The organism is Pseudoprimorskyibacter insulae, from assembly GCF_900302505.1.
Taxonomy (GTDB): Bacteria; Pseudomonadota; Alphaproteobacteria; order Rhodobacterales; family Rhodobacteraceae; genus Pseudoprimorskyibacter; species Pseudoprimorskyibacter insulae.
In genome coordinates this window covers 1-115,343 of the sequence record NZ_OMOJ01000004.1, presented here as the reverse complement: position 1 = coordinate 115,343, position 115,343 = coordinate 1, and the positions used below count along the sequence as shown (strand labels likewise).

Annotated in this window: 102 protein-coding genes, 1 tRNA gene and 1 pseudogene (1 of these 104 running past the window's edge); 51 read left to right on the top strand and 53 right to left on the bottom strand. The window is 60.8% G+C overall.

The window, feature by feature from the left end; translation table 11 throughout:
* The 11 genes from ppk2 to guaA all read right to left on the bottom strand — a co-directional run.
* Positions 1-571 carry the 5' portion of a polyphosphate kinase 2 gene (gene ppk2, locus PRI8871_RS11150; RefSeq protein ID WP_108886305.1) on the bottom strand. 302 nt of this gene lie to the left of the window's left edge, so only the first 571 of its 873 coding nucleotides appear in the window; it begins with the start codon at positions 569-571; the stop codon falls past the left edge of the window.
* Between the two features lie 48 nt (positions 572-619).
* Complete coding sequence (locus PRI8871_RS11145) at positions 620-1,573, bottom strand: alpha/beta fold hydrolase (protein WP_108886304.1); 954 nt, start codon at positions 1,571-1,573, stop codon at positions 620-622.
* A 12-nt stretch (positions 1,574-1,585) separates the two neighbouring features.
* Positions 1,586-2,539, bottom strand: a complete 954-nt coding sequence (locus tag PRI8871_RS11140; protein ID WP_108886303.1) for a homoserine O-succinyltransferase — start codon at positions 2,537-2,539, stop codon at positions 1,586-1,588.
* 12 nt (positions 2,540-2,551) lie between these two features.
* Complete coding sequence (gene def, locus PRI8871_RS11135; protein WP_108886302.1) at positions 2,552-3,070, bottom strand: peptide deformylase; 519 nt, start codon at positions 3,068-3,070, stop codon at positions 2,552-2,554.
* Between the two features lie 27 nt (positions 3,071-3,097).
* The gene (locus tag PRI8871_RS11130) at positions 3,098-3,970 is read right to left on the bottom strand and encodes an ATPase (RefSeq protein WP_108886301.1); all 873 of its coding nucleotides are present in this window, start codon (positions 3,968-3,970) and stop codon (positions 3,098-3,100) included.
* Between the two features lie 56 nt (positions 3,971-4,026).
* Positions 4,027-4,935 carry a DMT family transporter gene (locus PRI8871_RS11125; RefSeq protein ID WP_108886300.1) on the bottom strand — a complete coding sequence of 303 codons (909 nt, stop codon included), beginning with the start codon at positions 4,933-4,935 and terminating at the stop codon, positions 4,027-4,029.
* A gap of 120 nt (positions 4,936-5,055) precedes the next feature.
* A complete protein-coding gene (locus PRI8871_RS11120) occupies positions 5,056-6,210 on the bottom strand; it encodes an OmpP1/FadL family transporter (RefSeq protein ID WP_108886299.1) in 1,155 nt (384 codons plus the stop codon).
* 109 nt (positions 6,211-6,319) lie between these two features.
* Positions 6,320-7,195 (bottom strand): DMT family transporter, encoded by an 876-nt coding sequence (locus PRI8871_RS11115; RefSeq protein ID WP_108886298.1) that lies wholly within the window; start codon positions 7,193-7,195, stop codon positions 6,320-6,322.
* The gene (locus PRI8871_RS11110) at positions 7,192-7,470 is read right to left on the bottom strand and encodes a putative quinol monooxygenase (RefSeq protein ID WP_108886297.1); all 279 of its coding nucleotides are present in this window, start codon (positions 7,468-7,470) and stop codon (positions 7,192-7,194) included. The genes PRI8871_RS11115 and PRI8871_RS11110 overlap by 4 nt, the downstream gene beginning before the upstream one ends.
* A gap of 125 nt (positions 7,471-7,595) precedes the next feature.
* Entirely contained in the window at positions 7,596-8,321 is a 726-nt protein-coding gene (locus PRI8871_RS11105) for an endonuclease NucS domain-containing protein (RefSeq protein ID WP_108886296.1), read from the bottom strand.
* Positions 8,322-8,419: 98 nt separating this feature from the next.
* The gene (gene guaA / locus PRI8871_RS11100) at positions 8,420-9,991 is read right to left on the bottom strand and encodes a glutamine-hydrolyzing GMP synthase (protein ID WP_108886295.1); all 1,572 of its coding nucleotides are present in this window, start codon (positions 9,989-9,991) and stop codon (positions 8,420-8,422) included.
* A gap of 274 nt (positions 9,992-10,265) precedes the next feature.
* Between guaA and PRI8871_RS11095 the strand changes: the two genes are divergently transcribed.
* Entirely contained in the window at positions 10,266-11,810 is a 1,545-nt protein-coding gene (locus tag PRI8871_RS11095) for a trimethylamine methyltransferase family protein (protein ID WP_108886294.1), read from the top strand.
* Here PRI8871_RS11095 and PRI8871_RS11090 read toward each other — a convergent pair.
* Complete coding sequence (locus PRI8871_RS11090) at positions 11,807-12,106, bottom strand: DUF6477 family protein (protein ID WP_108886293.1); 300 nt, start codon at positions 12,104-12,106, stop codon at positions 11,807-11,809. The genes PRI8871_RS11095 and PRI8871_RS11090 overlap by 4 nt on opposite strands.
* A 238-nt stretch (positions 12,107-12,344) precedes the next feature.
* Between PRI8871_RS11090 and PRI8871_RS11085 the strand changes: the two genes are divergently transcribed.
* Positions 12,345-13,400, top strand: a complete 1,056-nt coding sequence (locus PRI8871_RS11085; RefSeq protein ID WP_108886292.1) for a DUF6456 domain-containing protein — start codon at positions 12,345-12,347, stop codon at positions 13,398-13,400.
* Positions 13,401-13,451: 51 nt separating this feature from the next.
* Here PRI8871_RS11085 and PRI8871_RS11080 read toward each other — a convergent pair whose 3' ends face one another.
* Entirely contained in the window at positions 13,452-14,894 is a 1,443-nt protein-coding gene (locus PRI8871_RS11080) for a catalase (RefSeq protein WP_108886291.1), read from the bottom strand.
* A 93-nt stretch (positions 14,895-14,987) separates the two neighbouring features.
* On the opposite strand from PRI8871_RS11080, the gene PRI8871_RS11075 reads away from it, so the two are divergent.
* Positions 14,988-15,908: a hydrogen peroxide-inducible genes activator gene (locus PRI8871_RS11075; protein ID WP_108886290.1), complete on the top strand. Its 921-nt coding sequence runs from the start codon at positions 14,988-14,990 to the stop codon at positions 15,906-15,908.
* A gap of 60 nt (positions 15,909-15,968) precedes the next feature.
* Here the strand turns inward: PRI8871_RS11075 and PRI8871_RS11070 are convergent, their stop codons facing one another.
* Entirely contained in the window at positions 15,969-16,511 is a 543-nt protein-coding gene (locus PRI8871_RS11070) for a peroxiredoxin (protein WP_108886289.1), read from the bottom strand.
* Positions 16,512-16,810: 299 nt separating this feature from the next.
* Between PRI8871_RS11070 and lipA the strand changes: the two genes are divergently transcribed.
* Positions 16,811-17,761 carry a lipoyl synthase gene (gene lipA / locus PRI8871_RS11065; RefSeq protein WP_108886506.1) on the top strand — a complete coding sequence of 317 codons (951 nt, stop codon included), beginning with the start codon at positions 16,811-16,813 and terminating at the stop codon, positions 17,759-17,761.
* A 49-nt stretch (positions 17,762-17,810) separates the two neighbouring features.
* Here lipA and PRI8871_RS11060 read toward each other — a convergent pair whose 3' ends face one another.
* On the bottom strand, positions 17,811-18,659 hold the full coding sequence (locus tag PRI8871_RS11060) for a c-type cytochrome (RefSeq protein ID WP_245897837.1): 849 nt from the start codon (positions 18,657-18,659) through the stop codon (positions 17,811-17,813).
* Positions 18,660-18,697: 38 nt separating this feature from the next.
* A complete protein-coding gene (locus PRI8871_RS11055; protein ID WP_108886288.1) occupies positions 18,698-19,153 on the bottom strand; it encodes a c-type cytochrome in 456 nt (151 codons plus the stop codon).
* A gap of 98 nt (positions 19,154-19,251) precedes the next feature.
* Between PRI8871_RS11055 and PRI8871_RS11050 the strand changes: the two genes are divergently transcribed.
* Complete coding sequence (locus tag PRI8871_RS11050; RefSeq protein ID WP_108886287.1) at positions 19,252-20,118, top strand: LysR family transcriptional regulator; 867 nt, start codon at positions 19,252-19,254, stop codon at positions 20,116-20,118.
* A 3-nt stretch (positions 20,119-20,121) separates the two neighbouring features.
* Here PRI8871_RS11050 and hpt read toward each other — a convergent pair whose 3' ends face one another.
* Positions 20,122-20,658 carry a hypoxanthine phosphoribosyltransferase gene (gene hpt, locus PRI8871_RS11045; RefSeq protein ID WP_108886504.1) on the bottom strand — a complete coding sequence of 179 codons (537 nt, stop codon included), beginning with the start codon at positions 20,656-20,658 and terminating at the stop codon, positions 20,122-20,124.
* A 69-nt stretch (positions 20,659-20,727) separates the two neighbouring features.
* On the opposite strand from hpt, the gene PRI8871_RS11040 reads away from it, so the two are divergent.
* Together PRI8871_RS11040 and PRI8871_RS11035 are read left to right on the top strand one after the other, a co-directional pair.
* A complete protein-coding gene (locus PRI8871_RS11040; protein WP_108886286.1) occupies positions 20,728-21,171 on the top strand; it encodes a type II toxin-antitoxin system RatA family toxin in 444 nt (147 codons plus the stop codon).
* A 65-nt stretch (positions 21,172-21,236) separates the two neighbouring features.
* Positions 21,237-21,863, top strand: coding sequence for a nucleoside/nucleotide kinase family protein (locus PRI8871_RS11035; RefSeq protein WP_108886285.1), 627 nt, complete (start codon positions 21,237-21,239; stop codon positions 21,861-21,863).
* A gap of 232 nt (positions 21,864-22,095) precedes the next feature.
* On the opposite strand, the gene PRI8871_RS11030 is transcribed toward PRI8871_RS11035, so the two are convergent.
* The 4 genes from PRI8871_RS11030 to PRI8871_RS11015 all read right to left on the bottom strand — a co-directional run bounded on the left by PRI8871_RS11030 (position 22,096) and on the right by PRI8871_RS11015 (position 25,525).
* On the bottom strand, positions 22,096-23,274 hold the full coding sequence (locus PRI8871_RS11030; RefSeq protein ID WP_108886284.1) for an ammonium transporter: 1,179 nt from the start codon (positions 23,272-23,274) through the stop codon (positions 22,096-22,098).
* Between the two features lie 159 nt (positions 23,275-23,433).
* Complete coding sequence (locus tag PRI8871_RS11025; RefSeq protein WP_108886283.1) at positions 23,434-23,913, bottom strand: CinA family protein; 480 nt, start codon at positions 23,911-23,913, stop codon at positions 23,434-23,436.
* Entirely contained in the window at positions 23,910-24,398 is a 489-nt protein-coding gene (locus PRI8871_RS11020; protein WP_108886282.1) for a phosphatidylglycerophosphatase A family protein, read from the bottom strand. Before PRI8871_RS11020 ends, PRI8871_RS11025 begins: the two co-directional genes overlap by 4 nt.
* Positions 24,395-25,525: a bifunctional 2-C-methyl-D-erythritol 4-phosphate cytidylyltransferase/2-C-methyl-D-erythritol 2,4-cyclodiphosphate synthase gene (locus tag PRI8871_RS11015; protein ID WP_108886281.1), complete on the bottom strand. Its 1,131-nt coding sequence runs from the start codon at positions 25,523-25,525 to the stop codon at positions 24,395-24,397. The genes PRI8871_RS11020 and PRI8871_RS11015 overlap by 4 nt, the downstream gene beginning before the upstream one ends.
* Positions 25,526-25,700: 175 nt before the next feature.
* Between PRI8871_RS11015 and dusB the strand changes: the two genes are divergently transcribed.
* The 10 genes from dusB (at position 25,701) to PRI8871_RS10965 (ending at position 38,373) form a co-directional block, all read left to right on the top strand.
* Complete coding sequence (dusB, locus tag PRI8871_RS11010) at positions 25,701-26,684, top strand: tRNA dihydrouridine synthase DusB (protein ID WP_108886280.1); 984 nt, start codon at positions 25,701-25,703, stop codon at positions 26,682-26,684.
* Positions 26,681-27,769, top strand: a complete 1,089-nt coding sequence (locus PRI8871_RS11005; RefSeq protein WP_108886279.1) for a two-component system sensor histidine kinase NtrB — start codon at positions 26,681-26,683, stop codon at positions 27,767-27,769. Before dusB ends, PRI8871_RS11005 begins: the two co-directional genes overlap by 4 nt.
* On the top strand, positions 27,769-29,139 hold the full coding sequence (locus PRI8871_RS11000) for a response regulator (RefSeq protein ID WP_108886278.1): 1,371 nt from the start codon (positions 27,769-27,771) through the stop codon (positions 29,137-29,139). Before PRI8871_RS11005 ends, PRI8871_RS11000 begins: the two co-directional genes overlap by 1 nt.
* Before the next feature lie 98 nt (positions 29,140-29,237).
* Entirely contained in the window at positions 29,238-31,499 is a 2,262-nt protein-coding gene (locus tag PRI8871_RS10995) for a sensor histidine kinase NtrY-like (RefSeq protein WP_108886277.1), read from the top strand.
* A 9-nt stretch (positions 31,500-31,508) separates the two neighbouring features.
* A complete protein-coding gene (gene ntrX, locus PRI8871_RS10990; RefSeq protein WP_108886276.1) occupies positions 31,509-32,918 on the top strand; it encodes a nitrogen assimilation response regulator NtrX in 1,410 nt (469 codons plus the stop codon).
* Between the two features lie 127 nt (positions 32,919-33,045).
* The gene (gene trkA, locus PRI8871_RS10985; protein ID WP_108886275.1) at positions 33,046-34,422 is read left to right on the top strand and encodes a Trk system potassium transporter TrkA; all 1,377 of its coding nucleotides are present in this window, start codon (positions 33,046-33,048) and stop codon (positions 34,420-34,422) included.
* A gap of 7 nt (positions 34,423-34,429) precedes the next feature.
* Complete coding sequence (locus PRI8871_RS10980; RefSeq protein ID WP_108886274.1) at positions 34,430-35,944, top strand: TrkH family potassium uptake protein; 1,515 nt, start codon at positions 34,430-34,432, stop codon at positions 35,942-35,944.
* A 128-nt stretch (positions 35,945-36,072) separates the two neighbouring features.
* Positions 36,073-36,312, top strand: a complete 240-nt coding sequence (gene hfq, locus PRI8871_RS10975) for an RNA chaperone Hfq (RefSeq protein ID WP_108886273.1) — start codon at positions 36,073-36,075, stop codon at positions 36,310-36,312.
* Positions 36,309-37,583: a GTPase HflX gene (hflX, locus tag PRI8871_RS10970; protein ID WP_370742004.1), complete on the top strand. Its 1,275-nt coding sequence runs from the start codon at positions 36,309-36,311 to the stop codon at positions 37,581-37,583. Before hfq ends, hflX begins: the two co-directional genes overlap by 4 nt.
* A 205-nt stretch (positions 37,584-37,788) precedes the next feature.
* The gene (locus tag PRI8871_RS10965) at positions 37,789-38,373 is read left to right on the top strand and encodes an HNH endonuclease (protein WP_108886272.1); all 585 of its coding nucleotides are present in this window, start codon (positions 37,789-37,791) and stop codon (positions 38,371-38,373) included.
* 9 nt (positions 38,374-38,382) lie between these two features.
* Here PRI8871_RS10965 and PRI8871_RS10960 read toward each other — a convergent pair whose 3' ends face one another.
* The 5 genes from PRI8871_RS10960 to PRI8871_RS10940 form a co-directional block, all read right to left on the bottom strand.
* Complete coding sequence (locus PRI8871_RS10960) at positions 38,383-38,796, bottom strand: VOC family protein (RefSeq protein WP_108886271.1); 414 nt, start codon at positions 38,794-38,796, stop codon at positions 38,383-38,385.
* Between the two features lie 107 nt (positions 38,797-38,903).
* The gene (locus PRI8871_RS10955; RefSeq protein ID WP_108886270.1) at positions 38,904-39,404 is read right to left on the bottom strand and encodes a bactofilin family protein; all 501 of its coding nucleotides are present in this window, start codon (positions 39,402-39,404) and stop codon (positions 38,904-38,906) included.
* Entirely contained in the window at positions 39,394-40,707 is a 1,314-nt protein-coding gene (locus PRI8871_RS10950) for a M23 family metallopeptidase (RefSeq protein WP_108886269.1), read from the bottom strand. The genes PRI8871_RS10955 and PRI8871_RS10950 overlap by 11 nt, the downstream gene beginning before the upstream one ends.
* A gap of 185 nt (positions 40,708-40,892) precedes the next feature.
* A complete protein-coding gene (locus PRI8871_RS10945) occupies positions 40,893-41,690 on the bottom strand; it encodes a ferritin-like domain-containing protein (RefSeq protein ID WP_108886268.1) in 798 nt (265 codons plus the stop codon).
* Positions 41,691-41,692: 2 nt separating this feature from the next.
* A complete protein-coding gene (locus tag PRI8871_RS10940) occupies positions 41,693-42,154 on the bottom strand; it encodes a peroxiredoxin (RefSeq protein WP_108886267.1) in 462 nt (153 codons plus the stop codon).
* 85 nt (positions 42,155-42,239) lie between these two features.
* On the opposite strand from PRI8871_RS10940, the gene PRI8871_RS10935 reads away from it, so the two are divergent.
* From PRI8871_RS10935 to lpdA, 5 genes are all read left to right on the top strand, one after another.
* Positions 42,240-45,530, top strand: coding sequence for a YhdP family protein (locus tag PRI8871_RS10935; RefSeq protein ID WP_108886266.1), 3,291 nt, complete (start codon positions 42,240-42,242; stop codon positions 45,528-45,530).
* Between the two features lie 8 nt (positions 45,531-45,538).
* Positions 45,539-46,585: a tRNA preQ1(34) S-adenosylmethionine ribosyltransferase-isomerase QueA gene (gene queA / locus PRI8871_RS10930; RefSeq protein WP_108886265.1), complete on the top strand. Its 1,047-nt coding sequence runs from the start codon at positions 45,539-45,541 to the stop codon at positions 46,583-46,585.
* A gap of 96 nt (positions 46,586-46,681) precedes the next feature.
* A complete protein-coding gene (locus PRI8871_RS10925) occupies positions 46,682-47,956 on the top strand; it encodes an MFS transporter (protein WP_108886264.1) in 1,275 nt (424 codons plus the stop codon).
* Positions 47,957-48,053: 97 nt separating this feature from the next.
* Complete coding sequence (locus PRI8871_RS10920) at positions 48,054-48,635, top strand: DUF924 family protein (RefSeq protein ID WP_108886263.1); 582 nt, start codon at positions 48,054-48,056, stop codon at positions 48,633-48,635.
* Positions 48,636-48,799: 164 nt separating this feature from the next.
* Positions 48,800-50,191: a dihydrolipoyl dehydrogenase gene (gene lpdA, locus PRI8871_RS10915; protein ID WP_108886262.1), complete on the top strand. Its 1,392-nt coding sequence runs from the start codon at positions 48,800-48,802 to the stop codon at positions 50,189-50,191.
* A gap of 19 nt (positions 50,192-50,210) precedes the next feature.
* Here lpdA and PRI8871_RS10910 read toward each other — a convergent pair whose 3' ends face one another.
* From PRI8871_RS10910 to PRI8871_RS10900, 3 genes are all read right to left on the bottom strand, one after another.
* A complete protein-coding gene (locus PRI8871_RS10910; protein ID WP_181389444.1) occupies positions 50,211-50,549 on the bottom strand; it encodes a rhodanese-like domain-containing protein in 339 nt (112 codons plus the stop codon).
* 106 nt (positions 50,550-50,655) lie between these two features.
* The gene (locus PRI8871_RS10905) at positions 50,656-51,117 is read right to left on the bottom strand and encodes a disulfide bond formation protein B (RefSeq protein WP_108886260.1); all 462 of its coding nucleotides are present in this window, start codon (positions 51,115-51,117) and stop codon (positions 50,656-50,658) included.
* Positions 51,114-51,692 (bottom strand): YqaA family protein, encoded by a 579-nt coding sequence (locus PRI8871_RS10900; RefSeq protein WP_108886259.1) that lies wholly within the window; start codon positions 51,690-51,692, stop codon positions 51,114-51,116. Before PRI8871_RS10900 ends, PRI8871_RS10905 begins: the two co-directional genes overlap by 4 nt.
* 120 nt (positions 51,693-51,812) lie before the next feature.
* On the opposite strand from PRI8871_RS10900, the gene PRI8871_RS10895 reads away from it, so the two are divergent.
* From PRI8871_RS10895 to PRI8871_RS10885, 3 genes are all read left to right on the top strand, one after another.
* Positions 51,813-51,898, top strand: a tRNA-Leu gene (locus PRI8871_RS10895).
* Between the two features lie 865 nt (positions 51,899-52,763).
* Positions 52,764-57,344, top strand: coding sequence for an Ig-like domain-containing protein (locus PRI8871_RS10890; RefSeq protein ID WP_181389443.1), 4,581 nt, complete (start codon positions 52,764-52,766; stop codon positions 57,342-57,344).
* A gap of 514 nt (positions 57,345-57,858) precedes the next feature.
* Complete coding sequence (locus PRI8871_RS10885; protein WP_108886257.1) at positions 57,859-65,466, top strand: Hint domain-containing protein; 7,608 nt, start codon at positions 57,859-57,861, stop codon at positions 65,464-65,466.
* Here PRI8871_RS10885 and PRI8871_RS10880 read toward each other — a convergent pair.
* Positions 65,442-66,050 (bottom strand): nucleotidyltransferase family protein, encoded by a 609-nt coding sequence (locus PRI8871_RS10880; RefSeq protein ID WP_108886502.1) that lies wholly within the window; start codon positions 66,048-66,050, stop codon positions 65,442-65,444. The genes PRI8871_RS10885 and PRI8871_RS10880 overlap by 25 nt on opposite strands.
* Before the next feature lie 129 nt (positions 66,051-66,179).
* Between PRI8871_RS10880 and PRI8871_RS10875 the strand changes: the two genes are divergently transcribed.
* Both PRI8871_RS10875 and PRI8871_RS10870 read left to right on the top strand, forming a co-directional pair.
* Complete coding sequence (locus PRI8871_RS10875) at positions 66,180-67,412, top strand: DUF2254 domain-containing protein (RefSeq protein WP_181389442.1); 1,233 nt, start codon at positions 66,180-66,182, stop codon at positions 67,410-67,412.
* A gap of 121 nt (positions 67,413-67,533) precedes the next feature.
* On the top strand, positions 67,534-68,643 hold the full coding sequence (locus PRI8871_RS10870) for a histidine kinase dimerization/phosphoacceptor domain -containing protein (RefSeq protein WP_108886255.1): 1,110 nt from the start codon (positions 67,534-67,536) through the stop codon (positions 68,641-68,643).
* Here PRI8871_RS10870 and PRI8871_RS10865 read toward each other — a convergent pair.
* From PRI8871_RS10865 to PRI8871_RS19600, 4 genes are all read right to left on the bottom strand, one after another.
* Complete coding sequence (locus PRI8871_RS10865) at positions 68,634-69,944, bottom strand: HlyC/CorC family transporter (protein ID WP_108886254.1); 1,311 nt, start codon at positions 69,942-69,944, stop codon at positions 68,634-68,636. The genes PRI8871_RS10870 and PRI8871_RS10865 overlap by 10 nt on opposite strands.
* 102 nt (positions 69,945-70,046) lie before the next feature.
* A complete protein-coding gene (locus PRI8871_RS10860; RefSeq protein ID WP_108886253.1) occupies positions 70,047-70,970 on the bottom strand; it encodes a site-specific tyrosine recombinase XerD in 924 nt (307 codons plus the stop codon).
* Entirely contained in the window at positions 70,970-72,493 is a 1,524-nt protein-coding gene (locus tag PRI8871_RS10855; protein ID WP_181389441.1) for a hypothetical protein, read from the bottom strand. The genes PRI8871_RS10860 and PRI8871_RS10855 overlap by 1 nt, the downstream gene beginning before the upstream one ends.
* Positions 72,483-72,632 (bottom strand): hypothetical protein, encoded by a 150-nt coding sequence (locus PRI8871_RS19600; RefSeq protein WP_181389440.1) that lies wholly within the window; start codon positions 72,630-72,632, stop codon positions 72,483-72,485. The genes PRI8871_RS10855 and PRI8871_RS19600 overlap by 11 nt, the downstream gene beginning before the upstream one ends.
* 124 nt (positions 72,633-72,756) lie before the next feature.
* On the opposite strand from PRI8871_RS19600, the gene PRI8871_RS10850 reads away from it, so the two are divergent.
* The gene (locus PRI8871_RS10850; RefSeq protein ID WP_108886251.1) at positions 72,757-73,305 is read left to right on the top strand and encodes a shikimate kinase; all 549 of its coding nucleotides are present in this window, start codon (positions 72,757-72,759) and stop codon (positions 73,303-73,305) included.
* Positions 73,302-74,414, top strand: coding sequence for a 3-dehydroquinate synthase (aroB, locus tag PRI8871_RS10845; RefSeq protein ID WP_108886250.1), 1,113 nt, complete (start codon positions 73,302-73,304; stop codon positions 74,412-74,414). Before PRI8871_RS10850 ends, aroB begins: the two co-directional genes overlap by 4 nt.
* Positions 74,415-74,484: 70 nt before the next feature.
* Here the strand turns inward: aroB and PRI8871_RS10840 are convergent, their stop codons facing one another.
* Together PRI8871_RS10840 and ssb are read right to left on the bottom strand one after the other, a co-directional pair.
* Positions 74,485-75,192: a hypothetical protein gene (locus PRI8871_RS10840; RefSeq protein ID WP_108886249.1), complete on the bottom strand. Its 708-nt coding sequence runs from the start codon at positions 75,190-75,192 to the stop codon at positions 74,485-74,487.
* Positions 75,193-75,375: 183 nt separating this feature from the next.
* Positions 75,376-75,918: a single-stranded DNA-binding protein gene (gene ssb, locus PRI8871_RS10835; RefSeq protein ID WP_108886248.1), complete on the bottom strand. Its 543-nt coding sequence runs from the start codon at positions 75,916-75,918 to the stop codon at positions 75,376-75,378.
* Between the two features lie 147 nt (positions 75,919-76,065).
* On the opposite strand from ssb, the gene PRI8871_RS10830 reads away from it, so the two are divergent.
* On the top strand, positions 76,066-76,677 hold the full coding sequence (locus PRI8871_RS10830) for a lytic transglycosylase domain-containing protein (protein ID WP_108886247.1): 612 nt from the start codon (positions 76,066-76,068) through the stop codon (positions 76,675-76,677).
* A gap of 143 nt (positions 76,678-76,820) precedes the next feature.
* Positions 76,821-77,369 (top strand): hypothetical protein, encoded by a 549-nt coding sequence (locus PRI8871_RS10825; protein WP_108886246.1) that lies wholly within the window; start codon positions 76,821-76,823, stop codon positions 77,367-77,369.
* Positions 77,370-77,402: 33 nt separating this feature from the next.
* Here PRI8871_RS10825 and PRI8871_RS10820 read toward each other — a convergent pair whose 3' ends face one another.
* The 3 genes from PRI8871_RS10820 to miaA form a co-directional block, all read right to left on the bottom strand.
* On the bottom strand, positions 77,403-79,133 hold the full coding sequence (locus PRI8871_RS10820) for a DMT family transporter (protein ID WP_146188676.1): 1,731 nt from the start codon (positions 79,131-79,133) through the stop codon (positions 77,403-77,405).
* 71 nt (positions 79,134-79,204) lie between these two features.
* Entirely contained in the window at positions 79,205-80,065 is an 861-nt protein-coding gene (locus PRI8871_RS10815; protein WP_245897835.1) for a helix-turn-helix domain-containing protein, read from the bottom strand.
* Positions 80,066-80,089: 24 nt separating this feature from the next.
* On the bottom strand, positions 80,090-80,989 hold the full coding sequence (gene miaA / locus PRI8871_RS10810) for a tRNA (adenosine(37)-N6)-dimethylallyltransferase MiaA (protein ID WP_108886243.1): 900 nt from the start codon (positions 80,987-80,989) through the stop codon (positions 80,090-80,092).
* A gap of 104 nt (positions 80,990-81,093) precedes the next feature.
* On the opposite strand from miaA, the gene pyrH reads away from it, so the two are divergent.
* The 13 genes from pyrH to lpxB all read left to right on the top strand — a co-directional run bounded on the left by pyrH (position 81,094) and on the right by lpxB (position 93,094).
* On the top strand, positions 81,094-81,822 hold the full coding sequence (gene pyrH, locus PRI8871_RS10805) for a UMP kinase (protein ID WP_108886242.1): 729 nt from the start codon (positions 81,094-81,096) through the stop codon (positions 81,820-81,822).
* A 53-nt stretch (positions 81,823-81,875) separates the two neighbouring features.
* The gene (gene frr / locus PRI8871_RS10800; RefSeq protein WP_108886241.1) at positions 81,876-82,439 is read left to right on the top strand and encodes a ribosome recycling factor; all 564 of its coding nucleotides are present in this window, start codon (positions 81,876-81,878) and stop codon (positions 82,437-82,439) included.
* A gap of 28 nt (positions 82,440-82,467) precedes the next feature.
* On the top strand, positions 82,468-83,190 hold the full coding sequence (uppS, locus tag PRI8871_RS10795; RefSeq protein WP_108886240.1) for an undecaprenyl pyrophosphate synthase: 723 nt from the start codon (positions 82,468-82,470) through the stop codon (positions 83,188-83,190).
* Positions 83,187-83,978 carry a phosphatidate cytidylyltransferase gene (locus tag PRI8871_RS10790; protein ID WP_108886239.1) on the top strand — a complete coding sequence of 264 codons (792 nt, stop codon included), beginning with the start codon at positions 83,187-83,189 and terminating at the stop codon, positions 83,976-83,978. Before uppS ends, PRI8871_RS10790 begins: the two co-directional genes overlap by 4 nt.
* Positions 83,975-85,141: a 1-deoxy-D-xylulose-5-phosphate reductoisomerase gene (dxr, locus tag PRI8871_RS10785; protein WP_108886238.1), complete on the top strand. Its 1,167-nt coding sequence runs from the start codon at positions 83,975-83,977 to the stop codon at positions 85,139-85,141. The genes PRI8871_RS10790 and dxr overlap by 4 nt, the downstream gene beginning before the upstream one ends.
* A 14-nt stretch (positions 85,142-85,155) precedes the next feature.
* Positions 85,156-86,499 carry an RIP metalloprotease RseP gene (gene rseP, locus PRI8871_RS10780; RefSeq protein WP_108886237.1) on the top strand — a complete coding sequence of 448 codons (1,344 nt, stop codon included), beginning with the start codon at positions 85,156-85,158 and terminating at the stop codon, positions 86,497-86,499.
* A gap of 102 nt (positions 86,500-86,601) precedes the next feature.
* Positions 86,602-86,727, top strand: coding sequence for a hypothetical protein (locus PRI8871_RS20125; RefSeq protein ID WP_281258632.1), 126 nt, complete (start codon positions 86,602-86,604; stop codon positions 86,725-86,727).
* Between the two features lie 193 nt (positions 86,728-86,920).
* Positions 86,921-89,266: an outer membrane protein assembly factor BamA gene (gene bamA, locus PRI8871_RS10775; RefSeq protein ID WP_108886236.1), complete on the top strand. Its 2,346-nt coding sequence runs from the start codon at positions 86,921-86,923 to the stop codon at positions 89,264-89,266.
* A 1-nt stretch (position 89,267) separates the two neighbouring features.
* Complete coding sequence (locus PRI8871_RS10770; RefSeq protein WP_245897834.1) at positions 89,268-89,846, top strand: OmpH/Skp family outer membrane protein; 579 nt, start codon at positions 89,268-89,270, stop codon at positions 89,844-89,846.
* Positions 89,847-89,910: 64 nt separating this feature from the next.
* Positions 89,911-90,369, top strand: a complete 459-nt coding sequence (gene fabZ, locus PRI8871_RS10765; RefSeq protein ID WP_108886234.1) for a 3-hydroxyacyl-ACP dehydratase FabZ — start codon at positions 89,911-89,913, stop codon at positions 90,367-90,369.
* On the top strand, positions 90,333-91,154 hold the full coding sequence (gene lpxA / locus PRI8871_RS10760) for an acyl-ACP--UDP-N-acetylglucosamine O-acyltransferase (RefSeq protein WP_108886233.1): 822 nt from the start codon (positions 90,333-90,335) through the stop codon (positions 91,152-91,154). The genes fabZ and lpxA overlap by 37 nt, the downstream gene beginning before the upstream one ends.
* A 3-nt stretch (positions 91,155-91,157) precedes the next feature.
* Complete coding sequence (locus tag PRI8871_RS10755; protein ID WP_108886232.1) at positions 91,158-91,934, top strand: LpxI family protein; 777 nt, start codon at positions 91,158-91,160, stop codon at positions 91,932-91,934.
* Positions 91,931-93,094 (top strand): lipid-A-disaccharide synthase, encoded by a 1,164-nt coding sequence (gene lpxB / locus PRI8871_RS10750; RefSeq protein ID WP_108886231.1) that lies wholly within the window; start codon positions 91,931-91,933, stop codon positions 93,092-93,094. The genes PRI8871_RS10755 and lpxB overlap by 4 nt, the downstream gene beginning before the upstream one ends.
* A gap of 51 nt (positions 93,095-93,145) precedes the next feature.
* Here lpxB and PRI8871_RS10745 read toward each other — a convergent pair whose 3' ends face one another.
* The gene (locus PRI8871_RS10745) at positions 93,146-93,757 is read right to left on the bottom strand and encodes an invasion associated locus B family protein (RefSeq protein WP_108886230.1); all 612 of its coding nucleotides are present in this window, start codon (positions 93,755-93,757) and stop codon (positions 93,146-93,148) included.
* Positions 93,758-94,260: 503 nt separating this feature from the next.
* On the opposite strand from PRI8871_RS10745, the gene PRI8871_RS10740 reads away from it, so the two are divergent.
* Positions 94,261-95,814: a helicase HerA-like domain-containing protein gene (locus tag PRI8871_RS10740; RefSeq protein WP_108886501.1), complete on the top strand. Its 1,554-nt coding sequence runs from the start codon at positions 94,261-94,263 to the stop codon at positions 95,812-95,814.
* 231 nt (positions 95,815-96,045) lie between these two features.
* Here PRI8871_RS10740 and PRI8871_RS10735 read toward each other — a convergent pair whose 3' ends face one another.
* The gene (locus tag PRI8871_RS10735) at positions 96,046-96,600 is read right to left on the bottom strand and encodes a lipid-binding SYLF domain-containing protein (protein ID WP_108886229.1); all 555 of its coding nucleotides are present in this window, start codon (positions 96,598-96,600) and stop codon (positions 96,046-96,048) included.
* Between the two features lie 93 nt (positions 96,601-96,693).
* The gene (gene hemB, locus PRI8871_RS10730; protein ID WP_108886228.1) at positions 96,694-97,692 is read right to left on the bottom strand and encodes a porphobilinogen synthase; all 999 of its coding nucleotides are present in this window, start codon (positions 97,690-97,692) and stop codon (positions 96,694-96,696) included.
* 117 nt (positions 97,693-97,809) lie between these two features.
* Between hemB and PRI8871_RS10725 the strand changes: the two genes are divergently transcribed.
* Positions 97,810-98,337: a component of SufBCD complex gene (locus PRI8871_RS10725; protein ID WP_108886227.1), complete on the top strand. Its 528-nt coding sequence runs from the start codon at positions 97,810-97,812 to the stop codon at positions 98,335-98,337.
* Positions 98,338-98,359: 22 nt separating this feature from the next.
* Entirely contained in the window at positions 98,360-101,812 is a 3,453-nt protein-coding gene (gene mfd, locus PRI8871_RS10720) for a transcription-repair coupling factor (protein WP_108886226.1), read from the top strand.
* Between the two features lie 70 nt (positions 101,813-101,882).
* Here the strand turns inward: mfd and PRI8871_RS10715 are convergent, their stop codons facing one another.
* From PRI8871_RS10715 to PRI8871_RS10685, 7 genes and pseudogenes are all read right to left on the bottom strand, one after another.
* The gene (locus PRI8871_RS10715) at positions 101,883-102,134 is read right to left on the bottom strand and encodes a DUF2484 family protein (RefSeq protein WP_108886225.1); all 252 of its coding nucleotides are present in this window, start codon (positions 102,132-102,134) and stop codon (positions 101,883-101,885) included.
* The gene (locus PRI8871_RS10710; RefSeq protein WP_108886224.1) at positions 102,131-102,367 is read right to left on the bottom strand and encodes a DUF2484 family protein; all 237 of its coding nucleotides are present in this window, start codon (positions 102,365-102,367) and stop codon (positions 102,131-102,133) included. Before PRI8871_RS10710 ends, PRI8871_RS10715 begins: the two co-directional genes overlap by 4 nt.
* Positions 102,364-103,557, bottom strand: coding sequence for an APC family permease (locus PRI8871_RS10705; RefSeq protein ID WP_108886500.1), 1,194 nt, complete (start codon positions 103,555-103,557; stop codon positions 102,364-102,366). Before PRI8871_RS10705 ends, PRI8871_RS10710 begins: the two co-directional genes overlap by 4 nt.
* A gap of 218 nt (positions 103,558-103,775) precedes the next feature.
* On the bottom strand, positions 103,776-104,846 hold the full coding sequence (locus PRI8871_RS10700; RefSeq protein ID WP_108886223.1) for a methyltetrahydrofolate cobalamin methyltransferase: 1,071 nt from the start codon (positions 104,844-104,846) through the stop codon (positions 103,776-103,778).
* The gene (locus tag PRI8871_RS10695; protein WP_108886222.1) at positions 104,843-105,508 is read right to left on the bottom strand and encodes an HAD family hydrolase; all 666 of its coding nucleotides are present in this window, start codon (positions 105,506-105,508) and stop codon (positions 104,843-104,845) included. Before PRI8871_RS10695 ends, PRI8871_RS10700 begins: the two co-directional genes overlap by 4 nt.
* A 20-nt stretch (positions 105,509-105,528) precedes the next feature.
* Positions 105,529-106,458 carry a methylenetetrahydrofolate reductase gene (locus PRI8871_RS10690; protein ID WP_108886499.1) on the bottom strand — a complete coding sequence of 310 codons (930 nt, stop codon included), beginning with the start codon at positions 106,456-106,458 and terminating at the stop codon, positions 105,529-105,531.
* Between the two features lie 31 nt (positions 106,459-106,489).
* Positions 106,490-106,787: pseudogene (locus PRI8871_RS10685) on the bottom strand (virulence factor).
* Positions 106,788-107,060: 273 nt separating this feature from the next.
* On the opposite strand from PRI8871_RS10685, the gene PRI8871_RS10680 reads away from it, so the two are divergent.
* Positions 107,061-108,173 carry a Ppx/GppA phosphatase family protein gene (locus PRI8871_RS10680; protein ID WP_108886221.1) on the top strand — a complete coding sequence of 371 codons (1,113 nt, stop codon included), beginning with the start codon at positions 107,061-107,063 and terminating at the stop codon, positions 108,171-108,173.
* A gap of 90 nt (positions 108,174-108,263) precedes the next feature.
* On the top strand, positions 108,264-108,992 hold the full coding sequence (locus tag PRI8871_RS10675) for an RlmE family RNA methyltransferase (RefSeq protein ID WP_108886498.1): 729 nt from the start codon (positions 108,264-108,266) through the stop codon (positions 108,990-108,992).
* On the opposite strand, the gene PRI8871_RS10670 is transcribed toward PRI8871_RS10675, so the two are convergent.
* Positions 108,989-109,213, bottom strand: a complete 225-nt coding sequence (locus tag PRI8871_RS10670; protein ID WP_108886220.1) for a hypothetical protein — start codon at positions 109,211-109,213, stop codon at positions 108,989-108,991. The genes PRI8871_RS10675 and PRI8871_RS10670 overlap by 4 nt on opposite strands.
* A 231-nt stretch (positions 109,214-109,444) precedes the next feature.
* Here PRI8871_RS10670 and PRI8871_RS10665 point away from each other — a divergent pair, with 231 nt between their 5' ends.
* Together PRI8871_RS10665 and PRI8871_RS10660 are read left to right on the top strand one after the other, a co-directional pair.
* Complete coding sequence (locus PRI8871_RS10665) at positions 109,445-110,074, top strand: SGNH/GDSL hydrolase family protein (protein WP_108886219.1); 630 nt, start codon at positions 109,445-109,447, stop codon at positions 110,072-110,074.
* 5 nt (positions 110,075-110,079) lie between these two features.
* Entirely contained in the window at positions 110,080-110,526 is a 447-nt protein-coding gene (locus PRI8871_RS10660; protein WP_108886218.1) for a lipocalin, read from the top strand.
* Here PRI8871_RS10660 and PRI8871_RS10655 read toward each other — a convergent pair.
* Genes PRI8871_RS10655 through PRI8871_RS10645 form a run of 3 tightly spaced genes read right to left on the bottom strand, consistent with a single transcriptional unit; the run spans position 110,516 to position 114,815 of the window.
* Positions 110,516-111,745, bottom strand: coding sequence for an efflux RND transporter periplasmic adaptor subunit (locus PRI8871_RS10655; protein WP_108886217.1), 1,230 nt, complete (start codon positions 111,743-111,745; stop codon positions 110,516-110,518). The genes PRI8871_RS10660 and PRI8871_RS10655 overlap by 11 nt on opposite strands.
* A gap of 2 nt (positions 111,746-111,747) precedes the next feature.
* Entirely contained in the window at positions 111,748-114,114 is a 2,367-nt protein-coding gene (locus PRI8871_RS10650; protein ID WP_108886216.1) for an ABC transporter permease, read from the bottom strand.
* Positions 114,108-114,815 (bottom strand): ABC transporter ATP-binding protein, encoded by a 708-nt coding sequence (locus PRI8871_RS10645; RefSeq protein WP_108886497.1) that lies wholly within the window; start codon positions 114,813-114,815, stop codon positions 114,108-114,110. The genes PRI8871_RS10650 and PRI8871_RS10645 overlap by 7 nt, the downstream gene beginning before the upstream one ends.
* Between the last annotated feature and the right edge of the window lie 528 nt (positions 114,816-115,343).

Below are 115,343 nucleotides of genomic sequence, written 5' to 3'. Positions count from 1 at the left end.
CAGCGCGTCCGACGTTCAGCCAGATCTTGAACAGGTGGATGCCTTCATCGACCAGCATCTTTTCGAAATCCGGCACTTGGGTGAAGAAATGGTCGCGCTGGTTGTCGGTGCAGAAGCCGAACACCTTTTCGACCACGCCGCGATTGTACCAGCTGCGATCGTAGAACACGATTTCCCCGCCCGAGGGAAGATGGTCGATGTAGCGTTGGAAATACCACTGGCTGGCCTCGGTCTCGGTTGGTTTGGACAGGGCCACGACGCGGGCGCCGCGCGGGTTCAGGTTTTCGCGAAAGCGTTTGATCGTGCCGCCTTTGCCTGCGGCGTCGCGCCCTTCAAAGACGATGGCCACGCGTGCGCCGGTTTCCTTGACCCAGGCCTGCATCTTGACCAGTTCGATCTGCAGCTGTGCCAGTTCCTTTTCGTAGGCCTTGCGGGGCATGCGTTCGATATAGGGGTAGTCGGGGTTCAGAATGTCGCCCTTCTCGGCGCGGCGGATGGCGTTGCGCACATCATCCGGCGCGTCGTTCTTGAAGAAGGCGCTAATGGCACCGTCGAAGGGTAGGTCGGTCATTTTATTCTCTCTATCTGCTCTGCCGTTCAATATGGGATGTAAATCGGCTTAACGCAAACCCGCGCGCGATGCGGCGCGGTCAATTGCTTGAATGACCTGAGGTTCGGCAACGTGTTGGGGCATATGGCCAATGCCGGGCAGGGTGGTCAGGTTTGCGCCTTCGATCTGCTGGGACAGAGGGACGGAATGGATGTGCAGGCCGACAGTGGTATCGGCATCGCCATGCAGGATTTCGACCGGGACATCGATTTCGCCATAACGGTCGTGCAGGGCCTCAATCTCGGACAGCAGGTTGGCGCGTTGCGCGGCATTGGCCCGCAAGGACACGCGGCGCAGGGTCAGGCCAGTGCCGATATAGGCGCCGTAGCCTGCCGGGGCGGTTTGCGGGGCAAAGATGTCCTGTAGCGCGGTGTCAACCACGCTGTCGGGCACCCAAGCGGTGAGGACCGGAACCGCCAGGCGCGCGCCCAGCCAGCTTGAGGTGATCTTGTAATAGGTGGACAGGCCCGTTTCCCAGGGTTTGGCAGCAGGGGCCAGCAGGACGAGCGCGGACAGGTTGTCGGTCTGAGTTACGCCCCATGCCAGCGCCACCGCGCCGCCGTAGGACTGGCCCACGACCAACGGGCGGGTCAGGCCAAGCTGGGCGCTGGCCTGCGCCAGAACGGCAGCTTGATCGGTGATCGTCGCGCCTGTGGTGTTGATCCGATCACTATAGCCAAGGCCGGGGCGGTCAAACACCGTCACGCGATAGTGATCGGCCAGCTTGCCCGCCAGCGAAAAGGTCATGTCCCGCACATTGCCCGAGGCCCCGTGGATCAGCACGACATCGGGGCCATTGCCCATTTGGACGAAATGAACCCGGTGCCCATCGACGGTTAGAAAATCGCCGATTGGGGGATAGGCCGCCTCAGACCGCGCTTCATTCCGCGCAGCTTTCCAAAGGGTTACGCCCCAAAAAGCGATCAGGACGATCGCCAAAGCCACCAGATATCGCAATGCCATTACCCCCTGCGCTTACTTGCGCAGGTCGGTGCTCGCTTGGCCGATCTGCGCCATGTCATATGGAGTTGTAAGATAGATCTCAGACACCCAATTTCCATAGAGCAGATGAGCGTGGCTGCGCCAGCGGTTCTGCGGCTTGCGGGTTGGATCATTGCCGGGGAAGTAGTTCACCGGCATCTGAATTTCCGCGCCTTCGATCTGGTTGCTTTTCAGGTCGCGCTGATATTCTTCGTTCAGCGTGCCGCTGTCATATTCCAGGTGGTTGAACACATAGAGCGCCCGGTGTGCCGGGTCTTCGACCAATGCCGGGCCGACCTCATCCGAGTTGAGCAGGATGGGTAGGCCCGCCGTTTCAATTTCATCGCGGCGCATTTCGGTCCAGCGGCTGACGGGCATCACCAGATCATCGGAAAAACCGCGCAGATAGGGGCTTTGCTGTGCCAGATTGGCGTGACGGTAACAGCCGAACAGCTTTTCGTTCAGGATGTGTTTCTTGACGCCGTGGAAGTAGTTGATCATCGCCATGCCGCCCCAGCAGACGCCGAAGGTCGAATGCACATGGGTCTGCGTCCAGTCAAAGACGCGGGTCAGTTCTTCCCAATAGGTCACCTCTTCGAAGGGCAAATGTTCGATGGGCGCGCCGGTGATGATCAGCCCGTCGAATTTTTCACCCGAGGCCTGAACGTCCGAGAAGGGACGGTAGAACGCTTCGAGGTGGTCGGCGGCGGTGTTGCGCGCCTCGTGATCGGTCATGCGGATCAGCGAAAATTCGATCTGAAGCGGGGTTGCACCGATCAGACGGGCGAACTGGTTCTCCGTCTGGATCTTCTTCGGCATCAGATTGAGCAAGCCAATCTTTATTGGACGGATATCCTGCTTGGATGCCGTTTCCTCGGGCATGACCATCACGCCTTCGTGCGAGAGCACGGAATAGGCGGGCAGGTCCTGAGGAAGTTTGATCGGCATTGGATTTGGTCCTTAGTGCAGAATGGCCCGGCGTCGGGCGGTTTTAGAGATATCGTCGGACTGGGCGCGATGCAGCGGCGCGACCCGGTCAATGAACAGAATTCCGTTGGTCAGGTCGATCGCTTGCTGCAAGCAGACGGCCAAAGGCCCGCCTGCAAGAATCGTACCGGTTTCACCTTCCAGCGTTTCAAAGGCCACTTCAATCAGCGCATAGCGCGGCACCGGGATGAAATAGCCCGGCATGGACAGGCAGCTTTCATGCTGGGTGGCGCGTTCTTCGGATCGGGTGGTGATGCGCGGATTGACCAGCGCCACGCGCTGCCGTTCGCCCGTATGGTCCACCGCGTCGGCCACAACCATGCGCACCGGCGCACCGATTTGCACCGCCGCCAGCGCCGCCCCGCCTTCGTGGTCAAGCACTTCCAGCAGCGTGTCTGCCAGTTCCGCAATACGACCGTCGAACTCGGACACATCGTCCGAGACCGTCTCAAGCATCGGGTGATCTAGCGGCAGCAGCAGGCTATCTTCCATTGGTCTTCCTCGGTCAGTCTGCCGGAGTTAGGCGGTTTTGACTGAGTCCTCAAGCCCGCGTGCAATCACATCGACAAAATCAGCCTCGGTGCGCACGGCGTAGATATCGCTGGCCTCAACCGTGATGCCCCAATTGCGGGCCATCGCCTCGTACCGGGGCTGGCGATGGGCCAGCGCGGCGGCATAGGTCCAGCGGATAAAGGCGTTGGGATCCACGGCCTCGGGGGCGATGGCTTTTTCGTCAAGGTAGTCCTGCCAGGCCTGCTGCAAAAACTCGGGCTGATAGGCCATCGGTTTCGGCGCGCGGTCAAAGCGGCGGATCAGTTCGGCGGTATGTTCCTCGGTGCCGCGAATCCACACCATCAACGCGTTCGATGACAGGGCGTTCAGGATCTTGTCACGGCTGTCGGCAGGGTCGACCCATTCGCAGATTGACCCGCCGGTATCACAGATGAAGTTGCTGTAATCATAAACTTTTTCGGCGCGCTGAATGAAATGTCCCGTGTCCAGCAAGGCGCTTTCTTCGGCCGCTTTGAACTGGGCCTGACGGCGGGTGTATTCGTCATAGCTCAGCCCGCCTTTGCTGGCGTCACCGGGCTTGCCCAGATAGGTGGAAACAGCGGTCAGATCATGGGTGTGCACGTTGGGCGAAATATAGATCGCGTCCTTGTCCAGCATTTCGCGCAGGTAGGGGTTCTGCCGCGCCTCACGGATGCAGGAATCGACGATATGTTCGCCCATGTATCGCGTGCCGATCCGGTAATCGATCGAGTAGTGGAACCAGCTTCCGGCCCGGCGCAGAATGTCCGACACATGGGTTTTGCCCAGCCCGGACATTGCAAACAGGACAACGCGCTTATGCGGCGCATCGCGCCACTCGGCGGCGGAAGAATAGATCATGGTTCAAGTCCCCAAGTCGTGTTGCCGCGTGTGGTACGCGGGAATCCGTCGACTCGTCAAACCTTTGTCTTGCCCAGCTTCAGGATTCGCCCATCCAGCACCGCCAAGCCCAGCGTCAGGATCACAAAGCCAGCATAAGCGCTGTGCGGCAGGGTCTCGCCGCGCACCAAAGCGCCCAGAGTGATGGCCACCGGAGGAATCAGCAGCGTGACCAGCATCAGGTTGCCGCTGCCCGCCATGGCCAGAACCCGGAAGTACAGAAGATAGGCCAGTGCGGTCGCGACCAACGCGTAATAGACGATGGCGGCCCATGTGGCGGCGGAATAGGCGAAGGTTGGCAGCCCCTCGACCCAAAGCGCGATGGGCAGCAGGATCGCCGTGCTGGCGGTCAACATGCCAGCGGCGGCCACCAGCGGCGATACGCCCGCCAGCCGCTTGCGCCCCCAGATGCCCGCCACCGCATAAGACAGGGTGCCCGCCAAAACCGCCAATTGCGCCAGTGAGGTCAGGTCGAAGTCATGCAGCGCATCTGGCCCGATGGCCCAAGCCACGCCGCCAAATCCGACCAAGACGCCAATTGCTTTCCGAAGGGTCAGCCGCTCGTCCGCGAAGGCGATGGCGCCAAGAACCACGCCAAACAGCGCCGTGGTCGCGTTGAAGATCGATGTAAGGCCCGATGGGATGTGCAACTGCGCCCAAGCCATCAGGCAGAAAGGGGCGATGTTATTGAAGATGCCCATGCCTGCTGCGCCGATGACAAAACCCTTGCCCCGCGGCACGGGTTCACGCTTGAACCAGACAATACCCCAAAGCGCCGCTGCGCCAATGGTCACGCGGAACAGGACCGCCGTCAGTGGGCCGATTTCGTCGAGTGCCACGCGAACGGCCAAAAAGACGCCGCCCCAGAAAAAGGCGAGCAAAGCCAGATCGGCCCAGGCTCGGGGGGAAAGGGTTTTCTGTGTCATGGTTGATTGGTAACGCGCCGGGCGGGGTCTGCCGACCCGCTTCTTGCGCCTTCGGTAAAGGGCCAACGAAAATGCGCCGCTGTTCCCAGCGGCGCATCAAGCTGTTTTCTACGGGTGCACTCAGAACCCGAAGGTGACAGACAGGCCAAAGCCCGTTGCGCTGTTGCCTTTGAACTGGGTGCCGGTCCCATCAACCGCGTCGCCCAGTTGTGCATATTCCAGACCACCACGGATTTTCATGTTGTCCTTGGTGTACTGCATGCCGATGCCGATGCTCTGACGGCCATCGGTCGGGGCAAGGCGCGATGCAATGCCGCCGTTTTTCTTTTCGTAGGTGACCTGCGCAAAGCCGGACAGTTGTTCGTTGAACTGACGGCCAACGCCAAGGCGATAGGTCGTCGTGTCATTGTCAAAGCCGGTGATCGCTTCGTTTGCGACGCTGTTATACGCAGGCGGGCGCACTTCCCACTTCGACCATTCGGTCCACTTGATCTGACCAAAGACCAGCGTGCCAGCCGCAACGCCGGTCTGGAAGTCCAGTGCGACGGATTGGGGCATTTCGACCTTTGTTTTGCCAGTGGCGTTCACACCCAGACCTGTCACCGTTTCGGTGGTGGTGAAGTTGTGGGTCATCGCCGATTCCCACGTCAGCCCGACTCGCATCGCGATTTCCGGGATTTCGTAGGCCGCGCCCAGCACATAGCCCCACTGGCCATCCTGTTCGCCCTTCGCGTCATAGCGCAGGGTGCCTGCCGGGGCTGCCAGACCGGGGTGGGCCGGGCTGATCCCCGCCAACTTGCCGCGGATCATCTGGTCCGGGATCGATATATTGGCCGAGCTGCGCACATAGCGTGCACCGCCATAGACCGAGATTCGATCTGCCAGCTTGTACTTGGCCAGCGCCGCGATTTGCGAGCTTTCCCAAGTGGCGGCAAGGCCCTTGTAGAAGCCACTGGTATAAGCCGCGTCAGCGCCATAAGGCTGGTTGACGTAGAGGCCGATGGCCAGCTTGTCGTTGATATCGTTCTTATAACCGAACCCGAGATTGGTGTAGCTATTCGCCATGTTTCCGGTTGTGGCCGATCCGCCAAGCGCGGTCAGACCAGCGCTATAGCTTCCAGATACCGTCGGTTTCACATGCGAAAACGTCAGCTCGATTTGGTCGCCGGGCGTAAACAGCAGCCCGTAGTTGTTGTTGGCGCGTTCAATGCCACCGGCGGCCACTGACGTGGCCCCCAGAACGGCAAAAGACGCCGCTGCCAGAGCGATTTTCATGAGACCCTCATCCCTTATTATTCTCCTCCAAGTCTAACGGTAGAAGCAGAATTAAAATGAGGTCAATTTTGACCGAACGTAACTTTACGCAGGTGTCCGTAACGTCAACTTAAGCGCCGGCCTCTCGTCTTAAGCGTGTTTCGCGCAGAATGTTGAAGTAGTTCGCGCCAAAGATAATCAGCGCGCCTATCAAGACGTATATGTCGATGCCTTCATCATAAAGAACCATCCCGACAATCGCGATAATCGGCAAGCGGGCGAAATCCACCGGCACAATAACCGCCGCCGGGGCCAGCCCCAGCGCGGTGGTCAGACAGAAATGCGCGGTCAGCCCGGCCAGCGAAATAACGATGATCCACGGGATGTTCTGAGCGGTCGGCAGCGCGATATCCCCGTCGAAGCCAGCGCAGACAAGGCCAAACACCGATTGCATCGCGGTCAGGAAAAACAGGATGCTGACGGTGTGCTCGGTCCGGGTCAGGCGGCGGGTGAACACAGCCGATCCGGCAAAGCCGATGGCGGCGCAGGCCGCTGTGATCATGCCAAAGCTAAAGGTCGACGGATCGGGCCGCGTCACGATCAGGATACCGATAAACCCAATCAGCGCCGCAACTGCGCGGCTACGTGTCAGCGCCTCGCCCAAGACAAACGGGGCCATGACCATCACCCAAAGCGGCATGGTGAATTCCAGCGCAAAGACCTGCGCCAAGGGCAAGACGGTGATCGAATAGAACCACAGGTTTTGCCCGGTGAAATGGCTGATGTTGCGGATCGTGTGCAGGCCCATCTTATTGGGGCGAATGTGGTGGAAGGTGCCGGTGGCCTTGGCCAAGGCAAAGACAATCGTCACGCCGATAAAGCTGCGATACATCATGATCTCGAACGTATCGAGATTATAGCTGACTGCCCGCCCGGCAATCGCCATGGAGGTAAAGCTGAGGACGGCGCCGATCATCCACAGACAGGCTTTGAGAGTATCGTTCATTCCGAAACCACCGAATAGTCGCGCGGGAAATCTTGGGTGACCGCAAACCAAGCGCTGGCGCGGGTGCGGCTTTGGTGGGCATCAAAAGCGGCCTGATCGGTGAACAGCTCCTCGACCGTGAACACCCCCGGCGCGGTTTCCGTCACATCAAAGCGGATGCAGCCCGGCTCGGCCCGCGTCAGGCGGATATGATCAGGCAATGCCGCGCGCACAGCAGGGGCGCTCTCAGGCGGGCAAGTCATCGCCCCGCGCAAACGGATCTTTGGTGCTGTCATCGGTCTTCCTCCGGCGGCGACAGTGGACCGGAAGGCAGGGCAGGGGCAAGCCCAGAAAAACCGGTTTCAATTATGAAATTAAAGCAAGAATAACAGTCAAAAATTGTTCATCCAAAGAACAACCCTTACCCAATCGGGTTGAAGGTAAAGGTAAACTGGTAGCGATGTAAGGTTAATTTATCAACGACACGAGCCCCCGATATCACCTTTTCGTCGAAATCAGGCGCGACAATGATGCCTCTGACATTATCCGCCTCAAGTGCAATGTCTCCCATGTAGGCCAAAGTCTGTCCGATGACATCGCGTCGCGCTTTGACTGCTTTAAGCTCGATGACGACAACATAACCATTTTTGTCGCGCGCAAGTATGTCTATGAAACCGGACGGCACCGACTTTTCGGCACCGCCATCAATGATAGTCAGTCCGTCCTCCAATTGATTCAAATTTGCCCTAAGGGCCGCTTGCAAGTCTTTTTCCAGAGAAAAAGCTCGAGCGTCTCCGATATCGTCGGCATCCCGAGCGCCGACTGTTGCGGTGGCTGCTGGCCTAGCGGCCTCGCTTTCGACATCTTGTCGAAAACGCGCATACTTCATAACCGCACTTTTATACGAGGCAAGGTTGTTTCGAATATCGCCCTCGATACGTAGTTTCGAGGGGTTCGCTCTGCCTTCTCTGGCGTCCGAGACTGAGTAAGTTAAATCGTCGATGAGGCTAACCAGTTCATCTTCATCGTACAAAGTATCGAGATCGCCGTATTCTCGTTCGACACGCCTGAGCTCACTTAGTTTCGTTTGAAACGTAGAATCGCTGGGTACGGCTTGTCGTAGCCAATCGGGATAATCACAATGCATTGAAGGTCTCGGAGTTGAATTTCCACTTTAAGTAGAAGGTAGTCCGAATTCCGCGAAAAGAAAACGCCCTCGGAAATTGCGAGGGCGTTTTGATCAAATCACTCCAACTCGATCGTGCCCGGCGGCTTCGAGGTGCAATCGTAGAACACGCGGTTCACGCCCTTGACCTCGTTGATGATCCGGGTCGAGGTCTCGCCAAGGAACTCATGGGTGAACGGGTAGTAGTCGGCGGTCATCCCGTCGACCGAGGTCACGGCCCGCAGCGCCAGCGCATAGTCATAGGTGCGCCCGTCGCCCATCACGCCCACGGTGCGCATCGGCAGAATGGCGGCGAAGGCCTGCCAGATCTCATCGTAAAGGCCATGCTTGCGGATCTGGTCGATATAGATCGCATCGGCCTTGCGCAGGATTTCCAGCTTCTCGCGGGTGATCTCGCCGGGGCAGCGAATGGCCAGACCCGGACCGGGGAAGGGGTGGCGGCCAATGAACGACGCCGGCAGGCCCAGCTCATGACCCAGCGCGCGGACCTCGTCCTTGAACAGCTCGCGCAGCGGCTCGACCAGCTTCAGGCCCATCTTCTCCGGCAAACCGCCCACGTTGTGGTGCGATTTGATCGTCACCGACGGCCCGCCCGAGAAGGACACCGATTCAATCACATCAGGATAAAGCGTGCCTTGCGCCAGGAACTCGGCGCCTTCGATCTGGTCGGCGTATTTCTGGAAGACGTCGATGAACAACTTGCCAATGGTCTTGCGCTTGACCTCAGGGTCAGAAACCCCCTCAAGCGCGCCAAGGAACAGATCGCTTTCATCGGCGTGGATCAGGTTCAGGTTATAGTTCTCGCGGAACATCTTCACGACCTGTTCGGCCTCATTGAGGCGCAGCAAGCCATGATCGACGAACACACAAGTCAGCTGATCGCCGATGGCCTCATGCAGCAGAATCCCGGTGACAGAGGAATCCACGCCGCCAGACAGCGCGCAGATCACCTGCTTGTCGCCGACCTGTTCGCGGATCTTGGCGATCATCTCTTCGCGGTAAGCGGCCATCGTCCAATCGCCCGAGAATCCGGCCATGCGCACGAAATTTTCATACAGCGTCGCGCCATTGGGTGTGTGATGCACTTCGGGGTGGAACTGCACAGCATAGAACCGGCGCTCCGCATCGGCGGTGATCGCAAAGGGCGCACCCTTCGAGGTGCCATAGACCTCAAAGCCGGGCGCAATCTCGCTCACGTGGTCGCCATGGCTCATCCAAACTTGCTCGCGGCCCGTGGCGTCCATGAACCAGCCGTTCAGCAGATCAAGCTTGGCATCGGTCGCCGTCACATAGGCGCGGCCAAATTCGGCGGTGTGGCTTTCGCCCGCTTCTACCTTGCCGCCCAGATCATGCATCATGACCTGCTGGCCATAGCAGATGCCAAGGATCGGCACGCCCAGATCATAGACCGATTTCGGCGGTCGAGGGCTGCCGTCGCGCATGACCGAATCCGGCCCGCCGGAAAAGATCACGGCCTTGGGGGCAAACTCGGCCAGAAACGCGTCGGTCACGTTCTGGTAGGGGTGGATTTCACAATAGACATTCAGCTCGCGCAGGCGGCGCGCAATCAACTGCGTCACCTGGCTGCCGAAGTCGATAATGAGGAGGCGGTCATGCGATGTCTGGGTCATGCTTCCCCCTAATTCGGCACGGGCAAACTGGCAAGGCCTCAGATGAATTGGACACGCCTTTGCGCATTTTCTGACCCTAAATATTCCTCGGGGGTGAATGGCCCGGCACGGGCCAGAGGGGGCAGACAGCCCCCTCAACCCGATCAAATGCAAAACTGGCCTATGTCGCTTTTCACCCTCGCGCGCCGCAATCTGTATGCGGGCCGGTTTAGTGATGGGTTAAACAAATTGCCAAGACAGCGGAAACAGCCGCGAACCATCCCGAGGGTGAGACATGACAGACGTAACCACAGCCAGACGGTCCCGCAGCGGTGGAGGCGCCGCGCGCCGCGCGTCGCGCACGGCGGTCAGCATTGAAACGGCCAAGTATATTGAACGCAATATCCCGACATTCGATCTGCTGAACGAAGAAGCGCTTCAGATCATCGAAGAAAACGCCGAAACCCTTCTGGCTGAGGTCGGCGTCAATTTCGTCAACAACCCCGCGGCGCTGGATCGTTGGCGTCAGGCCGGGGCCGATATAAACGGTGAACGGGTCCGCATTCCGCGCGGGCTGGCGCGAGAGCTGTGCAAGACCGCGCCTTCGACCTTCACCCAATATGCCCGCAACCCAGAACGCAATGTCGAAATCGGTGGCAAGTCGCTGGTTCTGGCGCCGGTCTATGGCCCACCCTTTGTCCGAGACGCGCAAGGCGGCCGTCGCTATGCCACCATGGAAGATTTCCGCAAATTTGTGAAACTGGGCTATATGTCCAAGTGGCTGCACCATTCGGGCGGCACTGTGTGCGAGCCGACGGACATTCCGGTGAACAAGCGTCACCTTGATATGCTGCACGCCCATATGACCTTGTCGGACAAGCCCTTCATGGGGTCTGTGACCGAAGCCAGCCGCGCACGCGACAGCGTTGAAATGTGCGAAATCCTGTTCGGTAAGGAATTCGTGCAGCACAACACGGTGATGACCTCGCTGATCAACGTGAACTCTCCTCTGACCTTCGACGACGTGATGATGGGCTCGCTTGAGGTTTATGCCGCGAACAATCAGGCCTGTATCCTGTCGCCCTTCATCGTGGGCGGGGCCATGGCACCGGTGTCGGTGACGGGGACGCTGACACAGGTTCTGGCCGAGGTTCTGGCCGGGATCGCTTATTCGCAGCTTGTCCGTCCCGGCGCGCCGATGATTTTCGGCGCCTTCGTGACCTCGATCGACATGAACAGCGGCGCGCCGACCTTTGGCACGCCCGAAGCGTCGCAAATCCTGTATGGCGCAGGCCAGTTGGCCCGCCGGATGAATCTGCCGTTCCGCTCGGGCGGGGCGCTGTGCGGCTCGAAACTGCCCGATGCGCAGGCGGCTTATGAATCGGCCAACACGCTGAATGCGGCGTTGATGGGCGGCGTGAACTTCATGCTACATGCCTGCGGATGGCTGGAAGGGGGCCTTGTGTCCTCGTTCGAGAAATTCGTTCTGGATGCCGACCAGCTGGGCGCATTGCACAAGATGGCGCAGGGCGTGGCCTATGATGACAATGCGCAAGCCATGGACGCGCTGCGCCAAGTTGGGCCGGGCGGTCACTTCCTGGGGTGTGACCACACGCAGGCCAACTTCAAGGATGCCTTCTGGCGGACCAATGTCCTTGATTACAAACCGTTTGAAACTTGGGACGAAGAAGGCGCGCGGGATTCGCAGGCGCTGGCCTCGGCTCGGGTTGAGAAAATGCTGGCCACCTATCAGCAGCCCGCGCTGGACCCGGCAATTGCCGAAGCGCTGGCCGCTTATGTCGCCAACAAGAAGGCCTCGATGCCCGACGCCTTCACCTAAGCAACTTCGCCCGCGATGGAGTCGTGCATGTGCTGCGCTTCGCCAACAAGGGCTGACAGAACCTCGACATGGCGGCTGACGGAGTATCCTGCGTCAGCCGCCAGTCGTTTGCGGTTCAGGTCTTCTTCGATATCCATCAGGCGCAAGACGGCCTCGCCGTGGCGGATGCCAGCGCAGTAGCCCAGCAGCCGGTACAGATGCGGCGTGCGGCGGTAGACCTGTGCGCCATACCGGGCCGAGCGTACCAGCAGCGGCGGGCGTTTCAGCAGGGCCAAACGGGTCAGGGTGTCTTGCATTTCACAGCCTCCAAGTGATTCCGATTGGCAGCGTTGCACAACCTATAAGGGTGTTGCGTGTTGCGGCAGACTCCGCTCGGTGCCTTCAGAACTGTTTACCTTTTCGCAATGATCCTTTCGAAAGCGTTTCAATGTTAACGAACGCGAAAGAAATCGCCGCCTAGCTGAGGGGTATGGGGATAAGTCTGTGGGTGGAGCAGTGGATAAAAATACAACCAAAAATTGAAGGAGCCTGACCATGTCCGAGGTTTGCTCGCCCTTGTCCATGACGGTGCCCGATTGGGTGCCAGACAATGCACGCCTGTACTTGGCCCATACCGAACACGGTGTTTCGATCCGCAGCTTGGCCCGCCAAACCGGCTGCCATGCGTCGACCGTTCTGCGCCGCGTTCGCAAGATCGAAGCCCAGCGAGATGACCCGCTGGTGGACGCAGCGTTGAAGCGGCTTGGCCCAGAAACTCAATCACCGCCGCAAAGGAGCAACCGCGCCATGACAGGCCGCATTAGTCCGAATTCGGATGACGACACCAAAGACCAGTTTGACCAAGAGGCCATGACCGCGTTGCGCCACCTGTGCCGGTCCGGGGCCGTTCTGGCGGTTGCCGAAGGCATGGCCAATGCCGTTGTGATTGATGGCGATACAGCAGCGCCAGATACGGCCAAGACGGTCGTCTCGGCTGCGACGGCGCAGGCGATGGCTCTGAAAGACTGGATCGCCTGCCGCACACCGGGGCGCGTGTCGCGCTATCATATCACTTCGGCGGGCCGGTCAGCCCTGCGCGAATTGGTGGCTGGCAGCGAAAATCAAGCCGTCGGCTTTGCCGAGGCGCAAGCCGGGTTTGATTTTGGCCCATCGGCCAACGCCCGCCGGGCTGGCGCAACTGAATCGCCCCTGCACACGCTGGCGCGTCGCCGCGATAAGGATGGCCGCCCTTTTTTGACCCCCGAGTTGGTCGCAGCGGGCGAGCGCCTGATGGAAGATTTCGAACTGGCCCAGATCGGCCCGCGCGTGGCCCAGAATTGGGATCGGTTCCTGACGGGGCCATCGCAATCCACCGGCCCCAAGGCGATGTCATCGGCCAAGGACCGGCTGGCCGCCGCACTGGCCGAACTGGGGCCGGGGCTGGGCGATGTGGCGCTGCGGTGCTGCTGCTATATGGAAGGGCTGGAAAAGACCGAACAGCGCATGGGCTGGTCGTCGCGGTCTGGCAAGGTGGTGCTGCGCATCGCATTACAGCGATTGCGCCGACACTATGACGATGTAATCGGGCCGGGTGGTGGCTTGATCGGGTAAGAAAACGCCCCGGAGGATCTCCGGGGCGTTTCTTTTTACGGGCAGTCCTGATTAGGCATTCGCCGCGACCGCATCGCGGACGCCTTTGCCATAGTCCGGGTGGACTTGGTCGAACAGCTTGCACTGACGCTCAACGATATCGGCTGGAACGCCGCCCATCGCGGCTGCGATATTGCTGTAAAGGCGGGCTTTTTGCGCATCGTCAAACAGATTGAACAGGGCGCGCGGCTGGCCGAAATCGTCGTTGCCGTCGCGGTGGTTGTACCGATCCGCATCGCCCGAGATCTTCAGCGGCGGTTCCGCCACGCTTGGGTCTTGCTTGGCAGATTCCGCAATGCTGTTCGGCTCATAGTACGCATCACGATGGCCGGTCATCTGGCCCATGAAGTTCATGTTGCCGTCTTTGTGGTAGTGATGGACCGGGCATTTCGGCTGGTTCACTGGCAGGGCCTCATAATGCGTGCCAAGGCGATAGCGATGCGCGTCGGCATAGCTGAAGATCCGCGCTTGCAGCATCTTGTCGGGGCTGAACCCGATGCCCGGCACCACGTTCGACGGGCTAAAGGCGGCCTGTTCAATCTCGGCGAAGTAGTTGGCCGCGTTGCGGTTCAGCTCCATCACGCCAATTTCAATCGGCGGATATTCGTCATGCGGCCAAACCTTGGTCAGGTCGAACGGGTTATAGCTGGTCTTGTCGGCATCGGCCTCGGGCATGATCTGCACCTGCACCGTCCAGCGCGGGAAATCGCCTCCCTCGATGGTGCCATACAGAGTCTCTTGATAGCCCTCACGCGTTTTACCGATGATCGCTTCGCCTTCGGCATTGGTGTAGTGGGCGTGGCCCTGCTGGGTTTTGAAGTGGAACTTCACCCAGAACCGTTCCCCATCGGCGTTCCAGAAGCTGAAGGTGTGGCTGCCGTAGCCGTTCATATTCATTGGCGTGGTCGGTAAGCCGCGATCCGACATCAGAATCGTCACCTGATGCAGCGATTCCGGGCTAAGCGACCAGAAATCCCACATCGCCGTCGGCGAGCGCAGGTTGGTGGCCGGGTGGCGTTTTTGCGTATGGATGAAATCGGGGAATTTATACGGGTCACGGATAAAGAAGACGGGCGTATTGTTGCCCACCAGATCCCAGTTGCCTTCCTCGGTGTAGAATTTCAGCGCAAAGCCGCGCACATCGCGTTCATGGTCTGCTGCGCCCTGTTCGCCCGCAACGGTGGAAAACCGCGCCAGCATCGGTGTTTGCGCGCCGGGTTGAAGCGCCTTGGCGATGGTATATTTGCTGATGTCACCAGTGATTTTCAGCGTGCCGAACGCGCCCCAGCCCTTGGCGTGGACGGTGCGTTCGGGAATACGTTCGCGGTTCTGATGGGCCAGCTTTTCGATCAACTGGTAGTCCTGCATCAAAACGGGGCCGCGTGCGCCCGCCGTCAGAGAGTTTTGGTTGTCGGCAATCGGTGCGCCGCCGGTGGTTGTGAGTCGCTTTGTCATTTGGCTCCCTCCAGTTTGTGATTGAAGGTAAAATGCGCCCGATATGTGATTAGTTCCAATTGTAAGAATTTTTGTTTGTGATAGATTTTTCTAATGACAATATCGCTCAAACAACTGACCTACTTCAAGGCCGTCGCGGATCAGCAGAATTTCCGCCGCGCGGCCGAGATGTGCCACGTCACGCAACCGGCGCTTTCCGTGCAAATCCAAGAGCTTGAGCGCACGCTTGGCGCGCCCTTGATCGAACGGACGCCGCGCGCGGCGATCCTGACACCACTGGGCCGCGAGGTGCTGGAAGTGGCCGAACGGGTGCTGCGCGACGTTGGCCGATTGCAGCAACAGGCCGAAGATCGGCGCGGGGTGGGGCGCACGCTGCGGCTTGGTGTTATTCCGACGATTGCGCCCTATTTCCTGCCCGAAGCGCTGGCCGCCCTGCGCAGCGAGGACGTTGCGCTTGATGTCGAAGTGACCGAGGGCAAGACCGACCGGGTTCTATCACATTTGGCACAGGGGGAATTGGATGCGGTTGTGATGGCGCTGCCGGTCGACCCGGAAGGGTTTGCCGCCGTGCCACTCTTCGAAGATCGGTTTTTGCTGGCGGGCAGCGCTGCGCGCTTGGATGCGCTGAACGTGTCGCGCCTGCGCCCCGAGATGCTTTCGGGGTCGCAACTGATGTTGCTTGAGGACGGCCATTGCCTGACCGACCAGGCGCTAGAGGTATGCGGCCGCGAACGCACGGGCCGGATCAATATGGGGGCTTCGTCGCTGGCCACGCTGTCGCGATTGGTGGGGGCGGGGTTCGGGCTGACGTTGTTGCCGGAATTGGCTGTGCCGACGGAACGGCTGGCCACCCCGGAAATGCGGCTGGTGCGGTTTTCTGACCCGCAGCCGTTCCGGCAAATCGGGCTGGTCCGCCGGGCCACGTCAAGCCAAAGCGATTGGTTCACCGCATTGGCCGCGCGCTTTGCCGAGGTGGGGCAGGGGCTGGTGAACCAAGCCCGCGCCGATATCTAGGCCGCCCATAGAAAAAGGCCCGCCAAAACGGCGGGCCTTTCTGAAACCTCTGGCCTCCGCTTATGCGGGCTGGACGGCTTCGTTCAGGTGCTTGAGCAGGTTTTCCGGGCTCGACACGCCATAGGGGTCTTCGCCGTGGTTGTCGCACAGGCCCGGCTCTTCGAACCATGCCTCGACCACACCGTCCTTGACGATGGCGGCATAGCGCCAGCTGCGCGCGCCAAAACCCAGGTTGTCCTTGGCGACCAGCATGCCGATCTTGCGGGTGAATTCGCCCGAGCCATCGGGGATGACTTTGACGCTTTCCAGCTTCTGCGATTCGGCCCACTTGTTCATGACAAAGCTGTCATTGACCGACATGCAGTAGATTGCATCGATGCCCAGTTTCTGGAACTCGGCAAAGTTCTTCTCAAAGCCCGGCAGCTGGTAGGTCGAGCAGGTGGGGGTGAACGCACCCGGCAGCGAGAACAGGATAACGCGCTTGCCTGCGAAGTAATCTGCGGTGGTCACGTCCTGCCAGCGGAACGGGTTCGGGCCGCCAACGGCCTCATCACGAACGCGGGTTTTGAAGGTGACATTGGGAAGGGTGACGCCTGCTTTCATCTGATCCTCTCAGGTTTTCAACTGGTCAGCGATTCCATGGAACCGATTCATGCTGCATGCGCAGCAACTACAGACCGGGAACTTAGAAGGATTCTAAATGGTGTCAATCCGAAAGCCCAAGTTTGACGGATCTAAGAAGTGAACGCCCTTTCCGCGCAAAAAATATGTGCGGAAAGGACGTGGGGCCACTCTCTACGTTGGGGATGCGCCGCTGCATGACAGCTATGCGGTACTGGTACTCGCCCCGCGTCTATCATATGCTAAAAATCGGCGGCGAAAACGGCGTAAAGGCAAAAAACATGCGTGATCTGAAAATTCCTGAGCAGCGGCACCCCGAAAAAGCGCATCGCCCGGACAACGCCCAGCCGAAAAAGCCCAGCTGGATTCGCGTAAAGGCGCCCGGCGGCGAAGGATATAACGAAACGCGCCGCATCATGCGCGAAAACAAATTGGTCACGGTCTGCGAAGAGGCCAGCTGCCCGAACGCCGGCGAATGCTGGAGCCAGGGCCACGCGACCATGATGATCATGGGCGAAATCTGCACCCGTGGTTGCACCTTCTGCAACATCGCCACCGGCAAACCCCAGTCCTTGGATGCGTTTGAGCCGGGCCGGGTTGCCGATGCGGTGGCCAAACTGGGCCTGAACCACGTTGTTATCACCTCGGTGGACCGGGACGATCTGGACGATGGCGGGGCAGAACATTTTGCCCAGACCATCCGCGCCGTGCGGCATCGTTCGCCCAAGACCACGATCGAAATTCTGACGCCCGACTTCCTGAAATGCGCGCCTGAAGTGCTGGAAGCCGTCGTCGCGGCCAAGCCGGATGTGTTCAACCACAACCTTGAAACCGTGCCGGGGCTGTACCCCGAAGTGCGGCCCGGTGCGCGGTATTTCCATTCGCTGCGCCTGCTTCAGCGGGTCAAGGAACTGGATCCGTCGATCTTTACCAAATCGGGCATCATGGTTGGCCTTGGCGAAGACCGTCAGGCCGTGATGCAGGTGATGGAAGACATGCGCGCCGCTGACATCGATTTCCTGACCATTGGCCAGTATTTGCAGCCGACGCCGAAACACCACCGGGTGGATCGCTTTGTTACGCCCGAAGAGTTCGCAGCCTATGAAAAGGCCGCCTATGGCAAGGGGTTCTTGATGGTCTCGGCCACGCCTTTGACCCGGTCGTCCTATCACGCCGGCGACGATTTCGCCCGTCTGCGCACCAACCGCGAGGCGAAGCTATCGCGCCAGTGACCCTGCCTGCGAATTGCGAAAACGCGGCCCCGAATGTGGGCCGCGTTTTTTATTGCAGCGCCTTGATATAGGCGGCGACCGCGTCCCGGTCTGCGGCGGGAAGGCGGGCAAAGTTCTGAACGACCGGAGCCATGTGACCGCCCGCGCTGTCGAAATCGGGGGTGAAGCCGGTTTCGAGGTAATAGGCGATGTCCGAAGCCGCCCAATCCAGTGCGGCCAAGGACGGGATCTTGCCGCTTCCCGACGGGTTGGGCGCGCCGCCTAGCCAGTTCGCGGTATCAAGCCCGCCAAGCGCGTTGCGCGGGGTGTGGCATTCGCCGCAATGGCCCAAAGCCTCAACCAAATAGCGCCCACGCTCCACCTCAGGCGAGGGGATGTCCGCGACCACCCAGTCCTTTGACATGAATAACATTTTCCAGCCACCAAGGCTGGCGCGGATGTTGAACGGGAACCCGACCTGATGCGGCTGGCTTGGCACATCGCTGGGTGGCAGGCCTTGCCAGAAGGCCCAAAGATCGGCGATGTCCTGATCGGTCATGTGGGCATATGCGGTATAGGGGAACGCCGGGTAGTAATGCTGACCATCCGGGCTGCTGCCATAGCGCAGGGCCGAGGCAAATTCCGACAAGGTCCAACCGCCGATCCCATGGTCCGGATCGGGCGAAATGTTCGGCGCGATAAAGGTGCCGAAATCTGACGGGAATGCCTGCCCGCCCGCCAATGTCAGCTTGGCCGGGCCAGTGGTGCCGGGGGCCGCGTGGCACGAAATGCACCCTGCCGCATAGAACACCTGTTCGCCGTTTGCCGGATCGGCGCTTAGCCCATCAAGTGCCCCATCGGGCAATTTGGCGGGGCGGGTGACAAAAAGACCAGCAGCGGCCACGCATAGCGCGGCCACTGCCAGTCTTCTCAGTGCCTTAAAACTGATCACGTGTTTCAGTTCGCAGGGGCGCGGTATGCTTCGTGGCACGCCTTACATGCACCACCAAGCGCACCCAGAGCCGGCCCGATTGCATCGGGGCCTTCAGCGGCTGCGACTTTCATCGCGGCAGCAGCGGTTCCCAGCGCATCCCACTTGGACTGGAAATCATCCCAATTGTCCCAGATGTCGGCCTTGGCACGGGTGCCGTCGATGGCCATTTCATCCGAAGCGGCGGGCCAAAGCGGGGCTTGGTTGATCATTGCCACGCCGACCAGCGAATCTGCGGCGGCACCCGCGGCCTCGGCGGAATATTCAATCTCGCCCTTGGCCATGCCGCCCAGAACGCCAAGATTGATGGCCAGAACGTTAAACTGGCCTTGGCGGGCCTTCACCGCGCCGTTGATGTTCTGCGAAATAGCAGGGGTGGCCAGAAGGGCCAGACCGGCGACCAAAGCAATTGTTTTATACATTTCAGTTCTCCCGCACATAAAATGTGATGACTTTCGATCAGTATGACCGGCTATGGTCACAAATGAACTCTTAATTCTTGCGAAGCGGGTCACGATTCATGCACAGCCCCAATTGGGACGATCTTAGGTTTGTACTTTCCGTTGCGCGCACAGGCTCTGTTAGTGCGGCCGCGCGCGAATTGGGGGTCAATCACGCGACCGTGCTGCGCCGGATTTCGGCCTTTGAGGAGACGACGGGCGGCCAAATGTTTGAACGCTCGGCGCAGGGGTATCGGTTGCGCCCGGACCGCGCCGCCGTGATCGAAGCGGCCCGCGAAGCCGAAACGGCGATGCAGTCGGTGACGCGCCTGATGGCGGGTGGGGCCAGCGGCAAGGGCAGTGTGCTGCGCCTGACTTCGACCGATACGCTGTGCCAAACCGTGCTGAGCGAGGCCATGCCGCGCATCGCCCGCCGGATCGCGCCGGACCATGTGGCGCTGATCTGTGCCAATCACCACTTGGATATGGCCCGATTGCAGGCCGATGTCACATTGCGCCCGGCCACCAGCCTTGCGGCGGATATGGTAGGCGAACAGGTGGTCGACATGGGGTTTGCCGTATATGCCGCTGCATCGGCCCCCGGCACATGGCTGGGCCTGACCGGGACTTTGGCGCAATCGCTGCCGGGGCGATGGATGGCGCATCACATCGCGCCCGAACAGATCAATGGGCAGGCCGATAGCTTTTGCGTTCTGGCCAAGCTGGCGCAGGCGGGGATGGGAATGGCGATCTTGCCATGTGTGCTGGGCGATAGCCTGTCTGGGGTGGCCCGTTGCAGCGGCACGGGGATGCCGCCGACATCGGTGCCGCTCTGGGTGGCGTGCCATGCCGATCTGGAAGACAACCCGCGCATTTTGGGACTGCGCCGCGCATTGGCCAGCTCTTTGCGCCGCATGGCCCCACAATTGAAGGGCGAAGCGGCCTAGGCCTTAGGTAAAGCGCACCTTGCCGATAAAGGGCAGGTTGCGGTTGCGCTGCGCAAAGTCGATCCCGTAGCCCACCACGAATTCATCGGGGATTTCGAACCCGATCCAATCGGCCTTGAAATCCGCTTCGCGCCGCGAGGGTTTGTCCAGCAAGGCAATCGTCCGAAGCCGCGCCGGGTTGCGCGACAGCAAAAGCCGGGTCACATGGCTGAGGGTGTGGCCGGTGTCGACAATGTCTTCGACCACCAGCACGTCGCGGCCTTCGATCCCCCCGCGCAGATCCTTCAGCACCCGCACTTCACGACTGGATTCCATCGCATCACCATAGGAGGACACCTCAAGGAAATCGACCTCAACCGGCAGGTCGAGTTCGCGCACCAGATCGGCAATGAACACGAACGATCCGCGAAGCAGCCCCACCACAACCAGTTTTTCGGTGTCGGCAAAGGACTTGTGAATGTCGCGGCATAGATCCTCGATCCGGGCGGCAATCGCCTTGGCCGAGATCATTTCGTCGATGACATAAGGACGCTCTGACATGTCTTCCCCTTGATCTTTGCGGCGCAGCATACGACATGACAGGCCACTGTCACGACAAAACGGGGCGACATGCCGACCCACTCTGAGACCCGCACGCTGCCCTACACGGCCCAGCAAATGTATGATCTGGTGGCCGATGTGGCCAGCTATCCGAAGTTTCTGCCCTGGACGGCGGCAGCGCGCATTCGCTCGGTCAATGAACAGGGCGATCATGCCGAGATGCTGGCCGATCTTGTGATCAGCTTCAAAGTCTTTCGCGAACGGTTCGGCAGCCGGGTGGTTCTGTGGCCGGGCAAGCATGAGATCCAGACCGAATATCTGGACGGCCCGTTTCGGCATATGAAATCCGACTGGGCCTTCAAGGATGTCGACGGCGGGGTCGAAGTGTCGTTCTTTGTGGATTTTGAGTTTAAAAGCCGGATTTTGCAGGGTGCGGCGGGCATGTTTTTTTATGAGGCGATGCAGCGGATCGTGCGCGCCTTCGAACGCCGCGCGGATGAGCTTTACGGCTAAGGGTTTACCGCGCGAATGGGCGCGGCGCTACCTTTGCGCAGACAGGCCATGTGCGCGGAGGGGACATGACACAAGACATTGATATCGCCGGATTGGCGGATGTGGCGCGCGGGCTTCTGGCCGGCGGCGGGCGGCAGATCATGGCGATTGCCGGTGCGCCAAGGTCTGGCAAATCGACCATGGTGGACCGTCTGGCCGAGATGCTGGGCGCGGGCGATGCGGTGGCGATCCTGCCGATGGATGGGTTTCATTTCGACGATGCGGTGCTGCACCAACTGGGCCGCCGTCCGTGGAAGGGCGCACCCGATACCTTTGACGTGGGCGGGCTGCGCATGACGTTGGAGCGGCTGCGCGGGGATGCCGAAGACCCGGTTGCCGTGCCGGTGTTTGACCGCGATCTTGAGATCTCGCGCGGGAGTGCACGGCTGATCGGCGGCGCGGCGCGGCTGATTTTGGTCGAGGGCAATTACCTGCTGCTGGACCGCGCCCCTTGGTCGGACCTTGCGCCGCTGTTTGATGTGACTGTGATGATTGATGTGCCCGAAGAGGAATTGCGCCGCCGGTTGCGGGGGCGCTGGGAGGGGTACGGGCTGACCGAGGAGGAAATCGGGTTCAAGCTGGATGAAAACGATCTGCCCAATGGCCGCGCCGTGATCCATGGCAGCATCGCGCCGGACTATCTTTGCCGGTGATCCCGGATAGCCGTTCTTGGTGAACCAATTGTGCCCCGTTCCGGGGCGCAGGGGAAGCCCGTCGCTGGTGCGCCGGGCGGTGTTAGGGGGCGCTGCCCCCTTTTGAGCCTGCGGCTCAATTCACCCCCGGCGGTATTTATCAAAGAGAAGAAGCAGGGCGGGGGGCGCGTGAAGGGCGCATGAAAAAGGCGGACCGATTGGCCCGCCTTCTTGGTTTTTTGTGATGTGTTGATCAGCTGTTGTGATCGTAGGCGCGTTCGCCATGGACCGTGATATCAAGGCCCTGAACTTCGGTGTCTTTGTCGACGCGGATCGGCGTGATGGCTTTGACCACATAGATCAGCACCAGCGTGACCACGGTTGTGAAGACGCCGACCACAACCAGACCGCCCAGCTGCGCAGCCCAAGAGCCTGCGCCGAAGACGGCGATCATGATCGTGCCGAAGATGCCGCCGACTCCGTGAACCGCGAAGACGTCCAGCGTGTCGTCGATCTTCAGGGTGTTGCGGATCACGCCAACGGCTTCCTGGCACAGGATGCCTGCGATGGCACCGATGATCAGCGCCTCAATCGGGCCGACAAAGCCAGAGGCGGGTGTGATCGAAGCAAGGCCTGCGATGGTGCCGGTGACGATGCCCACGAGCGAGGATTTGCCGAACTTGATCCGTTCCCACAGCGCCCAGCTGAGAGACGCGGTGGCCGCCGAGATATGCGTCACGGTCAGCGCCATGGCTGCGCCGCCATCGGCTGCCAGTTGCGAGCCGCCGTTGAAGCCGAACCAGCCGACCCACAGCATGGCTGCGCCGATCATGACGTAGCCGGGGTTGTGCGGCGGGGTTGTCTGGTTTTTACGCGGGCCAAGCACGATCGCGATCAGCAGCGCGGCCAGACCTGCGGTTTCGTGCACAACGATGCCGCCTGCGAAGTCTTTCACGCCGGTATCACCGAAGATGCCGCCATCGGCCAGGAAACCGCCGCCCCAGATCCAGTGGGTGACCGGTGCGTAGCACAGCAGCATCCACAGCGCCGAGAACAGCAGCACAAAGCCAAAGCCGACGCGTTCCACATAGGCACCGACGATCAGCGCCGGGGTGATGATGGCAAAGGTCATCTGGAAGGCAAAGAACAGCACCTCGGGCAGGGTGCCCGATACGGTGTCTGCGTCGATGCCCAGCAAGAAGGCCTTGCCAAGTCCGCCCCAAACGGCATTGCCGTCGCCAAAGGCGATCGAGTAGCCCGCCACCAGCCAAAGCACGCTCATCAAGCAGGCGATGGCAAAGCAGTGCATGAATACGCTGAGCACGTTGCGGGCGCGCACAAGGCCCCCGTAAAACAGCGCCAGTCCCGGCAACGTCATGAACAGCACAAGTGCCGTTGCCACGATGATCCAAGCGGTATCCGCTCCGTTCATAGTCCCCTTCCTTCCCTTTTTCAGGATTGTTGGAAGCGGAGGAACCGTATTTGGGGCGATAAAAAAAGCCGCATCACGCGAAAATAGCGCTTATAGAATGAGCTATTTGAAAACTGCACAAAAATTGGGCGTTATTTTGGGTGAGTGCGGAAAAATGCGTCAGATGGATGACAGTGCGGTGAGCAGCAGCGAAAGCGCGCGACTCGTGGCCTCAGCCCGGACATTGGCACGGCCAAGGGCGCCGAATTCGATGGTTTCGCTGGTGGTGCCTTGGGCGGTTGCCGTGGCAAAGCAGACGCGGCCTTCGGGTTTGAACTCGGATCCGCCGGGGCCTGCGATGCCGCTGATGGCCACGGCGACGGTGGCGTTTGCCGCGTTGCGCGCGCCGATGGCCATTTCGCGGGCAACCTCTTCGGAGACAGCGCCATGGGCCTCAAGCGTGGCCGCCGACACGCCCAGCATCTCTTGCTTGGCGATGTTGGAATAGGTCACGAAACCACGCTCAAAGATCGCCGACGATCCGGCGATATCGGTGATCGCGGCGGCGACCATGCCGCCGGTGCAGCTTTCGGCGGTGGTGACGGTCGCGCCTTTTTCAGTAGCGAGCGCCAGAAGCTGGGTGGCCAGATCCTGTGTCACATCAACAGCCCGTGCGACAGGCCCGCCAAGATGATCGAAACGACGGCAGCAAAGACACCCGCGATCACGTCATCCAGCATCACGCCAAGCGCATCGCCGCGACGGTCGGCCCAGCCCACGAGCCACGGCTTCCAGATGTCAAACAGGCGGAACAGGACAAAGCCTGCGATCCAGCCGGGATAGAGGCGCAGCACGTCAACGCCCATCATCGCCGCGCCAAAGCTGACCGGCCAAATGGCAATCCACTGGCCGACGACTTCGTCGATAACGATCTCGGACGGGTCATGGTCTTCTGTGTCGCGGGTTTCCTCGGCGGTGGCCCACCAGCCAAGGCCAAACACCAGCACGGTCGCGATGGCCAGCAGGGGAAAGCCGCCCGCCATATGCAGCGCCCAAGCAAATGGCAGCGCAGCCAGCGATCCCCAAGTGCCGGGGGCGGGGCGCATATGGCCGACGCGGAAGAAGGTGGCGATCAGATGGGTCATGCTTTCACCAATGTGGCTGTTGCGATTGCGGCGATGCCCTCTTCTCTGCCGGTAAAGCCCAGCCGTTCCGAGGTGGTTGCCTTGACTGACACTTGATCGGGGCGCAGGCCCATGATCTCGCCCATGCGGGCCATCATCGCGGCGGCATGGGGGCCAACCTTGGGGCGTTCGCAAATCAAGGTGCAGTCAACGTTGTTGATGACATAGCCTTTGGAGGTGGCGAGTTCCACCGCATGGCGCAAAAACACATGGCTTTCGCAGCCCTTCCATTGCGGATCGCTGGGCGGGAAGTGGCGGCCAATATCGCCTTCGGCCAAGGCGCCGTAAATGGCGTCGGTCACGGCGTGCATGCCGACATCGGCGTCGGAATGGCCTTTCAGCGCGTGGGTATGGGGCACCTTCACGCCGCACAGCCACACATGGTCGCCGGCTTCAAAGGCGTGCACGTCAAAGCCATTGCCTAGGCGAATGTCCATTCGGCTCTCCAGAAGTTTGGCGGCCCGCGCGAAATCTTCGGGGCCGGTGATTTTGAGGTTCCGTTCGCTGCCGGGTGTGATCGCGATGGTCAGGCCCGCGTCACGGGCGACCTGAACGTCATCGGCTGCACCGCCGGGATGGGCACGATGGGCGGCCAGGATCTTGTCATAGCGAAACCCCTGCGGCGTCTGTGCGCGATAAAGCCCGGTCCGGTCGCGGGTGCCGGTGACCGCGCCGCCGTCGCCGGTCCAAAGGGCATCGGTCACGGCAAGGGCGGCGGCAGCCCCGTCGTGACTGGCCAGCGCATCGATCACGCCTTGGATCAGCGGGTGATCCGCGCAGGGGCGGGCGCAGTCATGGATCAGCACCAGTTCGGGCGCGTCTTCGGCCATCGCCTCTAGCCCGTTGCGGACGGAGCCTGCCCGATCCGCGCCACCATCGACCAGCCGCACGTCCAGCCCGGCAAGGGTTGCCGTGGCGATGTCGCGGTCATCGGGGTGGATCACCATGGTCACCGCCCCGACCGCCTGAAAGGCCTGAACCGTCCAGCGGGCCACCGGCTGTCCGGCAACAGTGCGCCACTGCTTGGGCAGGGCGCCACCTGCGCGGGTTCCGCGGCCTGCGGCGACGATAAGAACGGCAATTGTCATGGCACTTTTTCCTTTGGGCGCTGATTATGCCTTGTACGGCTGGCAAGCAAGCGATCCGGGCTGTATGATTAAAAATTAGGCACACCACCCCGAGCTGCCTGCCAAGTGCCCGCCAATTATTGAATGTTGGCAAGGGTCCGGGTAGCTCAGAACTATCTGCACAAGGAATAGGCGCTTGTCTTTCAAGCTGGCAACCACCTCAGTCTCACCTCCTGTTCTGCTGGCGCCGCTGGCTGGAATCACCGATTTGCCGTTTCGGCAGTTGGTCGCCTCATTCGGGGCGGGGCTGGTTGTGTCGGAAATGATCGCCAGCGGCGAGTTCTTGACAGACCGCCCCGGCAGCCGCGAAAAGGCCGAATTGGGCGCGACGGTGGAAAATACCTCGGTGCAGTTATCAGGCCGCGATGCAGCCACCATGGCCGAGGCGGCCCGTATGGTCGAAGGCATGGGGGCCAAGATCATCGACATCAACATGGGCTGTCCGGCGAAAAAGGTCGTGGGCGGCTATTCCGGCTCGGCCCTGATGCGCGATTTGGATCATGCGCTGACGCTGATTGATGCGGTGGTGGACGCGGTGGATGTGCCTGTCACGCTCAAGACCCGGCTGGGCTGGGATGATGACAGCCTGAACGCCGCCGATCTGGCCCGCCGGGCCGAGGCGTCGGGCGTGCAGATGATCGTGATTCACGGGCGCACGCGCTGTCAGTTTTACAAAGGCGCTGCCGATTGGGCGGCGATTGCCAATGTGGTTCAGGCGGTCAATGTGCCGGTTGTGGCCAACGGCGATATCACCGACGCCGCCACCGCCCGCGCCGCGCTGGACCAGTCTGGTGCGCAGGGCGTGATGGTTGGTCGCGGGGCGCAGGGGCGGCCTTGGGCGCTGGCGGAAATCGCCCATGCGCTGTTCGGGGCCGATGCGCCGCAAATTCCGACAGGCGCTGCTTTGGCCGACATGATCGCAACGCACTATGAGGCGATGCTTGGGTTCTATGGCGCGGATCTGGGCAACCGGGTCGCGCGCAAACATCTTGGTTGGTACATGGACAATGCTTCGACCCCGGCGGCCTTGCGCCGCGAAATCCTGACATCGCGCGATGCGGCCCAAGTGCTGAAGGCGCTGCCCGGCGCGATCTCCGATAGCGAAAGGGCGGCGGCATGATCGACCTTGCGACCGAAGACATGATGCTTTGGGCCTCGCTTCCGGTGCCCGCGGTGCTGCTGGACCCGGATGAAAAGATCGCCGATTTGAACCCGGCCGCCGAAGGGTTCTTCAACAATTCGGCCAAGTGGCTGAAAGGTCAGCCGATTTGGGACCGTTTGGCGGTTGATGACCCGCTTGAGGAAAGCCTTGCCCGCGCCCGCCGCAATGGCACGGCGCTATTTGTCAACGATGTGGATGTCGGCACCGGATCGCGCCCGCCCTTGGTGTGCAATCTGCAAATCGCGCCAGTGTCTGGCCGTCCGGGCTGGATGCTGATGTTGATCAGCCCGCGCGAACTGGCCGGGCGCATGACGCAAAGCCATTCGGTGAAATCGGCGGCCAAGTCGGCCATCGGCATGGCTGAAATGCTGGCCCATGAAATCAAGAACCCCTTGGCGGGGATCGCCGGGGCGGCGCAGCTTTTGTCGATGGGGTTGGAAAAGGACGATCTGGAACTGACCGATCTGATCGTCGCCGAAACCCGCCGCATTGTGAAACTGTTGGAACAGGTCGAACAGTTCGGAAACCTAAGCGCTCCGGACCGCAAAGAGGTGAACATCCACGACGTTCTGGATCGCGCGCGCCGCTCGGCGTTGCTGGGCTTTGGTGCGCATATGCAGATCATCGAGGATTACGACCCCTCGCTGCCCATGGCTTATGGCGACCCGGATCAATTGCTTCAGGTGGTTCTGAACCTTGTGAAAAACGCCTCTGAGGCGGCGGATGTCAAAGGCGGCAAGATCCGCCTGCACACGTTCTATGAACATAGTTTCCGCCTGCGCCGCGCGGACGGGCAGGGGCAATCCCTGCCGCTTCAGATCGAGATCATCGACGATGGCCCCGGTCTGCCGCAGGACATCAAAGGCGATATTTTTGACCCGTTCGTATCGGGCAAAGAAAACGGCACCGGCCTTGGGCTGGCGCTGGTGAGCAAAATCATTTCGGACCACGACGGCTGGATCTCCGTAGACAGCGTGCCCGGCCGCACCGTGTTCCGCATTTCCCTGCCAAGGGCCCCCCGAATTGCGAAGGAGCAAGGCTGATGGACGGTACAGTACTGGTTGCTGATGACGACCGGACAATCCGAACGGTTCTGACACAGGCGCTGACTCGCGCCGGGTGTAAAGTGCATGCGACCTCATCGCTGACCACGCTGATGCGCTGGATCGGGGAAGGCAAAGGCGACGTAGTCATTTCCGACGTGGTCATGCCCGATGGCAACGGTCTGGAAATGCTGCCGAAAATCAGCCAAGACCGCCCGGACCTGCCGGTGATCGTGATTTCGGCGCAAAACACCATCATGACCGCCATTCAGGCGGCCGAGGCGCAGGCCTATGACTATCTGCCCAAGCCGTTTGACCTGCCGGACCTGATGAAACGCACCGCGCGCGCATTGGAGCAAAGCCAACGCGCGCCGTCCCGGTCGGAACCGGTGGAGAATGTCGATGCGCCCGATGAATTGCCGCTGGTGGGTAAAACCGCCGCGATGCAGGCGCTGTATCGTCTTGTCGCGCGGGTGATGAACACTGACCTGCCGGTGCTGATTTCGGGTGAAAGCGGTACGGGCAAGTCCTTGATCGCGCGGGCCATTCACGACTTTTCGGATCGCCGGTCCATGCCGTTTGTCACCGTCACCAGTTCGGATCTGGCCGATCTGGAAGGCCCTGCGCGGGTGCTGGCGCGGGTCAAGGGCGGCACGCTGTTGATTGATGAAATCACCGACATCGACGAAGAAATTCAGGCCCGTATCGTCCGAATGATGGATGTGCCGGGCGAACATGTGCCGCGCTTCATGGCCACAAGCCAAGAAGATCTTGCCCATGCCATGGATCAAGGGCGTGTGCGGCAGGATTTGTTCTACCGTCTGGGCGGGGCCACGATCGAAGTGCCAAGCCTGCGCGAACGGGTCGACGATATCGTGCTGCTGACCGATCACTTCTTCCAGCGCTGCGAACGCGATGGCGCGCCGAAACGCTGGCTGTCGCATGACGCGGGCGAACTGTTCCGCGCCTATAGCTGGCCGGGCAACGTGCGCCAGTTGGAAAACGCCGTGCGCCGTCTGAGCCTGACCAGCCGCGCCGAGGAAATCACCCGCGCCGAGGTTGAGGCCGTCTTGGGCAACCAGCCCGAAATGGGCCCGGTTCTGCGCGGCGGTGATAGCGAAAAGCTGGGCGCGTCCGTGGCCCGCCACCTGCGCCGCTATTTCGATCTGCATGGCAATATGCTGCCGCCGCCGGGGCTGTATGCAAGGATCTTGCGCGAAGTGGAGGCACCGTTGATTGAGATTGCGCTAGACGCCACCGGCGGGAATCAGGCGAAATGCGCCGATTTGCTTGGCATCAACCGCAATACCCTGCGGAAAAAAATCTCGGACCTCGATATTCAGGTGACACGCCGACGCAAGTTGATGTAAAAGAGCCACATAACCGTGGCCGTGTTGCATCGCGCACACGAGAACCACGACATATTGCGGTTCGTCGCTGATGCGGCACATTTTTGTGAGGTCGGGCTGTGGCCACAAGGGCACGCACCTTGACGTGGGACCGGCTTAGCCGGCTTCGGCGTCAAAGACGTCTACAGAATTTTGCGACCTTGGGTCTGGTGACCCTTGGTCCAATTCTGGCAGTGGCGACGTTTCTGGCGCTTGGCCCCCTCGATCAGGGTGGATCGGCGCTGGGGCTGCGGCTGATCCTTCTGTCTGATTTCGTTTACGTTCTGGTGGTTGCGGGGCTGGTCCTGCAACGGGTTGCCCGCATGGTGGCGGCGCGTCGGGCGCAATCGGCGGGGTCGCGCCTGCACCTGCGTCTGACGGGTGTCTTTGCGCTGATGGCGCTGCTTCCCAGCATCACGGTTGCGGTGTTTGCCGTTTTGACCATCAACATCGGGCTTGAGACGTGGTTTTCCGAACGGGTGCGCAACGTGGTTGGCGCGTCGCTTGCGGCGGCGGAAAACTATGAAGCCGAACATCATGACGCCTTGGCGCAGGACGCGCGTGTTCTGGCCGCGTACCTTGATGCGTCGCGCCGGTCGGCGCTGGTGGTCGATGATGGCGAATTGCGGCAGATCCTCGCACAGGGGCAGGCGCAAATTCAGCGCGGTCTGCGCGAAGCTTATGTGATCGGCAGTGACGGCGATATCAAAGCGCGGGGCGAACGGTCTTATCTGTTTGATTACGAACGGCCTTCCATCGCGGATTTCGAAACCGCGACCCGCGACGGTATTGCTTTGATTGCCGACTGGGACAACGACGAATTCCGTGCCTTGGTCCCGCTGGACGCCTTTGCCGACAGGTATCTGTACATCAGCCGTGAAGTGGATGGCGACATTCTGAACCTGCTGGATGAGACGCAGGAAACCGCGCGGTTCTACCAGCAACAGGAAAGCGAACGGGGGCGGCGGCTGTTTGACTTTGCGCTGCTCTATCTGGGCTTCGCGATGCTGCTGACATTGGCGGCGATCTGGCTTGGCCTGTGGTTCGCCGAACGCCTTAGCCGTCCGGTGGGTCGCTTGACCGGGGCGGCGCAGCGCGTGGGCGCGGGCGATCTGGATGTGCAGGTGGTCGAGGAAGACGGCGACGACGAAATCGCCATGCTGGGCCGCTACTTCAACCAGATGACCCGGCAGCTCAAGGTGCAGCGCCAGACCTTGTTGGACAACACCGGCCAGATCGAACGACGCCAGCGGGTGTTTGACTCGGTGCTTGGGTCGGTGACATCGGGCGTGGTGGGACTGGATGCGCAGGGTCGCGTGACCTTTGTGAACCGGTCGGCGGAACGTCTGCTGGGCTGGCATGAAAACCATGAAAGCGTGCACATTCATGTGGCAGTCCCCGAATTCGGCCCGCTGTTCGAACGCTTGCGCGACGAAGGGCTAGAGGTCGCGCAGGAAGAAACTAAGGTGTCGCGCGTCGGGCGGCTGGAACATCTGCTGGTCCGCGTGTCCACGCGCCGCCGCGAAGACGGCAGCCTTGAAGGCTACGTGATTGCCTTTGACGATGTGACCGATCTGGTCAGCGCGCAGCGGATGGCCGCTTGGGGCGACGTGGCCCGCCGCATCGCCCATGAGATCAAGAACCCGCTGACGCCGATCCAGCTTTCGGCGGAACGGATCAAGCGCAAGTTCCGCAAAGTTCTGGACGATGATGACGCCGATGATCTGGATCAGATGACCGCTGTGATTATTCGCCAGACCAATGACCTGCGCCGCATTGTGGATGAGTTCTCAAAATTCGCCCGAATGCCCGAACCCGAAACCCGCACAGAAAACGTCGTGGCCTTGCTGCGCGATGCGGTGGTTCTGCAAGAGGCCGGGCAGCCCGATGTGATGTTCCGCAAGGACATTCCCGATTGCGAAATGCTGGCCGATGTGGATGCAACGATGATTGGGCAGGCGCTGACCAACCTGATCAAAAACGCGGGTGAAGCGATTGAAAGCCTGCGGGAAAAAGGCGTCGGGGACGACTTCTGTTCAGAAATTCGCGTGGGCTGTGATGTCCGCGAGGGGCGGATTGAAATCCGCATTGCCGACAATGGTGTCGGCCTGCCCGAAGATCGGGCCCGGCTGTTCGAACCCTATGTGACCACCCGCGACAAGGGCACAGGGCTTGGGCTGCCGATCGTCAAGAAGATCATCGAAGAGCATGGCGGCACATTGGCGCTGGAAGACGCTCCGGTCTTTGACGGAAACGATCATGTGGGCGCGATGGCCGTGGTCAGGCTGCCGCAAAAACTACAGCCGAAATCCGGCACTAAGACATTGGAAGTACAGGTTTAAGGGGGCGACATGAGTGATATTCTGATTGTTGACGATGAACGCGACATTCGCGAACTGATCGGCGATATTCTTGAAGACGAAGGGTTTACGACCCGATTGGCAGGCAATTCAACCGAAGCGATGGCAGAGATCAATGCCGAACCGCCCGCGTTGCTGATCCTCGATATCTGGCTGAAAGACAGCAAGATGGACGGGATCGACATTCTGAAGGCGGTCAAGCGCGACAACCCAGATGTGCCGGTGGTGATCATTTCAGGCCACGGCAATATTGAAATCGCGGTCGCGGCGATCAAGCAGGGTGCTTATGACTTCATCGAAAAGCCGTTCAACATTGATCAATTGCTGGTCGTAATCCGGCGGGCGATGGAAACGTCGCGTCTGCGCCGCGAGAACGTCAAGCTCAAGCGCCGCGATACGCAGACCGCGCAGATGATCGGCGATAGCGCGGCTTTCCGCACCTTGCTGGGGCAGCTTGATAAGGTCACCAAATCGAATGGCCGCGTGATGCTCAGCGGTCCGGCGGGCAGCGGCAAAGAGGTCGCCGCGCGGTACGTGCATGCCAATTCCAACCGCGCCAATGGGCCTTTTGTGACGGTCAACTGTGCGGGCGTGTCGCCCGAGACCATGGAAGAGGTGCTGTTTGGCCGCGAAACCGCCGACCGCGGGATTGAACCGGGCCTGCTGGAGCAGGCGCATGGCGGCGTGATCTATTTCGACGAAGTGGCCGATATGCCGCTTGGCACGCAATCCAAGATCCTGCGCGTGTTGGTCGATCAACAGTTCCACCGCGTTGGCGGCGCCGACAAGGTGCGTGTCGATCTGCGGGTCATTTCCTCGACCAACCGCGATCTTGAGGCAGAAATCGATGCAGGCACCTTCCGGCAGGAATTGTATCACCGTCTGAACGTGGTGCCGATTGCCGTGCCCTCGCTCGAAGACCGGCGTGAAGACATTCCGGTCTTGGCGTCGCATTTCATTACCGAGTGCAACAAAAGCCAAGGCCTGCCCAGCCGCGATCTGAGCGAAGACGCCGTGGCCCTTTTGCAAACGATGGTCTGGCCGGGCAATGTGCGCCAGCTGAAGAACCTGATTGAACGGGTGCTGATCCTTGGCGATGGTTCTGGCCCAATTCAGGCCAGCGAACTGCCGCAAGACAAACCCTCAGGCGAGGACGAAGAGGGCCGGGTGATCCTGTCGGGCACGCTGGCGACGCTGCCGCTGCGCGAGGCGCGTGAAGCGTTTGAACGTGAATACCTGCTGACCCAGATCAACCGTTTTGGCGGCAACATCAGCCGCACCGCCAGCTTTGTCGGGATGGAGCGCAGCGCCTTGCACCGCAAGCTGAAATCGCTGGGTGTGGTGACCACGTCAAAGGCCGGTGCCCGCATCGCCCGCATCGAAGAAGAGCCTGCGGATTAAGCAAAGCTTGAATTCCGGCACAGTTCCGCCCCGAGGCTTCGGCCTCGGACGGGACCGGGCAAAAGGCCATTGACGGGACGTGCCGCGACTGCCAAGCAACGGCACAAGGCAGCGAAAGGCGTATGTCATGAAAGTCATCATCTGCGGCGCTGGCCAGGTCGGTTGGCAGATCGCGCGTCATCTTTCCAGCGAAAGCAACGACGTGACGGTGGTCGACAACAACCCTGATCTGGTGCGTCGGGCGACCGACACGCTGGATGTGCAGGGGATTGCCGGGTTTGCATCTTATCCTGATGTTCTGGAGCGGGCCGGGGCGCGCGATGCCGATATGATCATCGCCGCAACCTATTCGGACGAGGTGAATATGGTCACCTGTCAGGTGGCGCATTCGGTCTTTTCCATTCCGCGCAAAATCGCGCGTCTGCGGTCGCAAAGCTATCTGACGGCGATCTATTCGGATCTCTATCGCCGCGATCACCTGCCGATTGACGTGGTGATCAGCCCCGAACGCGAAGTCGCCGCCGCCGCGTTGCAACGGCTGGCCGCGCCTGCCACCTTCGATACGGAATCCTTTCTTGATGGCCGCGTACAACTGATGGGCATCGTCATCGACCAAGATTGCCCCATCGTGAACACGCCGTTGCGACAGCTGAGCGATCTGTTCTCGACCCTGCGGGCGGTCGTGGTTGGTGTGCGCCGGGAAGGGACGTTGTTCGCGCCCGAAAGCAGTGATCAGCTGTTCCCCGGCGATGCGTGCTATGTCGTCGCGCATGCCGATGACATAGGCCGCACGCTTGAGGTGTTCGGCAAAGACAACCGCAAACAGGAACGCGTTGTTCTGGTAGGCGGCGGCAATGTGGGGCGCATGGTGGCGCGCCAGTTGGAAACCCGCGCCGACCGCGTCCGCGCCAAGGTGATCGAGCGTGACCGCAAAGTGGCCGAAAAGGCCGCCGATCTGCTGGAACGTACGATTGTACTGCATGGCGACGGGTTGGATGCGGCGCTACTGGCCGAGGCCAATATCGACCGCGCCGATGCGATCCTGTGCGTGACCGACGACGATAAAACCAACATGCTGGCGGCGGTCCGGGCCAAGGCGGCGGGCTGTAAGATGGCGATTGCGCTGATCAACGACCCGACGCTTGTCCCCTTGATGGAACCGCTGGGCATCGACGCCTATATCAACCCGCGCGCCACGACTGTGAGCTCGATCCTGCGGCACATCCGGCATGGCCGCGTGCGGGCCGTGTATTCCGTCGGCGATGCCGAGGCCGAGGTGATCGAGGCCGAAGTGCTGTCAACATCGCCCATCGCGGGCCAGCCGGTGCGCGATATCGACTTCCCCGAAGGCGTGTTGGTCGGCGCGATCCTGAAGGGCGATAAAGTGTTGAAACCGTCCGGCACGCTGCGGGTGGAAGAGGGCGACAAGATCGTTCTGTTCGCTCTGGCCAAAGACGTGCCCGAAGTGGAGCGCCTGCTACAGGTCTCCATCGACTTCTTCTGAGGCTGCCATGCGCCACATGCTTGCCTTGCCGTTGTTTCTGCTGATCTCGGGGCTGGTTTCGGTCTCGATGTGGGTACCGGCAACCGTGGCGCTTTCGCTGAATGAATTCCATGACGCCCGCAGCTTTTTCTATAGCGGGCTGGCCGGATTGGTGGCGACGGGCTTGGTGGCCGTGGCGATGGCAGGTCAGAAACATAACCGCAGCGCCCTGCGTCAGCTTTTGGGCCTGCTGGGGGTCTTCGCGGGTCTACCCCTGTTGCTGGCGGTGCCGTTCTATGAGGCGGTACAATCCACGACCTACCTCAATGCCTATTTCGAAATGGTGTCTAGCCTGACGACCACCGGTGCCACCCTCTATGAGGCGGCGCGGCTGTCGGCGGCGGAACATCTGTGGCGGGCGCAGGTCGGCTGGATGGGCGGTTTGCTGATGTGGATCGCGGCGGCGGCCATTCTGGCCCCGTTGACGCTGGGCGGGTTTGAGGTGACGGCAAGCGGCGAGCCGGGGCAGTCGCTGGCCTCGGGCGCGGCCCATGCCGACTACGCCGACCCGGCCAAGCGCGTCTTGCGCTCGACCCATGCCTTGGTGCCGATCTATAGCGGGCTGACATTGGCGCTTTGGATCATGCTGTTGATGGCTGGCGATCCGCCCTTGGTGGCCATCAGCCACGCGATGTCGGTTATGTCGACCTCGGGCATTTCGCCCATCGGCGGGCTGACCGCCGCGCCAAGCGGTATGGTCGGCGAGGCGATCCTGTTTTGCTTCATGTTCTTTGCCCTGTCGCGCCTGACCTTTTCCAGCGACACAGGCCGCATGGCGCAAACGCGTCTGCGCCAAGACCCAGAGTTCCGCATGGGGCTGGCCATCGTGGTGGGCGTGCCGGTTCTGCTATTCCTGCGCCATTTTCTTGCGTCGTTTGAAGTGGGCAGCGAACAGGATGTTCTGGCGGGCTTGCGTGCCTTTTGGGGCAGCGTCTTTACCGTTCTGTCCTTCCTCAGCACCACAGGGTTTGTCAGCGCCGACTGGGCTGAGGCGCAGACGTGGTCTGGCCTGAGCACGCCGGGGGTGATCCTGATGGGGCTGGCGGTGATCGGCGGCGGTGTCGCCACCACGGCAGGCGGGGTGAAACTGCTCCGGGTTTTCGCGCTTTACCTCAACGGGGTGCGCGAGATGGAGAAGATGATCCACCCGTCCTCGATGCCGCGTCACGGTGCGATTTCCCGGCGGATCCGGCGCGAAGGCGGGTTCATCGCTTGGGTCTTCTTTATGATGTTCGCCATGACGATTTCCGGCCTGACGCTGGCGCTGGCCTTCTTTGGCGTGGGCTTTGAAGAGTCGATCCTGCTAAGCGTTGCATCCCTGACCAACACCGGGCCGCTGATCGCGGCGGCGGCGGACGTCAGCATAAATATCAGTGCTTTGCCCGATGCTCCGAAAATGGTCGTGGCCTTGGCGATGGTGCTGGGACGCCTTGAAATGCTGGCTATCGTTGTGATGCTGACGCCTGATCTTTGGCGCAATTGACGCCAAAGCGTGACCGTTGACGAAAAAAACAGTGCTTTGGGTCTGGAATATCCCGTGGTCGCGCGACATACTTAAGGCTATACGAGGGCGTGCCGGTATTGGCACTCAGAAGAATAAAGGCAATTTCAATGGCTTCGGACAGACAAAATCTACAGGATGCGTTTCTGAACCATGTCCGTAAGACGAAAGTCCCGGTGACGGTTTTCCTTATTAATGGCGTTAAATTGCAGGGCGTCATTACTTGGTTTGATAACTTTTGTGTACTACTGCGCCGTGATGGCCAGTCGCAGCTGGTTTATAAGCATGCGATTTCGACCATCATGCCGGCGCAGCCGATCAACCTGTATGATGGTGACGATTCTAATTGAACGAACTTGACACGCATGTGACCCGCGCTTGGGTCCTGCATCCCGATATTCACGCTGACCGCCAAGGCCGGAAAGCAATCGACGCACTACATGAGGCCGTAGCTCTCGCTGCGGCCTTGCCCGATCTTGAGGTGGTCGGGTCGGAAACGGTGCGCTTGCCCAAACCGCATGCGGGAATGCTCTTTGGTTCTGGCAAGATCGCTGAACTGAAGGCCAAATTCAAAGAGGCCGAGATTGACCTGGTTCTGGTCGACGGCCCTGTGACCCCCGTTCAGCAGCGCAACCTTGAAAAGGAATGGGGCGTTAAGCTTCTGGACCGGACAGGGCTGATCCTTGAGATTTTCTCGAACCGTGCGGCCACCCGTGAAGGGGTGCTTCAGGTTGAAATGGCCGCGCTGACCTATCAGCGCACGCGCCTTGTCCGGGCCTGGACGCACCTTGAACGGCAGCGGGGCGGATTGGGCTTTGTTGGTGGTCCGGGCGAAACCCAGATCGAAGCCGACCGCCGTGCGATCGATGAACAATTGGTCAGCCTGAAGAAGCAGCTGGAAAAGGTCGTAAAGACCCGCACGCTGCACCGGGCAGGGCGGGCCAAGGTGCCTTATCCGATTGTCGCGCTGGTGGGCTATACCAACGCCGGGAAATCGACGCTGTTCAACCGTCTTACCGGGGCCGAGGTTCTGGTTAAGGACATGCTGTTCGCCACGCTGGATCCGACCATGCGATCGGTGCAGCTTGAGGACGGCCCCGAGGTGATCCTGTCGGACACGGTGGGCTTTATCTCGGATCTGCCGACGGAACTGGTTGCCTCGTTCCGTGCCACTTTGGAAGAGGTGCTGGCCGCCGATGTCATTGTGCACGTGCGCGACATCAGCCACGAAGAATCCGAAATTCAGGCCAAGGACGTGCGCGAAATCCTCGACTCGCTTGGCGTGGACGAAGAAACGCCGCAGCTTGAGGTCTGGAACAAAATCGACCGACTGGACCCTGAGGCGCGGGATGCGCTGATGCAGCGGGCCGAGCGCGAACCGTCGATCCTGCCGATTTCGGCCATTACTGGCGATGGGTTGCCGCAGTTCCTGTTGGCGGTGACCAAGGCTTTGGGCGCCGAAAAGCGCACCGATACGCTGACCGTTCCCTATAGCGATGGCCGCCGCCGTGCGTGGCTGTTCGAAAAGGGCCTGATCTTGGAGGAGTCGCAGGACGAAAACGGGTATACCCTGACTGTCCGTTGGAGCGACAAGGACAAGCATCAGTTCAACCGACTGTAAAAGACAGGCCCGAACCTGCCGCTTTTTCGTGCAGGGCCGGGCCGGGTTCACCACCACGTTACAAAAGGCCGATAGCCCTGATGCGACACAGCATTTTGCGGGGCTTGCCCTTGGCATCCCGCGATATATAGTGGCTGACATGGCTGGGGCGGGATGTCCCGCTCTGGTGCTGTAGACGGCAGACAGGGCGGAGGCGGAGTCCCTAATGAACGTTGAATTCAGAACCAGTTTTGTCCGAGAGCCGGGCGCGTTAAAGCAGCATCCTGCATTGGTGCTGAACGCGGATTATCGGCCCTTGTCCTACTATCCGTTATCCCTTTGGCCTTGGCAGGATGCGGTAAAGGCGGCGTTTCTGGATCGGGTCGATATCGTGGCGGAGTATGACGAAGTCGTCCATAGCCCCTCGATGAGCATACGGATCCCGTCGGTGGTCGTTCTCAAAGATTTTGTAAAACCTCAAAGGCGCGTGGCATTCACGCGCTTTAATCTTTTCTTGAGGGACGAATTCCGCTGCCAGTACTGCGGGGCCAAGGGCGATCTGACCTTTGACCACGTGGTGCCACGCGCCGCAGGGGGCATCACCAGCTGGGAAAACGTGGTTGCGGCCTGTTCACCCTGCAACCTGCGCAAAGGCTCCAAGAGCCTGCGACGCGCGGGCATGAGCCTGCGCAAACCCCCACGCCAACCCGGCACGGATGAGCTGCGCAACGTGGGCCGGAAATTCCCGCCGAACCACCTGCACGAAAGCTGGATCGACTTCCTGTACTGGGACGCAGAGCTGGAGGCGTAACAGTCGGCCTTAGCCGTCGCGGCCCGGATCTTCTGGGTTGCTGGAGTAGAGGGCGATCTTGTTGCCTTGCGGGTCGCGCAGATAGGCCACGTAGAAGCGTGGGCCGTAAGACGCGCGGAACCCCGGTTGCCCTTCGTTGCTGCCGCCAGCGGCCAAAGCGGCGGCATGAAGGTCGCGCACCAGACGCTGGTTGCGTGCCTCAAAGGCCACCATCGCTCCGTTTCCTGCCGATGCGCCGCGCTTGTCAAAGGGCGGCTTGACGTAGAAATCCGGCGGTGCGGGCTGGCCGGGTTGGGCGGGCAGCACGTAACTCAGGCCCTCTGGCCCCTCATGGCAGTCATAGCCAAGCGCGGGCAGGAAGGCGGAATAGAACCGCTTGGCGCGGGCGATATCGTCAGCGCCGACAGTGACGTAAGAAATCATCTTGGGCCTTCGTCAGTTGCTTATCCGGGCAAGCCGCCCAAACCATTTCCAACAAAGCAAAAGGGCCCCGCGATGCGAAGCCCTTTGACAGTCATTGCGCGCGCGGCTTAGCCCTGCGGTGCGGCCGGGGCTGCGCTGCCAACGGGCGATTTGCCACCGGTCAGCGGGTCATCCTGACGTTGAACCGAGCCCTCGAAATGGGCACCGGATTCAATCGCGATGGTCTTGTGGATGATGTCGCCTTCAACGCGCGCGGTGGCGGTCAGGCGAACCTTCAGGCCACGGACACGGCCAACGATGCGGCCATTGATGACCACGTCATCGGCAATCACTTCGCCTTTGATCGTTGCGCTTTCGCCGATGGTCAGCAGATGCGCGCGGATGTCGCCCTCAACCGTGCCTTCGACCTGAATATCGCCGGTGGTTTTGAGGTTCCCGGTGATGTGCAGATCGCTGGACAGAATGGATGCCGGCGGTTTTGCCTTGGGGGCGGCTGCCTTGAACTCAGCCGGGCGCGGAGCGGCGGTTGCCGTTGCCTCAGAGGTTGCCGGTTTTGCAGCGTCGTCGGCCTTCGGACCTGGTTCGTTGATTTTGCTCTTAGAAAACATCGTTCGCAGCCTTGATATAGATCATGGGGTTTACGGCTTCGCCGCCCACGCGCACTTCGTAATGCAAATGGGTGCCTGTTGACCGTCCGCTGTTTCCCATATCACCGATACGGTCCCCGCGCGAGACTCTTTGCCCGACTTTCACGCGAATTTTCGACAAATGGGCGTAGCGTGTTTCAATTCCGAACTGATGCTGGATCTTGATCAGGCGACCGTAGCCCGAGGACCAGTCAGCATGGGTGACCACACCATCAGCCGTTGAGAAGATTGCCGTGCCATGCGGCGCGGCGAAATCGGTGCCGTAATGCATGCGGCCCCAGCGGCGACCAAAGCCGCTTGTGTACCGGAACGAGTCCTTGATCGGCACGGCGAAGGGCGCTTTTTGCGCCGCAATGCGGTAGAGGTTCAGCCGGTCCATTTCGTTCAGGATACGATTGGCGCGCAGCGTGTCTTGCGACAGTTCTTCGCCGCGGGTCGATAGCGACAGCGGCGTCAGCGGGCCGCCCTGACCGGAATAGCCCTTGCGAACTTCGCCCAGAATGCGATCCGGGTCCATGCCAGCAGCTTCGAACATCTTGTCCAGCGGCTTGACGGAAACGGTCATCGCTTCTTCCAGTTGGCGGAAGATGCGGTCGTTCTTTTCTTCCATCAGGCGGATTTCATAGGCCATATCTTCGGCGCGTCGCAGGGCATCCTTCGCGTCGGCGATGACCTTGTCACGTTCAGCGGCGGTTTCCGCCAGAACGTTTGCCATGATGTCGATGGTTTCATCGGATGCAGCATTGGCAATCGCCGTACCGGCGGATCCGCCTTGGATCTGATCCTTGAGAGAGGCCAGTTCGGTATCCAGCGACTGGCGTTTTTTCATCACATCCCGCAAGGTGCTTTGCACCACGTCGAGACCGGTCTCCAGCTCTTTGCGCTGGGTCTCAGAGCGCAGAAGTTCGGTCTGCATGACCGAGATCTGACCAAGCGCCGAGTTGAACCGTTCCTGCGAGGCGACCGCCTCAGCGGCGCGAGAGTCGCGTTCTTGCGACAAATCGTTCAGGCGCATCTGGTATGTTTCCAGATCGCGCTTGGCCTGTTCGCGGTAATTGCCAGCGCCGATGCTGTCCATCAGCAATACGGCAGTGGCAATGATCGCCCAGGCCACAACGAATGACGCGGTCAGGAAGGCAACGGCCTGCGTTTCAGAGCGCAGACGGATGAACCGTGTGTCCGTGTCAGATCGTAGAAAAAGTCTGCGCTCGGGGAACAATCGTTCCATCAGCGCATGCGTTTTAATTGCGAGGCTTGTACGCACTTACAGTACCTCTATCCCATCCCAAGCTGCTGGCGGCTCTCGTCCCCGTAGGCCACCTTGAGAAAGGTAGTTACCAGACATTCACATTTTGGCAACAATTTTGGGCTTTTGATTCTCGTCCGTGAGTTGAAAAGCGCCGATGTGGCGAAAAATCGCCGATAACAACGGTCTCTGCGGCACTCTTGCTATGTCAGTGGCCAGTAAAAATCGGGGGGCAGGCCCGCTTCGGCGCGTTTTTCTTCGTTGAAGGGAGGTTTCAGCGCCCCGTGGAAGTATTTGCGCACCAGTTCGTGAAAAGCGTCTTTTGGATCAAGGTCTTGCCGCCCACAAAGAAAGTGAAACCACTTTGATCCATAGGCCACATGGCCCACTTCTTCTGCATAGATGGTTTCCAGCGCCTCAACCGCTTGTGTGGCCTTGGCTTTGCGGAAAATCTCGATCATTCCGGGGGTTACATCCAGCCCGCGCGCTTCCAGAACCATCGGCACCACGGCCAGGCGGCCCATGAAGTCATCCGCCGTGTCTTCGGCGGCGCGCCACATGCCAGCATGGGCAGGAAGGGCGCCGTAGAAACTGTTCTCAGATTCAAGACAATCGCATATCAGATTGAAATGCTTTGATTCTTCGGCGGCGGATTTCACCCAGTCGTCGTAGAACCCCATTGGCATTTTGACATGGGCAAAGCGCGGAATGATGTCCCAATGCAGGTCAACCGCGTTCAGTTCGATATGCGCCACAGCATGCAGCAGCGCGATCCGGCCCGCCGGGCTTCCGGGTTTGCGCTTGGGCACATCGCGCGGGTCCAGCAGTTCTGGCCGGTCCGGGCGCGACGGGCGCAGGGGCGGCGTAGCGCGGCCAATCTCTAGCGGCGTGCCAGCCTCGCGGGCATCGAACCAAGCCTTGGCATAGGCCTTGGATTTGCGCGTCTTTTCGCGACCGTCGGCGGTGGTCAACACGTCCACCGCCATATCGCATAGCGTCATGGTCACAGCGATTTCACCGCGTCCAGCACCTCGTCTACGTGGCCCGCAACCTTGACTTTGCGCCATTCGCGCAGGATCTGGCCATCGCCGCCGATCAGGAAGGTCGACCGTTCGATGCCAAGGAAGGTCTTGCCGTACATCGATTTTTCTTTCCAAACGCCAAAGTCTTCGCAGGCGCTGCCATGTTCATCCGACAGCAGCGGCACGGTCAGGTCTTTCTTGGCGATGAATTTGTCGTGCGAGGCAAGGCTATCCTTGGAAATGCCAAACACCTTTGCGCCTGCGGCCTCGAACTGCGGCAGGGCTTCGGAAAAACCGATGCTTTCGGTGGTGCAACCGGGCGTGTTATCGCGTGGATAGAAGAACAGAACCACCGGGGCCGGGCGCAGGGCCGACAGGGTCACATCTTCGCCCGATGAGGACGGCAAGGTGAAATCCGGCGCTTGTTTCAGATCATCAGCCATATTTTGTCTCCTTCCGTGTTGGGATAAGTTCATTTTCACAAAGGCAGGCTACGGGCAAGTTTAATGCAGCAAGGCAAGGTATCCAGTGTCGGATAACGAACCATCAACATCGTCGCCCAAGGTGCGGCGGCGGGCCCATCATCGTGGGGGCTTTTGGCTTGTCCTGTCGCTGGCGGTGTTTCTGTCCGGCGCGGCGGTGGTCGTGTTTGCCTTTGTCGGGCAAACAGTGACCGCGCCCGATTGGGTGCGCAACCAGATATCAAAACGGATTTCAGCAGAACTGCCGGATATGCGCATCAGCTTTGGCGATTTGACCTTGTCGCTGACGCCCGAAGAATTCGGCCAGGTCCGGTTGGTCAATGTTGATGTGGCCACGGCCAATGGCGATCCGATTGTCGAACTGACGGATCTGACCTTTGGCCTTGCGCCTGAGGCGTTGATGCGCGGGCGGATATCGTTGCAACGCGTGTCGCTGTCGGGGGCCTTCGTGACGCTGCGCCGCGATGTGCAAGGGCGGCTTGGGCTATCCTTTGGCGACGTGATTCCCAGCGAAGGCACCTTGCCGGACATTCCGTCTTTGATCCGGGCCTTTGATGCCGCGCTTGCGCATCGCCGCTTGGCCGATCTGGATCTGGTTGCGGTGAACGCCATGACCGTCCGCTATGAAGATGCCCGTGCCCGGCAGGCTTGGACGGTCGATGGTGGCCGGATGGAGCTGACGCGCAACAAGACCACCGTATCGCTCCGCGGGGATTTCGCCGTGCTGACCGGCGGTAGTGATGTTGCGACATTGGAACTTAGCGCCCAGAGCGACATCGGCAAAGCCGATGCCAGCTTTGGCTTTACGCTGCAAAACATGCCATCGCAGGACATTGGCGCGCAAAGCCCGGCGCTGGCCTGGCTTGAGGCGTTGCGCGCGCCGATCTCGGGCGCGCTGCGGGCGCAGATGTTCGCAGATGGCACGCTTGGACCGCTAAGCGCGACGCTGCAAATCGGGCAGGGGGTGCTGCAACCGAACAACGAAACCCGGCCTTTGCCGTTTCAGGGCGCACGCACCTATTTCACCTATGACTCGGCGGCACAGACGCTGAGTTTCGACGATATTCAGGTGGATAGCCCATGGGGCCGCGCCACTGCCGATGGCAAGGCCGTCATGGTGGGGATGGAAAGCGGGTTGCCGACGGAAATGGTCGGTCAGTTCAATCTGTCGGGGCTAGAGGTCAAGGCCGACGGATTTCTGGAAACGCCCGTGTCCTTGTCGCGGGCCGAGATGGATTTTCGCCTGCGGCTCGACCCGTTCCAGTTCACGTTGGGGCGGATGTATATTGACGATGATCTGCTAGAGGCGCGGATCTCGGGCGATTTGAAGGCGATGCGCGATGGTTGGGCGGCGTCCATTGATGCAGGGCTGGAACATGCCACCCCGTCCAGCATTCTGGCATTTTGGCCCCTGTCACTAGAACCAAAGGCCCGTGACTGGGTCGCGACCCGCGTGCTTGGCGGGCGCTTTGCCGATGCGGTTGTCGCCATGCGGGCCAACCCGGATGAACGACCCGTGGTCTATCTTGACACCGGTATCGAAGACGCAATCGTCAAGTTTTCGCGCAATATGCCGCCGTTGCAAAGCGGGGCGGGTCGGTTGACGATCCATGACAATCGTTTGGTCGTGATGGTCGAAGAAGGCGCGATTGATCCCGGCGCAGGCGGATTGCTGGATGTGGCGGGGTCGGCGGTGATCCTGCCCGATATCACGATCAAAAAGGGCCCGGCGCAGGTGCAGGTGAAAGGGCGCGGGGCGCTTGCCGATGCGCTGACGCTGCTGGATCTGCCGCCCTTGTCATTGATGTCCAAGGCCGGGCTGTCTCCCGATATGGCCAGCGGGGATGTGGTGGCGCGGGGCAATCTGGACTTCCAGATGGTCAAAGGGTTGCAGCCCAAGGACATCGGATTTGATTTCACCGCGACCGCGCAAGACGTGCGCAGCGATCAACTGATCAAGGGCCGCACCCTGACCGCCGATGCCTTGCAGATAACCGCCAACCGCCAAGAGGTGACGGTTTCGGGCGCGGCGCAGATGGATGGCGTGCCGGTCACCGGCACTTGGCGGCAACCGACAGATACGCCCGGCCAGCCCAGCCAATTGGACGCCGAGGTGCCGATCTCGCAAACAACCTTGGCCGGTTTGAACATCCGCCTGCCTGATGGGTTGGTGCAGGGGCAGGGCCGGGGTCGCCTGACCGCGACCATCGCCAAAGGCGCGGCCCCTGAATTTGCGCTGCGGTCCGATCTGGCGGGCTTGGGGATGAGCATTCCCAGCATCGGCTGGGCGCTGGGGCGGTCGCAAACCGGATCGTTTGAGGTGACGGGCCGTCTGTCCACGCCGCCCGTCATTGACCGCATCGCACTGGAAGGCGGCGGGCTGTCGGCCTCGGGCACGGTGGCACTGGCGGCAAATGGTGCGTTGGACCGGCTGCGGCTGGACCGGGTGCGGGTTGGCGGCTGGCTGGATGCGCCGGTTGATCTGGTTGGGCGCGGCGTTGGCGCGGCCCCGGCAGTGGTGGTGCGCGGCGGCACGGTCGATCTGCGCCGGGCCAAGTTCGCATCAAGCGGCGGTGGAGGCAGCGCGGCCTCGGCCAGCGGCCCCATTCAACTGGCGCTGGACAAGCTTCAGGTCAGCGACGGGCTGGCCCTGAACGGGTTTCGCGGCGAATTCACCACGCGCGGCGGGCTGTCGGGCAAGTTCACCGGCAAGGTCAATGGCGGCACAGCCCTGTCGGGCGCGGTCATCCCGCAAGCCAAGGGCAGCGCCTTTCGCCTGCAATCGACGGATGCGGGGGGCGTGCTGCGTTCGGCGGGGTTCTTCAAGACGGCCTATAATGGTGTTCTGGATCTGACCTTGGTGCCTACCGGCGCGGAAGGCACCTACAATGGCACGCTGAAAATCGGCAAGGTTAGCTTGCGGGATGCGCCCGCCATTGGTTCGCTTCTGGATGCGATCAGCATCGTCGGGTTGATCGACCAATTGAACGGGCCGGGGATCGAATTCACCGAGGTTGAGGCGCAGTTTCAGCTGAACCCAAACCAATTGATCCTGACGCAATCGAGCGCGATCGGCCCGTCGATGGGCGTGTCGCTGGATGGGTATTACAACCTTGCCAGCCGCCAGTTCGATATGCAGGGCGTGCTGTCGCCGATCTATATGATCAACGCGGTGGGGCAGGTTTTTGCCCGTAAGGGCGAGGGGCTGTTCGGCTTTAACTTCAATATCAAAGGCAGTGCGGACGCGCCCAAAGTGTCGGTCAACCCGCTTTCCGTTTTGACACCGGGGCTGTTCCGTGAAATTTTCCGGCGCCCGCCCCCTAAGTTGACCCAGTAAAGGCGCTCATGCAGCTTTCCGACTTCGATTTCGACCTGCCCGATACCCTGATTGCCACCCGTCCGGCCAAACCGCGTTCTTATGCGCGGCTTTTGGTGGCAGATGGCGATGCTATCACCGATGCCATTGTGCGCGATCTGCCCGATTGGCTGCGGGCGGGTGACTTGTTGGTTCTGAACGACACCAAGGTGATCCCGGCGCGGCTGTCTGGCCTGCGCCGCCGGATGGGCGATACCGGCATGACCGAAGCGCGGATCGAGGTGACCTTGCTGGAGCCGCGGGCCGATGGTGCGTGGTCGGCCTTGGTTAAACCGCTGAAAAAGGTGCGCGACGGCGAAGAGATCCGGTTCTCGGACGCGCTGTCGGCCACGGTCGAAAGCCGCGCCGATGGGCAGGCGGCGCTACGGTTCAATCTGGCGGGCGATGATTTTGACGCGGCACTGGCCGAGGCGGGGGCCATGCCCTTGCCGCCTTATATCGCCGCCAAACGCCCAGCCGATGCGCAGGACAAGGAAGACTACCAAACCGTCTGGGCGCGCAATTCGGGCGCGGTGGCCGCGCCGACCGCATCGCTGCATTTCGATGCCCCGTTGCTTGAGGCATTGGCGGCCAAGGGCGTGGGCTTTGTCCATGTCACACTGCATGTAGGCGCAGGCACGTTTCTGCCGGTCAAGGTGGATGACGTGACCCAACACAAGATGCACGCCGAATGGGGCCAAGTGACCGAGGATGCCGCCAAACGCATCGCTGAGGCCAAAGCGAATGGTGGCCGCGTGATCCCCGTCGGCACTACCGCGCTGCGCCTGATCGAAAGCGCGGCGGCCGGTGGCCAGATCGCCCCGTGGGAGGGCGAGACCGATATCTTCATCTATCCCGGCTATCAGTTCCGCGTGGCCGATGCGCTGATGACCAACTTCCACCTGCCGAAATCCACCCTGATGATGCTGGTGTCGGCCCTGATGGGCAAAGACCGCATCACCCGGATTTATGGCCATGCGGTGGACAATGGCTATCGGTTCTTTTCTTATGGGGATGCGTCGCTTCTGCTGCCTTAGCGGCAGATGCGCCAATTCACTACGAAGGGTCGTTTTTGATGCAGCGGGCAATGCTGCTGTGCGGCATTAAGGACGAACCCCTAAATCGAGGCCGCTATGATTGACGTTTTCAAAGGATCCTGGGCGCTGTTGCTTGGGCTGATGCTGCTCATGGTGGGCAACGGCATCCAAGGCACGCTGCTTGGCGTCCGGGGCGCGCTTGAGGGCTTTTCGACCCTGTCGATGTCCGTGGTCATGGCCTGCTATTTCGTCGGCTTCCTTGGCGGGTCGCGTTTGACGCCGGAGTTGATCCGCCGCGTGGGCCATGTGCGCGTGTTCGCGGCGCTGGGGTCGTTCGTATCGGCGATCCTGATCCTTTATTCGGTGATGACTGATCCGATTTCATGGTCGATTGGCCGTGTGATGACCGGGTTCTGCTTTTCCGGCCTCTATGTCACCGCCGAAAGCTGGCTGAACAATTCGGTCACGAATGAACATCGGGGCAAGGCGCTGTCGCTCTATATGATGGTGCAGATGATCGGCATCGTCATGGCGCAGATGCTGCTGGTGACGGCAGATCCTGCCGGTTTCGTGCTGTTCATCATCCCGTCGGTTCTTGTTTCCATCAGCTTTGCGCCGATCCTTCTGTCGGTCGCGCCAACCCCGGCGTTTGAGACGACCAAGCCGATGACGCTGAAAAAGCTGTACCAAACATCGCCCTTGGGCTGCGTCGGCATGTTCTTGCTGGGCGGGGTGTTTTCGGCGCAATACGGCATGGCAGGGGTGTTTGCCGCCGATGCGGGGCTGAACATCGGGCAGATCTCGATCTTTGTGTCGTCCTTCTACGTGGGGGCCACGATCTTTCAGTATCCGCTGGGTTGGGTGTCAGATCGGATGGACCGCCGCTTGTTGATCCTATTGGTGGCCTTGGTGGCGACGGTTGGCGGGCTGATTGGCTGGATGGTCGGGCATGTGTTCATCATGCTGTTGGCGTCGGCCTTTATCATTGGCGCGACAACCAACCCGCTTTATTCGCTGATGATCGCCTATACCAATGATTTCCTTGAATATGAGGATATGGCCGCCGCCTCGGGCGGGTTGATTTTCATCAACGGGCTGGGGGCGATTATGGGGCCGATCGTCACCGGTTATCTGATGGGTGTCATCGGGCCTTACGGGTATTTCGTGGTGATCACGTTCTTCCTCGTGGCGCTCAGTGGCTATGCCGGTTGGCGGATGACCCAGCGCCCGGCCAAACCAATTGAGGACACCACATCCTACGCGCCGGTATCGCCCACGGCCTCGGTCGTGGCGCTGGAGGCTGCGCAGGAATATGCCCATGATCAGGCGGCGGAAGATCTCGAACCTGAGTCCGATAAGTCGCAGTTCTAAGTATATGACAGAGTGACGTAATTCGTGACTGGAAAAACGGTCCGAAACGGAACTAGCATCGCCAGCATGTCTTGGGGGCAATGGTGGAGAATGTGGCATGTCAGAACCGGAACAGGTGCTTTCGTTCTGGCTCGATGAAGTCGGGCAGAATGGCTGGTATAATAGTAGCGACGCACTGGATCAGAAGATCCGCGATCAGTTTGGCGAAATGTGGACGCAGGCAATGGACGGGCGCTATGGCCTGTGGCTGACGTATCCTTCGGGGGTGCTGGCCTATATCCTGCTGCTGGACCAGTTCCCGCGCAATATGTTCCGCGATACCGGGCAGGCCTTTGCATCGGATCGCGTTGCGCTGGCGGCGGCCAAACAGGCGATTGCGCGCGGCTGGGATCTGAAGATCGACGAACCGGCGCGGCAGTTTTTCTATCTGCCCTTGATGCATTCCGAAAGCCAAGAGGATCAGGACCATTGCGTGCGCCTGATGAAGGAACGCTTGCCGGAAACCGGCGCGGGCAGCCTGTTGCACGCCCGTGTCCACCGCGAAGTGATCCGCCAGTTCGGGCGCTTCCCCTACCGGAATGAGGCGCTGTCGCGCCATACAACCGAACGCGAACAGGCCTATCTTGGCGCGGGCGGCTATGGCCTGACGCTGCGCGAATTTCAGGCACAGGCGGCCTGATCCAAGAACGCATAACTATCAAAAAACGGCGGCGTCGGGGGAAAGCCCAACGCCGCCTTGCGTTTTGGCAATGTGATGATCCTTAGGGCCGACCCCGTTCCATCCGTTGATGCTTTGAATTGGATACGTTAGCGTTCTCATCAAGCACAGCGAAGGAGGAACGCATGGCCCAGACTTTCGACATGATCGTGATCGGCGCGGGACCGGGCGGCTATGTGGCCGCGATCCGGGGGGCGCAGCTTGGCCTGAAGGTTGCGGTGGTCGAACGCGAACATCTGGGCGGCATTTGCCTCAACTGGGGGTGTATCCCAACCAAGGCGCTGCTGCGGTCGTCTGAGGTGTTCCACCTGATGCACCGCGCCAAGGAATTTGGCCTGAGTGCAGAAAAAATTGGCTATGACATCGACGCGGTGGTCAAACGGTCACGCGGGGTGGCCAAACAGCTCAATTCCGGCGTTGGGCATCTGCTGAAAAAGAACAAAGTCACCGTCGTCATGGGCGAGGCGACACTGCCCGCCAAGGGCCGCGTTTCGGTCAAAACCGACAAGGGCGTTGAGGAGCTGACCGCGAAAGCCATCGTTCTGGCCACGGGCGCACGAGCGCGCGAACTGCCGGGGCTAGAGGCCGATGGCAAGCGCGTTTGGACGTACAAACACGCGCTGGTGCCGCCGCATATGCCGCAAAAGCTGCTGGTGATCGGCTCGGGCGCGATTGGGATCGAGTTTGCCAGCTTCTACAACACGCTTGGGGCCAAGACGACCGTGGTTGAGGTGATGGACCGTATCCTGCCCGTCGAAGACGCCGAGATCAGCACCTTCGCCAAGAAGCAGTTCGAAAAGCAGGGCATGGTGATCCGGGAAAAGACCATGGTCAAACAGCTTGATCGCAGCGCGGGTAAGGTGGTTGCCCATATCGAACAGGGCGGCAAAGTCACCACCGAAGAGTTTGACACGGTGATTTCCGCCGTGGGCATTGTCGGCAACGTCGAAGGGTTGGGGCTTGAGGCGCTTGGCGCCAAGGTGGAACGGACGCATGTCGTGACCGACCCCTATTGCCGGACCGGAGTCGAGGGGCTTTATGCCATCGGCGATGTGGCAGGCGCCCCGTGGCTTGCGCATAAGGCCAGCCACGAAGGCGTGATGGTGGCCGAGTTGATCGCGGGCGGGCATCCCCATGCCGTTGATCCGGGCAGCATCGCGGGCTGCACCTATTGTCATCCGCAGGTGGCCAGCGTGGGCTTGACCGAAGCGAAGGCGAAAGAGCAGGGCTATGACATCAAGGTTGGCCGCTTCCCCTTCATCGGCAACGGCAAAGCCATCGCCTTGGGCGAACCCGAAGGCATGGTGAAAACCGTGTTCGATGCGAAAACCGGGGCGCTGCTTGGTGCGCATATGGTGGGCGCCGAAGTGACCGAGATGATTCAGGGCTATGTGGTGGGTCGTCAGTTAGAAACCACCGAGCAAGACCTGATGAACACCGTCTTCCCGCATCCGACCCTGTCGGAAATGATGCATGAAAGCGTGCTGAACGCGTTTGGCCGGGCGATCCATTTCTAGGCCGCCCGGCAATCGCGGGTTACTGGGTCGTGGCACCGCCTGCGTCACGCCAGCTGCGCAGCGTGCCTAGGTCGCGCACGTCGTGGCCATAACCGCTCAGCAGTTCGGTCGCCGCGGCGGACCGCGCGCCAACTGCGCAGAACACCGCCAGCGTCGGGCGGGCCGTCAGCGCCGGGTCAAACTCGGGGCTGTTCGGGTCGCCCTTGATGCGCAGCGCCGATAGGGGGATGCACAGCGCGCCGACGGCGGTGCCATTCGCTTCGATCTCAGCCGGGTTGCGCACATCCAACAGTTGGATGCGACCGGCTTGGACACCGGCCAATGCGTCGCTGGCCGAGATTTCATGGAGATTGGACATTTTCTTGCTCCGTATGGCCCCCGCCATTACGGCGCCAGTCATACGCTTGATCCAGGAAGTGAACATATTCGCGATTGTATATCTATTGCTATATTAAGTAATAATATTAGCGCTGCGTCCGCAGGGCCATCACCCAGATCCCGGCCAGCACCAGCGAGGCGACGGCGTTCCAGCTGGCCATGGACAGGCCGAACATTTCCCATGCGACCTCATCACAGCGGACAAGCGGTGCGGCCATGATCTGGTTCAGCAGATCGTCGGTCGACAGCCCGCCAATGGGCTGCGACGTGCATGTCGTCGGGCCTTCCCACCAGCCACGCTCAACCCCGGTGTGGAACATGCCAACCCCGGCCGTGGCCAACGCTGCCAAAGCGCCCAAACCCGCCAGCCAGCGCCAGCCGAGCACAAGCGCCAGAACGCCAATCGCGATGGCTGCGATATGCGGGTAACGCTGCCAATAGCACAGTTTGCACGGGGCCATTTCGCCCAAATACTGAAAGCCCAAAGCGCCAAGCATCATTGCGGCAGAACCGGCAGCGGCCAGAAGGGTATAGGTGCGAAAGGTCATAGGAATTTCACCAGATAGAAGCCGCCGACCAATATGACGACGAACAATGTCAGAACCAGCCCAAGGCGTTTTTCGATGAAGTCGCGGACCGGTGCGCCAAATTGGCGGAGCAGGGCGGCCACAAGGAAAAAGCGAAGGCTGCGGGCCAGTATAGAGGTCACTATGAAGGTGCCCAAGGGCATGCCCGTCCAGCCTGACATGATTGTGATGACCTTGTAGGGGAAGGGCGTGATCCCGGCGGTCAGCACGGCCCAGAAGCCCAGATCGTTGAACTTGGTGTTGAAAGCGGCCATCGCATCGCCCTTGCCAAGCGCGGCTAGGATCGGCTCGCCGATGCTGTCATAGAACAGCGCGCCGATGGCATAGCCCAGCATCCCCCCGATGACCGACGCGGCAGTCGCCACCAGCGCAATCAGCCAGGCGCGGCGCGGATTGGCCAAGATCATCGGGATCATCAGCACGTCAGGCGGAATCGGAAAGACCGAGCTTTCGACAAAGGCAACAATCGCCAGCACCCATAGCGCCTGCGGATGATCGGCCAAGGCCATGGTGCGGTCGTAAAGGCGTTTGAGCATCGCCAGCTCCTGACTTGTTCAACCGTCACTCACCACGAAGGGGGCGCGGGGTCAAGTTGTGAGCCGCCTTGTGTTTTTACTCTGGACGAAGCAAATCGGGTTGGCTAAACCCAGCTTCGTGCCCAAGTGGCGGAATGGTAGACGCAGGGGATTCAAAATCCCCCGCTGGTAACAGCGTGCGAGTTCGAGTCTCGCCTTGGGCACCACTTCGCGTCAAATCAGAGATCAGACGGAGCGCTTTCGGCAGCGAATGTTTCGTTGTGCGATGTGATGCCGTTTGATCGGGTTTTCAGGGTCAATGCCCCGGTTCAAATCAGATCGTCTGCGTTGAATTTGAATGGGCGGATTGCTAGGCATCGGCAGTCCGGGCAGGGGCGTGCGGCGGCGGAGACCCCATCGTTTTGCCAAATGTGGCGGGTGGCCAAAGCCCGAAATGGGCGATTCGCGGCTGCAAGCACCGGTATCTTAAGAAATAATGTCCAATCCAAAGGAAGTGTTCGGATTGATGCGTCTTCCTGAACAGAGTGCCACATTTTTGCCGTAACTGCGCCCAGAGTTCTGGGCATAAATGAGGCGGAGTTTTACTGTTTTCAAATTGGCAACAAAGTTCGGCGAATATGTGTCGAAGATGCCTGTTATCCCCCATATGTGGCGTGTGTCCGTTTGCATTGTCGCATCTTGTGGAAACGGTATGCAATTTTAGGTTGCAATACGCAGGCCGAATCTGACCGGAATGTGGCGTAAGGTGCCTTTTTTCCGCCATTTTCTGCTTTGTGCCGGGGGCCGCTCAACGTAATAGTTTCAGCAAGCCCAACTGGGGGGTGACACTGCTGGCCACGGGGGCGGCCACTGAACTGCCTAAGCATCAGGGATGGTGCGTAAGACGTTCGAAACGCATGCGTTTTGGCGGACGAAGAAGATTTGCCTTCTGGTCCCTCGCATGTGCTCTCGTTGTCGGTGTCATCCCGGATTTGGCGGTCAAGTAATTTGGTTCGTCGGCGCGCGGCGCCGCATGTCGCAACAGCGGCATCGGGGATGCCCCCCGACAGGATAGTTAAAGAGGGTCGAAAGATGGCTGATAAGGTTTTGAACTGGGGCGAACTGGGCGCCTACGGCACCACCCTGGCAGACACGGCAGCAGACGCAGTGACCGCAACCGTCGATACCGATGGTGTCGCCGTTGACATCACCTTCACTGGTCAGACGCCCACGGCTGCAGCAGCAACCTCGGACACCACCGGCTATGTCTCGGCAGGTGAGCCCTTCGATCCCAATTCGCACCTGAAGCTGAGCGCGGCCAATTCGCCAGCGGGCCTGTCGGACACCTCGACCACGGTTCTGGATTTCCGCTCGACCGACACCTCGCTCTATTCCGACAACGTGCAGAACGTTTGCTTCCGCCTGTCGGACGTGGACACCGGCACCGGCTCGGCTGGCGATGAGTTCCAGACCGGCGTTAGCTTTCAGGACGTTGTTAGCATTCGTGCCTATGACGCAGACGGCAACGAAGTGCCGGTTGAACTGACGGCTGGTTCGTCGGTCACCACCTCGGGCGATACCGTCTCGGGCGGCTCCACCACCGATTTCGACGATGCCGAAAGCTCGGTTCTGGTGGTTGTGCCCGGCCCGGTCAGCAAGATCGAGATCGACTACAACAACGGCGGCGACGCCAATCAGGCGATGCTGGTCAGCAACGTGCAGTTCAGCACGATGGCGTGGCACGAAGACGATGAAAACTGCCCGCCGGTGGCCGTGGACGACAGCGCCCGCACTGAGCTGGAAACCACGATCAACGTTGACGTTCTGGCCAATGACTATGACCCGGACGGCGACGATATTTTCCTTGTAGACGCCATGGCCGACAACGGCACCGTGGTCGTCAACGGCGACGGCACGATCGATTACACGCCGAACGACGGCTATATCGGCAAGGACAACATCACTTACACCATCCGCGACGAACACGGCGCAACCGCGACCGGCGAAGTGGAAGTGACCGTTGAAACCGTTGGCAACAGCGCACCTGACGCCAATGACGACAGCGCCTCGACCGCGCCCAGCACCTCGGTTGTGATCCCGGTTCTGGCGAATGACACCGATGCCGACAATGACACGCTGACCATCGTCGAAGCCCCGGATTCGGCCCACGGCTGGACCGAGTTTGGCAACAATGGCGAACTGATCTACACCCCGGATGACGGTTTCACCGGCACCGATACCTTCACCTACGAAGTGACCGACGGCAACGGTGGCTATGACACCGCGACTGTGACGGTGACCGTGGGCAATGGCGGCGGCGTGAACATCGCGCCGGTTGCGGGCGACGACAATGCCTCGACCACGATCAACGACGGCATCGTTCTGAGCAACCTGCTGGCCAACGACACCGACGCCAATGGCGACACGCTGACCATCAAGTCGGTGGATGCGCCTGCCAATGGCACCGCCGTTCTGAACGGCGACGGCACCGTGACCTACACCCCGGCCACGGACTACGTCGGCACCGACACCTTCACCTACACCGTCCAAGACGGGAAGGGCGGCGAGGATACGGCGACTGTCACCGTCAATGTCAGCAACAACACCGGCGGCAACAATGCCCCGGATGCGGTGAACGACACGATCTCGACCGGCACCGGCGAGGCCGTGACCATTCCGGTTCTGGGCAATGACTCGGACCCCGACAATGACGCGCTGAGCATCACCGAAGTCAGCGACGCCAGCCATGGCAACGCCGTGATTTCGGGCAACACCGTGGTCTATACCCCGGTTGCTGGCTACGAAGGGCCGGACAGCTTTACCTACACCATCACCGATGGCAAAGGCGGCTTTGACACGGCAACGGTCACCGTCAATGTCGGCGACAACACCGGCGGCAATGTCGCACCGGTTGCTGGCAACGACACAGGCTCGACGCTGGAAGATACGGCGCTTACGCTGACCAACCTGCTGGCCAACGACACCGACGCCAATGGCGACACCCTGACGATCAAGTCGGTGGATGCGCCGCTGAACGGCACGGCTGTTCTGAATGGCGACGGCACCGTGACCTACACGCCGAACCTTGGCTATCTGGGCAACGATGTCTTCACCTACACCGTCCAGGACGGAAACGGCGGCGAAGACACCGCGACTGTGACCATCAACGTGGGCAATGCTGGCGGCAACAACGCTCCGGTAGCCGGTGATGACACCGTGTCGGGCAATGAAGACGCCGATGACATCACGTTCAACCCGCTGGCCAACGACACCGACCCGGATGGCGACACGCTGCGTGTTCAGTCGGTGACCCAGCCGGCCAACGGCACCGCGCAGGTGAATGCCGATGGCACCGTGTCCTACACGCCGAACCCGAACTTCTTCGGCACCGATACCTTCACCTACAAGGTGACTGACGGCAAAGGCGGCGAAGACACTGGCACGGTTACAGTCAATGTGGCCGGTGTGAACGACGACCCGGAGGCGGACAACGACGCCGACACCACGCCGATCAACACGGCGATCACCGTCAACGTTCTGGCGAACGACGATGATGTGGATGGCGACACGCTGACCGTTGCTTCGGTTGGCACCGCCAACAACGGCACGGTCGTCAACAACAATGACGGCACGGTCACCTATACGCCGAACAACAACTACACCGGAACGGACACGTTCACCTACACCGTGTCTGACGGCAACGGCGGCACCGATACCGCAACCGTGACCATCAACGTGGGCACGCCTGCCCGTGACGGGATCATCGAAGGCACCAATGGCGATGACGTGATCGACGAGAACTATCTTGGCGATCCCGACACCCCGCCGGACCGCGTTGACAACAACGACGCGATCCTGCCGGGCACCACGGGTGACGACGACAGCATTCGTGGTGGCGACGGCGATGACACCATCACCGCAGGCGAAGGCAGCGACACCGTTGACGGCGGCGACGACAATGACGTGATCGACACCGGCGGCTCGAACCCGCGGATCGACACCGATGTCTTCCCGGTTCCGGCAGGCCAGCAGAACCTTGATCCGCTGAACGGCAATGACGAAGATCCAGATCCCTCGGACGATCTGGACAGCGTTGACGGCGGCGCGGGCAATGACATCATCCGCACCGGCGATGACGATGACACCATCAACGGTGGCACCGGCAATGACACCATCGAAGCAGGCATCGACGATGACCTTGTGGATGGCGGCGATGGCGATGACAGCATCACCGACGTTCAGGGCTCGGACACGATCAATGGCGGTCAGGGCAATGACACGATCATTGCGGGCATCGACACCTTCTCGGACTATGCGGGTGACGATCCGAACCTGCCGATCCTGGGCTTCACCAGCGATCCGAACAAAGACGATGGTCGCGATCTGGTTGATGGCGGTGCTGGCAATGACAGCATCCAGACCGGCGACGATGCCGACACCATTCTGGGCGGTACCGGCAACGACACCATCGACGCGGGCATCGACGATGACCTTGTTGATGGCGGCGAAGGTGGGGACTCGATCCTGGGTGGCCACGGCGCTGATACGCTGGATGGCGGCGACGGCAACGACTATATCGACGGCTCGGCCCCGGCTGCGCTGGCGATCCTTGATGCGACCGATCCGCTGACCAACAATGACCGCGACTCGATCATTGGCGGGGCAGGCGACGATACGCTGATTGGCGGCGATGACGATGACACCCTGATCGGTGGCACCGGCGACGATAGCCTGAACGGCGGCATCGACGAAGACGTGCTGGACGGCGGTGATGGCGATGACACGCTGATCGGTGGCGACGGTGCTGACACGATCTCGGGCGGGGATGGCCGCGATGCGATTGTCGGCGCGACCGCTGGCGACGTGGTTGATGGTGGCGATGGCCCGGCAGGTCTGGGTGCAGATGGTCGTCCGCTGGATTACGACACGCTGGATCTGCGTGGCTCGGCTCCGACCGGCGGCAGCCTGCGCGTGGTTTACACCTCGCAAGACCGCGAAGACGGTTATGTCGAATTCTTCGACGACACCCGCACCGACGGGTCGGCACCGATCTCGACCATGACTTTCGAAGAGATCGAAAACGTCATTCCCTGCTTTACGCCGGGCACGATGATCGCAACGCCGATGGGCGAACGTAAGGTCGAAGACCTTCAGCCCGGTGACCGCGTGATCACCCGTGACAATGGCATCCAGACGCTGGCTTGGGTTGGCCGCAAGGATCTGGGCGCTGACGATCTGGCGCGCAATCCGCACCTGCGCCCCATCCTGATCCGCAAGGGCGCACTGGGCAACGGTCTGCCGGAAACCGATCTGCTGGTTTCGCCGAACCACCGCGTTCTGGTCAGCAACGACAAGACAGCGCTCTACTTCGAAGAGCGTGAAGTTCTGGTCGCGGCCAAGCACCTGACCGGTCTGGACGGTGTGAGCGAAGTAGATGCCGATGGTGTGGGCTACATCCACGTGATGTTCGACCGTCACGAGGTCATCCTGTCGAACGGTGCCTGGACCGAAAGCTTCCAGCCGGGCGACTACAGCCTGAAGGGCATTGGCAACGCGCAGCGCAACGAAATTCTGGAGCTTTTCCCGGAGCTTGCGACGGAAGAAGGTCTGGAAACCTATCAGTCAGCACGCCGGTCGCTGAAGCGCCACGAAGCGCTGCTTTTGGTGGGCTGATAAAAGACTGCAGCATGCCTTTCCCGGCGGTGGGGACCAAAGGGGAAAGGCCGGAAAGCGGGATGGTTTGGCCATCCCGCTTTTCAATTTTGTGGCATCAGATATTTGGTCCGGTATTCGCAACAATGCCGGGTCTTGCGCTATGACTGTTCGAAGAGTCGCCGTTTTTCCGCCGCATTTTTTCGTTCAAATTTTTCAGGCCTCAGACCAGCGTTTCGCGTGGTATTTCGGGCAAGTCTATGAATATCCAAAGATAATTTTCGTGACGTTAGTCGGGTAAGGTGTAATCCGTCCGCACCTTTCGAATCGAATAAACAATTGTGAAAGCAAGAATCGCCCAAAATCATCGCTGGAAATGCTCAATTTCGCCAAAAAAATCCGTCATTTAAACGTGAACGGACGGGCAGTCCTCTGGTTTGGAAAACGTAGTATTGTTTCTGGGTGATGCAGATAAAACAGGCATGCGCAGCGATGCGCGGCGCGGCGCGGTCCATAGCGGGGCTTGGGTCGCGTAATGGCTACGTTTACCGTCACAACCTCAAACTGGAATGATGCCGCCTTCTGGTCTGCGATCGACATCAGCTCGGGCACGCACACCATCGACTTCTCGGCGCTGCCATCCACCTACAACGTCAATGTGACCACCCAGACGGGTGAAATTGCGATCAACTTTGGTGGCACTTGGTTCATCATCGGAGATTCTACCTTTGGCGGTGCGCCGAATGCCACGATGGCCGGCACCTCGCTGCTGTCGAATGTGCATGGCTGGATCGCCGGTGATGGCGGTTCCAATATTCAGTTCGGCACCGGCAACAACACTGTCATTGGCGGCGATGGCAACGATACGATCGACGATATCAACGGGTCCAACCTGAACGGGGCGAACCTGCTGTACGGCGGCGGGGGCGGCGACCTGATCTATTCCGGCGAAGGGTCGGATACGATCTATGGCGGCACCGGCAATGACTGGATGTTCGGCGAACAGGACGCGGATCTGTTCGTGTTTGAATCCGACTTTGGCACCGATGTCGCGGACGGTCAGAACACCGTTGCGATCGGCACCAATTACGACGTCATGGATTTTTCCGCCGTTGATGACGGGATTGATGTTGTCATGTCGTCGAATGACGATGGCACGGTCACCAGCGGGGCCAATTCGGTCAGTTACACCGATATCGAAGAAATCATCGGCACGGCGAATTCCGACAATTTCACCGGAACGGCCGGCAATGACCTTGTCGCCAAGGGCGGGGCCGAGGCGGATCATTTCGATATGGGTGGCGGCAACGACACCTATTACCTTGGCGCAGGCGATGGGGCCCGTGATGTTGTCTATTTCGACGACAATGACGGCAATGACACGATCTATGACTTCGAAGGCCCAACCGATCTGGGCGGCGGGCATTGGGTGCCGGGCGATGTGCTGGATGTGTCCGATCTGCTCAATGGTGTCGGCGCCAAGGTCACCGTTGCCGATGTGTCGGTATCGGCGGATGGGTCGGGCAATGCGGTTCTGAATTTTGGGGCCGATGGGTCGATCACGCTCGATGGGGTCAGCGCGGCATCGCTGTCGACAGATGCGGCGCTTCTGGCGATTGGCATTCCCGATACGGGCGCGGGGGTCACCTCGGGGGATGATGGCGCGAATTTCATTCAGACCGGGGCGGGTGACGATATCATCATCGGCTACGGTGCGGATGACACGCTGCGGGGTAAGCTTGGCGCTGACACCATCATGGGCGGTGACGGCAATGACACGCTCACCGGCGAAGATGGGAACAACAACACCGCCGATGGGGCCGATGTCATTTCGGGCGGGGCGGGCGATGACGAAATCGCCGGGGATCGCGGCGATGATTTCCTTTACGGCGACGATGGCAATGACCGGTTCGAAGGCAGCGACGGGGCCGATTGGATCGATGGCGGGCGCGGCGACGATTACATCATCGGCTTTGATGTGGCAGGCCTTGCCGCCGCCGCTGCGGGTTGGAATTCGAACCCGCCGGTCAATGCCGATGACGGGTCCAGCGATACGCTGATCGGCGGTCAGGGAAACGATATGCTGATCGGCGGCTCGGAGGCGGATTCGCTTTCGGGTGGGGACGATCAGGATAGCCTTTATGCCGGCGGCGGGAATGACACGCTGCAAGGTGGGGCGGGCAATGACTCGCTCTTTGGGCAGGCAGGCAATGACCTGCTGTACGGCGGCTTTGGCAATGACTCAGTCTCGGGCGGGGATGGCGATGACACCATTGCCGTGTCGGACCAGTTCGGCACCGACACGATTGATGGCGGATCTGCCGGTCAAACCAATGGCGACACGCTGGACCTGTCCGGGGTCACGTCGGACCTGACGGTTGATCTTAGCAATGCCAACGCCGAGACGGGCACATTCAGCGACGGCACCGACACCGCCAGCTTCACCGAGATTGAGACGATCACTCTGGGCGGCGGCCGCGATACTGTGGTGCTGGCCGATGGGTCTGGCAATGACACGGTCACCGGCTTCAACCTCACCGATAGCGGCGATGGCACAACGGAGGATCGGCTGGATGTCACTGGCCTGACATCGGATGGCGGGACAACGCCGGTCACCACCGCCGATGTGACGGTTGCTGCCGATGGCAATGGCGATGCGGTCCTGACCTTTACGGGCGGCGAAAGCATCACGCTGGTTGGCGTGGCACCCGCGCAGGTTGGATATTCTGAGCTTGTCGCCATGGGCATTCCCGGTGCGACCTCTGACTTGATTGTTGACGGCACAGCGAATGACGATGTCATTGACGCGGCCTATGTCGACCTGCGTGATGGCGACCGGATTGACGCCAACGATGGCGCGGGCGGTAGCGATGCCGACCGCGTTATGGCGGGGCTTGGCAATGACTCGGTCGTGGCGGGCGCGGCGAATGACACGGTGCTGGGCCAAGACGGTGCGGATACCATCGATGGCGGCGCGGGCAATGACGTCATCATCGGTGGCGAAGGCAACGATAGCCTAAGCGGCGGCATCGGCGACGACACCATCGGCGACAGCTATTCGACCGCTACGTTTGCGGTGTTGCCAGATCAATTGCACACAGGTGATGTTCTTTACCGGGGACAGGCCTATTACGCCAATGACGGCGAAACGGGCGTTGCGGTTACCTGGGATGGCAATGTCGTCTTTTTCCACGACACCAATTCCGACGGTATCCCGGAATATGACAACTTGTTCGGCGTCGCCGTAACTGGCGTTGACCGGCTGGTGATCCAAGGCGGCGATCTTGTTGCGCTGAATGCGGCGGGCGGAACAGTCATCAATGTCGGCACAACCACGGCGGAATATCTCGGCGTGCAGGATGACGGCAACGTCGTCCTTTATACAGCCTCTGATGTGCCGCTTGCGGCCACCAACACCTGGGGCACGCATGGGGCCAGTGTTGTTCAGATCTCGGGCGATGACACGATCAATGGCGGGGAGGGCGCGGATTATATCAACGCGGGCGATGGCAATGACTCCATCGTGTTCCAGGACAGTTTCGGCAACGATACGGTGGTGGGCGGCGCGGGTACGGATGCGCTTGATTTCAGCGCCGTTACAGCGCCCATCAACGTGGTGTTTTCGGGCGCTCAGACCGGCACCGCGACGGATGGAACCGATACGGTCAGCTTTTCGGGCATCGAACAGGTCATCCTGACCGATGGCAACGACACGCTGAACGGCTTCTTCAACGCCGCCGATAGCACGATCTACGCCAATGACGGCAACGATTCGATCACCACCGGATCGCAGTCCGACGTGGTCTACGGCGGTGACGGCAATGACACGATCCTGTCGGGGCTGGGCAGTGACTCGCTCTATGGTGGGGCGGGGGACGATTCGCTCGATTCGCAGCTTGGGGCCACCGGCTATATGGATGGCGGGTCCGGGTCTGACACGCTGGTGGTGGCCGACGATCACACCAGCGACACGTTTATCGGCGGCGAAGGCGGCACGGATATCGACGTGCTGCAATTCGGCAATTGGGGCGGCACCTCGGGCGCGACAGTCACGGCAACGGGGGATGAGGCCGGGACAATCAGCTTTGGCACGACCTCGGGCACCTATAGCCAGATCGAGGCGATGACCCTGACCGCCTATGCCGACACGCTGAACCTGTCGCTGGACGGGTCAGGCCTGTCGATCGACCTTGGCGCGGATGGCGATCAGGCGACGCTCGGGTCGGGCAATGATACGGTCGATGGCGGCGCGGGCGATGATACGATCAATGGCGGCGCGGGCGACGATAGCCTTTTGGCCGGGACAGGCGGAACCCATGACTACCTAGAGGGCGGGCTTGGCGCCGATACGATTGTTGGCACCGGCAGCAACTGGGCGATTGCGCTTTACGGCTCGTCCACTGCGGGCGTGGATATCGACCTGTCGGATGTCTTGGCCGAAAGCGGCGGCGATGCGCAGGGCGATGTTCTGACCGATATCGACCAGATCGATGCATCGAATTTCAACGATACGATCACCACAACCGCCGGAACCATTATCCTTGGCTTTGACGGCGACGACAGCATCACCATCGCCGCAGGCGGGGCCACCATATCGGGGATGGATGGCAATGATACGCTGGTCGGATCGGACGCGGCGGACAATCTAAGCGGCGGAAATGACAACGACATTCTGGCCGGCGGCGGCGGGGCCGATACGCTGGAAGGTGGCGGCGGGGATGATACGTTCTACATCACCAATGTCTTTGGCAATGACACGATCACCGGCGGTGAAACCGGCGAAACCAACGGTGACCTGCTGGACCTGAGCGGGCTGACCACCGACGCCGTCGTCACATGGTCCGGCCCCGAGGCGGGGACGGTCGTATCGGGCGGCGACACGATCACCTTTAGCCAGATCGAAAAGATCACCGACGGGACGGGGAATGACACGCTTGATGCCAGCGCGGCGGGCGGGTCGGTCACCATTCTGGCCACGGCAGGCGGCGACGACCTTCTGCGCGGTTCGGCGGCGGGCGATAGCCTGAATGCTAGCGATGGCACCGACACGGTCTTTGGCAATGACGGCAATGACAGCATCGACGGCGGCGGCGGCAATGACTCGCTGGTGGGCGGTGTTGGCAACGACACGATTGTTGCAGGCTCTGGGGCCGATACGCTGGTGGGCGGCACCGGCAATGACAGCCTGACGGGCGGGGATGACGAAGACACCTTTGTCATCGCGGATGATTTCGGGACGGATACGATTGCCGGCGGCGAAGGCATATCGACCGGCACCGACAGTGACCATATCGACCTGAGCGCGCTGACGGTGGGTGTCACGATTGCCGATGCCGGGGCTGAGGCGGGCACCGTCACCGATGGCGGCGATACGCTTAGCTTTTCGCAGATCGAACGGTTTACGCTCACCAATCAGGCCGACACCGCCGACAGGACCGACAATACCAGCGGCGAAACGGTCAATCTGCTGGCCGGAAATGACACCTATTTCGGCGGCTCTGGCGGCGACACGATTGACGCAGGCGATGACGCCGACCTGATCAATGCCCTTGGCGGTGCCGATAGCGTCATTGGCGGCGCGGGCAACGATAGCCTTTACGGTGGCGATGGCGATGACTCGCTTGAGGGCGGCACCGGCGCGGACCTTCTCAATGGCGGCGCCAATGACGACAGCCTGACGGGCAGCGACGGGGCCGATACGCTAACGGGCGGCGCGGGCAATGACGCGCTGCTTGGCGGCGGCGATGCCGATACGTTCTACCTGTTCGACGGGTTCGGAAATGACACGATCACCGGCGGCGAAACCGGCACCGACCTTGATATCATCGACCTGACCAATCTGACCGGCCCGGTCACAGTCACCTATTCTACGCCCGAATCCGGCACCATCGTCATGGGCACGGACACGGTTTCGTTCAGCGAAATTGAACAGATCCTTTACACGGATTTCAACGACACCGTTGCCGGCGGTGCCAGCACAGGCGCTTTGTCCATCGCGACGGGGCTGGGCGGCGATAGCGTCGTTGCCAGTGATTTGGCCGATAGCATCGACGCGGGCGATGGCAATGACATTATCGACGGTGGCGACGGGGCCGATACGCTTCTGGGCGGTGCGGGCGATGACACGATCAACGCGGGCGAAGAGGCGGTCGGCGCGAATGACGTCATCTACGGCTGGACGGGCAATGACTCGATCATCTCGACCGAGACCTCGGGCAATTCTGCGGACCAAGTCTATGGCGATGCGGGGAACGATTATATTTCGTTCCAAGGCGGCAACGACCTGCTGGATGGCGGGCTTGGCGCAGATACCATTCTGGGCGGCACCGGCAATGACACGATTTACGGTGACGGCGGTGCCGATAGCCTAAGCGGCGGCGATGGCGCGGATTTCCTGTCTGGCGGCGATGTGGACGGCCAGGAACCCGCGCTATCCGTGGCCCTGTCTGCCAGCTTTGACGATGTCGACAACAAATTCACGCTGACCACCGACACCGGCAACCAGCTTGGTACGATCCAGACTGAGGCGACGTTTGACCTTGGATCTGATTTCACCATGTCGTTTGAGGCCTTCTTTGGCGCCAATGACGGCGGGGCCGATGGCATCAATTGGTTTATGCACACCAATGACGCCTATGCCGAAAACGGTGAACTTTACACTGGCGGTCCGTGGCAGGTCGACAATGCGATCAGGATTGAGTTTGACACCCACTATAACGGTCCGGGGTTTGAGGACGGTGTCGCCAATGAAGTCGGCAAAGATCATACGCAGGTCTATGGCCAGTATGACACCGGGGGCGGCGTTGTCACAGCCGCGACCTCGGCTGCGGCGCAGGTCGACAACCTGGAAGATGCGGCATGGCATGATGTGTCGGTCACTTGGAATGCCGCGACCAGCACGCTTAGCTATTCACTGGATAGCGTTACGCTGGAAACGGTGGTCTTTGACGTTGGCGATGCCAATGGCGACGGGTTCAGCGCACAGGATCTGACCGATGTTCTTGGCGGCGGAACGGACGTCTATTTCGGGCTGATGGGCCGCACCGGCGGGGCAAGCAACCTTCAGGAGGTCCGCAACATTCAGCTGACGGCGGTCGAATCCGGCGGCACGAATGACACGCTTGATGGCGGGGCGGGCAATGACACGCTGATCGGGGCCGATGGCAACGATGTTCTGACCGGCGGCACCGGAAATGACTCCCTTGTCGGCGGCGATGGCAATGACGTTCTGACCGGCGGTGCCGATGCCGATATACTGGAAGGCGGGGCCGGCAACGATACGATCACCGCAGGCGAAGACGATGTGGTCAGCGGCGGTGATGGCGACGATGTTGTCAATGTCTCGCGCGATGATGTGGCGGGCGGCACGCTGATCGCGTCGGGCGGCGAGGGCGGCGAAACCGCAGGCGATACGCTGAACATCATCGGCCCGGCGACGATCGATTTCGCCACCGCCGAAAGCGGCACGGTCACATGGCTTGACGGGTCGGTCCTGACCTTCTCGGAGTTTGAGACGGTCGCCTATACCGCCTGTTTTACCGATGGTACCCTGATCAAGACTGCGCGGGGGGATATCCCGGTCGAAGACATTCGCGTGGGCGATATGGTTCTGACGCGTGACAACGGGTTCTGCCCGGTGCGCTGGTCGGGGGGGCGGCATTTCACCTTCCGCGATCTGCGCCAGTCCGAACATCTTTGCCCGATCCGCATTCGTGCAGGCGCGCTTGGTCCGGGGCGGCCGCAGCGCGATATGCTGCTCTCGCCGCAACACCGGGTGATGCTGTCGGGGCCAACGGCGATGCTGTGGTTCGGAGAGGCGGAAGTGCTGATCGCTGCCAAGGATCTGGTCAAAGTACCGGGTATTTCGCAGGTCCAGCCGCGCCGCGGTGTCAGCTATCGGCACATCATGTTCGATCAGCACGAAATCGTCGAAAGCGACGGCATCTGGAGCGAGAGCTTTCAGCCCGGCAGCCAGACCGTGGGCGCGCTTGATGATGCGCAACGGTCTGAATTGTTTGAAATTTTCCCCGAGTTGGAACAGCCCGAAGGCTTTGGCCATTTCCCGGCGGCGCGTATGGTGTTGCGGTCGCATCAGGCTCGGGCGTTAGCCAATGAACTTTACGGGCTGCGCAAAGCCTCTTGATCGGCGCGCCAAGCCGCCCATGCCTCGGGTGTGTCGAGATCGGTCAGCGCGTGCTGGCCGGGCAGGGCGATCCGCTGAACCCGGTTGGCATTGGCCTTTAGCACCGACCGCGCGCCCATATCCCCCTGCAATTGCGCGATGGCATCAAAGCAATCGGCCGGAAACACCACCGGATGTCCGGGCGTGCCGTCATTGGCGGTGGCTTGGCAGATCTGCGCGGGCGCATCGGCAAAGGCTTTGGCAATGCGGGCCAGATCGGCGGCGCTCAGATCCGGCATATCGGCGGGCAGGATCATCAGGCCGGTGCATGCGGGTGGCAGAACGCCAACGCCGCGCCGCAAGGATGCGGCCATGCCGTCATCGCGATCCGGCACCGGCACCAAGCGCACCGGTAGATCCCGGCAGGCCAAGGCGCGCGGATGATCGGTGTCGGGCACCGAGACAATCACAAAGGCCGCGACCTGCAAGGCGCGTTCGGCAACGATCCGCAAAATCGGCGTGCCGTCAATGGGTTGCAGCAGCTTGTCAGCCCCGGCCATACGGCGGCCAAACCCAGCGGCGGGAATCAAGATGGCGAGTGTCATGGCGCCAGCATAACGGCTTTGAGGAAAAAACACTGCGACGACCTAAGTTTAACGGAACCAAATTTACGATCCTCGCGTTGGGTCATCGCGGCTTGGCCACGACAAGAACAATCAAAGGAACCGGGGGACGTGCTATCATCCATCTTGCGCCGTTTGCGCCAGATCTCTCGCCGCATCTATGTGCGCGTTATCCTGATTGCAGTCCTTAGCCTTTTGGCGGTCGGGCTTGCGCCGGTATTGGCACCGTTTATCCCCGAAGACTTCGCCCAGAACATCGGCGCCGATGCGCTTGGGCCCATCCTGACCATTCTGGCCTCATCAATGTTGGGGGTGACCACCTTTTCGCTGACGATCATGGTCACCGGCTTCACCAAGGCAACCAGCCAATGGACGCCGCGCAGTCAGAATATCTTGCGCGAAGATACGGTCACCCATTCGGTTTTGGCCAATTTTCTAGGGGCTTACCTCTATTCTCTGATGGCGATTATCCTTCGGGCCACCGATGTGTTTGACCATCGCGATGTTGTTGTTTTGTTTGGTGTTACACTGATCGTCGTGGCCTTGGTGGTGGTGTCGTTCATTCGTTGGATCGTTCACCTTGAAGGCATCGGTAGCCTGCACCGCACCGCCTCGGCGCTTGAGGAGCAAGCGGCCACTGCCATCGCAGGGGAAGGGGCCGCGCCCTGCCTTGGGTGCCGCCCTTTGACCGATCCATTGGCCCAGATCCCCGATCATACTGTGCCGGTCCGGGCCGAGGTGGGCGGCTATCTGTTGCAGATCTTTGAAGACCGCTTGCAAGGGGTCGCAACGCTTCATGACGGACGTATCTTTGTCATCGTCCCGGTTGGTCAGTTTGTCTATCCGGGCGATGTGCTGGCCTATGTGGACGGGATCGGCAGGCAGGAGGACGATGCCTTTGCCAAGCTCCGCGCCGCAATGCCCATTGGCGATATGCGCAGTTTTGAACAAGATCCCGCCTTTGCGCTGACAACCCTGTCGGAAATCGCCTTGCGGGCCTTGTCGCCCGGAATCAATGACCCCGGAACGGCCGTGGATATCGCCAACCGTTTGGGCCGCTGTTTGGCGCTATTGGATGCGCCCACGAAGGCGAGCGCGCCGCGATTGGACCGTGTCTGGCTGCCCGGTGTCACGGCTGATGCACTGGTCAAAGCGGCGTTTGATCCTATGTCACGGTGCGCAGGGGGCGCGGCCGAAGTGCATAGCGGGATTTTGTACAATCTGGACAAGTTGACCGATGCGCGGAATCCCGATCTTGCCCTTGCGGCTGCTACTTGTGCCGAGCGTTGCCGCAAACGCGCGGCGCATCTGGTCGCGGATATCGATCAGGGGTTGTTGGTCTAAGGAACCGATTGCAAAAGGAAATATCTTCGTGAAAATAGTGGCCTACATCTAACGTATAGTGCCTTTCCCCGCGCGTTTTTTGAAGCGGAACAACATTGATCTCACATACTCAGGGCTATCCATGGAAGCACCGCTGCATCATCGCGAAGCCGAACGTCTAGAGACGTTGCAACGCAAGAACATTCTCGATCCGGGCCGCCAGCCCGAGTACGATGAAATTGTGCGTCTGGTGGCCGATATCTGTGACGCCCCGGTGGCGCTGATTAGTTTTGTCGAACGGGACCGCCAGTGGTTCAAGGCGGAAGTCGGGCTTGGCGTCGATCAGACGCCGCGCGATCAATCAATCTGTGCGCATGTTGTCTATGTCGATGAATATGTTGAAATTTCGGACACGCTGAACGATCCGCGAACACTGGATAACCCGCTGTGCGTGTCTGATCCGAACCTGCGGTTTTATGCGGGTATGCCGTTGCGGTCCTCCGATGGGTTGCCGCTTGGCACGCTCTGCGTTTTGGACCATGAACCGCGAACCTTGAACAACCTTCAGCGCGATACCCTGCGGGTGATGTCGCGCCAGATCATGCGGTTGCTGCAACTGGATCTCGCCCTGAAGGCCGAAGAAATCCTGCGCGGTGAAATCGACCATCGCGTCAAGAACTCGCTGCAAACCGTGCTGTCGGTGTTGCGCCTGTACAAAAGCCGCATCCGCGATGCGCAGGCGCAAGAGGCGTTTCAGGCTGTGCGCCGCCGGATTGAGGCGATCGCTGCCCTGCATGAAGCGCTGTACAAAGCTTCGCGCGGGCATTCGGTGCGGCTGGATCAGTATCTAGCGCAGATCGTCGGATCATTGCAGGCCACCGCGCCGGCCAATGTTTCGGTCAATCTTGACTGCCCGAATGTCTTGGCCCCGTCAAATGAGGCGACGGCCATGGCGATCATCATCAGCGAATTCACCGCCAATTCGATGAAACACGCCTTTCCATCGTACCGCCGGGGCAATGTTGATCTGACAATTTCCGTCGATCAGACCGGCGCCTTTCACCTGCGCTGCGCCGATGACGGAGTTGGCACGGACCTGCGGTCTGTTCCCGCGCCCGGCGAGGCGGAAAGCCTTGGGCTGAAGCTAATGGAGGCGGCGGCGATGCAAATCGGTGCATCGCTGACCAGATCTTCGGACGATTTAGGGTTTCAACTGGAGCTGACCACAGCCCCGATCCGCAATCAGGACTGAACCAAGGGCCGTATGCGCAGGCGCGTGATGCGGTTGCCTTGGCGTTCGATCACCTCAAACCGGAAACCGTGGAAGCTAAAGACCTGACCTTGTGTCGGGATCATCTGCGCTTCGTGGATCACCAGACCGGCAATGGTGTTGGCCTCATCGTCCGGCAGGCTCCAATCCGTGGCGCGGTTCAGGTCGCGGATCGTCATGGCACCGTCGATCATATAGTGACCGTCGTCGCCGTGGCGGATGACATGGTCGGCGTCGGGGTCGAATTCGTCGGTAATCTCGCCCACGATTTCTTCCAGAATGTCTTCGAGCGTGATCAGCCCCTGCAATGCGCCATATTCATCGACCACCAGCGCAAAGTGGGTGCGGCGGCGCAGGAACTGGTGCATCTGATCGTCAAGCGACGTGGTGTCAGGGATGAAGTAGGGCGGCATCGCCACATCCGACAGCTTGAAATTCTTGAAATCGGCCATACCGCCTTCGGTCTGCGCCTCTTTGTACATGGCGCGCAGCAGGTCTTTGGCGTGGATCACGCCGATGATGTTTTCCGGCTCGTCCCGATAGACGGGCAGGCGGGTGTGGCTGGAGGCAAGACACTGTTCCAGAATGGCCGCCGGTTCATTGTCGCCGTTGATCATCTCAATGCCAGAGCGGTGAAGCATGATTTCTTCGACCGTACGTTCCGCCAGATCAAGCGCCCCAAGGATACGGTCGCGGTCTTCCTTTTCCACGACGCCTTCGGAATGGCCAAGGTTCAGCGCCCCTTCGATTTCTTCACGCAGGGCAAGGATATGGGTGTTGGGGTCGGTCTGAACGCCAAAGATCCGCAGAACCCCGCGCACCAGCAGACGCACGGCGGCCACCATCGGCGAGAACAGCCGGATGACCACGGCAATCGGCGCCGACACGCGCGCGGCGGCCAGTTCCGGGTTGGTGATGGCGTAGGTCTTGGGCAGAACCTCGGCGAAGATCAGAACCAGCAGCGTCATGATCAGTGTGGCCAGCGCGACGCCGCTATCGCCGAACAGATTGGTGAACAGCGCCGTCGCAAGCGAGGTGGACAGGATGTTCACCAAGTTGTTGCCCAGCAACACCGACCCGATCAGCCGTTCGCTGTCTTCGGTTATGTGCAGCGCCCGTTCCGCGCCTCGGTTGCCTTTGTCGGCCTGCACGCGCAGCTTGCCGCGCGAAGCCGCTGTCAGTGCCGTTTCGGAGCCCGAGAAGAACCCCGACAGCACAAGCAGCGTCAGGATCGCCGCAGAGGTGATCCAGAAGGCAGAATCCAGGGTGATTGTCGGTTCCATAGGGCATTACTCCGGTGTCTTGGCGGTGTTATGGGCATGCCAAGCCCGCCAATCAATAGAAGGCGGCGATTTCGCGGTGAATATAGTTGGGATGACCTATGGTCACGTCTTCCCTAGGGGGTGATGGTCCAGAACCAAGGACCGCAGGCGTTCTTCCAGCACATGGGTGTAGATTTCCGTGGTTGCCACATCGGCATGGCCAAGAAATGTCTGGATGGCGCGCAGGTCCGCGCCGTTTTCCAGCAGGTGGGTCGCGAAAGCGTGGCGCAGGGTGTGCGGCGACACACGGCCCGGATCGACCCCGCCGCGCAGGGCGATGTCTTTGATCAGGATGTAAAACGCATGCCGCGTCAGATGCCCGGCCTTGCCGCGCGACGGGAACAGAAAGGCCGAGGCTGCGCGCCCTTCGATCCGCGCTATGTCTTCGGCCTCTTGCCGGTGGGCGACCCAGACGGCCAGCGCATCGCGGGCGGGCGGGGACAGCGGCACCATGCGTTCCTTGCCGCCCTTGCCAAGGATCAGCAACATGCGCGGGTCGCCCTTGGCCGAGGATAGCGGCAGGGTCACCAGTTCGGACACGCGCATACCGGTGGCGTATAGCAGCTGCATCAGGCAGACATTGCGCAGCCGGTCATCATGGGTGCGGCCATGGTCCGGCGCGGCCTCAAGAAGGCGGTCGACCTCCTCCAAGGACAGGGTTTTCGGCAGGCGCTTATCCCGTCCGGGCCCCGAGATCTGAATGGCGGGGTTGTCGTCGCGCAGGCCCTCTTCGAAGGCAAAGCGGAACACCTGTTTGATCGCCGAAAGACGCCGGGCGCGGGTGGATTTTGACAGGCCCTGCGCGTCGCAGTCGATCAGATAGGCCTCAATATCGGCGCGGGTCGTCTGGGAGATTGTCTTGCCCCTGCCTGCCAGCCAGCCGGTGAAATTCGTCAGATCACGGGCATAGGCCAGTTGCGTGTTCTGCGCCGCGCCGCGTTCGGCGGCATGGGCGTCCAGAAAGGCCGAGATCCAACCACCGTCCATTATCGGCGTCCTTCTTGAATAACCAGCAGGTGCAGGCTGGCGCGGCGTGCGACCTGTTCCAACCCGACATAGCGGAAGGTGGCTATGGCATCGGTCAGCGACTGCCAATTGCCCTGTGCCCCTGATCCGAATTGCGCCATGGCCCGCAAGATCACTTCGCCCAAGAGCCCCTGACGCAGCGCGTCTTTGGCGGTATTGGGTGGGGTGTCGGCAGAGAACCCGGCCAGCACAGCCGCCTCTGCCGGGGTGGCATTTGATGGCAGTTCTGCGCGGCCTTGCGCCAAGGCGGCCAACATGGATTGGCGCGGCAATCCTGTGGTCGGCATGGTTTGCGCCAGCTCATAATTGGATGACAACAAAACGGATTTCAGCGCCAAACGCGCGGCAGGGCCGCTCAGGGGCAACTTGGCCAGACGGTCGCCAAAGATTTCCCCAAACGGGTGCAGCAGGGTTTCGGCGGCCATCATCGGCCAGGCCTTTAGCAGCGCCTCGGCCACCTGATCCGGTGTGCCATCCGTTAGGGCTGTGTCCAAGGCCTGCACGGCTTTGACCCGGTCCCACACCCCGCCAGAAGCCGCCGCCCGCCGCGCGGTGTAGATCCCGACCAGCATATTGGGTTGCAGCACGCCGACGCGGGCCAGACGTTCCGCGCTTTCGATCTGGGCCTTCCAGCCTGCATCGCCGCCCAGATCAATCGCCGCAAAGGCGCGGGGCAGGGACGCGGTGGGCAGCGGATCGCCGATTGCCTCATACAGGCGGAATTCCAGTGGGGTGGTCATGTTGGACGGGGCCAAGGCAAACCCCGTATCGGCGATTTCGGCGTCCAGAAACCGGGATAGCAGGTCTTCGTCCCGCGGGTTGATGTCGCCAATGGCGACCGCCCCTTGCAGGATGGTCACCGCCGTCATCCAGTCTCCGCTTTGAGCGGCGCAATAGATGCGGGCCTTGGGATCGGGCATCAGATGCGGGGCTTCGTCCAAACTGGCGCAGGCGGCCTCGGCATCGCCGGCCAGCAAGGACAGGTCGAACCACAGCGGGAACAGGGTAGGGCGTTCCGGGCCAGCGCGGTCGATCAAGGCGCGGGCCGGATCAAGCGCGCCAAGTTCGATCAGTTTGCGCACCCGCGCGGCGACATATAGCCCGGCATCGCCTGCATCTTCGGGTGGTTCTGCCTCGGCCAAAAGCAGGGTGATCAACAGGCGCATCAGGTCGGGGTGCCCATCCAGATCCAGCGCAGCGACCTGCGCGGCCAGCGATGCGGCGCGGCTGGATCGCCACAGGGTCGGCGGCAGGCCGGTGATATTGGACGGCAAAAGCCCGACCGACGCGACCGAGCTATCCTCAAGCGCGCTGACCGCAACCTCGGGCGTTTGGACCGAATGCGACACGGGCGGTTCTTCGGGGGTGGTCAGGACAGGGTCAGCACGCCCCAACCAGTCGATAGCTGACAACGGGTCTTGCGCCTGCGCGGGGCAGGCGAGCGCCGCCAGAAGCGGCAAGGCTGATGTCAGCCTAGTTCGCATCCAGAACAACCGGCTGGCTGATTTCCTTGCTGGGTGGGGTGAAATCGGCCCCGAAGAACGGACCAATATAAGCAAAGGCGACAAGGCCAATGGCCGCCAAAACCACCAGATACAACAGCCATTTGATAATGCGGCCCATGCGCGCGCTTCCTCCGCCTCGATGCTCTTCTTTTTTTCAAGTTATAGCTGGCCTTTTTCATAAGATCACGTCATTCAGGCACCCGATTTGAAAAAAGGCGGCAACTGGCCGAAGGCTTATGGGGATGAAGGCGAAAGTCAGCAAAACGATTGTTATGGTCGGGATGATGGGCGCTGGGAAAACCGCCGTCGGTAAGGCGCTTGCTGCGGCCCTGGGCATTCCATTCATCGATTCGGATCAAGAAATCGAAAAAGCCGCAAACATGACTATCGCCGAAATTTTCGCCCGCGATGGTGAGCCGTTCTTTCGCAAGAAGGAAAGCCAGGTGATTGACCGGCTTTTGGCGGGACCGCCGTGCATTTTGTCGGCGGGGGGCGGGGCCTATGTGGACCCGGCGAACCGCAAGATGATCTCGGAGCGGGCGGTGGCCGTGTGGCTGAACGCCGATCTAGAGGTGCTGTGGAACCGTGTCCGGCATAAGACGACGCGGCCCTTGCTGAAGGCGGCCAACCCCAAACAAGTGCTGTCGGATCTGCTGGACAAACGCATTCCGACCTATGCGCAGGCGGAAATTGCCGTTCGGGCGGAACCGGCCTATTCGATTGAAGATACGACCGGCGCTGTGATTGAGGCGCTGCGGCAACGTCCTGATGTTGTGGAGTTTTCTGAATGACCGTTACCGTTTCTGTCCCGCTTGAGGGGCGCGCCTATGATGTGCGTATTGGCACTGGGCTGCTGGCTGATGCGGGCCGCGAAATCGCGCCGCTGCTACACCGCAAGAAAGTGGCAATCGTCACCGACGAAACCGTCGGCGCGGCGCATCTGGCCGCTTTGCAGACGGCATTGACCGCTGAAGGCATCGAAAGCACCGCGCTGGCCCTGCCGCCGGGCGAAGCCACCAAGGCCTGGCCGCAGTTCAGCCGCACGGTCGAATGGCTGCTGGAACAAAAGGTCGAACGCCGCGATATCGTGATCGCGCTGGGTGGCGGCGTTGTGGGCGATCTGGTGGGCTTTGCCGCCGCCGTCCTGCGCCGCGGTGTGCGGTTTGTGCAGATCCCGACATCGCTTCTGGCGCAGGTCGATAGCTCGGTCGGAGGCAAGACCGGCATCAACGCACCACAGGGCAAGAACCTGATCGGCGCGTTTCACCAACCGGCCCGCGTGCTGGCCGACATCGGCGTGCTGGACACGCTGACCCCGCGCGATTTTCTGGCAGGCTATGGCGAAGTGGTCAAATACGGGCTGCTGGGCGACGCCAAATTCTTTGACTGGCTTGAGGTGAACGGCCCCGCGCTGGCCACCGGGAGTCGTGATTTGCGCCAATACGCCGTCCAGCGTTCGGTTGAAATGAAGGCCGAGATCGTGCTGCGCGACGAAACCGAACAGGGCGACCGCGCTTTGCTGAACCTTGGGCATACGTTCTGCCATGCGTTTGAGGCGGCGACAGGCTATTCGGATCGTTTGCTGCACGGCGAAGGCGTGGCTATCGGTTGCGCCATGGCGTTTGAACTGTCGTCGCGTCTGGACCTGTGTTCGCAAGAAGACCCAAGCCGCGTGCGGGCGCATCTGAAGGCGATGGGTATGAAGACAGATCTGTCCGACATTCCTGGCGATTTGCCCGATGCCGAGGCGCTGCTGGCCTTGATGCAGCAGGATAAAAAGGTGCTGGACGGCAAGCTTCGGTTCATTCTGGCGCGCGGGGTGGGGCAGTCCTTTGTCACATCTGACGTGCCGCGTGACGCGGTCTTGGGCGTGTTGAACGACGCGCTGGCCCTGCGCTGATCCACAAAACCCGGACAACAAAAAAGCCCCGCAATTTGCGGGGCTTTTCCGACGAGGTTGCTGGCCAGGGTTAATCGGCCAACAGGTTGAAACCGCCTGCAATCGCGTCGATGTCATCATCGCCGCCTTGGAATGCGCCCAGTGCTTTGTTCGCGCCAATCACACCGGCCATATCGGCGCGGATGTTGACTTTATCGGTCTGACGATACCGGACCATGCCTTCCATCACGCCATCGGTGAATGTGCCTTGCGAATACAGCACGTTCTTAGTCTCGGTGGCCGATATTTGGGTGTTTTCCGTCGACCGGCCGGTGAAGGTGCCTGCCGCCAGATCCGCTGTCAGCGTGAACGCGCCGCCGTTTTCCTTGATCACGCCCGTGGCGTCATCAGCGGAGTCGCGGTTCAGGTGCACCAGCTTATAGGAGCCGGTATAGGATGCCGTGCCGGTTTTGGCCACGGCAGGCAGTTTGCCGTTGGCATTGCTTGAATCCACGACCGTACCCGCAACCGCGACGAAAGCGTCATCGGGGTTCTTGCCGATCTGATAGGCGTAGCCGTCGCCTTCGATGTCGATCACGCTGCCCCCCTCGACCGAGCTGAGGCCCGCATAGATTGCGCCGGTGCCGGTCGGTAGGACGAATTTACTTTGGGTTGCATAAACCGGGGTAGTCACTGTGCGCGCGACCGGCGCACTGCCGCCGCCACCACCGCCACATGCTGAAAGTGCGAAACACCCGAAAACGGCCGGGATCGCCAAGACGTGCTTGGAAATGTTCATTGTCACCTGCTCCAATAGACGCGCTAGAATTTGCTCGATTGCGCTTTTTTTGTGTCAAAATGGTCAGGAAAAATGCCGAGACTTCGGCCAAAATAAGGCAATAATGTGGCATTTGCATTTGCAGCATCGCCAAGAACAAAGGCCAGCGCGTGGCTGGCCTTTGAAAACATTAGGTTATTTCGCTTAGAACGGGATTTCGTCGTCCAGATCGCGTGCTGGAGGGCGACCGCCGCCACTGGCACCGCCGCCACCGCTGCTGCCGCCACCGTAGCCGCCGCCTTGGTCGCCATAACCGCCCTGATCGGGATAGCCGCCGCCCTGATCGTAGCCGCCGCCGTAGCTGCCGCCACCACCGCCACCGCCGCCTTGACCGTCACGACCGTCAAGGAAGGTCATCTCACCCGCGTAGGGGCGCAGCACAACCTCAGTGCTATAGCGGTCCTGGCCCGACTGGTCCTGCCATTTGCGGGTTTCCAGCTTGCCCTCGATATAAACCTTCGAGCCTTTGCGCAGATATTGTTCTGCCAAACGGGCGAGGTTTTCGTTGAAGATGGCAACCGTGTGCCATTCGGTGCGTTCCTTGCGTTCGCCGGTGTTGCGGTCTTTCCAGGTTTCGGACGTGGCGATGCGCAGGTTGCACACCTTGCCGCCGTTCTGGAATGTGCGCACCTCTGGGTCGCGCCCCAGATTGCCGATCAGGATGACCTTGTTGACTGAGCCCGCCATGCTTCTCCCCATTGGTTTCGATTCTTCGTCGGCGCGTTCTAGGACCCTACACGAGTGCCTTAAAGTTAAAAATCGTTTGAGACCCCACAGGGTGGCAAATGGGTTAAAAATGCGTATAGTTCGCCCAGTTTGATCCGGGGGCGCGGCATGAACGCAATTAGGCGTGGAACGTTCGGAGTGCTGGCAGGGGCCAGTGTCTTGCTTGGAGACATTGCAGCAGCCGAGACAATTTCGACCATGAACCGGGCGCGGCTGTTTTCGTCGCAGACGCGAATTCTGGATACGCGGGCGTCGCAGCAGTACAAAAATTCGGTCCGGTTGCAGCCGCCCAAGGTCGTCACGCCCACCAAATGGGGCGATGAAGAGGGCGCATCCCCTGCCTATCGCGGGCGCTACAAGGGCGTATATGCCGGTGTCGCGCGCGAAGCCGCCCGCCGCCATGGTGTGCCCGAGGATCTGTTCCTGCGTTTGGTCCAGCAAGAAAGCAACTGGAACCCGACCGCCAAATCGCACAAGGGCGCGATCGGTCTGGCCCAGTTGATGCCCGGCACCGCCAAGGCGCTTGGCGTTGACCCGCATGATCCGGCGGAAAACCTTGATGGCGGTGCGCGCTATCTGATCACGCAATACCGCAAGTTCAAATCATGGCGGCTGGCTTTGGCGGCCTATAATGCCGGGCCTGCGGCGGTCGAAAAACACGGCGGCATTCCGCCTTATACTGAGACGAAAAACTACGTGCGAAAAATTTGGGGTAGCTGAAAAGCCCTGTAATACGCTGTTTTGAAAAGTGAAATAAAATAGATTTCAAAAAATCACCTTATCCGGTGGAACGAAATCCACGCCTTCGGTGTTCTTTCTTCAACGGCGCATGATGCGCCACACCCTTAGAAAGGACATTCGAAATGACCACTCTGAACCTGCGTAAAATCCTGCTTGCAACCGCCATCACCGCCGCCCCCTTTGCGGCCTCGGCCGAGGTTTCTGGCATCTCGTCTTTGACCCTCGATATCCACTCTGACGTGGCCGAAGATTCGGTTGCGCAGATGTACAAACCGATGCTCGAAGAAGACCTGCGTGAAGCCCTGATCGAACGTGCGGGCAGCATGTGGAACGAAGAAGACGGATTTGAACTGCGCGTTGCTGTGACGGAACTGGCCCTTGACCAGAAACCGATCACCATGGACGCCCCTGAGTTTAACCAGCTTGAAGGCGTGGTGTCGTTCTTTGCCGAAGGCGAGGAATCGCCCTTCTACAACACCATTCTGGAATACAACTCGTATGCTCCGGCGGGCACCATCGTGCCGCCTTCGACCGAAGCCTATTACGCCGCAATGATCGAACGTATGGCCGATGACATTATCGCCATCCTGCCGAGCGAAGACTTCGTTGACGCCGCCGAACTGGTGGCCACCACGGTCATCAGCATCGAGGAGCCGTCGGACAACAGCTAACGCTTTTACGGTGTGTAACGATTTCGGGGTCGCCTAGTGCGGCCCCTTTTCTGGTCGCACAGGGCGGATTGAGATCGATCCATCGGCCTCGGCCACAGGGCGTTTGGCCCATTTCAGGTCGTGGAACTTTGACACATAGCCGATCGAAAAGTTGCCGACCAAGAACAGAACCAAGACGGATGACCAGACGGTGTTCAGCCGCTTGGATCGGCGCAGAATGCGCTTTTCGGATTGGGTCAGCCCAACATATTCCACCAATGAAAACGATAGCTTAGAGGTGCTGCGCGCCCCTTCAGTGCTATCTGTCATGCTGATGAACCGACTGTTGTTCAAATCGAACAAATAGGTCAGGGCATAGACCATCGAGGGGACGAACATCATCAAAAAGAAATCGTGCTGCCATCCAGCAGGGCGACTGGTCAGGCCGATCACCAGAACGGCCAATGTAGACAGGGCAAGGCTGAACACGTTGGAATATCGAATGCCTTTTTGACGCGAAACGCCGATGTCGCGGGCCAAGCTTAGCAACTCATCCGACGCGCCGCTTTGAACCAGTTTCCGGTACAGCCATTGCAGACGGGTGACGTTTGACGTGCGCTGGTAGGCCTTGACCAAGCGGTGGGCGGTTGCGGTGTCAGGATGATGCGTCGTCAGATCAAAGGCTTGGTGGAACAATTCCATCTCGCGTTCGGCGCGGGATGACACGCGTTCCAACATGAAGGCCATGGTGATCGTGAAGAAAATCGAAAGCACGGCCATGATGTCGTAGAATTCACCAATCGGGCTGGTGACATCAAAGATGCAAGCCGTCCCGACCAACATCAGGCTCAGCGTGGCGAATTTATAGCTGTGGCGGCTGTCGGCCCGCAGCGACAAGAACAGGTTCGACCCCACGATCAGTGCGATGCCTGCGGTCTCATATGTGGTTGGCAGTTCTTGTTTGTAGATCGTGTGGAACAAGACCGAAAAGACCGGCGCGAAGAACCAGATGAACAGGTCGGTGGGGTTGCGCAGCTTCAACGTGCCCAGCGAAAACAGGATGGCCGAAACGATATTGATCAGGGCAATCGCGGCGGGGGTGATCAGGGCTTCCATATTGTCGAAGCTGACCAAATCGGGCGGCATGATTGCGAAAATGATCGGGAAAAGCGCGATCGAATGGCCGTACATCATAAAGAACGATGCGATAGGCCCGACAGCGTATTTGGTGTGGCTACGCTCGACATATTTGGCCTTGGCCAAGGTGCTGAGCGTCATGGCCAGCATCGCAAGAACCGGCAGAACAAAGTGAAAATCCAGCCCCGCGCCATGGGTGGTCGATGCCAGTTTTCCAAGTTCCGGTGCGGCGATCATGGCAATGCCCATCACCGCAAGCACGCCGATCAAGACCGCCGTCATGTCGACCCGGCGCTGATCCCCCAGTTTCATCAGCGGGTAGGCGACGGCCGTGATCAGCGGCCAGCTTTCGACGATCACAAGCGTGAAAACGGGCGAAACCGTGCTTTGGCTTGCCGACACAAGATATAGAAAGGCGGCAAAGCCAATCGTGCTTGCGATGCCGTAGGCCGCCAGTCTGAGATCCAGCATAGCGGCCCGAAAATTGGCACGGCGCAGATAAATCGCGCAGATCGGCAGGCTAAGGCTGGCGGTCAACAGAACCGGAATGATCGAGCTTTGTTGCGGCGACGCGTTGAACGAAATCAGCGAAAAGGGAATGGCTGCGTACAGGGCTGCGGACAGCAAGAAGTAAACAACTGTAGGCACTTACACCCCTCCCAAAGCTTGGCCGATATATGCGTGATGCGATACCGGGCGCCGGGGGTCAAGCCTGTTGGTCAATGCGCCTGACTGCGCAGGGCGCGGCGGGTGGCGCTGGGGGTCAGGCCTTCGTGTTGCTGCATGAAGCGGGTGAAATAGGCTGCGCTTTGAAATCCCAGACCGGCGGCGATGTCTTTGATCGGATCGTCGCGCGTCATCAGCTCGGTCTTGGCGGCGTGCAGGCGGCGTTCTGTCAGCAGGTCGGCGGCTGTCTTGCCACAGCAATCGCGGCAGACGCGGGCCAGATGGGTGGGCGTGACTTCCAGACGTTCGGCAAAATGCGCCATGGTCAGCGTGTCCCGAAAGTCTGACGCGACCAGCCGTGCATAGTGGCGCACCAATCGCCGGGCGGCCGTTTTGGGCGGCGCGTCGCTGGCCCCGGCCAGATCCTGACGGCGCAGCCAGACGCCGATGGGGGCCAGGCGCGCGGCCAGCGCTTCTTCCATAAGGGGGCGCTGCTGAACCTGTTCGCGCTGCATGGCCTCAATCTCAGAGGTCAGTTCGGCTTGCGCCATGCTATCACGCACGCGCAAATGCAGGGTTTCGCTGGGCAGGCTGCCGGTGTCATCGCAAGTGGCCAGCACCACAAGGCCAAGGGTCTGCGGGCCAAATTCCAGCGACAGAAGCGTGCCGGCAGGCAGGTACAGCGCGTTATGCGCGCCCACGCCGCGCCGCACGCCATCGACGGTGACAACGCCTTGGCCGCGGGTGATCCAGATCACCAGATGGTCGTCACGAGAGTGATTGAGGCGGGTGCGCCAACCGCCGTCACAAAGCTGCGCAAGGGTCGCGCTGCGGACGGGCAAATTGGGAATCGGGCGTGGAACCATTGCCGATTGCCCCGCATTCGGGACACGGATTACGCCAGGTTGTCGCATCAAATATTCCCTAAAAACCCTTGGCTAGGGACAATACTTCAACCATGCCCCCATTTTCGAGCGAAACCACGTGCGTTGCCGTTTTGCGAATTGACGCGTGGCGATTGTGGCACGGTCTTTGGCCTCATTCAGCGATATTTCGCCTTTAAGATGTGCGATCAGTTCCGCCGCACCGATGGCCTTGGCCGAAGGCAGGCCGGGGTGCCAATCGGTCAGATTGGCGCGGGCTTCATCCAAAGCGCCGGTCTCGACCATCTTGTCAAACCGCCGTTCGATCCGGTCATTCAGCCACTGCGTCGGAACGGTAAAGACGATGGGTTGGCAGTGATCCGGCGGCAACAGGGGCGGGGGCGTGTTGTCTTGCCAATCGGCAATGCCGCGACCGGTGGTTTGCAGCACCTCCCACGCACGCTGAACGCGCATCGGGTTGCGGGTGTCGATCCTGTCGCGAGTGGCCTCATCAAGTTCGGCCAGCAAAGCGCCAAAGCCTTCGGCGGCAATCCGCGCGTCGGCGGTGGCACGCACCTGCGGCGGCGTCGCGGGAATATCGGCCAGCCCTTGCGTCAGCGCGGTAAAATACAGCCCCGTGCCGCCGACGATGATGGGCCGGTCCGGGCCTTGCAGGATCGGCGCAAGATCACGCAGCCAATGGCCGACGGAATAATCCTGATCGCCCGGAATATGACCATATAACAAATGTTTGGCTTCTGCCTCATCCTGAGGTGAGGGGCGGGCGGTCAACACCCGCCAGTCCGAAAACACCTGAATCGCATCGGCATTGACGATCACGCCGCCTTGGGCCGCCGCGATCTCTAGCGCCAGTGCCGATTTCCCGCTTGCCGTGGGTCCGGCAATCAACACCGGGCGTTTCGGGTCCAGCCCAAGTTCTGCGATGCTCACCAGTTTGTTCCTCTTGCCGGGCATAACGCGACTGGCCGGGTGCGTTTTCCGCCTCCGACGCATTGTAACCCGGATCGTTTTCAGACATTTTGCGGCCAATCTACCCATGGCCCAAGACGGAGCGCAACATGTCCGACGAAATCCCCCAGCCCAAGTTCAAACGGGTCATGCTGAAAATCTCTGGTGAGGCGCTGATGGGGGACCAAGGCTATGGCCTGCATCCGCCGACCGTGGCGCGCATCGCCAATGAGGTAAAGACCGTCCACGACATGGGCGTTGAGATTTGTATGGTCATTGGCGGCGGCAACATCTTCCGCGGTTTGGCAGGCAGCGCCCAAGGGATGGAGCGCACGACCGCCGATTATATGGGCATGTTGGCCACGGTGATGAACGCGCTGGCCATGCAGTCGGCGCTGGAAGGTCTAGGGATCTTTACCCGCGTAATCTCGGCCATTCCGATGGATCAGGTGTGCGAACCCTATATTCGCCGTCGCGCCGTGCGCCACCTTGAGAAAAAGCGTGTGTGCATATTCGCTGCCGGTACGGGCAACCCGTATTTCACCACCGATACAGCCGCGACCCTGCGGGCCAATGAAATGCGCTGTCAGGCGATCTTCAAAGGCACCAAGGTGGACGGCGTCTATGACAAAGATCCGATGAAGCACGACGACGCCGAACGCTTTGACACGGTTACCTATGACGAAGTGCTGGCGCAGCACCTCAATGTGATGGATGCCTCGGCGATTGCGCTGGCGCGTGACAACAATCTGCCGATCATCGTCTTTTCGCTGGACGAGCCGGGCGGGTTCCGGGGAATTCTGGCCGGGCAAGGCACCTATACAAGAGTGCATGGATAACTGTAAGTTGCGCGCAGGCTGCGGCCTGCCGCCGCAAGAAGGAAGGATAAATCATGTCGGACGAATTTGAACTGGATACCGCCGATCTTCAGCGGCGTATGGACGGCGCGATTAGCAATCTGAAGACCGAATTTGCGTCTTTGCGGACCGGCCGTGCCTCGGGTTCCATGCTGGAGCCGGTGCAGGTCGAAGCCTATGGCCAGATGACCCCGATCAACCAGGTCGGCACCGTCAACGTGCCTGAGCCGCGCATGGTCACCATCAACGTCTGGGACAAGGGCCTTGTCGGCAAAGTGGAAAAAGCCATCCGCGAAAGCGGTCTGGGCATCAACCCGCAGCTGAACGGCACCATCATCATGCTGCCGATCCCGGAACTGAACGAAGAACGCCGCCGCGAGCTGACGAAGGTCGCGGGCAGCTATGCCGAACACGCCCGCGTGTCGATCCGCAACGTGCGCCGTGACGGTATGGACCAGATCAAAAAGGCCAAGGCCGACGGCATGTCCGAAGACGACCAGAAGCTCTGGGAAGGCGAAGTACAGGACATGACCGACACCTATATCAAGAAAATCGACAAGGCGCTTGAGACCAAGCAGGAAGAAATCATGCAGGTTTGACCTGCACGTCTTTCGAAAGGACAAGCACATGTCGCAGCACAGCGTCGACAATGCCCCAAAGCATGTTGCCATTATTATGGATGGCAATGGACGCTGGGCCAAAATGCGGGGCCGCCCGCGCCTGTTCGGCCATCAGGCCGGGGCGCGGCGGGTCCGTGAAATCGTCAGGGCGTGCCCCGATCTTGGGGTTAAGTATCTGACGATATTCGCGTTTTCGACCGAGAACTGGAAACGCACCCAGATCGAAGTGGCCGGGCTCATGAGCCTGTTTCGCCGCTACATCAACAAGGAAATGCAGGAATTCGTCGCCGAAAACGTGCAGGTGCGTTTCATCGGTGACCGTCCGCGCCTTGATGCCAAGCTGCGCAATCTGATGGATGAGGCCGAGGCCCAGACCGCCCATTGCACCGGCACCAATCTGACGATTGCCCTGAACTACGGCGGCCGCGATGAGGTGGCCCGCGCCACGCGCCTTCTGGCCGAGGATGTGGCCGCTGGCAAACTGCGCCCCGAAGAAGTGAACGAAGAAACGCTGACCCGCTATCTGGACACGCGCGTTCTGCCGGACCCGGATCTTGTCATTCGCACCTCGGGCGAGGCGCGGATTTCCAACTTTCTTTTGTGGCAGTCCGCCTATGCCGAATATGAATTCGTCGATACGCTTTGGCCCGATTTTTCCAAGGAAGAATTCGCCCGTCTGACCGGGGCTTATTCGGCCCGAGATCGCCGTTTCGGAGCGGTCAAAGCGTGAGCGCGGGGTCCAAATGGGATGATCTGCTGGTCCGGGTGATTTCCGGCGCGGTGATGGTTGCCGTGGGTCTGGGTGCCGTTGCCATTGGCGGGCGTTGGTTCCATTTTGCCATTGCCGCCAGTTGCGGCGTGATGGTCTGGGAACTGGTCAGCATGCTGGACAGCCGACGCGGCAAATCGGCGTTTCTGCTGGCGGGGATTGCGGGCGTTTGCCTGTTCCTGTCGGTTGAGGTGTCGCCGGCTTTTGGCCTGCCGCTGTTGCTTTTGCCCTCCATGGCTGGGCTTGGCCGGATGGAACGGGGCGGCGTGACCTATGCCGTTTTCACCGCGATGATCTTGCTTGCGGGCTATTCGATGATGGGCCTGCGCGATGATTTCGGCCTGCTATGGATGCTGTGGCTGGTGCTATGCGTCGTAGCCACTGATATCGCGGGCTATTTCGCGGGCCGCTTGATTGGCGGGCCAAAGCTGTGGCCGCGCGTCAGCCCCAAGAAAACATGGTCCGGCGCGGTTGGCGGCTGGCTGAGCGCCGCGCTGATTGGCTTGGTCTTTGCCGATCTGACCGCTGCGGGCGTGGGCCTTGCGGGCGTTAGCATCGCGGCCAGCATGGCCAGCCAGATTGGCGATATTTCCGAAAGCGCGATCAAGCGGCGTGCCGGGGTCAAGGACAGCTCGGCGCTGATTCCGGGGCATGGCGGATTGCTGGACCGGTTTGACGGAATGCTGGGCGCTGCGGTGTTTATCGTGATCGTCGGGCAGGTGATCGGCTTCCCGCCGGGGGTGCAATGAAACGAATTTCCATTTTCGGCGCGACCGGATCAATCGGGCAAAACACGATTGACCTGATCCGCCGCGCACCCGGCGATTATGAGGTCGTCGCCCTGTCTGGCGGGCGCAATGTGGCGCGGCTGGCGCAGGATGCCCGTGATTTGAACGCCAAGGTGGCGGTGACGGCCTTTGACGATTGCTTGGCCGAACTTCGGGAGGCATTGGCCGGAACCGGGATTGAGGCAGCCTCTGGGACTGAGGCCCTGCGCGACGCCGCCGACCGGCCCGCCGATTGGGTGATGTCGTCGATCATCGGCGCAGCAGGGCTGGAGCCGGGGCTGCGGGCCTTGCATCAGGGTGCGCAACTGGCGCTGGCCAATAAGGAAAGTCTGGTCTGCGCTGGCCCCTTGGTCATGCAGACAGCCCGCGATCACAACACACAGGTTCTGCCCGTCGACAGCGAACATTCGGCGGTGTTTCAGGCGCTGATCGGCGAAGATATCAGCGCGGTTGAACGCGTGGTCATCACCGCATCGGGCGGCGCGTTCCGCGACTGGCCCGAGGAAGACTTGGCCAAGGCCACGCCCGAACAGGCGGCGACCCATCCCAATTGGGACATGGGCCAGCGGATCACCATCGACAGCGCTTCGATGTTCAATAAGGCGCTTGAGCTGATTGAGACGCATGAGTTCTTTGGCTTTGCCCCGTCGATGATCGAAACGGTCGTGCACCCGGAATCGCTGATCCATGCGCTGGTGGGGTTCCGCGACGGGGCCTTGATGGCCCATGTTGGCGCGCCGGATATGCGCCATGCCATTGGCTTTGCGCTGCACTTCCCGGACCGGCGGGATCTGCCGGTGGCGCGGCTGGATCTGACGCAGGTGTCACAGATGACCTTCCGTCCGGCCTGTGAAAGGCGCTGGCCCGCGCTGCGCCTTGCCCGCGCGGTGATGGAGGCGGGCGGCCTGTCGGGCGCGGTGTTCAACGCCGCCAAGGAACGGGCGCTGGATGCATTCATCGAAAAACGTATCGGTTTTCAGGACATGGCCCGCGTTGTTGAGGCTGTTCTTGACCGGCTTTGGGCCGATCAGGGCCTTACTCGTGACCAGATTACCCTTGATACCGTGGCGGCTGCGGACCATCTGGCCCGTAGGACTGCCGACGAAGTGATTAGCGAATTCTGACGAAGGGGCTTGATTTGGAACTGACGAGCTTGATTCCGCAATTTGGCGGGTTTGTGTGGACGATCCTGGCCTTTGTGGTGGCCCTGTCGATCATCGTCGCCATTCATGAATACGGCCATTACATCGTCGGGCGCTGGTCCGGGATAAAGGCGGATGTGTTCTCGCTCGGGTTTGGGCCGGTGCTGTTTTCGCGCTATGACAAACGCGGCACGCGCTGGCAGATCGCCGCCTTGCCGCTGGGCGGCTACGTCAAGTTTCGCGGTGATGCCAATGCCTCGGGCGGGGTGGATGATGCCGCCATGTCCGAGTTGAGCGAGGCCGACAAACGCGCCACCATGCCCGGCGCCCCGCTATGGGCGCGGGCGGCAACTGTTGCCGCCGGTCCGGTGTTCAACTTTGCCCTGTCGATTGTGATTTTCAGCGCGGTCTTCCTGTTCCGCGGCGTGATCAGTGAACCGCTGACCGTGGGCGATCTGCGCCAACTGCCGGTGCAGCAGGAAGTGCAGGCCGGTGACGTGTTGCTTGAGGTGGACGGCGGCGCATTGCCCGATTTCGACAGCGCCCAAGCGTTTGAAACCTTCCTGCGCGCGCTGCCCAAGCAAGAGCTGCTGGACTACACCGTTCTGCGCAATGACGAAAAGCGCGTTGTGCAAGGACCGTATCCCTATCCGCCGATTGTGACGCAGGTCGTGCCGCGTTCGGCCGCCTATGAGGCCGGGCTAGAGGCGGGCGATGTGCTGACCTCGATCGATGGCACGCCGATCTTCCGGTTTGAACAACTGCGCGATGCCGTCGAAGGCTCGGATGGCAAGACGCTAAACCTGACCGTATGGAATGCAGGCACCGAACGCGCGGTCGATCTGACACCCAAGCGCACGGACGAGCCGCAGGCCGATGGTGGGTTCGAAACTGTTTATCGCATCGGCGTTGTGGGCGGGCTGTTCTTTGACCCGGCAACCGAAAGCACCGGGCTGATCGATTCTATCGGCGGGGCCTTTGCGCAGGTCTGGCGCATTATGTCCGGCTCGATTTCGGGGCTGTGGCATATGATTACCGGCGCGATCAGCACCTGTAACCTGTCGGGCCCCATCGGCATTGCCGAAACCTCGGGGGCGATGGCCAGTGCAGGCACGTCCGACTTCATTTACTTCATCGCGGTTCTTAGCACAGCGGTTGGCCTGCTGAACCTGTTCCCGATTCCCGTTCTGGACGGTGGGCATCTGTGCTTTTTTGCATATGAGGCAGCCACCGGAAAACCGCCGAGCGACCGCGCGGTGAACATCCTGATGACGATCGGTTTGGCAATTGTTCTGTCGCTTATGGTGTTTTCGCTATCAAACGATCTGTTCTGCCCTTGATCGTTTCGACATTCGGAACAATCTTGTCAGGCCAAGTCCAATTCCCGCCGCAATGCTTCGGTAGGAAGTAAGGGCTGCAAACGAATCTGGCGGGGTAGTGAGATGCAAACGATTGAAAACGGTTACCGTGGCTTCCGCGTGCTGGTCGATATCTACAGCGACCGCGTACTTAGTCTGGCCGTATTGACCGGCGGGCTTTGGATGGGTGCCTACCTGCTGACCCTTTAAGGTCACCGAAATCCCCAAGACGCATGTTTTGCGTCGCAAGGCCCGCCATGTCCCGGCGGGCCTTGCTCGTTTTTGCGTGACCTGTTTGCCCGTATCGCGCGAAACGCTGCCTGCAAGCAGGTCTCTGTTTTGACAAGGGTACGCATTCCCGGTACGACCCTTGTGAACTGGATGTTTGTATCGGAATGGCGTTATGACCAAGGACACTGGGGGAGGGGCGGCGCAGCGTGCACCGCGTCGTTTCGGCCTAAAGGCCACTTTGGCGGCCAGCACCTTTGCTGTTATGGCTGCGGCGACGGTTTTGCCGGCCCCGGCCTTGGCGCAGAATTACAGCTTCAACACTGTTGATATTCAGGGCAACGCCCGGATCGGCGGCGATACGATTCTCAGCTATGCGGGAATCGGGCGCGGTCAGGCGGTCTCGGCGGCGGAACTGAACGACGCGTACCAACGCATTCTGGCCTCCGGCCTGTTTGAAACGGTTGAGATCGAACCGCAGGGCCGCAAGCTGGTGATCCGCGTTGTCGAATTCCCCACCATCAACGTCATCAACTTCGAAGGTAACCGCCGTCTGAAAGACGACGAATTGGCCAAGATCGTTGAATCGCAGTCGCGCCGCGTCTTTAGCCCGACACTGGCCGAACAGGATGCCGACCGTATCGCGCAGGCCTATTCGATGCAGGGCCGCTTGGCCGCCCGCGTGCAGCCGCGGGTCATCCGCCGCAGCGACAACCGTGTTGACTTGATCTTTGAAGTCTTCGAAGGCGGCGTGATCGAGGTTGAACGCATCGGCTTTGTCGGCAACCAAGTCTACAGCGACCGCCGTTTGCGCCGTGTGCTTGAATCCAAGCAGGCGGGAATTTTCCGTGCGCTGGTCCGCCGCGACAGCTTTGTCGAGGATCGTGTTGAATTCGACAAACAGGTGCTGAAAGATTTCTACCAGTCGCGCGGCTATGTCGATTTCCGCACGACGGGTGTGAACGCCGAACTGGCCGAAGAACGTGACGGCTATTTCGTCACTTTCAACGTCGAAGAAGGCCAGCAGTTTTCCTTTGGCGAAATCTCGGTGCAATCCGATCTGCCCGAGGTCGATACCGATCTGTTCCAAGCCGCTGTTAAAGCGCGTCCGGGCGTCGTCTATTCGCCCGCCATTGTGGAAAATGAAATCGCCCGTCTTGAACGCCTTGCGATCCGCGAAGGGCTGGATTTTGTGCGGGTTGAACCGCGCATCACCCGCAATGACCGTGATCTGACGCTGGATGTTGAACTGTTGCTGACGCGCGGGCCGCGCATTTTTGTTGAGCGGATCGACATCGAAGGCAATACCACCACGCTTGACCGCGTTGTGCGCCGTCAGTTCCGCGTGGTCGAAGGCGACCCGTTCAACCCGCGCGAAATCCGCGAAAGCGCCGAACGCATCCGCGCGCTTGGATTCTTTGCCAATGCCGATGTGAACGCCCGTGAAGGGTCGACCCCGCAGCAGGTGATTGTTGACGTCGACGTCGAAGAAGCGCCCACAGGTTCGCTCAGCTTTGGCGGCACTTATTCGACGGCCTCGGGTTTTGGGGCGACGGTTGATTTCCGCGAACGCAACTTCCTTGGCCGTGGCCAGACCTTGCAGTTTGGTATTTCGACAGCCTCGGAAACCCGGTCCTACAAGTTCAACTTTATCGAACCGTCCTTCCTTGGCCGCGATGTCGTATATTCGACGCTGATAAGCTATGACGAAACGGACAACCTTGGCGCGGTCTATGACACCGAAGTGGGCGTGTTCCGCCCGGCATTGGAATTCCCGATTTCCGACAATGGCCGGCTCGAAGTGCGCTATTCGACCAATTACACCAACATGACCGGGCTGGAATCGAACGCCGGTGCGCTGGTCACGGCCGAGGCCGCACGCGGTCAGCTGTTTGCCCATTCGCTTGGCTATACCTACAGCTTTGACACGCGCCGCACGGGGCTGAACCCGAATGCAGGCGTCCTGTTCGAATTCGGTCAGGATTTCGGCGTGGTCGATGGCAAAGACAGCTTTATCAAATCCACCGTGCGGGCGGTCGCTCAGACCAAAATCCTGTCCGAGGAAGTAACCCTGCGGGCCACCGTTGAAGGCGGCGCGTTGAACTACTCGGGCGCGGGCAGCCGGTCGATGGACCGCTTCTTCATGGGCTCCAACGTGATGCGGGGCTTTGAATATGGCGGCATCGGCCCGCGTGAATACAACGGCGCCACGGGCGTGAACGACGCACTCGGCGGAAACTATTTCGCCGTTGCCCGGCTTGAGGCCGACTTCCCGCTGGGCCTGCCCGAAGAATACGGCATGTCGGGCGGTCTGTTCTACGATGTCGGCTCGCTCTGGGGGCTGGACAAGACGAACGCCGATACGCTTTACACCGGTTTCAGCGCGCGTCAGGTGATTGGCTTCTCGCTGTTCTGGGATACGGCGATTGGTCCGCTTCGCTTCAACTTCTCGGAAGTGCTGGACAAAAAGTACTACGACAAGGCGCAGACCTTTGATCTGACGATTTCGACCCGGTTCTAAGATGAGGATGCGCCACGCTGCGATTTGGTCTGTGCTGGCCCTGTGTTCAGGGCTGGCTGGAGCCATGCCAGCCGCCGCGCAACAGGCGCTTTCGGCTGGCGCTGTGCAGGCGCAGATCTTGGTGATTGAACCGGACCGTCTTTATAGCGAAACCATACTCGGCAAGGGCCTGTCGGCCAAGGTCGATGAACAGGGCGCCGCCATCGCCGCCGAAAACCGCGAGATTGAAGCGCAGCTGACCGCAGAAGAGCGGGATCTGACCGAAAAGCGCAAGGCCCTGTCGATGGAAGAGTTTCGCCCATTGGCCAATGCGTTCGACGAGAAAGTTCAGCAGTTGCGCCAACAGCAAGACACCAAGGTACGCGCCTTAGGGGCGCTGAGCGATGACAGCCGCCGCCAATTTCTGGTGACGATTCAGCCGGTTCTGGCAGGCCTCATGCAAGAGGCCGGGGCCGTATTGGTGCTGGACAAGCGCGGTGTCTTTGCCAGCGTCGAAGCGATTAACATCACTGAAGCCGCGATTGCGCGGATTGATGCCGAATTTGGCTCTGAGGAGGCGGGCACGCCCGCAGACCAGTAGCCGCCTTGCCCCGCAGGCCATGTGTTGCTAGGCAGCGGGTAACGGAACCGTCAAGGACACCAAGATGACTGACCTGCTTTCTGCCGATATCCACCTGATCCAACGCCTGATCCCGCATCGCTATCCGTTTTTGCTGGTTGATAAGGTCGTTGATATTGATGGCACGCAATCGGGCAAAGGCATCAAAAACGTCACGATGAATGAACCACATTTCCAGGGCCATTTCCCCGGAATGCCGATCATGCCGGGCGTGACCATTGTCGAAGCCATGGCGCAAACCGCCGCCGTGATGGTGGGCACTGCGCTGGATATGGCCGACAAGGAAATGAAGGTCTACTTCATGGCCATCGACAAGTGCAAGTTCCGCCGCAAGGTGGTGCCGGGCGATGTGCTTGAAATGAATGTCAAAACCGTGCGCGGCAAGCCGGGCGGCAAGGTGTGGAAGTTCGAAGGCGTGGCCACGGTTGATGGCGAAATGGCCGCCGAATGCGAATTCACCGCCATGATGGAATTGCCCGCGTGACCGCGGCTGTGATCCATCCGGGTGCCATCGTCGAAGAGGGCGCGGTGATCGGGGCGGGCAGCTATATCGGCCCGTTCTGTCACATCGGCCCCGAGGTCACGATTGGTGAGCGTGTGACGCTCAAAAGCCATGTGGTTGTGGCGGGCGAGACCAGCATCGGCGATGACACGATGATCTTCCCCTTTGCCGTGATCGGTGAGGTGCCGCAGGATCTGAAGTTCAAGGGCGAAAAGACGCGGCTGGAGATCGGCGCGCGCAACCGCATCCGCGAACATGTCACGATGAACGCAGGCACCGAGGGCGGTGGCGGCGTGACCCGAGTGGGCAACGATGGGTTGTTCATGGCGGGCTGTCACGTGGCCCATGACGCCCATATCGGCGACCGGGTGATCTTGGTGAACAACTCGGCCATTGCGGGCCATTGCGTGCTGGAAGACGACGTGATCGTTGGCGGCCTCTCGGGCGTGCACCAATGGGTGCGCATCGGACGCGGCGCGATCATTGGCGCCGTCACCATGGTGACGAATGATGTGATCCCCTACGGTCTGGTGCAGGCTCCGCGCGGCGAATTGGACGGGCTGAACCTTGTCGGCCTCAAGCGTCGCGGCGTTGCCCGCTCGGACATCACCGCCATGCGCGCGGCGTTCCAGATGCTGGCACAGGGCGACGGCTCGTTCCATGAACGGGCCAAGCGCTTGGGCGATGAGACCGACAGCCAGTATGTGCGCGAGATTGTCGACTTCATCATGGGTGAGAGCGACCGCTCGTTCCTCACGCCGCGCTGATCCATGCTGGCGCTGATCGCAGGGCAGGGGGCGTTGCCGTCGGCTGTGGCTGCGGCCGCGCCGGAACGGCCCTTGATCTGCGCCTTGCAGCCCTATTTGCCGGACGATCTGAGTGTGGATCGCAGCTTTCGCATCGAACAGCTGGGCGGGTTCCTGCATTGGCTTCGCAGTCAGGGCGTGACGCAGATCTGCATGTGTGGCCGGGTTGAACGGCCCCGCATTGACCTTAAAGCGCTGGACTGGAGGACGGCGCTTCTGGTGCCGCGCATCCGCCGCGCCATCAAACGGGGTGATGATGGGGCCTTGCGCATTGTCATCGGCATTCTTGAACAAGCCGGGTTTGAGGTGCTGGGCGCGCATGAAATCGCGCCCTCGTTGTTGCCTGTGGCGGGGGTACTGACGCAAGCAGGGCCAACCGACACGGCCCGCGCTGATGCCGCCTTGGCCGATCAGGTGCTGGGCGATCAGGGCCGCGCCGATCAGGGCCAGTCTTGCGTGTTGAACGGAGGCGTTATCGCGCGGGAAAGTGATGCGGGCACCGATGCGATGCTGGCGGGCGTGCAGGGCGCGGGCACCTTGTTCAAAGGCCCCAAGCCGGGGCAGGACCGCCGCGCCGATCTGCCGGTGATCGGGCCGGATACGGCACGCTCGATCATCCGCGCGGGCCTGGACGGCATCGCCATTCAGGCAGGCGGCGTCATGGTGCTGGAGCAGGCCGAAGTGATCCGATTGTTGGACGCGGCTGGCAAATTCCTATGGGTTCGAGAGGGCACGGTATGAAGATCTTCATCATCGCGGGCGAAGCCTCGGGCGATAAACTGGGCGCGGCCCTGATGCAGGGCATGAAGGCGCTGTTGCCGGAAGCCGATATCAGTTTTCGCGGCATCGGCGGCGAGAGGATGGAAGCCGAAGGGCTGCAAAGCCTGTTCCCGATGGATGAAATCTCGATCATGGGGATCGGCGAGATCCTCAAGGAATACCGCGCGCTCAAGCGCCGGATTCGCGAAACGGCTGAGGATGTGGTGGCCACGCGCCCCGATGTTTTGATCACCATCGACTTGCCTGAATTTTCCCTGCGTGTGGCGCGGCTGGTCAAGGCGGCGTCGGACATTCGCACGGTGCATTACGTGGCCCCAACCGTTTGGGGATGGCGCCCCGGACGGGCTGCCAAGATGGCGGCGCATGTCGATCAGGTGCTGGCGCTTCTGCCGTTTGAGCCGCCCTATATGGAGGCCGCCGGGATGCGCTGCGATTTCGTCGGGCATCCTGTGGTGACGGACCTGCAAGCGACTGACGCCGAGGCGCAGGCGTTCCGCGCGGCCCATGGCATCACCGGCCCGCTGGCGCTTGTCCTGCCCGGATCGCGGCGCGGCGAGGTGGGCCGCCTTGCGCCGATCTTTGGCGAGGTGGTGCAGCGTTTGGCCAATCAGCGGCCCGATCTGCAATTCGTGCTGCCCGCCGCCCCGGCGGTGCATGGCATGGTTCAGGAATTGACCGCCACTTGGGCGCGCAAACCTTTGATCCTACCGCCGGGGACAGACCATGCCGCCGAAAAGCGTGCCGCCTTCCGCGCGGCGGATGTGGCGATTGCCGCCTCTGGCACTGTATCACTGGAACTGGCCGCCGCTGGCACGCCGATGGTCATCGCCTATGACATGAGCTGGCTGAGCCGTCAGATCATCGGGCGGATGCTGCGCGTGGATACGGTGACTCTGGTCAATCTGGTGTCGGAAACGCGGGCCGTGCCGGAATATATCGGCGACAATTGCCGCCCCGATGCGATTGCAACCGCAGTGTTGAAAACGCTGGACGCACCCGAGGCCCAGACCGAAGCAATGCGCTTGACGATGGAGCGTTTGGGCCTTGGCGGCCCGCATCCCGGCGAACGGGCGGCGCGGGCTGTGCTGGACGGCATCGCAGCCGTATCCCCCCGCCAATAAAAAGCCCCGCCGGTTGGGGCGGGGCGATTTGCGGTCAGTCTGACGGTCAGATCATTGCTTGATCGTGGTGACCTGATCGTAACCGGCGGTGAAGCCTTTCAGCGACATATCCAACGTGACTTTCTGATCGGGTGCGACGACCGGAACGATGGTCACTTTGGCAGTGACACCAGCCTTGAACGAGGCCACGTCTTCGGCGGTCAGGCCAATACGGGCATAGCAGCCCGCCTGATTGCAGAAGCTGAAGTCATAGCGCTTGGCCTGGCCGGTATCGACCTGAATGCGCAGCTTTTCCGTCAGCAGTGTTTCCAGCGGCGCAAGGATCGTGGCGCCGGCCACAACCGGGCCATCCCCGGCCAGACGGAACAGGCTGACCTCGGCCACGGCATTGCCGTCTTGGCGCAGGGTCTGGTGGATCTGGCAAGGATCATCGCCATCTTCGACCTTCAGGCACTGCACTTCCCAATCGCCGCTGGTTTCTTTCAGGTAGGTGCCGTCATCCGGTGCGGCACCGGCGTTTTCAGGCTCTCCGGTGTCCAAAACAACCTCGGGGCGCGAATCGGTGGCGGGCACAGTGGTGTCGGCGGTCTGTTCCTGAGCGGTGGCCAGGGCGGCAAACCCAATCAGCGCGAGGGCCGGCAGAAGTGGCTTGGCGATGGTCATGAAATGAACTCCGTAGCGCATGCATCAATCTGTGCCGCGATTATCACGGTAGGGGCATGAAGTCAGGGGCAAAAAGCCGGACTGTTCAATCCTTCGGCAATATTTTGCGAATGCACTGCGTTAAGTTCACATCGCAAGCAGTTGCACAAAATAGAAAAAGGGATCCGAAGACCCCTTTTCCCGATTTGCTTTTTAGCTCCCCGTCGGACTGGCCGACTTTGTTATGACGGGACGCTACGAAACTCTATGACCACGGTCAACAGGGTTTTTGAGGGAAATTGACCATCTCGTAAAATTCCCCGGCTCCTTTGGCGCTGCGGCTGACTTTGATGTCAAATCAACCGAAAAAAGCCGCCCCCGAAGGGACGGCCAGTCTGACAGGGAGGAAGTACACCCCAAGCAAATGGACATGTGCTTGGGGCAGAAAACACTCTGGCAGCCAAGGGTTAACTTTGTATGTTTGGGGCGTATCGGGCGTATTCAACAGCCAAGGGGCGGCAGAGATGACTGACGGGATATTCGTAGGCGGCGGCGGTAAGGACTATGCCGAGAAACAATGGCTGGGCCTGAAATACGCCAACCGCCACGGGCTGATTGCCGGGGCCACCGGCACCGGCAAGACCGTCACCTTGCAGATCTTGGCCGAAGGGTTTTCCAAGGCGGGCGTGCCGGTGTTCCTGTCGGATGTGAAGGGCGATTTGTCGGGGCTGGCCGCCGCAGGGCGCGCGGATTTCAAATTGCATGACGCCTTCACCAGCCGGGCGCAGACCATTGGGTTCGACGACTATGGCTATGAGGCCTTCCCAGTCACCTTCTGGGATCTGTTCGGCAAACAGGGCCATCCGATTCGGGCCACGGTGGCCGAGATGGGGCCGCTGCTGCTGGCGCGTCTGCTGGAGTTGAGCGAGGCGCAGGAAGGCATTCTGAACATCGCCTTCCGTTTGGCCGATGAACAAGGGCTGCCGCTGCTGGACCTCAAAGACCTGCAATCGCTGTTGGTTTGGGTGGGTGAGAACCGCGACAGCCTTGGCCTGCGCTATGGCAATATCTCGGTCCAGTCGATCGGGGCGATTCAGCGACGTTTGTTGGTACTGGAGAATCAGGGCGCGGCGGACCTGTTCGGCGAACCCGCGCTGGATCTGGCCGATATGATGCGCGTCGCCCCTGATGGGCGCGGGCAGGTGAATATTCTGGCCGCCGATACGTTGATGGCCAGCCCCCGGCTTTATGCGACCTTCCTGCTGTGGCTGTTGTCGGAGCTGTTTGAGGAACTGCCCGAGGTGGGCGACCCGGACAAGCCCAAGCTGGTGTTCTTCTTTGACGAGGCGCATTTGCTGTTCGATGGTGCGCCAAAGGCCTTGGTCGATAAGGTCGAGCAGGTGGCGCGTCTGATCCGGTCCAAGGGGGTGGGCGTCTATTTCATCACGCAAAACCCCGATGACATCCCCGAGGATATTCTGGGCCAGCTTGGCAACCGCGTGCAGCACGCTTTGCGCGCCTTTACTGCGCGGGATCGCAAAGCGCTGAAACTGGCGGCAGAGACCTATCGCGAGAACCCTGATTTCGACATCGAAGCCGCAATCCGCGAAGTGGGCGTGGGCGAGGCCGTGACCTCGATGCTGGAAAAGAAAGGCGTGCCGGGGATTGCGCAGCGCAGCTTGATCCGCCCGCCATCGTCGCAACTGGGGCCGGTTGAGGCGGCACTGCGGCAGGCGGTGATTGCGGCCTCGGATCTGGGGGTGAAGTACAACACCGCGCTGGACCGTCATTCGGCCTATGAGATCCTGAAGGCCCGCGCCGAGGCGGCGGCGACGGCGGCAGAGCAGGCGGAAGAGGCCGAGGAAACGCTGGAGGCAAGCCAGCGCGAGTTCAACGCCGGGCGGCGCTATTCCGGCAGCCGCGTGCCAAGGTCGAGTTCCAAGCCCGTGCGCACCAGTCGCCGCGAGGAAGAGAGCTTTGGCGACGCTATGGCCAAGATGGTTATGAAAGAACTGACAGGCACCACCGGCCGGCGCATCGTGCGCGGGGTCTTGGGCGGGCTGTTCAAGGCGCGCTGATTTTCGGTGATCCAGCGGTGCGGCGCTGACGCGCCGCGCTTTGGGTGCTTGGCCATGCGGCCAAGCGGTGTGAGGGGGCGCTGCCCCCTTTTGGCCCGGTGGGCCAATTCACCCCCGGCGGTATTTATAAAAGAGAAGAAGCAGGGGGTGTGGTGCTTTGGACTGCGCCGCGCTTTGTGCGGGCGGCAAGCCCTTTGGCGGGCTTGCCTTTGGTTCTAAAAGCGCAGTCGCTTAGGGGATAATACGGGTGTATTTCACGCCTTCCAGCGTTGCGCCGACGCGCAGGCCCGCCTGACCGAAGATTACCGCGATGACCGGAGCCATAGAGGTGGTGGTTTCGGCGGCCAAGGTGCTGCCTCCTTCGGGATAGGCATATTCCATGTTCGCGCCTGCCGCCCAACCGGGGGCGCGGCGGAAGCTGGTGAGGCTTTCTTCGGTCATGAAGAACAGCACATGGGCATATTGCTGGGCGCCGATTTGCAGGCCCGCGCTGGCCTTGGTGGTCGAATAGTAATCGACCGTGGCGCCGCCCACGCGCAGAGCGCCGCGCCCATAGGCCCCGCCAAGGCCAAGCCCCGCTTCGGTGACCAGCGGCATGACCAATTGGCCCACAGATTTGTCGCGCAGGCTAAGGGTGCCGGGGTAGTTGGTGTAGAGTTCATCGAGCGTGGCGTCGACGCGGGCGTCGATCTTGTTCGGGCCTTGGCTGCCGATGCCATTGCCGCAAGCGGTCAGGGCGGCGGCGGCCAGTCCGAAGGCCAGAGTGCGTCGGGTCAGTATGGTCATGCTGCTTGATCCTCGTGCCATGGGCTTTGCGCCCTTTGTTCTGTTGGGGCGATGGTACACACCCACCGCGCCCCTGTCATCCATTTGAGGCGATTAGCCGTTGAGCAGGCGGGCTGCCGCCGGTGCGAAATAGGTCAGAACGCCGTCACAGCCCGCGCGTTTAAAGCACATCAGGCTTTCCAGCATGACTTTGTCGCCATCCAGCCAGCCGTTTTGCGCCGCCCCTTGCAGCATCGCGTATTCGCCGGACACCTGATAGGCGAAGGTCGGCACGCCAAAGCTGTCTTTGACCCGGCGGCAAATATCCAGATAGGGCATGCCGGGTTTGACCATGACCATATCGGCCCCTTCGCGCAGATCGCGTTCGACAAGGCGCATGGCCTCATCGGCGTTGGCCGGGTCCATCTGATAGGTTTTCTTGTCGCCCTTCAGCGCGCCGGACGCGCCCACCGCATCGCGGAAGGGGCCATAAAAGCCGCTGGCGTATTTGGCGCTATAGCTGAGGATGGTGACATTGTGGTGGCCCGCGCCTTCGAGCGCCGTGCGCATGGCGCCGATCCGGCCATCCATCATATCCGAGGGACCGATGATATCGGCACCTGCTTCGGCTTGGCTAAGGGTCTGTTTGACCAGGGCTTCGACCGTGCGGTCATTGACGATCACGCCGTCTTCGACAAACCCGTCATGACCGTTGATGTTGTAAGGGTCGAGCGCCACATCGGTCATCACCGCGATATTCGGGGCGGCGGCCTTGATCTCGCGGGTGGCGCGGTTGCTGAGGTTTTCGGGGTTCCATGCCTCGGCGCAATCTTCGGTCTTGAGCGACGGATCGGTATAGGGGAACAGACAGATCGCCGGAATGCCAAGGGCCTGCGCCTCAACCGCGGCCTTGGCCACCTCATCCACCGACAGGCGCATCACGCCGGGCATCGAAGAAATCGGTTCGCGCACGCCTTCGCCATCGCGAACAAACACCGGCCAGATGAAATCAGCCGGGGTCAGGGTGTTTTCCCGAACGAGGTCACGCAGGGCCGGTTGGCTGCGCAGACGGCGGAAACGGGCGGCGGGGAAGGGCGCGGAAAGCGGATTCATCAGCGAAGTCCTTGTATTGGTCGTCTTTGGGTGGCATGGAATGGCTGCTAGCTCAAGGGTGCAGTTGCCTGCGCCCTGCAACGAATTCGACGGAATGGCACATAGGAAGGCGTGAACGTGGATTGGCAGACGATTGTCTTTGAAGTCATCGACATGCGGTCGTTTTCCAATTTGTGGTTCTGGATCATCCTGGCGGTGATGTGGTCAACCTCATCGCATTGGATCCTGGGTGTGCCGTTTGACATGGTGGGCCGGGCGCAGAAGGTTGGCGGTCAGGCGGCGGTCGATCTGGAAGATCTGGCGCGCATCCATGTGAACCGGGTGCTGTATATCGCAGAAACGGCGGGGCTGATCCTGTTGGGGCTGGGGTGTTTTGTTCTGACGGCGCTGTTCTTGCTGGGCGCGTTCTACGGCATTGAATTTGCGCAGGCGCTGTTTTTGCTTGGCTTTCCGACCAGCGTCGTCTGGCTGCTGAACATTCGCTTGGCCAAGCGCATTCGCGACGGGCAATTGCAAGCCGATGCGCTATGTACGATGCTGTCGCGCCATCGTGTCTGGATTCAGGTTATCGGCATGATGTCGATCTTCGTGACGGCCCTTTGGGGCATGTACCAGAACCTGTCCTACGGGGCATTGATCCACTGACCAACACCGGGGCGGAACGGATATGAACAAGGCTGCGCATATCACCATGGGCGGAGCCCCTGAGGGGTTTGACGCCAAGCTGGTTTTGGCCGAGGTCGAGCGGGCCTCTGGTCCGGTTGTGCATGTGTCCCGCGATGACAAACGTCTGGCGCAAATGCGCGATGCGCTGGCCTTTTGGGCGCCCGATATGCCGGTTGTCACCTTTCCGGGCTGGGATTGCTTGCCTTATGATCGGGTGTCGCCCAATGCCGAAATCTCGGCGGCGCGGATGGCGTGCTTGGCGGGGCTGGTGCACGGGATGCCGGGGCAATTTGTTCTGCTGACCACGCTGAATGCCGCAACCCAACGCGTGCCGACCCGTGACATCCTGCGCGAGGCGGCGTTTTCCGCTCGTGTCGGCAGCCGCATCGACGAAGAGGCGCTGCGCAATTTCCTTGTCCGTATGGGCTTTAGTCAGGCGCCGACCGTTATGGAGCCGGGCGATTACGCCATACGGGGCGGGATCATCGACATTTTCCCACCGGGCGAAGGCGGGCCGGTTCGGCTTGATCTGTTCGGCGATGTGCTGGACGGGGCGCGGCGGTTTGATCCGGTCAGCCAGCGCACGACCGAACCGCTTGAAGTGGTGGAACTGGCCCCTGTGTCCGAGGTGATCTTGGACGATGCCGCCATCACCCGGTTCCGTCAGAATTACCGGATCGAATTTGGCGCGGCTGGCACGGATGATCCGCTCTATGAGGCGGTAAGCGCCGGGCGCAAACATCAGGGGATCGAACATTGGGTGCCGTTTTTCCATGAACGGCTGGAAACCCTGTTTGACTATTTGCCGAACGCGCCGGTGATACTGGACGATCAATCGACGGCGGCGCGTCTGTCGCGCTGGGACAGCATCAAGGACCAGTACGAGACGCGCAAACACGCCATGTCGCAGAAAAAGCGCATGGACACCGTTTATAAGCCCGCGCCGCCGGATCTGCTTTATCTGGATGATCCCGCGTGGGAGGCCGCGGTGGCGGGCCGTCGTTTGGTGCAGTTTCACCCGCTGCCGCAGGCCTCTGGCCCAAGTGTCGTGGATGCAGGTGGGCGCATCGGGCGCAATTTTGCGCCTGAACGTCAGCAGGAATCCATTAGCCTTTTCGGGGCTTTGTCCGATCACATTAAGAAACGGATGCAAACCGGCCCGGTGGTTGTGGCCAGCTATTCGGAAGGTGCGCGCGAACGTCTGTCTGGCCTGATCGAAGACGAAGGCCTGATCGGCGCGGTCGATATCGCCAATGGCACACGGATCGGCAAACGCGGGCTGCATCTGGCGGTCTGGGCGCTGGAACACGGGTTCGAAACCGCGCAGTTGACCGTGATCTCGGAACAGGATGTTCTGGGTGACCGCCTGATCCGCGCCCCGAAAAAACGCCGCAAGGCTGAAAACTTCCTGACCGAAACGCAGTCGCTGTCGCCGGGTGATCTGGTGGTGCATGTGGACCACGGCATTGGCCGCTATCAGGGGATGGAGGTCATCACCGCAGCGGGCGCGGCGCACGAATGCCTGCTGCTGGAATATGCCGAAAACGGGCGGCTCTATCTGCCGGTCGAAAACATCGAACTGCTGTCGAAATACGGCCATGACGAAGGTCTGCTGGACCGTTTGGGCGGCGGGGCATGGCAGGCCAAAAAGGCCAAGCTGAAAGAGCGTATCCGCGAAATGGCGGATAAGCTGATCCGCATTGCCGCCGAACGCGCCCTGCGCAAAGCGCCTGTGATGGACCCGCCCCATGGCGCGTGGGAGGCATTCGCCACCCGCTTTCCCTATACCGAAACCGACGACCAGATGCGCGCGATCGAAGATGTTGTCGGGGATATGCATTCAGGCGCGCCAATGGACCGTCTGGTGTGCGGCGATGTGGGCTTTGGCAAGACCGAGGTCGCGATGCGCGCGGCCTTCCTTGCGGCCATGTCTGGCGTGCAGGTGGCGGTTGTCGCGCCCACCACGCTTTTGGCCCGCCAGCACTACAAAAGCTTTGCCGAACGGTTCCGTGGCTTCCCGATCCAAGTCGCGCCGCTGTCGCGTTTTGTTTCGACCAAGGAGGCCAACCTGACCCGCGAAGGGTTGTCGAAAGGGACGGTCGATATCGTCGTTGGCACCCATGCGCTGCTGGCCAAGAACATCCGTTTTGCCAATCTTGGATTGCTGATTATCGATGAAGAACAACACTTTGGCGTCGCGCATAAAGAACGGCTGAAACAGCTTAGGTCCGACATTCACGTGCTGACTCTGACCGCCACGCCCATTCCGCGCACGCTGCAATTGTCGCTGACGGGCGTGCGTGATCTGTCGATCATCGGCACTCCGCCGGTCGACCGCTTGGCCATTCGCACCTATGTGTCGGAATTTGACGCGGTCACCATCCGCGAGGCGCTTTTGCGCGAACATTATCGCGGCGGTCAAAGCTTTTATGTGGTGCCCCGTCTGACCGATCTGCCCGAGATCGAAGAGTTCCTGAAAGAACAGGTGCCCGAGGTCAGCTATGTCATCGCCCATGGCCAGATGGCGGCGGGCGAATTGGACGAACGTATGAACGCCTTCTACGATGGCAAATACGATGTGCTTTTGGCCACGACCATCGTGGAATCTGGCCTGGATATCCCCACGGCCAACACGATGGTGGTGCACCGCGCCGATATGTTTGGCCTGAGCCAGCTTTATCAGATCCGGGGCCGTGTGGGCCGGTCCAAAACCCGTGCCTATGCCTATCTGACCACGAAACCCCGCGCCAAGCTGACCGCCACGGCCGAAAAACGCCTGCGCGTGCTGGGCAGCCTTGATACACTGGGCGCGGGCTTTAGTCTTGCCAGCCAAGACCTTGATATTCGCGGTGCGGGTAACCTTCTGGGCGAAGAACAATCGGGCCAGATGCGCGACGTGGGCTATGAGCTGTACCAGCAGATGCTGGAAGAGGCGATTGCCAAGATCCGCTCGGGCGAAATGGAGGGGCTTTCGGAGGATGACGGCCAATGGGCGCCGCAGATCAATCTTGGCGTGCCGGTTCTGATCCCCGAAGATTACATCCCCGATCTGGACGTGCGCCTAGGCCTCTATCGCCGCCTGTCCTCGCTGACCACCAAAGTCGAGCTTGAAGGCTTTGCCGCCGAGCTGATCGACCGTTTTGGCAAGCTGCCCAAAGAGGTGAACACCCTGATGCTGATCGTGCGCATCAAGGCCATGTGCAAAAAGGCGGGGATCGCCAAGTTGGACGGCGGGCCAAAAGGCGCGACGATCCAGTTCCACAACGACAAATTCGCCTCGCCCCAGGGCTTGGTTGAATTCATCAACGATCAGCGTGGGTTGGCCAAGATCAAGGACAACAAGATCGTGGTGCGCCGCGATTGGATCAAGGATAGCGACAAGATCAAAGGCGCGTTCAGCATCGCGCGGGATCTGGCAGAGAAGGTGGTCGCGGCCCGCAAGAAAAAGGCTTGATCCGGCGGGCGTGGTGATAGGCTGCGCTGCCGGATTTTTTGAGTATTTTGGGGAAAGATGAAAGGGAGGCTCAGCGCCTCTCGGTGCGCTGTCGTAGCCAGCGAAGCGCGTAGCGCAGCGGCCAGCGCAGAATGCTGAGCCCGGCGATCAGCACCAACAGCGCCACCCAAGGGCCGTTTTGCCAGAACACCATGGCCAGAATGGGCAGGCCCACCGCGATCAGCACATAGGCCCGCGTCCAGTGATTGTCTTTTGACGGGATCATCGCCAGAACATTCGCCGTCAGCGCCCAGACAAAGGCCAGTATGATGGCCGGGGTCATGTGCGCTTGGCCTTGGCCAGCGCCGCCGCAATGGGCCTGCGGTAAAGCGAGGCGACGGCAAGGCAGCACAGCAGACCGATCCAAGTGGCATGCGCGGTGAAGATCCAGATCAGGATCGGCGCGGCGGCAATTAGCGCCACACCCGCACCAATCGTCGCCAGCGGGGCGGGCAGGGCGGTTGTGGCCGTGGCCAGCAGCACCCAGACGCAGGCCAGAATCAGAGGAAGGCTCATGACAGCGCCTCCATCGCGGCAATGGCCAGCGCGGCCAGAGATAGCACCAGACCCGTCGCCGGAACAAACGCTGGCACGGAAAAGGCAGGCGCGGCACCCGACCGTTTGACCAGAAGAAGCGACAGGTTCACCAGAACGAACACCGACAGCAATACGCTGGATGTCATGCCCGCCAATACCGAAACTGGTAGGGCAATCGCCGTCACGATGACGGCGGCCCCAAGGCCAATCGTTGCCAGCATCGGCGTGCCGAACCGAGGATGGGCATGATGGAACACTGCCAAGCCGGCGCTACGTTTGCCTAGGCCAAACAGAACGCGCGCGGCCATGACGATCTGCGCCAAGATCCCGTTGGCCGCCGCAAATACGGCGATCAGCGATAGAAAGCTTGCCGTTTTGCCGGTGCCATATTCCCACACCAGTGCCAAAGGTTGTTCGGAACTGGCCAGCGCGCCAATCGGCACGGTGCGCACGGCGGCATAGCAGACCAGCGCGTAGATGATGGTGGTGATGACCAGTGCGAACAGGATCGCGCGGGGCAGGGTGCGTTCCGGGTCTTTGACCTCTTCGGCCATGTTCACGATGTCTTCGAACCCGATAAAGGCAAAAAAGGCCAGAACCGCTGCGGCCGCGATGGCCGATGGAATGGCGGGCGTGCTCATGCTGGCGAAATCCACGCTGACCGGGGCTTGCCATCCGGCCCAAAGCACCAGCGCCAGACCCAAGACCTCAATCGCGGTAAAGAGCGCGGCCAGCGACAGGCTTTCCAGAACGCCAACCGCTGCCACCAGCGTTAGCGCCGCGCCCAGCCCGATCATGCCCACCATCGGGTCGAGCCCGGTCGCCACGCTCAGATAGCCTGCGCCGCCGCGCAGTACAGCCGCTGCCGAAATCGTTCCGGCAATGACGATGGCCAGCCCGACCAACACGCCCAGCCACCGGCGGCCCGATCCCGATTCTACATAGGCGGCTTCGCCTGCGGCATCCGGGATACGCGATGAAAACTCGGCATAGGATAGGGCGGTGGGCGCGGCCACGATCCCGGCCAGCAAGAAGGACATTGGTGCCCAGATTCCGGCCTTGGCGGCCACTGCGCCAATCAACACGTAAATCCCGGCCCCGATCATCACGCCAACGCCGTAGGCGGTCAGCAGTCCCAGTCCGATTCTACGGCGCAGTTGTTCCGCCAAATCCAATCCCCCGTTTTCAATACTCGAAGGCTAGCATCTCGGGACACCCGCGAAAATGCTCTAGGTCAACCTCGGCTTCTTCTCTTTGATAAATACCGCCGGGGTGAATTGGGCCGCAGGCCCAAAAGGGGCAGCGCCCCTAAAAACAGCGCCCCGCGGCCGAAGGCGGCGGGGCGCAAAACCTGAATGCGGGGCCGAAGGCCGCGCATGCGATTGGATTAACGGCGGCGGCGGCCACCACGGCGGCCACTTGTGGCGCCGCCAGACTCGCCCGCCGGTTTGTTGAAGTTGATCCATGCGCCGCCATGCGGGTCATTGTCGGTCAGCAAGTTGGCCGCGCGGATCGCTTCCATTTCTTTGCCCGGACGCGCTTTGGTCGAGCCAAGGCCGAACAGCGTTGCAAAAACCTCATCGTCGATGTCTTCGGGCAGGATGATGCCCGCAGCCAGCACTTCGGCCTTTTTCTCTTCGATCTTCTTTTGGCTGACCGGGATGGCGATCGGGTTCATAATCGCCGAGGTCATGCCCGCCGCCATGGCCATCGGCAGGAAGGCGTTGTTGATGCCGTGGCGGTTGGGCAGGCCAAAGCTGATGTTCGAAGCGCCGCACGTGGTGTTCACGCCCAGTTCCTCGCGCAGGCGGCGGACAAGGGTAAAGACCTGATTGCCAGCGGTGGCCATTGCGCCAATCGGCATGACCAGCGGGTCGACGACAATGTCATGCGCTGGAATGCCGAAATCGGCGGCGCGTTCGACGATCTTTTTCGCGACGGCAAAGCGGACATCGGGGTCTTCGCTGATGCCGGTATCATCGTTCGAGATCGCCACGACCGGCACGTTGTATTTCTTGACCAGCGGCAGCACCAGTTCCAGACGCTCTTCTTCGCCGGTGACCGAGTTCAGCAGCGGGCGGCCTTCGGCGGCGGCCAGACCGTTTTCCAGCGCACCGGGCACCGAGCTGTCGATGCACAGTGGCACATCGACGATGGCCTGCACACGTTCGACCAGTTCTTTCATCAGCTGCGGTTCGACAAAGTTATTGTCGGCATAACGCGGATCTTCGGCCATTTTGTTCGAGAACACCGCGCCCGAGTTGATGTCGAGAACGGTTGCGCCAGCGGCAACCTGCGCAATCGCGTCGGCTTCAACGGTGGAAAAATCGCCCATTTCCAGTTCTGCCGCCAGCTTTTTGCGGCCGGTGGGGTTGATGCGTTCGCCGATCACGCAGAACGGCTGGTCAAAGCCGATAATGGCGGTTTTGGTCTTCGACTCGATCACGGTGCGGGTCATTGAATTGTCTCCTCATTGGCACCCAGCAGCGCGGCAAGGGCGGTATCGTTGAAATCTTGAATGGTCTGGTGCGCCCCCGCGGCACGCAGCGCGGCGTCGTTCAGGCTGGAACGGACGCCAATCGTAAAGGCACCGGCGGCGGCGGCGGCCTGCACGCCCGAGGGGCTGTCTTCAAACGCGATGCACTGATCGGGGGCAAGGCCCAGCAGATTCATCGCTTGCAAATAGGGGTCGGGCGCGGGTTTGCCACGGTCGCATTCATCGCCGATCACCAGCGTCGGCAGGCGGTCCTTCAGACCGATGGCTTGCAACATGGCAAGCGCATTCTGGCGCGGGGCGTTGGTGACGACGGCCATGGGCCAGCCCTTGGCCTCGGCCAGATCGAGCAGCGCCACAAGCCCCGGCATCGGCTTGGCCGACCCGCCCAGAAGATCGCGGAACCGGGCCTCTTTGTCATCGGCCATGGCGTCCGGGTCTTGGTCCGGGAAGTGTTCGGTATAGATGTCGCGGTTGTGACGGCCGTGGATCTTGTCCAGATAATATTCGGCGTCGATTGTCAGGCCGTTTTCAGCGAATTGTTCAATGAACACCGCCACATGAAGCGGGTCGGAATGCAGCAGGGTGCCGTCCAGGTCAAATAGAAGGGCTTTGGTCTGAGGCATCCGATCCGTCGCTTTCGTGGTCAGGCTTGGGCCGCAGGCGTGGCCGAGGCCCCGCCATTTTCAATGGCCCATGTTGCGTTCGTCTTGATCCCGCCCAGCGGGAAGAAGTGCACATTGGTGATGTTGAAATCAGGGTTGGCCGCCTTGTGGGCCGCCAGTTCCATCAGCACATCCGTCGGCTCATAGGGCAGCAGCAGCTTGGAGACATCCATCGCCCGCTTCTGCAGCACCTTGAGCGACGGGCCAACACCGCAGGCGATGGCGAATTTGATCAGCGTTTGAAGCTTGGCCGGGCCCGCGATACCGATGTGGATCGGGATCATGATGCCAGCTGCGCTCAGGGCGTTGGCCCATTCGATGATCGGCTTGGCGTCAAAGGCGAACTGGGTGGCTAGCGCCATTTCGGCGTCGGTGCGGTCGTTGAAGGCCTGCTTCCAGCGCAGGGCCTGCATCACATTGGCATCGCCCCCGTTCGGGTCGATGTCCTTGTTGCCTTCGGGGTGACCGGCCACATGCAGACGGGTGAAGCCCGCCTTGTCGAACAGCCCGGTTTCCATCAGCTGCATCGAGCAATGGAAATCGCCATGCGGCTCGGCCACGCCGCCCGCCAGCAGCAGCGCCTGTTTGACGCCCGCTTCGCCCTGATACCGCGCGATCCAGTCGGCCAGCGTGGCCTGATCCTTGATGATCCGCGCCGGGAAATGGGGCATCACGTCAAAGCCATCCTTGGCCAGACGCGCGGCGGTTTCGACCATATCCTCGATCGGGGTGCCTTCGATATGGGCGATGTAGACGCGGGTGCCTTCGGGCAGCAGGGCGCGGAAATCTTCCACCTTCGAGGCCGTGCGCGGCATGACCTCGATCGAGTAATCCTTCAGGAACGCATGCAGCGCGGCGCTGTCTCCTGCGGCAACCGGCGCGTCTTTCTTGCGGAAGTTCAACAAAGCCATCAAGGCCTCCCATGTGCTCATCGCGTGGGCCTCAGGCCCAACCGTCGTTGGCGATCAGGGCCTTGATACGGTCCTGATCAAACTCTGCCTCAAGGCGGGCGGCTTCGGCCGCGGCCACCTCTGGGGCGTCTCCGTCAACGGAATAGGGGGGGGGCTTTGCGCCACTCTGCCAGATAGGCATCCGTGTCCGAGGCCCCGACTTTCATCGCGGCCCGGTCAATCGCCTGCTCGAACCGTTCGGGCAGCTGGACTTTGGACGCACGGCGCCCTTTGCCCACGATGACCTGAGCCGGAATATCGCGCCAGTAGACGATGGTGACGTCGGGCATATGTGATTCCCCTTTTCCGATATCCCCTGTCCTACTGCGGCAGCGCCGCGCGTCAGGGTCGGATTTCGACAGTTGCCGCGCAATGAGCGACGCCGGTGTTGTACGCGGGGCAGGCGATATGCGCCACAGGGCCAGAGTGGAAAAATTCTCAGCATTAAGTTGAATCGGATGGGGGCGCGAAACTTGCCGCCACATCCCCGATCAAGATGCTTGCGAGGGGGGCGGGCAAGGCGTATCTTGGGGGTAAGTTCATAATTCGGAAGGCGCAAAGTCATGGCGCCAAGGCGACCCAAAGGTGCGGGCGCATTCCCGAAACCGGTTGAGAGCCCCGCGCCGAATCGACCCGACCCAGCCGAGCTGTATGCCGCGCTGGACTTGGGAACAAACAGTTGTCGGATGCTGATTGCCCAGCCAAATGGCAGTCAGTTCCATGTGGTTGATAGTTTTTCCAAGTCTGTCCAATTGGGGGCAGGGCTTGAAAAGACAGGCCAGCTTAGCCGGGCGTCCATGGGGCGCACGATTGCGGCTTTGCGCATCTGTCAGCAGAAGATCAAACGCCACAAAGTCAAACGGATGCGCCTTGTCGCAACCGAGGCGTGCCGCCGCGCCCGCAATTCGCGCGAATTCATCAAACGGGTGCGCCGTGAAACCGGCCTGCAGTTGGAAATCATCCAGCCGGAGGAAGAAGCCCGGCTTGCCGTGATTTCCTGTGCGCCGCTGGTCAGCACCAAGACCGAACAGTTGTTGGTGGTGGATATCGGCGGTGGCAGCACAGAATTGGTGTGGATCGACCTGAGTTCCGTTCCGCGCCATGACCGGCCCCGCGCCATCATGCGCCTGCACGCCGGGTTTCATACCATCGACAGCCCGTTTCCGGCTGCCAAGGTGGTGGATTGGATTTCGGTGCCTTTGGGCGTGGCCACGCTGCGTGACCAGTTTGCCGATGTTGAAGACGACGCCGCCCGCTATGCGCTCATGAGCTGGTTCTTTGAGGAAAACCTGTCGGAATTTGCGCCCTATAAAGATGTGCAGGCCCGCGAAGGGTTTCAGATTGTCGGCACGTCGGGGACGGTGACCACGGTTGCGGCCTCGCATCTTGGGCTGAAACGCTATGACCGGACCAAGGTGGACGGGCTGCGCATGACCTCGGACCAGATCGAGGCGGTGATCGAACGCTATCTGGCCATGGGGCCGGTGGGCCGCCGCAAAGATCCGCGCATTGGGCAAGACCGCCATGCGCTCATTATGTCCGGCTCGGCGATTTTGCAGGCACTGCTGCGCTGCTGGCCGACGGATCGTCTGTCGGTCGCGGATCGCGGTCTGCGCGAAGGGCTGCTCTATGCGCAGATGTCTGCCGATGGTGTCTTGGAGGACGGCCCGTTTTAATATAGAGGCTGTGCCTTGCTGTGCGGCGGGTGCGAAATCCTGCTGTGCGCAGGATCTTTGACTGTTGGATGAATGACGAAAGAGGCGGGCATGGCCAAGAAACCCACTGGCAAAAACACCTCGGGGCGTGGTCAGCGCGATCTGAAGGTGAAGGTCAAGACCGCTCGCGGGCGCAGCCTGTCGTCAACCCGTTGGTTGCAACGCCAATTGAACGACCCTTATGTGAAACGCGCGCAAACCGAAGGTTACCGTGGTCGCGCGGCCTTCAAGATCATGGAGCTGGACGACAAGTTCCGCTTTCTCGTGCCGGGCGCTCGTGTGGTTGATCTTGGCTGTGCGCCAGGTGGCTGGTGTCAGGTGGCGGTCAAGCGCGTGAACTCGATGGGTGAAAGGTCTGGCAAGGCGGTTGGCATGGTGCTGGGCGTCGATCTGCAAGAGGTCGAACCGATTGCCGGGGCCGAGATCCATCAGCTTGATTTTCTAAGCGAAGACGCCGAGGAACTGGTCAAGGGCTGGCTGGGCGGCAAGGCCGATGTGGTCATGTCGGATATGGCGGCGGCATCATCCGGGCACAAGCAAACGGACCACCTGCGCATTATCACCCTGTGCGAAACGGCGGCCTATTTCGCCTTTGACGTGCTGGAAGAGGGCGGCACCTTTGTCGCCAAGGTTCTGGCTGGCGGGGCCGAGGGCGAATTGCAGAAAATCCTGAAGAACGCCTTTACCAAGGTCGTCAACGTCAAGCCGCCGTCGTCGCGGTCCGACAGTTCTGAGAAATTCGTGGTGGCAACCGGGTTCCGCGGCGGGCCTGACGTTTAACCGTCCGTGCGGGAAATCCCGAACGAGGCAAGCGCCGCCGATTGAATGCGGCGGGCGATTTGCGGCGGCAGAACACGCACTTCATCATGAGCCAGATCCTGCACTTCGGCAAAGCGCGCCTGATTGGCCCGTTGGCCCAGCAGGCCAAACACCCGCCGCCGCGCGTTTTCAGAAACGGCCCCGCCATGGTGCAGGGGAAGTATGGTGCCCTTGGTTTGCATATCTGCCCGTTCGCCGATCAGCCTTACTGGTTTTTCTAGGTTGATCGAAAATGATGAAGAAACTTGTCATGATTTATGCCACATCAAGGCAGACCCGAGAAACAAATGCGGTGATTTCATGCCCGCAATAGACGATAGAACCGAAACGCTTTCTTTCGCGGTATCCGGGTTGACCAAAAAGGATAGGTGCGATTCATCATTTTAGCGCACCTTAATACAAAGGAGCGTTAGATGCCGGTGATCTTGTGCTATGGCGACAGCAATACCCACGGCAGTATGCCGATGACCTGCCCCGGAATCGGGAATCGGCATGGCTCGGGGGATCGTTGGCCCGATGCGATGGCGGCGGATTTGGGCGATGCCTATCAGGTGATCTCCGAAGGGTTGCCGGGCCGGACCACGGTGCATGATGACATGGTCGAAGGCGGGATGCGCAATGGTGCGACGGTTCTGCCTGCGGTGCTGCACAGTCATAAACCGCTTGATCTGGTGGTCATCATGCTTGGCACGAACGATCTGAAATCGCGCTTTTCGGTCACCGCCTATGAAATCAGCCGATCGGTGGAACGGCTGGTGGTTGAGGTGCAGCAATCGGGTACGGCCCCCCGCGTCATGGTGGTGGCCCCAGCGCCGGTTCAGGAATGCGGAACCTTGGTCGATGTCTTTGCCGGGGCGGTTGCCCGTCAGCAGGGGCTTGCCGCGCATTTGCAGGCGATGGCGGAACGCACCGGTTGCAGCTTTGTCGATGCAGGCCAGACGGTGACCGTTTCTCCGGTGGACGGGGTGCATTGGGATGCCGAGGCGCATCACGCCTTTGGCGCGGTTATGGCCGGGGCCGTGCGGCAGGCGCTTTCTGCATGAGGGGCATGTCGCTGATTGCGGTCGCGGCGCTGGCTGCGTGTCAGTCTGGCCCCGCCGCGCGCCAAGACAGCGTGCCGCTGCGCAACCCAACGGCGGTGGTGGCATCGCGCACCGGTTCCGATGTGGCGCAATTGCGCGGTGATTGGAGGATTGCTGAAGCGGCGGGCGTGCCGGTGGGGCTGGGCGTAATAGTCCGCGATGATCGGATCACGCTGGGCAATGCGGTGTATCACGCCATCGGCGATGGCCGGTATAGCCACGACGGCAAACAGCTTTGGCTGCATTGGGTGGATGTGGGCTATCGCACCGCCGCCCTTGGCGATCCAGCGGGCCGGATGGTCTTTGTGATGAACCGGGGCGGGGCGCTGGCCCCCGACCGGCGAAGCGCGGCGCATGAGATTCTGGATTGGTACGGCTATGACCTGACGCGCCTGCGCCGGGCTACTGAATGACGCGCGGCGCGATTTGCGCGCCATCCGTCACCGCCTCGGACGGGTAGATCACCACTTGGTCCCCGTCGGCAAGGCCCGACAGCACCTGCGCCTCGATCCCGTTGTTTGCTCCAAGGTCGACCTTGCGCAGCACGGCCAGCCCATCGACAACGGCAAAGACGGCCCAGCCGTCGCGGTCGCGGAACAGGGCTGAGGCCGGAACCCGCAGCGCATCGTCTGACGTCCACGTGATAATGCGCACATCCACGCGATAGCCATGGCCAAGCGCGGCGCGGTCCTCGGGCGGGCCGGTGAACAGGATCGACACGGCGACGCGCTGTTCTTCGACCCCAAGCGCGGAATATTTTGTCACGCCAAACGGGTCGATGCGTTGAACCGTGCCTTGCAGCGTGGTGCCGCCGCCCCAGTTTTCGATCAGCACGGGCAGGCCGGGTTTGACCTGCACCGCATCGGTCGACAGCAGTTCCGCCGTCACCTCAAGATCGCCGGTGATATCGCCGATTTCCATCACTTGGGCCCCGGCGGGCAGGGTGGTTTCGCTGCGTTGGAAGACTTGAAGCACGCGGCCATCGGTGGGGGCGTAAAGGGGGATGTCCTCTTGCCCGCCAAGGGCCTTTGCCAGACCTTGGTCGTCAAAGCCGATCAGTTGGGCGCGGGCGTTGGTCACCTCGGCCTCGCGCATGGAAATGGCCGCCTCGGCTGTGTCCACACCGGTGCGGGCCAGGCGAGCGGCCTGTTCGGCGCGGTCCAGCGCTGCGTCAGAGGCAATGCCCTTGGCGGTTAGTTCGCGGGTGCGGGCCAGTTCACTTTCGGCCAGATCCGTCTGCGCCTGCGCGGCGCTAAGATCGGCGCGGGCCACCCTGAGCGCGGCCTCGGCGGCGGTGACGGCGGCATTGGCTTGTTCGCGCGTGCGCACATCCAGAACCGACGGGTTGGTCGGGTGCATATGGGCCAGAACGGTGACGCCTTGCAGCACGGCATCGCCCGGTTCGACCTCAACCCGTTGCAGCAGGCCGGCCACCGGGGTCGAGACGACATAGGGATCGCGTACGCGGGTGCGGCCCTCTTCGTCGATGGTCACCTTCATCGGGCCGGTGGTGACGCGGTCCATATCGACCAGCACCGGGCGCGGCCAGAAGGCGGCGGTCAGCGCACCGCCCACCAGCGTGGCGGCGATCAGGCTCAGAACAAGGCGGGAGCGTTTGCGTTGTTTGCTCATGTCTACTCTCGTGTCTTGAGGGCTGCGATCAGGTCGGCGCGATCCAAGTCGCGCTTGACCAACAGCCCCGAGGTGATGGCGGCGCCCAGAACCACCGCCATGGCCACGCCATAGCTGGCGGGATGGAACACGACGGGGATCTGGTAGAATTCGGTAGAGAATCCGGCGGCGATGACCTGTCCCAGCCCAAAGCCCAAAGCGGCCCCGATGGGAATGGCCACCAGCGTGACAACGGCCAATTCGCCCAGCAGGACAAAGGCCGCCTCGGACCGGGAAAAGCCGAGCACCCGCAGCCCCGCCAGATCGTGCAGCCGTTCCGAAAGCGCGATGCGGGCGGCGTTATAGACAATGCCAAAGGTGATGATAAAGGCGATGGCCCCCATCACATAGCGGATCATCCCGGCGCCGGTGTTCATCATTGTGACGAACGACGCCAGCGATTCCGCCTTCAAGGTCACTCCGGCCACGGCGGGCAGGGCCTTAAGATCGGCAAAGACCCGTTCCTCGGTCCCTTCGGTCAGGGTTACATAAGCGCCCGACACGCGCCCCGGCGTTTTCAGCAGGCGGTTCAGTTCGGTCATATCCATATAGGCGGGCGATCCGACCAGCGTTTCGGCCACCCCCGCCACCCGCAGGGGCAGGCGCGGTTGGCTGCCTTCCTTGATATCGACCCATATAATGTCGCCGGTTGTGGCCTTCAGCGTTGCTGCCAAGGCCAGTGACAGAACGATCCCTTCGGGCGGAATGTCGATGGCCTGATAGCTAGGATCAAGGGCGCGGTAGAGTTCAGCCTTGGGGGGCATGCCGTTGATTGCGCCCTGATGGCTGCGCGGGCCATTGTGGAACACCGCCGCCGTGACGCGCAGCGCTTCGGTCCGTTCGATGCCGGGAATGCGGCGCAGGTCAAACAGTGCGGTGTCGGACAGCGGATGGGTAAAGGTGATCGTCGCATCGCTGCGGTCGATGACATGAAAGCTGAGGTCTACTGTCCGGTCAAACCCGGCGTAGATGGTGATCATCGCCAGCGACAGCCCCATGCCCGCCGCAATCCCAATGGTCGCCCCGGCCATGCGCCCCGGTTGATGGGTCAGGCGGCGCAGCACCATACGGCTGGGCTGATCGAGCCGGTCGCGCAGCCAGCCCGGCATACGTGCGCCGCCGCTATAGTCGGCGGGGGCCGGGGGGCGCATCGCCTCGGCCGGGCGCAGGGCGAAGATCTTGCGCAGCACCAGAATGCTGCCTGCCGATGCCGCCAGAATGGACACGGCAACGCCCGTCGCAAAGGAGGCCGGTTCCAGCGAAAAGACCAGAAATGGGAATTTGTAGAACTGCACATAGATGCCAACCATGGCCCGCCCCGCCGCTATGCCCAGAAGGCAGCCCAGCAAAGCGCCCAAGGTGGCGATGGTCAGAACGAACTTGAAGTAATGGGTGCCGACCTCGGAATTGGTGTAGCCAAAGGCCTTGAGCAGGCCGATCTCTTCACGTTCAGACTGCACCATGCGGGTGATGACCACATATAGAAGGAAGGCCGCCACCGACAGGAACACCGGCGGCACCACTGCGCCTGATCCTTTCAATCCGGTGATTTCCTGCTGGATGAACTTGTTTGAGAACTGATCTTCCAGCGGGATGGCCCCGGTGCCGCCATAGGGGGCAAGCACCCGGTCGATGGCGTCCAGCGCGGCATCGGGATTGGCCCCGCGTGCCAAGGACACCAGCGCCTGATTGAAGGCCCCGCCCATATCAAACAGGGCGGCGATGGCGGGGCGGGTCATCCAGATCACGCCAAACCGCGCGTCATCTGGCACCAACTCGCCGGGGGCGGTGGTATAGAGAAACTCGGGCGAGGCGGCGAGGCCGACAATCCGGTAGTCGCGCAGCGCCCCATTCATCGTGGCCCGCAGCGTATCGCCGGGGGTCAGGGCATGGGCCTTGGCAAAGCTTTCCAGCAGCAGGATTTCATCGGGGGCAGTTTGGCCCGGCATCCGGCCTGCGGCAAGGTACACCTCATTGAGCGAGGCGCGATTGGCCAAGGGCAGGGACACGGCCTGCGCCCGAACGGGCAGGGGCTGGCCAGGAATATCAATAAGGGCGCTGCCGATGATCCGGCCTTCGGCCAAGGACACGCCGGGCAGGGCCTGAAGTTCAGGCACCACCTGCACCGGGGCACGCGACACGGCTGCAAAGACATCGGCCAGCCGATAGCGCTCATAATAGGCGGCGCGGGTTTCTTCCAAGGACCGCACCAAGCCTTGCGTCATCACCAGCAGCATGACACCCACGGCGATGACCACGGCTATGGCCCCCGCCTGACCCTTCATCCGCCACAGATCGCGAAGCATCTTACGGTCAAGCGCGCTTACCATTCGATATCCTCGGGGGCTTTCTTGACGGTGTTGCGAATGGTCTCGCGAATGGCCCCGTCAGCAAAGTGAATGACCCGGTCGGCCATAGCGGCGGTATTGGCGGCGTGGGTGACCATAAGAACGGTCGTGCCAAGACGTTCGTTCACATCGCGCAGCACGCGCAGAACCGACCGTCCCGTCGCACTATCCAGCGCGCCTGTAGGTTCGTCGCAGAATAGAACATCGGGTTGTTTGGCGATGGCGCGGGCGATGGCCACGCGCTGCTGTTCCCCGCCAGACAGTTGCGCGGGAAAGTGATCTTGCCGGTCGCCTAAGCCCACAACTGCCAGCGCCTCGCCCGCATCCATGGGGGTGTCCGCAATCTCGGTCACCAGTTCGACATTTTCCTGTGCACTTAGGCTGGGCATCAGATTGTAGAACTGAAAGACAAAGCCGATGTGGTTGCGACGATAGCGGGTCAGGTCGGTGTCGCTCATGTCGGTCAGGCATTGATCGCGAAACCACGCCTGACCGCTAGAGGCACTGTCGAGCCCGCCAAGGATATTGAGCAAGGTCGACTTGCCACTGCCCGAGGGGCCAAGCAGCACGACGATCTCTCCGGGCGGGAGGGTCAGATCAACCCCGCGCAGGGCGTGCACGGCAGATGGGCCAGATCCATAGACCTTGGACAGGGCCGTGGTGCGGTATTCATGGTCGGACATTTGATGGCTCCGAACGCTTTGGTGCAGGTGCAGCATAGCGTGTCTGAAACAGCCGCCCCTGATTCACGTCATGTTAGCGGGGGAGGGGAGCGATTCAGAATGATTCATGCCGATTCACGGTGATTTTGTGGATAACTCTGGGGGTAAATCGGTCTTGCCGCGATGCAGCGGGCGAATTGGACCGATTCACAGGGGAGGGGAGGTGGTGAACAAGGTGTTAGCGTCAGAAATTTCAGAAAAAACGCCTATTTAAGTGACTGATATTTAGTCGTTTTTCGAGATTTTTTTAAAAAATCACTATGCAGGTGCAAAAACTGCTTGCGGGTGATGTGAGTTAACCGTAGAACCCCCTTCACCGGCGGCGCTGAGGCGCTGCGGGGCGGGTCGGACGGAACGACGGGGCGGTGCTTCGGAGGGAAGTTTGGCAGACAATTTTGAGGCATTGACGGGCGGGCGCGCCGAAAGTTAGGGCGCACTGGTCTGGTTTTTGTCTCTGGAGTTTCGGCTCCGCGCTCTTTGACATAGCTA

Excerpts from the sequence above, each read along its gene's own strand:
- PRI8871_RS10960 (WP_108886271.1), bottom strand. The coding sequence starts at position 38,796 with ATGATTTCTTACGTCACTGTCGGCGCTGACGATATCGCCCGCGCCAAG.
- PRI8871_RS11020 (WP_108886282.1), bottom strand. The coding sequence starts at position 24,398 with ATGACCCATCTGATCGCCACCTTCTTCCGCGTCGGCCATATGCGCCCC.
- trkA (WP_108886275.1), top strand. The coding sequence starts at position 33,046 with ATGAAAGTCATCATCTGCGGCGCTGGCCAGGTCGGTTGGCAGATCGCG.
- lpdA (WP_108886262.1), top strand. The coding sequence starts at position 48,800 with ATGGCCCAGACTTTCGACATGATCGTGATCGGCGCGGGACCGGGCGGC.
- PRI8871_RS11055 (WP_108886288.1), bottom strand. The coding sequence starts at position 19,153 with ATGTATAAAACAATTGCTTTGGTCGCCGGTCTGGCCCTTCTGGCCACC.
- PRI8871_RS10840 (WP_108886249.1), bottom strand. The coding sequence starts at position 75,192 with ATGAACATTTCCAAGCACGTCTTGGCGATCCCGGCCGTTTTCGGGTGT.
- hpt (WP_108886504.1), bottom strand. The coding sequence starts at position 20,658 with ATGTCAGAGCGTCCTTATGTCATCGACGAAATGATCTCGGCCAAGGCG.
- PRI8871_RS20125 (WP_281258632.1), top strand. The coding sequence starts at position 86,602 with ATGCAAACGATTGAAAACGGTTACCGTGGCTTCCGCGTGCTGGTCGAT.
- PRI8871_RS10945 (WP_108886268.1), bottom strand. The coding sequence starts at position 41,690 with ATGACGCTATGCGATATGGCGGTGGACGTGTTGACCACCGCCGACGGT.
- pyrH (WP_108886242.1), top strand. The coding sequence starts at position 81,094 with ATGTCCGACGAAATCCCCCAGCCCAAGTTCAAACGGGTCATGCTGAAA.
- PRI8871_RS11125 (WP_108886300.1), bottom strand. The coding sequence starts at position 4,935 with ATGACACAGAAAACCCTTTCCCCCCGAGCCTGGGCCGATCTGGCTTTG.
- PRI8871_RS11090 (WP_108886293.1), bottom strand. The coding sequence starts at position 12,106 with ATGCAAGACACCCTGACCCGTTTGGCCCTGCTGAAACGCCCGCCGCTG.
- lipA (WP_108886506.1), top strand. The coding sequence starts at position 16,811 with ATGCGTGATCTGAAAATTCCTGAGCAGCGGCACCCCGAAAAAGCGCAT.
- PRI8871_RS10900 (WP_108886259.1), bottom strand. The coding sequence starts at position 51,692 with ATGCTCAAACGCCTTTACGACCGCACCATGGCCTTGGCCGATCATCCG.
- PRI8871_RS10870 (WP_108886255.1), top strand. The coding sequence starts at position 67,534 with ATGGAAGCACCGCTGCATCATCGCGAAGCCGAACGTCTAGAGACGTTG.
- PRI8871_RS10655 (WP_108886217.1), bottom strand. The coding sequence starts at position 111,745 with ATGAGCAAACAACGCAAACGCTCCCGCCTTGTTCTGAGCCTGATCGCC.
- PRI8871_RS11145 (WP_108886304.1), bottom strand. The coding sequence starts at position 1,573 with ATGGCATTGCGATATCTGGTGGCTTTGGCGATCGTCCTGATCGCTTTT.
- hemB (WP_108886228.1), bottom strand. The coding sequence starts at position 97,692 with ATGAATCCGCTTTCCGCGCCCTTCCCCGCCGCCCGTTTCCGCCGTCTG.
- PRI8871_RS10940 (WP_108886267.1), bottom strand. The coding sequence starts at position 42,154 with ATGGCTGATGATCTGAAACAAGCGCCGGATTTCACCTTGCCGTCCTCA.
- PRI8871_RS10690 (WP_108886499.1), bottom strand. The coding sequence starts at position 106,458 with ATGGCTTTGTTGAACTTCCGCAAGAAAGACGCGCCGGTTGCCGCAGGA.
- PRI8871_RS10650 (WP_108886216.1), bottom strand. The coding sequence starts at position 114,114 with ATGGTAAGCGCGCTTGACCGTAAGATGCTTCGCGATCTGTGGCGGATG.
- PRI8871_RS11035 (WP_108886285.1), top strand. The coding sequence starts at position 21,237 with ATGACACAAGACATTGATATCGCCGGATTGGCGGATGTGGCGCGCGGG.
- PRI8871_RS10850 (WP_108886251.1), top strand. The coding sequence starts at position 72,757 with ATGAAGGCGAAAGTCAGCAAAACGATTGTTATGGTCGGGATGATGGGC.
- PRI8871_RS10885 (WP_108886257.1), top strand. The coding sequence starts at position 57,859 with ATGGCTACGTTTACCGTCACAACCTCAAACTGGAATGATGCCGCCTTC.
- PRI8871_RS10680 (WP_108886221.1), top strand. The coding sequence starts at position 107,061 with ATGGCGCCAAGGCGACCCAAAGGTGCGGGCGCATTCCCGAAACCGGTT.
- aroB (WP_108886250.1), top strand. The coding sequence starts at position 73,302 with ATGACCGTTACCGTTTCTGTCCCGCTTGAGGGGCGCGCCTATGATGTG.
- PRI8871_RS11110 (WP_108886297.1), bottom strand. The coding sequence starts at position 7,470 with ATGACAGCACCAAAGATCCGTTTGCGCGGGGCGATGACTTGCCCGCCT.
- PRI8871_RS10665 (WP_108886219.1), top strand. The coding sequence starts at position 109,445 with ATGCCGGTGATCTTGTGCTATGGCGACAGCAATACCCACGGCAGTATG.
- ntrX (WP_108886276.1), top strand. The coding sequence starts at position 31,509 with ATGAGTGATATTCTGATTGTTGACGATGAACGCGACATTCGCGAACTG.
- PRI8871_RS10675 (WP_108886498.1), top strand. The coding sequence starts at position 108,264 with ATGGCCAAGAAACCCACTGGCAAAAACACCTCGGGGCGTGGTCAGCGC.
- PRI8871_RS11120 (WP_108886299.1), bottom strand. The coding sequence starts at position 6,210 with ATGAAAATCGCTCTGGCAGCGGCGTCTTTTGCCGTTCTGGGGGCCACG.
- PRI8871_RS11000 (WP_108886278.1), top strand. The coding sequence starts at position 27,769 with ATGGACGGTACAGTACTGGTTGCTGATGACGACCGGACAATCCGAACG.
- PRI8871_RS10745 (WP_108886230.1), bottom strand. The coding sequence starts at position 93,757 with ATGACCATCGCCAAGCCACTTCTGCCGGCCCTCGCGCTGATTGGGTTT.
- dxr (WP_108886238.1), top strand. The coding sequence starts at position 83,975 with ATGAAACGAATTTCCATTTTCGGCGCGACCGGATCAATCGGGCAAAAC.
- PRI8871_RS10660 (WP_108886218.1), top strand. The coding sequence starts at position 110,080 with ATGTCGCTGATTGCGGTCGCGGCGCTGGCTGCGTGTCAGTCTGGCCCC.
- PRI8871_RS10910 (WP_181389444.1), bottom strand. The coding sequence starts at position 50,549 with ATGTCCAATCTCCATGAAATCTCGGCCAGCGACGCATTGGCCGGTGTC.
- PRI8871_RS11115 (WP_108886298.1), bottom strand. The coding sequence starts at position 7,195 with ATGAACGATACTCTCAAAGCCTGTCTGTGGATGATCGGCGCCGTCCTC.
- lpxA (WP_108886233.1), top strand. The coding sequence starts at position 90,333 with ATGCGAATTCACCGCCATGATGGAATTGCCCGCGTGACCGCGGCTGTG.
- PRI8871_RS11075 (WP_108886290.1), top strand. The coding sequence starts at position 14,988 with ATGACAATATCGCTCAAACAACTGACCTACTTCAAGGCCGTCGCGGAT.
- uppS (WP_108886240.1), top strand. The coding sequence starts at position 82,468 with ATGTCGCAGCACAGCGTCGACAATGCCCCAAAGCATGTTGCCATTATT.
- PRI8871_RS10880 (WP_108886502.1), bottom strand. The coding sequence starts at position 66,050 with ATGACACTCGCCATCTTGATTCCCGCCGCTGGGTTTGGCCGCCGTATG.
- PRI8871_RS10860 (WP_108886253.1), bottom strand. The coding sequence starts at position 70,970 with ATGGACGGTGGTTGGATCTCGGCCTTTCTGGACGCCCATGCCGCCGAA.
- PRI8871_RS10905 (WP_108886260.1), bottom strand. The coding sequence starts at position 51,117 with ATGACCTTTCGCACCTATACCCTTCTGGCCGCTGCCGGTTCTGCCGCA.
- PRI8871_RS10735 (WP_108886229.1), bottom strand. The coding sequence starts at position 96,600 with ATGACCATACTGACCCGACGCACTCTGGCCTTCGGACTGGCCGCCGCC.
- PRI8871_RS11105 (WP_108886296.1), bottom strand. The coding sequence starts at position 8,321 with ATGCATTGTGATTATCCCGATTGGCTACGACAAGCCGTACCCAGCGAT.
- PRI8871_RS11130 (WP_108886301.1), bottom strand. The coding sequence starts at position 3,970 with ATGATCTATTCTTCCGCCGCCGAGTGGCGCGATGCGCCGCATAAGCGC.
- PRI8871_RS11070 (WP_108886289.1), bottom strand. The coding sequence starts at position 16,511 with ATGAAAGCAGGCGTCACCCTTCCCAATGTCACCTTCAAAACCCGCGTT.
- guaA (WP_108886295.1), bottom strand. The coding sequence starts at position 9,991 with ATGACCCAGACATCGCATGACCGCCTCCTCATTATCGACTTCGGCAGC.
- PRI8871_RS10865 (WP_108886254.1), bottom strand. The coding sequence starts at position 69,944 with ATGGAACCGACAATCACCCTGGATTCTGCCTTCTGGATCACCTCTGCG.
- PRI8871_RS11050 (WP_108886287.1), top strand. The coding sequence starts at position 19,252 with ATGCACAGCCCCAATTGGGACGATCTTAGGTTTGTACTTTCCGTTGCG.
- PRI8871_RS10920 (WP_108886263.1), top strand. The coding sequence starts at position 48,054 with ATGTCAGAACCGGAACAGGTGCTTTCGTTCTGGCTCGATGAAGTCGGG.
- PRI8871_RS10855 (WP_181389441.1), bottom strand. The coding sequence starts at position 72,493 with ATGCGAACTAGGCTGACATCAGCCTTGCCGCTTCTGGCGGCGCTCGCC.
- PRI8871_RS10740 (WP_108886501.1), top strand. The coding sequence starts at position 94,261 with ATGACTGACGGGATATTCGTAGGCGGCGGCGGTAAGGACTATGCCGAG.
- PRI8871_RS11030 (WP_108886284.1), bottom strand. The coding sequence starts at position 23,274 with ATGAACGGAGCGGATACCGCTTGGATCATCGTGGCAACGGCACTTGTG.
- PRI8871_RS10755 (WP_108886232.1), top strand. The coding sequence starts at position 91,158 with ATGCTGGCGCTGATCGCAGGGCAGGGGGCGTTGCCGTCGGCTGTGGCT.
- fabZ (WP_108886234.1), top strand. The coding sequence starts at position 89,911 with ATGACTGACCTGCTTTCTGCCGATATCCACCTGATCCAACGCCTGATC.
- PRI8871_RS11085 (WP_108886292.1), top strand. The coding sequence starts at position 12,345 with ATGTCCGAGGTTTGCTCGCCCTTGTCCATGACGGTGCCCGATTGGGTG.
- PRI8871_RS10770 (WP_245897834.1), top strand. The coding sequence starts at position 89,268 with ATGAGGATGCGCCACGCTGCGATTTGGTCTGTGCTGGCCCTGTGTTCA.
- PRI8871_RS10830 (WP_108886247.1), top strand. The coding sequence starts at position 76,066 with ATGAACGCAATTAGGCGTGGAACGTTCGGAGTGCTGGCAGGGGCCAGT.
- ssb (WP_108886248.1), bottom strand. The coding sequence starts at position 75,918 with ATGGCGGGCTCAGTCAACAAGGTCATCCTGATCGGCAATCTGGGGCGC.
- PRI8871_RS11080 (WP_108886291.1), bottom strand. The coding sequence starts at position 14,894 with ATGACAAAGCGACTCACAACCACCGGCGGCGCACCGATTGCCGACAAC.
- PRI8871_RS11040 (WP_108886286.1), top strand. The coding sequence starts at position 20,728 with ATGCCGACCCACTCTGAGACCCGCACGCTGCCCTACACGGCCCAGCAA.
- PRI8871_RS11095 (WP_108886294.1), top strand. The coding sequence starts at position 10,266 with ATGACAGACGTAACCACAGCCAGACGGTCCCGCAGCGGTGGAGGCGCC.
- PRI8871_RS11005 (WP_108886279.1), top strand. The coding sequence starts at position 26,681 with ATGATCGACCTTGCGACCGAAGACATGATGCTTTGGGCCTCGCTTCCG.
- PRI8871_RS11015 (WP_108886281.1), bottom strand. The coding sequence starts at position 25,525 with ATGACAATTGCCGTTCTTATCGTCGCCGCAGGCCGCGGAACCCGCGCA.
- frr (WP_108886241.1), top strand. The coding sequence starts at position 81,876 with ATGTCGGACGAATTTGAACTGGATACCGCCGATCTTCAGCGGCGTATG.
- PRI8871_RS10715 (WP_108886225.1), bottom strand. The coding sequence starts at position 102,134 with ATGACCCCGGCCATCATACTGGCCTTTGTCTGGGCGCTGACGGCGAAT.
- PRI8871_RS10925 (WP_108886264.1), top strand. The coding sequence starts at position 46,682 with ATGATTGACGTTTTCAAAGGATCCTGGGCGCTGTTGCTTGGGCTGATG.
- bamA (WP_108886236.1), top strand. The coding sequence starts at position 86,921 with ATGACCAAGGACACTGGGGGAGGGGCGGCGCAGCGTGCACCGCGTCGT.
- miaA (WP_108886243.1), bottom strand. The coding sequence starts at position 80,989 with ATGCCCGGCAAGAGGAACAAACTGGTGAGCATCGCAGAACTTGGGCTG.
- queA (WP_108886265.1), top strand. The coding sequence starts at position 45,539 with ATGCAGCTTTCCGACTTCGATTTCGACCTGCCCGATACCCTGATTGCC.
- PRI8871_RS10815 (WP_245897835.1), bottom strand. The coding sequence starts at position 80,065 with ATGCGACAACCTGGCGTAATCCGTGTCCCGAATGCGGGGCAATCGGCA.
- PRI8871_RS11140 (WP_108886303.1), bottom strand. The coding sequence starts at position 2,539 with ATGCCGATCAAACTTCCTCAGGACCTGCCCGCCTATTCCGTGCTCTCG.
- PRI8871_RS10890 (WP_181389443.1), top strand. The coding sequence starts at position 52,764 with ATGGCTGATAAGGTTTTGAACTGGGGCGAACTGGGCGCCTACGGCACC.
- hfq (WP_108886273.1), top strand. The coding sequence starts at position 36,073 with ATGGCTTCGGACAGACAAAATCTACAGGATGCGTTTCTGAACCATGTC.
- PRI8871_RS10670 (WP_108886220.1), bottom strand. The coding sequence starts at position 109,213 with ATGCAAACCAAGGGCACCATACTTCCCCTGCACCATGGCGGGGCCGTT.
- PRI8871_RS10645 (WP_108886497.1), bottom strand. The coding sequence starts at position 114,815 with ATGTCCGACCATGAATACCGCACCACGGCCCTGTCCAAGGTCTATGGA.
- PRI8871_RS10825 (WP_108886246.1), top strand. The coding sequence starts at position 76,821 with ATGACCACTCTGAACCTGCGTAAAATCCTGCTTGCAACCGCCATCACC.
- PRI8871_RS10710 (WP_108886224.1), bottom strand. The coding sequence starts at position 102,367 with ATGAGCCTTCCTCTGATTCTGGCCTGCGTCTGGGTGCTGCTGGCCACG.
- PRI8871_RS10700 (WP_108886223.1), bottom strand. The coding sequence starts at position 104,846 with ATGACCCGCACCGTGATCGAGTCGAAGACCAAAACCGCCATTATCGGC.
- PRI8871_RS19600 (WP_181389440.1), bottom strand. The coding sequence starts at position 72,632 with ATGGGCCGCATTATCAAATGGCTGTTGTATCTGGTGGTTTTGGCGGCC.
- PRI8871_RS10695 (WP_108886222.1), bottom strand. The coding sequence starts at position 105,508 with ATGCCTCAGACCAAAGCCCTTCTATTTGACCTGGACGGCACCCTGCTG.
- PRI8871_RS10980 (WP_108886274.1), top strand. The coding sequence starts at position 34,430 with ATGCGCCACATGCTTGCCTTGCCGTTGTTTCTGCTGATCTCGGGGCTG.
- PRI8871_RS10965 (WP_108886272.1), top strand. The coding sequence starts at position 37,789 with ATGAACGTTGAATTCAGAACCAGTTTTGTCCGAGAGCCGGGCGCGTTA.
- lpxB (WP_108886231.1), top strand. The coding sequence starts at position 91,931 with ATGAAGATCTTCATCATCGCGGGCGAAGCCTCGGGCGATAAACTGGGC.
- PRI8871_RS10955 (WP_108886270.1), bottom strand. The coding sequence starts at position 39,404 with ATGTTTTCTAAGAGCAAAATCAACGAACCAGGTCCGAAGGCCGACGAC.
- def (WP_108886302.1), bottom strand. The coding sequence starts at position 3,070 with ATGGAAGATAGCCTGCTGCTGCCGCTAGATCACCCGATGCTTGAGACG.
- mfd (WP_108886226.1), top strand. The coding sequence starts at position 98,360 with ATGAACAAGGCTGCGCATATCACCATGGGCGGAGCCCCTGAGGGGTTT.